The 112,837-nt window shown below is 66.7% G+C and carries 101 protein-coding genes and 2 pseudogenes (1 of these 103 cut by a window edge); 56 read left to right on the forward strand and 47 right to left on the reverse strand.

What is annotated here, in order from left to right; genetic code table 11:
- Positions 1 to 269: 269 nt before the first annotated feature.
- Positions 270 to 1,013 carry a FadR/GntR family transcriptional regulator gene (locus G370_RS0105880; RefSeq protein ID WP_019659756.1) on the reverse strand — a complete coding sequence of 248 codons (744 nt, stop codon included), beginning with the start codon at positions 1,011 to 1,013 and terminating at the stop codon, positions 270 to 272.
- 102 nt (positions 1,014 to 1,115) lie between these two features.
- The gene (locus G370_RS0105885; protein WP_050563254.1) at positions 1,116 to 4,007 is read right to left on the reverse strand and encodes a TonB-dependent receptor; all 2,892 of its coding nucleotides are present in this window, start codon (positions 4,005 to 4,007) and stop codon (positions 1,116 to 1,118) included.
- A 241-nt stretch (positions 4,008 to 4,248) separates the two neighbouring features.
- Here G370_RS0105885 and G370_RS0105890 point away from each other — a divergent pair, with 241 nt between their 5' ends.
- Genes G370_RS0105890 through G370_RS0105915 form a run of 6 tightly spaced genes read left to right on the forward strand, consistent with a single transcriptional unit; the run spans position 4,249 to position 12,259 of the window.
- Complete coding sequence (locus G370_RS0105890) at positions 4,249 to 5,688, forward strand: polysaccharide lyase 6 family protein (RefSeq protein ID WP_019659758.1); 1,440 nt, start codon at positions 4,249 to 4,251, stop codon at positions 5,686 to 5,688.
- A complete protein-coding gene (locus tag G370_RS0105895; protein ID WP_019336530.1) occupies positions 5,685 to 7,913 on the forward strand; it encodes an oligoalginate lyase in 2,229 nt (742 codons plus the stop codon). The genes G370_RS0105890 and G370_RS0105895 overlap by 4 nt, the downstream gene beginning before the upstream one ends.
- Positions 7,910 to 9,214 carry an MFS transporter gene (locus tag G370_RS0105900; protein WP_019659759.1) on the forward strand — a complete coding sequence of 435 codons (1,305 nt, stop codon included), beginning with the start codon at positions 7,910 to 7,912 and terminating at the stop codon, positions 9,212 to 9,214. Before G370_RS0105895 ends, G370_RS0105900 begins: the two co-directional genes overlap by 4 nt.
- A gap of 60 nt (positions 9,215 to 9,274) precedes the next feature.
- Entirely contained in the window at positions 9,275 to 10,027 is a 753-nt protein-coding gene (locus G370_RS0105905; RefSeq protein WP_010485596.1) for an SDR family NAD(P)-dependent oxidoreductase, read from the forward strand.
- A gap of 14 nt (positions 10,028 to 10,041) precedes the next feature.
- The gene (locus tag G370_RS0105910; RefSeq protein WP_026346994.1) at positions 10,042 to 11,229 is read left to right on the forward strand and encodes a GDSL-type esterase/lipase family protein; all 1,188 of its coding nucleotides are present in this window, start codon (positions 10,042 to 10,044) and stop codon (positions 11,227 to 11,229) included.
- Between the two features lie 10 nt (positions 11,230 to 11,239).
- The gene (locus G370_RS0105915) at positions 11,240 to 12,259 is read left to right on the forward strand and encodes a sugar kinase (protein WP_019659761.1); all 1,020 of its coding nucleotides are present in this window, start codon (positions 11,240 to 11,242) and stop codon (positions 12,257 to 12,259) included.
- Positions 12,260 to 12,269: 10 nt separating this feature from the next.
- On the opposite strand, the gene G370_RS0105920 is transcribed toward G370_RS0105915, so the two are convergent.
- The 5 genes from G370_RS0105920 to G370_RS0105940 all read right to left on the reverse strand — a co-directional run bounded on the left by G370_RS0105920 (position 12,270) and on the right by G370_RS0105940 (position 21,205).
- Positions 12,270 to 13,163, reverse strand: a complete 894-nt coding sequence (locus G370_RS0105920; RefSeq protein WP_032955237.1) for a retropepsin-like aspartic protease — start codon at positions 13,161 to 13,163, stop codon at positions 12,270 to 12,272.
- 126 nt (positions 13,164 to 13,289) lie between these two features.
- Positions 13,290 to 14,741, reverse strand: a complete 1,452-nt coding sequence (locus G370_RS0105925; RefSeq protein ID WP_019659763.1) for a S41 family peptidase — start codon at positions 14,739 to 14,741, stop codon at positions 13,290 to 13,292.
- 87 nt (positions 14,742 to 14,828) lie between these two features.
- Positions 14,829 to 16,403, reverse strand: a complete 1,575-nt coding sequence (locus G370_RS0105930; RefSeq protein ID WP_019336523.1) for a S15 peptidase family protein — start codon at positions 16,401 to 16,403, stop codon at positions 14,829 to 14,831.
- 154 nt (positions 16,404 to 16,557) lie between these two features.
- Complete coding sequence (locus G370_RS0105935) at positions 16,558 to 17,739, reverse strand: YadA family autotransporter adhesin (RefSeq protein WP_227199427.1); 1,182 nt, start codon at positions 17,737 to 17,739, stop codon at positions 16,558 to 16,560.
- Between the two features lie 109 nt (positions 17,740 to 17,848).
- Positions 17,849 to 21,205, reverse strand: a complete 3,357-nt coding sequence (locus G370_RS0105940; RefSeq protein ID WP_019659764.1) for a S8 family serine peptidase — start codon at positions 21,203 to 21,205, stop codon at positions 17,849 to 17,851.
- A 339-nt stretch (positions 21,206 to 21,544) separates the two neighbouring features.
- On the opposite strand from G370_RS0105940, the gene G370_RS0105945 reads away from it, so the two are divergent.
- From G370_RS0105945 to G370_RS0105955, 3 genes are all read left to right on the forward strand, one after another.
- Positions 21,545 to 22,849, forward strand: coding sequence for a hypothetical protein (locus tag G370_RS0105945; protein ID WP_019659765.1), 1,305 nt, complete (start codon positions 21,545 to 21,547; stop codon positions 22,847 to 22,849).
- Between the two features lie 288 nt (positions 22,850 to 23,137).
- Positions 23,138 to 23,878 carry a DNA/RNA non-specific endonuclease gene (locus G370_RS0105950; protein ID WP_019659766.1) on the forward strand — a complete coding sequence of 247 codons (741 nt, stop codon included), beginning with the start codon at positions 23,138 to 23,140 and terminating at the stop codon, positions 23,876 to 23,878.
- A 104-nt stretch (positions 23,879 to 23,982) separates the two neighbouring features.
- Positions 23,983 to 24,678, forward strand: a complete 696-nt coding sequence (locus G370_RS0105955) for an HAD family hydrolase (protein ID WP_019659767.1) — start codon at positions 23,983 to 23,985, stop codon at positions 24,676 to 24,678.
- A gap of 7 nt (positions 24,679 to 24,685) precedes the next feature.
- Here G370_RS0105955 and G370_RS0105960 read toward each other — a convergent pair whose 3' ends face one another.
- Both G370_RS0105960 and G370_RS0105965 read right to left on the reverse strand, forming a co-directional pair.
- Positions 24,686 to 24,916, reverse strand: coding sequence for a hypothetical protein (locus tag G370_RS0105960; RefSeq protein WP_019659768.1), 231 nt, complete (start codon positions 24,914 to 24,916; stop codon positions 24,686 to 24,688).
- Entirely contained in the window at positions 24,913 to 25,338 is a 426-nt protein-coding gene (locus tag G370_RS0105965; RefSeq protein WP_019659769.1) for a VOC family protein, read from the reverse strand. The genes G370_RS0105960 and G370_RS0105965 overlap by 4 nt, the downstream gene beginning before the upstream one ends.
- A 276-nt stretch (positions 25,339 to 25,614) precedes the next feature.
- Between G370_RS0105965 and G370_RS0105970 the strand changes: the two genes are divergently transcribed.
- Positions 25,615 to 28,098 (forward strand): aminotransferase class V-fold PLP-dependent enzyme, encoded by a 2,484-nt coding sequence (locus tag G370_RS0105970; protein WP_245541202.1) that lies wholly within the window; start codon positions 25,615 to 25,617, stop codon positions 28,096 to 28,098.
- Positions 28,099 to 28,118: 20 nt separating this feature from the next.
- On the opposite strand, the pseudogene G370_RS1000000122005 reads toward G370_RS0105970, so the two are convergent.
- Both G370_RS1000000122005 and G370_RS0105980 read right to left on the reverse strand, forming a co-directional pair.
- Positions 28,119 to 28,562: pseudogene (locus tag G370_RS1000000122005) on the reverse strand (helix-turn-helix domain-containing protein); the annotation flags it as partial.
- The gene (locus G370_RS0105980) at positions 28,559 to 29,485 is read right to left on the reverse strand and encodes a LysR substrate-binding domain-containing protein (RefSeq protein WP_019659772.1); all 927 of its coding nucleotides are present in this window, start codon (positions 29,483 to 29,485) and stop codon (positions 28,559 to 28,561) included. The gene G370_RS0105980 and the pseudogene G370_RS1000000122005, both read right to left, overlap by 4 nt.
- A 91-nt stretch (positions 29,486 to 29,576) precedes the next feature.
- On the opposite strand from G370_RS0105980, the gene G370_RS0105985 reads away from it, so the two are divergent.
- The 4 genes from G370_RS0105985 (at position 29,577) to G370_RS0106000 (ending at position 32,401) form a co-directional block, all read left to right on the forward strand.
- On the forward strand, positions 29,577 to 30,617 hold the full coding sequence (locus G370_RS0105985) for a hypothetical protein (RefSeq protein WP_019659773.1): 1,041 nt from the start codon (positions 29,577 to 29,579) through the stop codon (positions 30,615 to 30,617).
- Entirely contained in the window at positions 30,614 to 31,495 is an 882-nt protein-coding gene (locus tag G370_RS0105990; RefSeq protein WP_019659774.1) for a TolB family protein, read from the forward strand. The genes G370_RS0105985 and G370_RS0105990 overlap by 4 nt, the downstream gene beginning before the upstream one ends.
- A 62-nt stretch (positions 31,496 to 31,557) precedes the next feature.
- Complete coding sequence (locus tag G370_RS0105995; RefSeq protein WP_019659775.1) at positions 31,558 to 32,100, forward strand: GFA family protein; 543 nt, start codon at positions 31,558 to 31,560, stop codon at positions 32,098 to 32,100.
- Complete coding sequence (locus G370_RS0106000) at positions 32,093 to 32,401, forward strand: DUF6958 family protein (RefSeq protein ID WP_019659776.1); 309 nt, start codon at positions 32,093 to 32,095, stop codon at positions 32,399 to 32,401. The genes G370_RS0105995 and G370_RS0106000 overlap by 8 nt, the downstream gene beginning before the upstream one ends.
- Here the strand turns inward: G370_RS0106000 and G370_RS0106005 are convergent, their stop codons facing one another.
- Entirely contained in the window at positions 32,402 to 33,757 is a 1,356-nt protein-coding gene (locus tag G370_RS0106005; protein ID WP_019659777.1) for a sigma-54 dependent transcriptional regulator, read from the reverse strand.
- A 396-nt stretch (positions 33,758 to 34,153) separates the two neighbouring features.
- Between G370_RS0106005 and G370_RS0106010 the strand changes: the two genes are divergently transcribed.
- The 15 genes and pseudogenes from G370_RS0106010 (at position 34,154) to G370_RS0106080 (ending at position 47,932) form a co-directional block, all read left to right on the forward strand.
- A complete protein-coding gene (locus tag G370_RS0106010) occupies positions 34,154 to 34,684 on the forward strand; it encodes a hypothetical protein (RefSeq protein WP_019659778.1) in 531 nt (176 codons plus the stop codon).
- Positions 34,681 to 35,298 carry a hypothetical protein gene (locus tag G370_RS0106015; protein WP_019659779.1) on the forward strand — a complete coding sequence of 206 codons (618 nt, stop codon included), beginning with the start codon at positions 34,681 to 34,683 and terminating at the stop codon, positions 35,296 to 35,298. The genes G370_RS0106010 and G370_RS0106015 overlap by 4 nt, the downstream gene beginning before the upstream one ends.
- Before the next feature lie 43 nt (positions 35,299 to 35,341).
- Positions 35,342 to 36,658, forward strand: a complete 1,317-nt coding sequence (locus tag G370_RS0106020) for a hypothetical protein (RefSeq protein ID WP_019659780.1) — start codon at positions 35,342 to 35,344, stop codon at positions 36,656 to 36,658.
- A 100-nt stretch (positions 36,659 to 36,758) separates the two neighbouring features.
- Positions 36,759 to 37,463: a C39 family peptidase gene (locus tag G370_RS0106025; RefSeq protein WP_019659781.1), complete on the forward strand. Its 705-nt coding sequence runs from the start codon at positions 36,759 to 36,761 to the stop codon at positions 37,461 to 37,463.
- Between the two features lie 12 nt (positions 37,464 to 37,475).
- The gene (locus tag G370_RS0106030) at positions 37,476 to 38,225 is read left to right on the forward strand and encodes a hypothetical protein (protein WP_019659782.1); all 750 of its coding nucleotides are present in this window, start codon (positions 37,476 to 37,478) and stop codon (positions 38,223 to 38,225) included.
- A gap of 46 nt (positions 38,226 to 38,271) precedes the next feature.
- Positions 38,272 to 39,564: a transporter gene (locus tag G370_RS0106035; RefSeq protein ID WP_019659783.1), complete on the forward strand. Its 1,293-nt coding sequence runs from the start codon at positions 38,272 to 38,274 to the stop codon at positions 39,562 to 39,564.
- 45 nt (positions 39,565 to 39,609) lie between these two features.
- Positions 39,610 to 40,500: pseudogene (locus G370_RS1000000122010) on the forward strand (NAD(P)-dependent oxidoreductase); the annotation flags it as partial.
- Positions 40,501 to 40,601: 101 nt separating this feature from the next.
- Positions 40,602 to 41,741, forward strand: a complete 1,140-nt coding sequence (locus G370_RS0106045; protein WP_005409782.1) for an SPFH domain-containing protein — start codon at positions 40,602 to 40,604, stop codon at positions 41,739 to 41,741.
- Positions 41,742 to 41,761: 20 nt separating this feature from the next.
- Positions 41,762 to 43,114: a membrane protein gene (locus G370_RS0106050; protein ID WP_019659785.1), complete on the forward strand. Its 1,353-nt coding sequence runs from the start codon at positions 41,762 to 41,764 to the stop codon at positions 43,112 to 43,114.
- On the forward strand, positions 43,111 to 43,368 hold the full coding sequence (locus G370_RS0106055) for a hypothetical protein (protein ID WP_019659786.1): 258 nt from the start codon (positions 43,111 to 43,113) through the stop codon (positions 43,366 to 43,368). The genes G370_RS0106050 and G370_RS0106055 overlap by 4 nt, the downstream gene beginning before the upstream one ends.
- 209 nt (positions 43,369 to 43,577) lie before the next feature.
- Complete coding sequence (locus tag G370_RS0106060; RefSeq protein ID WP_019659787.1) at positions 43,578 to 44,162, forward strand: AprI/Inh family metalloprotease inhibitor; 585 nt, start codon at positions 43,578 to 43,580, stop codon at positions 44,160 to 44,162.
- A 69-nt stretch (positions 44,163 to 44,231) separates the two neighbouring features.
- Positions 44,232 to 45,191: a cation diffusion facilitator family transporter gene (locus tag G370_RS0106065; protein WP_019659788.1), complete on the forward strand. Its 960-nt coding sequence runs from the start codon at positions 44,232 to 44,234 to the stop codon at positions 45,189 to 45,191.
- Positions 45,192 to 45,263: 72 nt separating this feature from the next.
- Positions 45,264 to 45,899: a DNA-3-methyladenine glycosylase gene (locus G370_RS0106070; protein WP_026346997.1), complete on the forward strand. Its 636-nt coding sequence runs from the start codon at positions 45,264 to 45,266 to the stop codon at positions 45,897 to 45,899.
- Complete coding sequence (locus G370_RS0106075) at positions 45,899 to 46,093, forward strand: hypothetical protein (RefSeq protein ID WP_019659790.1); 195 nt, start codon at positions 45,899 to 45,901, stop codon at positions 46,091 to 46,093. Before G370_RS0106070 ends, G370_RS0106075 begins: the two co-directional genes overlap by 1 nt.
- A gap of 120 nt (positions 46,094 to 46,213) precedes the next feature.
- A complete protein-coding gene (locus G370_RS0106080) occupies positions 46,214 to 47,932 on the forward strand; it encodes a sensor domain-containing diguanylate cyclase (RefSeq protein WP_019659791.1) in 1,719 nt (572 codons plus the stop codon).
- On the opposite strand, the gene xth is transcribed toward G370_RS0106080, so the two are convergent.
- Complete coding sequence (xth, locus tag G370_RS0106085; RefSeq protein ID WP_019659792.1) at positions 47,933 to 48,724, reverse strand: exodeoxyribonuclease III; 792 nt, start codon at positions 48,722 to 48,724, stop codon at positions 47,933 to 47,935.
- 160 nt (positions 48,725 to 48,884) lie between these two features.
- On the opposite strand from xth, the gene G370_RS0106090 reads away from it, so the two are divergent.
- On the forward strand, positions 48,885 to 50,471 hold the full coding sequence (locus tag G370_RS0106090) for an alpha-amylase family glycosyl hydrolase (RefSeq protein WP_019659793.1): 1,587 nt from the start codon (positions 48,885 to 48,887) through the stop codon (positions 50,469 to 50,471).
- On the opposite strand, the gene G370_RS0106095 is transcribed toward G370_RS0106090, so the two are convergent.
- The gene (locus tag G370_RS0106095; RefSeq protein ID WP_019659794.1) at positions 50,441 to 51,427 is read right to left on the reverse strand and encodes a TIGR03885 family FMN-dependent LLM class oxidoreductase; all 987 of its coding nucleotides are present in this window, start codon (positions 51,425 to 51,427) and stop codon (positions 50,441 to 50,443) included. The genes G370_RS0106090 and G370_RS0106095 overlap by 31 nt on opposite strands.
- 59 nt (positions 51,428 to 51,486) lie before the next feature.
- Between G370_RS0106095 and G370_RS0106100 the strand changes: the two genes are divergently transcribed.
- From G370_RS0106100 to G370_RS0106110, 3 genes are all read left to right on the forward strand, one after another.
- Entirely contained in the window at positions 51,487 to 51,870 is a 384-nt protein-coding gene (locus G370_RS0106100; protein WP_026346998.1) for a sensory rhodopsin transducer, read from the forward strand.
- A gap of 100 nt (positions 51,871 to 51,970) precedes the next feature.
- A complete protein-coding gene (locus G370_RS0106105; protein WP_019659796.1) occupies positions 51,971 to 52,837 on the forward strand; it encodes a glucose 1-dehydrogenase in 867 nt (288 codons plus the stop codon).
- A 6-nt stretch (positions 52,838 to 52,843) separates the two neighbouring features.
- Positions 52,844 to 53,437, forward strand: a complete 594-nt coding sequence (locus tag G370_RS0106110) for a mechanosensitive ion channel domain-containing protein (protein WP_019659797.1) — start codon at positions 52,844 to 52,846, stop codon at positions 53,435 to 53,437.
- 4 nt (positions 53,438 to 53,441) lie between these two features.
- On the opposite strand, the gene G370_RS0106115 is transcribed toward G370_RS0106110, so the two are convergent.
- Complete coding sequence (locus G370_RS0106115) at positions 53,442 to 54,554, reverse strand: DNA glycosylase AlkZ-like family protein (RefSeq protein WP_019659798.1); 1,113 nt, start codon at positions 54,552 to 54,554, stop codon at positions 53,442 to 53,444.
- Between the two features lie 12 nt (positions 54,555 to 54,566).
- Entirely contained in the window at positions 54,567 to 55,169 is a 603-nt protein-coding gene (locus tag G370_RS0106120; protein WP_019659799.1) for a TetR/AcrR family transcriptional regulator, read from the reverse strand.
- A 241-nt stretch (positions 55,170 to 55,410) separates the two neighbouring features.
- Between G370_RS0106120 and G370_RS0106125 the strand changes: the two genes are divergently transcribed.
- The gene (locus G370_RS0106125) at positions 55,411 to 57,609 is read left to right on the forward strand and encodes a TonB-dependent receptor (RefSeq protein ID WP_019659800.1); all 2,199 of its coding nucleotides are present in this window, start codon (positions 55,411 to 55,413) and stop codon (positions 57,607 to 57,609) included.
- Positions 57,610 to 57,740: 131 nt separating this feature from the next.
- Here the strand turns inward: G370_RS0106125 and G370_RS0106130 are convergent, their stop codons facing one another.
- Positions 57,741 to 58,097, reverse strand: coding sequence for a hypothetical protein (locus tag G370_RS0106130; protein ID WP_019659801.1), 357 nt, complete (start codon positions 58,095 to 58,097; stop codon positions 57,741 to 57,743).
- Between the two features lie 458 nt (positions 58,098 to 58,555).
- Positions 58,556 to 59,221: a TraX family protein gene (locus tag G370_RS0106135; RefSeq protein ID WP_019659802.1), complete on the reverse strand. Its 666-nt coding sequence runs from the start codon at positions 59,219 to 59,221 to the stop codon at positions 58,556 to 58,558.
- Between the two features lie 114 nt (positions 59,222 to 59,335).
- Here G370_RS0106135 and pip point away from each other — a divergent pair, with 114 nt between their 5' ends.
- From pip to G370_RS0106170, 7 genes are all read left to right on the forward strand, one after another.
- Positions 59,336 to 60,283 carry a prolyl aminopeptidase gene (pip, locus tag G370_RS0106140; protein ID WP_019659803.1) on the forward strand — a complete coding sequence of 316 codons (948 nt, stop codon included), beginning with the start codon at positions 59,336 to 59,338 and terminating at the stop codon, positions 60,281 to 60,283.
- A 413-nt stretch (positions 60,284 to 60,696) separates the two neighbouring features.
- Positions 60,697 to 60,996, forward strand: coding sequence for a hypothetical protein (locus G370_RS0106145; protein WP_005413574.1), 300 nt, complete (start codon positions 60,697 to 60,699; stop codon positions 60,994 to 60,996).
- A gap of 63 nt (positions 60,997 to 61,059) precedes the next feature.
- Positions 61,060 to 63,819 (forward strand): magnesium-translocating P-type ATPase, encoded by a 2,760-nt coding sequence (gene mgtA / locus G370_RS0106150; protein ID WP_019659804.1) that lies wholly within the window; start codon positions 61,060 to 61,062, stop codon positions 63,817 to 63,819.
- 30 nt (positions 63,820 to 63,849) lie between these two features.
- Positions 63,850 to 64,587: an MgtC/SapB family protein gene (locus G370_RS0106155; protein ID WP_019659805.1), complete on the forward strand. Its 738-nt coding sequence runs from the start codon at positions 63,850 to 63,852 to the stop codon at positions 64,585 to 64,587.
- Between the two features lie 235 nt (positions 64,588 to 64,822).
- Entirely contained in the window at positions 64,823 to 65,878 is a 1,056-nt protein-coding gene (locus G370_RS0106160; RefSeq protein ID WP_019659806.1) for a sensor histidine kinase, read from the forward strand.
- Positions 65,871 to 66,512, forward strand: coding sequence for a response regulator transcription factor (locus tag G370_RS0106165; RefSeq protein WP_019659807.1), 642 nt, complete (start codon positions 65,871 to 65,873; stop codon positions 66,510 to 66,512). The genes G370_RS0106160 and G370_RS0106165 overlap by 8 nt, the downstream gene beginning before the upstream one ends.
- Positions 66,509 to 67,024: a DUF1697 domain-containing protein gene (locus G370_RS0106170; protein WP_019659808.1), complete on the forward strand. Its 516-nt coding sequence runs from the start codon at positions 66,509 to 66,511 to the stop codon at positions 67,022 to 67,024. The genes G370_RS0106165 and G370_RS0106170 overlap by 4 nt, the downstream gene beginning before the upstream one ends.
- A gap of 101 nt (positions 67,025 to 67,125) precedes the next feature.
- Here G370_RS0106170 and G370_RS0106175 read toward each other — a convergent pair whose 3' ends face one another.
- Together G370_RS0106175 and G370_RS0106180 are read right to left on the reverse strand one after the other, a co-directional pair.
- Positions 67,126 to 68,298, reverse strand: a complete 1,173-nt coding sequence (locus G370_RS0106175) for a low temperature requirement protein A (RefSeq protein ID WP_019659809.1) — start codon at positions 68,296 to 68,298, stop codon at positions 67,126 to 67,128.
- A gap of 9 nt (positions 68,299 to 68,307) precedes the next feature.
- Positions 68,308 to 68,574: a hypothetical protein gene (locus G370_RS0106180; RefSeq protein WP_019659810.1), complete on the reverse strand. Its 267-nt coding sequence runs from the start codon at positions 68,572 to 68,574 to the stop codon at positions 68,308 to 68,310.
- 203 nt (positions 68,575 to 68,777) lie between these two features.
- On the opposite strand from G370_RS0106180, the gene blaL1 reads away from it, so the two are divergent.
- Positions 68,778 to 69,647, forward strand: coding sequence for a L1 family subclass B3 metallo-beta-lactamase (blaL1, locus tag G370_RS0106185; protein ID WP_019659811.1), 870 nt, complete (start codon positions 68,778 to 68,780; stop codon positions 69,645 to 69,647).
- Between the two features lie 116 nt (positions 69,648 to 69,763).
- On the opposite strand, the gene G370_RS01000000120745 is transcribed toward blaL1, so the two are convergent.
- Positions 69,764 to 70,300 carry a DUF411 domain-containing protein gene (locus tag G370_RS01000000120745; protein WP_019659812.1) on the reverse strand — a complete coding sequence of 179 codons (537 nt, stop codon included), beginning with the start codon at positions 70,298 to 70,300 and terminating at the stop codon, positions 69,764 to 69,766.
- A gap of 632 nt (positions 70,301 to 70,932) precedes the next feature.
- Between G370_RS01000000120745 and G370_RS0106195 the strand changes: the two genes are divergently transcribed.
- Positions 70,933 to 71,949: a DUF4034 domain-containing protein gene (locus G370_RS0106195; RefSeq protein ID WP_233652783.1), complete on the forward strand. Its 1,017-nt coding sequence runs from the start codon at positions 70,933 to 70,935 to the stop codon at positions 71,947 to 71,949.
- 18 nt (positions 71,950 to 71,967) lie between these two features.
- Here G370_RS0106195 and G370_RS0106200 read toward each other — a convergent pair whose 3' ends face one another.
- A complete protein-coding gene (locus tag G370_RS0106200) occupies positions 71,968 to 74,250 on the reverse strand; it encodes an FdhF/YdeP family oxidoreductase (RefSeq protein ID WP_019659814.1) in 2,283 nt (760 codons plus the stop codon).
- A gap of 244 nt (positions 74,251 to 74,494) precedes the next feature.
- Between G370_RS0106200 and fdhD the strand changes: the two genes are divergently transcribed.
- A complete protein-coding gene (gene fdhD, locus G370_RS0106205) occupies positions 74,495 to 75,343 on the forward strand; it encodes a formate dehydrogenase accessory sulfurtransferase FdhD (protein ID WP_019659815.1) in 849 nt (282 codons plus the stop codon).
- A 39-nt stretch (positions 75,344 to 75,382) separates the two neighbouring features.
- On the opposite strand, the gene G370_RS0106210 is transcribed toward fdhD, so the two are convergent.
- The gene (locus tag G370_RS0106210; RefSeq protein ID WP_019659816.1) at positions 75,383 to 75,919 is read right to left on the reverse strand and encodes a carboxymuconolactone decarboxylase family protein; all 537 of its coding nucleotides are present in this window, start codon (positions 75,917 to 75,919) and stop codon (positions 75,383 to 75,385) included.
- A 106-nt stretch (positions 75,920 to 76,025) separates the two neighbouring features.
- Here G370_RS0106210 and G370_RS0106215 point away from each other — a divergent pair, with 106 nt between their 5' ends.
- A complete protein-coding gene (locus tag G370_RS0106215; RefSeq protein ID WP_019659817.1) occupies positions 76,026 to 76,922 on the forward strand; it encodes an AraC family transcriptional regulator in 897 nt (298 codons plus the stop codon).
- A gap of 79 nt (positions 76,923 to 77,001) precedes the next feature.
- Here the strand turns inward: G370_RS0106215 and G370_RS0106220 are convergent, their stop codons facing one another.
- The 8 genes from G370_RS0106220 to G370_RS0106255 form a co-directional block, all read right to left on the reverse strand.
- Positions 77,002 to 77,565 carry a TetR/AcrR family transcriptional regulator gene (locus tag G370_RS0106220; RefSeq protein ID WP_019659818.1) on the reverse strand — a complete coding sequence of 188 codons (564 nt, stop codon included), beginning with the start codon at positions 77,563 to 77,565 and terminating at the stop codon, positions 77,002 to 77,004.
- Between the two features lie 4 nt (positions 77,566 to 77,569).
- Entirely contained in the window at positions 77,570 to 79,102 is a 1,533-nt protein-coding gene (locus tag G370_RS0106225) for an MFS transporter (protein ID WP_019659819.1), read from the reverse strand.
- Positions 79,103 to 79,253: 151 nt separating this feature from the next.
- Positions 79,254 to 80,000 (reverse strand): hypothetical protein, encoded by a 747-nt coding sequence (locus G370_RS0106230; RefSeq protein WP_026347001.1) that lies wholly within the window; start codon positions 79,998 to 80,000, stop codon positions 79,254 to 79,256.
- Positions 80,000 to 80,620: a DUF3299 domain-containing protein gene (locus G370_RS0106235; RefSeq protein ID WP_019659821.1), complete on the reverse strand. Its 621-nt coding sequence runs from the start codon at positions 80,618 to 80,620 to the stop codon at positions 80,000 to 80,002. The genes G370_RS0106230 and G370_RS0106235 overlap by 1 nt, the downstream gene beginning before the upstream one ends.
- Positions 80,610 to 81,161 (reverse strand): DUF3299 domain-containing protein, encoded by a 552-nt coding sequence (locus G370_RS0106240; protein WP_019659822.1) that lies wholly within the window; start codon positions 81,159 to 81,161, stop codon positions 80,610 to 80,612. Before G370_RS0106240 ends, G370_RS0106235 begins: the two co-directional genes overlap by 11 nt.
- A gap of 2 nt (positions 81,162 to 81,163) precedes the next feature.
- Positions 81,164 to 82,417: an ABC transporter permease gene (locus G370_RS0106245; RefSeq protein WP_019659823.1), complete on the reverse strand. Its 1,254-nt coding sequence runs from the start codon at positions 82,415 to 82,417 to the stop codon at positions 81,164 to 81,166.
- The gene (locus tag G370_RS0106250; protein WP_019659824.1) at positions 82,410 to 83,105 is read right to left on the reverse strand and encodes an ATP-binding cassette domain-containing protein; all 696 of its coding nucleotides are present in this window, start codon (positions 83,103 to 83,105) and stop codon (positions 82,410 to 82,412) included. Before G370_RS0106250 ends, G370_RS0106245 begins: the two co-directional genes overlap by 8 nt.
- Positions 83,102 to 83,635, reverse strand: coding sequence for a ZrgA family zinc uptake protein (locus G370_RS0106255; protein WP_019659825.1), 534 nt, complete (start codon positions 83,633 to 83,635; stop codon positions 83,102 to 83,104). Before G370_RS0106255 ends, G370_RS0106250 begins: the two co-directional genes overlap by 4 nt.
- A 32-nt stretch (positions 83,636 to 83,667) precedes the next feature.
- Between G370_RS0106255 and G370_RS0106260 the strand changes: the two genes are divergently transcribed.
- A complete protein-coding gene (locus G370_RS0106260) occupies positions 83,668 to 84,141 on the forward strand; it encodes a MerC domain-containing protein (protein ID WP_019659826.1) in 474 nt (157 codons plus the stop codon).
- Between the two features lie 154 nt (positions 84,142 to 84,295).
- Here G370_RS0106260 and G370_RS0106265 read toward each other — a convergent pair whose 3' ends face one another.
- On the reverse strand, positions 84,296 to 85,198 hold the full coding sequence (locus tag G370_RS0106265) for a LysR substrate-binding domain-containing protein (RefSeq protein WP_019659827.1): 903 nt from the start codon (positions 85,196 to 85,198) through the stop codon (positions 84,296 to 84,298).
- 118 nt (positions 85,199 to 85,316) lie between these two features.
- Here G370_RS0106265 and dkgB point away from each other — a divergent pair, with 118 nt between their 5' ends.
- The 4 genes from dkgB to G370_RS0106290 are packed head-to-tail and all read left to right on the forward strand — an operon-like array spanning position 85,317 to position 88,384.
- Complete coding sequence (dkgB, locus tag G370_RS0106275) at positions 85,317 to 86,120, forward strand: 2,5-didehydrogluconate reductase DkgB (protein ID WP_019659828.1); 804 nt, start codon at positions 85,317 to 85,319, stop codon at positions 86,118 to 86,120.
- Between the two features lie 11 nt (positions 86,121 to 86,131).
- Positions 86,132 to 87,106 carry a TIGR03571 family LLM class oxidoreductase gene (locus tag G370_RS0106280; protein WP_019659829.1) on the forward strand — a complete coding sequence of 325 codons (975 nt, stop codon included), beginning with the start codon at positions 86,132 to 86,134 and terminating at the stop codon, positions 87,104 to 87,106.
- Between the two features lie 19 nt (positions 87,107 to 87,125).
- On the forward strand, positions 87,126 to 88,064 hold the full coding sequence (locus G370_RS0106285) for a cyclase family protein (RefSeq protein WP_019659830.1): 939 nt from the start codon (positions 87,126 to 87,128) through the stop codon (positions 88,062 to 88,064).
- Positions 88,061 to 88,384 (forward strand): MoaF-related domain-containing protein, encoded by a 324-nt coding sequence (locus G370_RS0106290; RefSeq protein WP_019659831.1) that lies wholly within the window; start codon positions 88,061 to 88,063, stop codon positions 88,382 to 88,384. The genes G370_RS0106285 and G370_RS0106290 overlap by 4 nt, the downstream gene beginning before the upstream one ends.
- Positions 88,385 to 88,403: 19 nt before the next feature.
- On the opposite strand, the gene G370_RS0106295 is transcribed toward G370_RS0106290, so the two are convergent.
- Positions 88,404 to 89,357, reverse strand: coding sequence for a LysR family transcriptional regulator (locus G370_RS0106295; protein WP_019659832.1), 954 nt, complete (start codon positions 89,355 to 89,357; stop codon positions 88,404 to 88,406).
- Positions 89,358 to 89,462: 105 nt separating this feature from the next.
- Here G370_RS0106295 and G370_RS0106300 point away from each other — a divergent pair, with 105 nt between their 5' ends.
- Positions 89,463 to 90,206: an SDR family oxidoreductase gene (locus tag G370_RS0106300; RefSeq protein WP_019659833.1), complete on the forward strand. Its 744-nt coding sequence runs from the start codon at positions 89,463 to 89,465 to the stop codon at positions 90,204 to 90,206.
- A gap of 117 nt (positions 90,207 to 90,323) precedes the next feature.
- On the opposite strand, the gene G370_RS0106305 is transcribed toward G370_RS0106300, so the two are convergent.
- From G370_RS0106305 to G370_RS0106315, 3 genes are read right to left on the reverse strand one after another with little or no spacing between them, the layout of a single operon-like run.
- Positions 90,324 to 93,401 (reverse strand): efflux RND transporter permease subunit, encoded by a 3,078-nt coding sequence (locus G370_RS0106305; protein WP_019659834.1) that lies wholly within the window; start codon positions 93,399 to 93,401, stop codon positions 90,324 to 90,326.
- A complete protein-coding gene (locus G370_RS0106310) occupies positions 93,398 to 94,570 on the reverse strand; it encodes an efflux RND transporter periplasmic adaptor subunit (RefSeq protein ID WP_019659835.1) in 1,173 nt (390 codons plus the stop codon). Before G370_RS0106310 ends, G370_RS0106305 begins: the two co-directional genes overlap by 4 nt.
- Positions 94,567 to 95,814 carry a TolC family protein gene (locus G370_RS0106315; protein ID WP_019659836.1) on the reverse strand — a complete coding sequence of 416 codons (1,248 nt, stop codon included), beginning with the start codon at positions 95,812 to 95,814 and terminating at the stop codon, positions 94,567 to 94,569. The genes G370_RS0106310 and G370_RS0106315 overlap by 4 nt, the downstream gene beginning before the upstream one ends.
- Positions 95,815 to 95,876: 62 nt before the next feature.
- On the opposite strand from G370_RS0106315, the gene G370_RS0106320 reads away from it, so the two are divergent.
- Both G370_RS0106320 and G370_RS0106325 read left to right on the forward strand, forming a co-directional pair.
- A complete protein-coding gene (locus tag G370_RS0106320) occupies positions 95,877 to 96,551 on the forward strand; it encodes a response regulator (RefSeq protein WP_019659837.1) in 675 nt (224 codons plus the stop codon).
- Entirely contained in the window at positions 96,544 to 97,917 is a 1,374-nt protein-coding gene (locus G370_RS0106325; RefSeq protein WP_019659838.1) for a sensor histidine kinase, read from the forward strand. Before G370_RS0106320 ends, G370_RS0106325 begins: the two co-directional genes overlap by 8 nt.
- Before the next feature lie 143 nt (positions 97,918 to 98,060).
- Here the strand turns inward: G370_RS0106325 and G370_RS0106330 are convergent, their stop codons facing one another.
- From G370_RS0106330 to G370_RS0106340, 3 genes are all read right to left on the reverse strand, one after another.
- On the reverse strand, positions 98,061 to 100,412 hold the full coding sequence (locus G370_RS0106330; protein ID WP_019659839.1) for a GH92 family glycosyl hydrolase: 2,352 nt from the start codon (positions 100,410 to 100,412) through the stop codon (positions 98,061 to 98,063).
- Between the two features lie 96 nt (positions 100,413 to 100,508).
- A complete protein-coding gene (locus G370_RS0106335; RefSeq protein ID WP_019659840.1) occupies positions 100,509 to 100,832 on the reverse strand; it encodes a thioredoxin family protein in 324 nt (107 codons plus the stop codon).
- Positions 100,833 to 100,837: 5 nt separating this feature from the next.
- On the reverse strand, positions 100,838 to 101,254 hold the full coding sequence (locus tag G370_RS0106340) for a baeRF12 domain-containing protein (RefSeq protein ID WP_019337746.1): 417 nt from the start codon (positions 101,252 to 101,254) through the stop codon (positions 100,838 to 100,840).
- A 162-nt stretch (positions 101,255 to 101,416) separates the two neighbouring features.
- Here G370_RS0106340 and G370_RS0106345 point away from each other — a divergent pair, with 162 nt between their 5' ends.
- The 3 genes from G370_RS0106345 (at position 101,417) to proP (ending at position 103,606) form a co-directional block, all read left to right on the forward strand.
- Positions 101,417 to 101,644, forward strand: a complete 228-nt coding sequence (locus G370_RS0106345; protein ID WP_019337747.1) for a hypothetical protein — start codon at positions 101,417 to 101,419, stop codon at positions 101,642 to 101,644.
- Between the two features lie 85 nt (positions 101,645 to 101,729).
- Positions 101,730 to 101,858, forward strand: coding sequence for a hypothetical protein (locus G370_RS1000000121990; protein WP_256202341.1), 129 nt, complete (start codon positions 101,730 to 101,732; stop codon positions 101,856 to 101,858).
- A 260-nt stretch (positions 101,859 to 102,118) separates the two neighbouring features.
- On the forward strand, positions 102,119 to 103,606 hold the full coding sequence (proP, locus tag G370_RS0106350) for a glycine betaine/L-proline transporter ProP (RefSeq protein ID WP_019659841.1): 1,488 nt from the start codon (positions 102,119 to 102,121) through the stop codon (positions 103,604 to 103,606).
- 96 nt (positions 103,607 to 103,702) lie between these two features.
- Here proP and G370_RS0106355 read toward each other — a convergent pair whose 3' ends face one another.
- The 8 genes from G370_RS0106355 to G370_RS0106390 all read right to left on the reverse strand — a co-directional run.
- Positions 103,703 to 104,332, reverse strand: coding sequence for an ATPase (locus G370_RS0106355; RefSeq protein ID WP_010485380.1), 630 nt, complete (start codon positions 104,330 to 104,332; stop codon positions 103,703 to 103,705).
- 3 nt (positions 104,333 to 104,335) lie between these two features.
- Positions 104,336 to 104,677 carry a type II toxin-antitoxin system prevent-host-death family antitoxin gene (locus tag G370_RS0106360; RefSeq protein ID WP_019659842.1) on the reverse strand — a complete coding sequence of 114 codons (342 nt, stop codon included), beginning with the start codon at positions 104,675 to 104,677 and terminating at the stop codon, positions 104,336 to 104,338.
- Between the two features lie 71 nt (positions 104,678 to 104,748).
- Positions 104,749 to 106,335 carry a sensor histidine kinase gene (locus tag G370_RS0106365; RefSeq protein ID WP_019659843.1) on the reverse strand — a complete coding sequence of 529 codons (1,587 nt, stop codon included), beginning with the start codon at positions 106,333 to 106,335 and terminating at the stop codon, positions 104,749 to 104,751.
- A 9-nt stretch (positions 106,336 to 106,344) separates the two neighbouring features.
- Complete coding sequence (locus tag G370_RS0106370) at positions 106,345 to 106,749, reverse strand: response regulator (protein ID WP_019659844.1); 405 nt, start codon at positions 106,747 to 106,749, stop codon at positions 106,345 to 106,347.
- Between the two features lie 136 nt (positions 106,750 to 106,885).
- Positions 106,886 to 108,340 (reverse strand): surface lipoprotein assembly modifier, encoded by a 1,455-nt coding sequence (locus tag G370_RS0106375; RefSeq protein WP_019659845.1) that lies wholly within the window; start codon positions 108,338 to 108,340, stop codon positions 106,886 to 106,888.
- A gap of 90 nt (positions 108,341 to 108,430) precedes the next feature.
- On the reverse strand, positions 108,431 to 109,195 hold the full coding sequence (locus G370_RS0106380) for a Slam-dependent surface lipoprotein (protein ID WP_019659846.1): 765 nt from the start codon (positions 109,193 to 109,195) through the stop codon (positions 108,431 to 108,433).
- A gap of 59 nt (positions 109,196 to 109,254) precedes the next feature.
- Positions 109,255 to 110,010, reverse strand: a complete 756-nt coding sequence (locus G370_RS0106385; protein WP_019659847.1) for a Slam-dependent surface lipoprotein — start codon at positions 110,008 to 110,010, stop codon at positions 109,255 to 109,257.
- A 27-nt stretch (positions 110,011 to 110,037) separates the two neighbouring features.
- Positions 110,038 to 112,837 carry the 3' portion of a TonB-dependent receptor gene (locus tag G370_RS0106390; RefSeq protein WP_019659848.1) on the reverse strand. The gene runs 320 nt beyond the window's last position, so 2,800 of the gene's 3,120 nt are visible here — the last part of the coding sequence; the start codon falls outside the window, past its right edge — the gene reads right to left on this strand; its stop codon occupies positions 110,038 to 110,040.

Genomic DNA, 112,837 nt, shown 5'->3' on the forward strand with positions numbered 1-112,837 from the left:
GAAGATCGGAGAAGGAATGCATGCAGGAAGGATACGGGCTGCCGTCGCAGGGGATGAGATTCGAAAGGGCACGTAGCCGCGGCCGTGAATCGTTCAATGGAAACGCAACGGTGCAGTATGATCGCTGCCCTCTCGGCACCGGCATGCATCATTGGCATGACACATCACCGGCGATCACCCGCCGGCATGCTCAACGATGCAACAGCCATTACCCCCGGCGCTGGCCAGGTCGCGGCACGCAGACGCTCGGCCGGTGTCCGCTCCGTCGTTCAGATCCGCGTCGTGGCCAGGAACCGTTCACGATCCTGCTGCGTGCGCCGGCGGATCTCCTCCAGCGCCTGGCTTTCGGTCGCCTGCAGCATGGCTTCGAACAGGCGCTGGAAGTGATGGCGCATCGCATTGCGTGCGGCCACCGGATCACGCGCACGCAGGGCTTCGAAGATGGCCATGTGCTCGTCGGCACGGCTGGCGCCATCATCGTGGCAGACCCGGGCATAGACCTCGGTCACCCGCGGCAGTTCGCTGCGCATGCGCCAGATCTGCTGCACGAAAAATTCCACCACCGGATTGCCGGAAAGCCGTGCGATGGCCAGGTGGAAACGGCGGTCGTACTCGCCGGCTTCGGCGTCGCTCAGGTCGCGACGGCACAGCGCTTCGGCCAACGACTGCAATTCGGCAATGCCGGCATCATCCAGATTGCTGGCAGCCAGCGCGGCAGCCTCGGCTTCGAATACCGCGCGGGCAGCGGTGAGGTCGAAGGCGCTGACATCCGGCAGCCCGCCGGACGCCTGCGTCGGGCGCGGCTTCACATGCACGCCCGAACCGATGCGGATGGCGATCCAGCCCTGTGCTTCCAGTGCGATCTCGGCTTCGCGGATGGTGACCCGGCTGACACCGAACCGTTCGGCCAGTTCACGCTCGCCCGGCAGCCGCGAGCCCGGCGGAAATTCGCCGTCCTCGATCAGCTTGCGGAGCTTGGCAGCGATGGTCTGGTAAAGGCGGTTGGCGGACATGCGGCTGACCCTTGGCGATTCCCTCCGGGTCCCTGCCCTGCCACCGCGGCCGGCAAGGGTCCGGTTGGAGCGACGGCGCGACCACTGGCCGCGCCGCCCTGTTCAGAACTTGTATCGTACACCGAAATACGCACGCCGCCCGTAGGTCACCACTTCGCGGAAGTTCCCATAAAGCGGCTGGTAGGCCACGCGCGGCTCGTTGGTCAGGTTCATCAGCTCCAGCGACAGCGACAACTGCTTGTTCACCCGGTAGCGCAGGCGCAGGTCCACGCTGGTGTTGTCATCATAGTAGCGGTTCTGCTGCGCGGTGTTGCCGGTGAAGTCCTGGTAGTAGTGCGAGCGGAACTTGCCGATGGCCTGGATGTTGAAGCGCCCGACGTCCCAGTAGATCGAGCCGGACAGGACGTGCCGCGAGAAGCCGCTGAGACCCGCCGGCGGCACGATCGCCGGAATGATCGTGCCATCACTGGCCAGCTGCTCGCCCAGTCGTGAGTCCTGGGTCCGGTAGTCGGCATCGGCGTAGTTGTAGCTGACCTTGAAGCCCAGCCCGTCGAACGGCTTGGGCAGGTACGACAGTCGATGGGTGGCGGTCAGCTCGAAGCCGGTCAGCGTGCTGTCCTCGTCGGTGGTTACCTGCTGCCGCACCGGCACAGTCACGCTCTGGCCGTCGATGGTGTAGGTCTCCGGCACCAGCGCGGTGGCGGTGCCGCCGTTGAACTGCTTCCAGTACACCGCGCCGGCCAGCATCGTGTCCGGGTTCGGGTACCACTCCAGTGACAGGTCGCCGTTCCAGGACATCAGCGGCTGTGCCGCCGGGTTGCCACTGGCGCTGATGTCATCCAGCGCATCGGCCAGGTTGCCGTAGGTGGCATCACTGCTCACGTTGATGGTGCGCCCCGCACCCAGCGCGGCGATGTCCGGCCGTGACATCGCGCGGTACGCACCGACCCGCAGCAACACGTCCGGGCGCAGTTCGAAGGCCGCGTTGAGGCTGGGCAGCAGCTTGTCGTTGCCCGCCTTGAACACCTGCGTGCTGTACTCGCCGGTGGGTTGCAGGCGGATCGTCCCGTCACCGTTGTCCTCGATACGCAGGCCGGTACGCACGCCTTCGGAGCGAACATCGGTCTTGACCCAGCGCAGGCCGAGGTTGCCGGTCACCGGCAAACCGAACAGGCTGCTGCTGAACTCACCCAGCAGATAGAGCGCGCGTGTCTTCTCGGTGATATCGACATTGTTCGGATCCTGGAAACCCGGATCCAGCCCGCTGTCGAGGCTGCCACGGAACGACTGGTACAGGCAGTTCGGATCGAAGTACGCCCACGAGGAGATCGTGTTGCCGCTGGCGGCATCCATGAAGTCATCCTGGGGGAATGGTGCACGGCAGGCCTGGTTGGCAGCGATGATCTTCGCCTTGTCGGCCGCCACGCGCTGGTCGTAGTCGGTTACCAGGGTGTTGTCGCGCAGGCGGTAGTCGGCCTGGCTGGCGCGCACGCCGCCCTTGATGCGGGTGAAGAAACCGGACTCGGGCATGAAACTGGCATCGAAGCGGCCGGCCTTGATCTTGTGGTCATTCTCCGTTGCGCTTGAGGTCACCCGCGCCGCCCCGGTGTAGGCGTCCCAGTTGGTGGGGTCGAAGTTCGGCGCCAGCGCGACACTGGGCACTTCGCCGTGCCAGTCCCAGTCATAGTCCACGTAGCCGGTGGCACCACTGCTGATGCCGGGCACGGCGGCATTGTTGACGTCGCGCTGGTTCGCGCGCAGGCGGGTCATGCGCTCGCTATCGAGGCGATTGGTATGCGAGTACGAAAGATCGGTGGACAGCTCCCAGGCCGGGGTCGGTCGCAGGATCAGGTTCAGGCCACCCCCGGTGTATTCCTCGCCACGCCAGTAGCGGTTGGAGGTGGAGTCGATCGAGGTGCTGCCATGCAGGTGGCGCACGATGCCCTCTGCGTCCACGTCGCGCTGGGTGATGCCGCGACGTGCGTTGGACAGGCTCAGATCGCTGCGGTTCTCGTACCAGTTGCGCTCGGTGTGTTCGAAGTCGAGATTCACTTCAACCACGTCATTGGGCCGCCACTGCAGTGCAGCGAACTCGCTCTGGCGGTCGTTGCGCTCCTGCTTGAGCCGGTAGATGCGGCTGCTGGGCACCAGGTAGTAAGGTGCGCCGTTGGCGATGGCCTGCGCGGACACTTCATTGCAGTTGGCATTGCCCACGTTCTGCGTGCCATCGCAGGCATACCAGGTGGAACCGCTGGTGATGCTCTCTTCCGGATCGGTGCCGTCCAGGCGCTGGAAACCCAGCGAAATGCCCAGCTTCTGCCCGTTGCCGAACTCGAACTGGTCGATGTAGCTGGCGGTGCCGCGGTAGCCGATGCCGTCGTCGTCGCGATACTTCTTGTCATACTCGGCCCAGCTGCCACGCAGATCGATCTGCGCCGCCCGCTTGCCGTACTCCAGTGGGCGCACTGTTTCCAGGCCGATGGTGCCGGCCACGCCGCCTTCGATGATGTCGGCGCGCTGGGTCTTGTAGATGGCGACCGTATTGATCAGCTCGGCGGGGAACATGTTGAAGTTCACCGAGCGGTCGCCACTGCCGTTGGTGATCTCGCGGCCATTGAAGTTGGTGCTGCTGAGGAAGGCGCCCAGGCCACGGATGGAGATTTCCGAGGCCCCGGTCTTGTCGCGGGTCGAGGCGGCGCCGGTCAGGGTCTCGATCGCGTCGGCCAGCGAGGGCGCCGGCAGGTCGCCGATGTCATCGGCCGAGAGCACATCGGCAATGACCGTGTCGTCGCGCTTCTTGTTGATCGAACTCTGCATCGATTCGCGGATGCCGGTGACCTGCACCTGGTCCAGCGTGGTGGGATCCTGCCCTGCTGCCTCCTTGCTGGATTGCGCCTGGGCCGTGGGCAGGCCCGCCAGCACGGCGAGCAGCGCCACGATCAGGGGTGTGGGGGACAACGAGATGCTGTGCACTGCTCCGGCGGGTCGCCGCATGGTTTCCTCCTCCCAAAGGATCGCCTGCATGCCAGGCGTGGGACGCAGCTTCGGCACGGCGACATGAAAATGTCAACCAATTGGTATGTGAATGTTCAAATGCCTTTGATCCATACCAGTTGATCGCAATTTAATGTGCTTCTGCAGCATGACTTTGCGCGAAAGCTGGCTTACAACAGACCCGAAAGTGGTATGCAGACCCACCCTGAAACGACGGCCGGGCCGTCCCTGGAAGGATTTCATGCGCATTCACTCGCTGGCACGTCACCCGTCCAACTATCCATCACTGTTTTGCCTGGCCACTGGTCTGGTCATGTGCCTGACCACTTCAGCGGCAAGTGCTACCAGCTGGCTCGTCCACGATGTCGCTGAGTTCACTACCGCCGCCTCGGCGCTGCAGCCCGGCGATGAGATCGTGTTGGCTGACGGCATCTGGACCGACGCCCGGTTGCTGCTGAAGGGCCAGGGCACGGCAGCCGCGCCGATCACGCTGCGCGCGCAGACCGCCGGCAAGGTCGTCTTCAGCGGGCGCTCGGACCTGCGCCTGGCAGGGAGCTACCTGCAGGTGTCCAACCTGGTGTTCCGCAACGGCTACGCACCGGGTGATGCGGTGGTGGCATTCCGCGAATCGAGCAAGGCCGTCGCCAGCAACAGCCGCGTCACCGGCCTGGTGATCGACGACTACACCAACCCCGATGCCAGCGACCAGGACTACTGGGTTTCCTTCTATGGCAGCCACAACCGCCTCGATCACAGCCAGCTGCGCGGCAAGACCAATGCCGGGCCGACCGTGGTGGTGGTGCGCGATGCCACCCAGGGCCTGGACAACCAGCACCGCATCGACCACAACTGGTTCGGCCCACGCCCAGCGCTGGGCGTCAACGGCGGTGAAACGATTCGCGTCGGCACCAGTGACATCTCACTGAGCAATTCCAACAGCACGGTGGAGAACAACTGGTTCGAAGGCTGCGACGGCGAGACCGAAATCGTCTCCAACAAGTCTGGCGGCAATACCTTCCGCGGCAACGTGTTCTATCGTTCGGCCGGAGCACTGACCCTGCGCCACGGCAATGGCAACCGGGTGATCGACAATGTCTTCCTCGGCGATGACAAGGCCGGCACCGGCGGCGTACGCATCATCAACGCCGACCAGACCGTCAGCAACAACTACTTTGAACGGCTGGCCGGGTCCAGCAACCGTTCGGCACTGGCGGTGATGGATGCGCAGGCCAATCCGCCGCTGTCCGGCTATGCGCCGGTGGTGAATGCCACGATCAGCGGCAACACCTTCGTGGACGTGGCGAAGATCAGTTTCGGCGTCGGCCATGATGAGGCGAAGGGCATCGTGGTGGCCGCCAGCAACAGCCGCTTCACCGGCAACCTGATCGTCAACCGCACCAGCAGGAACCCGCCCAATGCCGCCAGTTCGCTGGCCGGTATCGACTTCAGTGGCAACGTGCAGTCGCCGGCAGCCAGCACTGTGTTCCCGGGAGGCGTAGAGAGCCGTGGTGTCAGCCTGCAGCAGGCTGATAGCGGATTGTGGGTTGCCACGCCTGCCCTGCCCGCCGTGGGTGCCGATCCTGCGCTGGCGATGACCGCGCGCGAGGCGACCGGCGTTGCCTGGTATCCCAAGGTGGGCGAAGTTGCCCTGTCACGCACCCGCAATGGAGTTGATCGATGAGGTTGCAGCCGCTGTTCGTTTCCCTGGCTTTGGCCGCCCCCTTCGCCCTGCTGCCGAGCGCATCGCTGTTCGCAGCCCCCACTGCCGCCGTGCGACAGGCCGAGGCCGCGCCGGTGCTGGTCACCGCCGCACAGTGGCAGCAGATGGCCAGCGAAGGCCGCCGCTACCCGTGGTTTTCCAAGGAGCAGGCGCGCACCGAGGCGACGCTGAAGAAGATGATGAAAGCCGGTATCGACGTGCCGGTACCCAAGGACAAGGGCGGCGGGCGCACCCATGAACAGCACAAGCGCAACTACCAGGCGCTGCTGGCGGCGGGCACGCTGTACCGGCTGACCGGCGACAGGGCCTACGTGGACTATGCGCGCGACATGCTGCTGCAGTATGCCCAGCTCTACCCGACGCTGGGCCCGCACCCGGAAGGCCGTGGGCAGATCCCCGGGCGCGTGTTCTGGCAGGTGCTCAACGATTCGGTATGGCTGGTCAACGCCATCCAGGGCTACGACGCGATCCGCGACGCGCTGTCCGCCAGCGACCGCAACACCATCGAATCGAAGGTGTTCCGGCCAATGGCCGAGTTCCTCGTCAGCGAGCCGAAGAACTACGACCAGATCCACAACCACGCCACCTGGGCGGTGGCCGCCACCGGCATGACCGGCTACGTGCTGCGCGACCCTGAGCTGGTGGAGAAATCCCTGCGCGGCAGTCGGAAGGACGATCAATTCGGCTTTCTTCGGCAGATCGACCTGCTGTTCTCGCCCGATGGTTACTACGAGGAAGGCCCATACTACCAGCGCTATGCACTGGCGCCGTTCCTGCTGTTCGCCAATGCCATAGAACGCAACGAACCTCAGCGGAAGATCTTCGCGCGCCGTGACGGCGTGCTGTTGAAGGCCGTGGATGTGCTGGTGCAGTCCAGCTACAACGGCTTGTTCTTCCCGATCAACGACGCCATCCTGGACAAAGGCATCGACACCGAAGAGCTGGTGGCCGGCATCGGCATCGCCTATGCGCGTACCGGTGATGACCGCCTGCTGTCCGTGGCCCAGCAACAGAAGCGCCTGCTGCTTTCGCCCGAAGGGCTGGAGGTGGCGCAGGCGCTGGCGGCGAACAAGGCCAAGCCTTTCGACTACAGGCCGATGCTGCTGCGCGACGGCCCTGACGGCGACCGCGGCGGCTTGGCCATTCTGCGCATGAACGGCGAGCGCGGCCAGGCGCTGGTGCAGAAGGACACCATGCAGGGCATGGGCCACGGCCACTTCGACAAGCTCAACTGGTTGTTCTACGACAACGGCAACCCAGTGGTGACCGACTACGGCGCGGCCCGCTTCCTCAACGTGGAAGCCAAGCGCGGCGGCATCTACCTGGCCGAGAACCGCAGCTGGGCCAAGCAGACCGTGGCCCACAACACCCTGGTGGTGGACGAGCAGAGCCACTTCAAGGGCGACTGGAAGCGCGGCGAGGAGCATGCCCCGCAGGTGCGCTTCTTCCAGGCCGATGCCGATACCCAGGTCGCCTCGGCAACCATGCGCGATGCGTATCCAGGCGTGATCTTCACCCGCACCCAGGCGCTGCTGCGCCACCCCGACCTGGGTCTGCCAGTGGTGCTGGATCTGTTGCAGGTACACGGTAACAAGGCCGCGCGCTACGACCTGCCGCTGCACTTCAACGGTCACATCGTCACCACCGGCTTCGAGGCCGAACACTTCCCCGCCCAGCGCCCGGTGCTGGGCAAGGACAACGGCTACCAGCACCTGTGGCTGGATGCACGCAGCAAACCCGGCAGCGAACCGCGTTCGCTGGCCTGGCTGCTGGACGGCCGCTTCTACACCTACCGCTTCGGCAGCAGCGCACCCGCGCAGGCGCTGCTGGTGGAAAGCGGTGCCAACGACCCGGAATTCAACCTGCGCCGCGAACCGGCCCTGCTGCAGCGCGTGGAAGGCCAGAAGGACGTGACCTTCTTCAGCGTGCTGGAGCCGCACGGCGAGTACAACGGCACCGCCGAGTACGTGCACGGCGCAGACAGCCGCATCAAGGACATCGTGCGCACCCGTGGCAGCGATGCCGAGGTGATCGAACTGCGCCTTGCCAGTGGAGCCCGCATCGCGCTGGGCGTGGCCGATGACAGCAGCGCCAAGGGCGAGCACAGCGTGACCGTCGACGGCCATGCCTACGGCTGGAGCGGCAGCCACGCGCGCATGGACCGCAGCAAGGATGACGCGAAATGAACGGCCCTGCGGTGGTGGCCAACCTGCGCAAGGTGCCGGTGCGTTCAACAGTGCGCTGGCTGATCGTGGGCCTGATCGCCGTGGCTACGGTCATCAACTACATCGACCGCAACGCACTGGCGGTGATGTGGCCGGAAATCGCCAGGGAAGTGGGCGCAACCAAGGATGACTACGCGCTGCTGGTGACGGTGTTCATGCTGTTCTATGCCGCCGGCCAGTTCCTGTTCGGGCGCCTGTTCGACATGATCGGAACGCGCCTGGGTTTCGCTCTGTCGATCAGCGTGTGGTCGATCTCCATCGCCCTGCATTCGGTCACCCATTCGATGCTGTCCTTCAGCCTGGTGCGGGCGATGCTCGGCATCAGCGAGGCCGGTGCCTGGCCAGGCGCGGTCAAGGCCAATGCCGAGTGGTTCCCGGCACGCGAGCGCGCACTGGCGCAGGGCGTGTTCAACGCAGGTGCGTCGATCGGCGCGATTGTCTCCGCACCGGCCATCGCCGGCCTGTACCTGTGGCTGGGCTGGCGCGGCACCTTCGTGCTGGTCGGTGCGATCGGCTTCCTGTGGCTGCTGCCATGGCTGTTTGTCTACCGCGCCGGGCCGGACAAGCATCCGTGGGTGAGCGATGCCGAGCGCCGGTTGATCCAGGAAGACCAGGCCGGGCAGCAGGCAGAGGTGGCACCGAAGGCCAGCGTTCGTGAGCTGCTGGCCCACCGGCAGAGCTGGGGCATGCTCGCCTGCCGCTTCCTGCTGGACCCGATCTGGTGGTTGTTCGTGTCCTGGCTGCCGATCTACCTGGCCGAAACCTTCGGCTTCGACATCAAGCAGATCGGCCTGTTCGCCTGGGTGCCGTTCGTTGGCGCGATGCTGGGCAGCCTCAGCGGCGGTTGGCTGTCCGGGCGGATGATCCGCGCCGGGCACAGCGTGGACCGCGCCCGCAAGCTGGCCATCACGCTGGGCTGCGTGATCATGGCCCCTGCCCTGCTGGCTGCCGTGCTGGCCAACCAGCCGCTGCTGGCGGTGCTGGCGATCGCTGCCGTGCTGTTCGGCTTCCAGGTGGCCATCGGCAACATCCAGACCCTGCCGGGCGACCTGTTCGACGGCCGCTCGGTGGGCACGCTGGCGGGCCTCGGTGGCCTCGCGGCCGTGGCCGGCACCTTGATCACCACCTGGCTGGTGCCAGTGCTGACCCGCCATTCCTACGCTCCGATCTTCATCCTCGTTGCCGCGCTGGTGCCGCTGTCGCTGGCCGCGCTGTGGTGGTGGACCGGTCCTATCCAGAAGCTCGACCGCCGCGCCGGTTGAGCCTGGGTCTCCTTCTTTTCCAAGTACATCCATTCCCCCGCAAACCAAGGAGTTTTCCGCATGTCGTTCCAGGACAAGGTGGCCATTGTCACCGGCGGTGGCCGCGATATCGGTCGCGCCGTTTCGATCAAACTGGCTGCCGCCGGTGCACGCGTCTGCATCAACTACGCCAATGATGAAGCCAGTGCCCAGGAAACGCTGGCGCAGATCCAGGCGGCCGGTGGCCAGGCCATCGTGCATCGCGCCGACGTCACCGATGCCGCTGCCGTTGCCGGCCTGGTCGCTGCAGCACAGACCGCGTTCGGTGAGCGCATCGACCTGCTGGTGAACGTGGCCGGTGGCATGGTGCAGCGTCGCCCGCTGGCCGAGATCGACCCGGCGTTCTTCCACACGGTGATGGACCTCAACATCACCTCAACCTATCTCACCACGCACGCGGTGGTGCCGCACATGCGCGAAGGCGCGGCCATCGTCAATTTCGCCTCGCAGGCCGGTCGTGATGGCGGCGGCCCAGGCGCATCGATCTACGCCACCGCCAAGGCGGCGGTGATGACCTTCACCCGCGCCATGGCCAAGGAGCTGGGGCCGAAGGGTATCCGGGTGAACGCACTGTGCTGCGGCATGATCGCCACCCGCTTCCACGACGAGTTCACCAAGCCGGAAGTGCGCACGGCCGTTGCCGGCGCCACCCCGCTGCGCCGCCAGGGTGCGCCGGACGAAGCCGCTGACGCTGCTGTATTCCTGGCCTCGGATGCGGCGGCGTTCATCACCGGTGCGAATCTGGACGTCAACGGCGGCACCTACTTCTCCTGACTGGAATCCTGCCCATGCAGCGCTGGACACTTCTGTTTTCATTGACGCTCTGCTCCGCCATGACGGCGCCCGCTGCGTGGGCCGCACCCGTGTGGGTCACTGCCTGGACGGCCGCGCCCGCGCCCGACCGCAAGGACGGAACGTCCGATGCGCCGGTTCAGTTCGCCGCGCAGACCGTGCGCCAGGACATGCGTGTCGGCAGCCGTGGCGATGCGCTGCGGCTGCGCATCAGCAACGAGCTCGGCACGGCGCCGCTGCGGGTCGAGGACCTGCGCGTGGGAGTGAAGAACGGCAAGGCCGCACCGCTGCCGGTAACGGTGGATGGCCGCGCGGTCATCGAGGTGCCGGTCGGAGCCGCGCTGCTGAGCGACCCGGTGCGGATGCCGGTGGCAGCGCTGCAGGAGATCAGCGTGAGTGCCTATTTCCCGCAGCCCACCCGCCCCGCCGTGCGCCGCACCGAGCTGCGGGTCGCAGATGGCAGGCAGACAGCCGTCGCCGACAGCGTGCGGCTGAGCTACCAGCAGAACGTGTTCTCGGCAGTGATGGTGCAGCGTGATGATCGTCCCCAGGTAATCGTGGCGCTGGGCGATTCCATCACGGAAGGCGCCACCGCACGTCGCGGCACCTTCAACCAGTGGCCGGAGCGATTGGCGCAGCGCCTGCAGCAGGCCTGCCCGAACCGGTTCGTGGTACTCAACCAGGGCATCAGCGGCAACAAACTGCTTGACCATGGCCGCAGCCACAGTGCGCTGTCTCGATTGGATCGCGATGTGATCGCCGTGGCCGATGCCGATCAGGTGATCCTGTTCGAAGGCATCAATGACATCCGCCACGGCGGTGGCGCGCAGCCGCTGCCTGGACGCAGTGCGGCGGACATGCTGCTGGGCTATCAACAGGTCGCGGCGCGGCTGCATGCGCACGGCATCCGCGCTTGGCTGGGTACGTTGACCCCGTTCGGCGGTTCCGAGCGCTACGAGCCCGTGTCCGCCGCCACCCGCACCACGATCAACCAGTGGGCACGCGGCGGCAACAGCGGCTTCGATGGCATCATCGATTTCGATGCCGTGCTGCGTGACCCGAAGGCAGCCGAATCGCTGCCCAACGAGATCACCCGCGACCATCTGCACCCCAACGACGAAGGCTACCGGCGCATGGCCGATGCCATCGATCTGCGCATGCTGGGCTGCACTACCCCCGAGTGAGAGAGAACCGATGAGCCACGTCGTTTGTTTCGGTGAGTTGCTGCTGCGCCTGGGCGCGCCCGGTCGTGAACTGCTGCTGCAGACGCCGCAGCTGCAGGTTCATGTGGGAGGTGCCGAGGCCAATGTGGCGGTCTCGCTGGCCAGCCTGGGCCACGATGTGCAGATGGCCAGCACTGTGCCCGGCAACGCGCTAGGCCGGCATGCCGTGGCCGAGCTGCGGCGGCATGGCGTGGGCGTGGCCGCCGTGCGTGAAGTGGCGGGTGACCGCATGGGCCTGTACTTCCTGGCGACCGGTGCGGTGCAGCGCGCCAGTGAAGTGGTGTATGACCGGGCCGGTTCTGCATTCGCAAACAGCAATGCCAGTGACCATGCGTGGCCCGCCCTGCTGTCCGGCGCGCACCTGTTGCATGTCTCGGGCGTGAGTCCGGCGCTGGGCGCCAACGTGGCCGAGTCGGTGCTGGGTGCCATCCGTGCGGCTCGCGCGGCCGGCGTCCAGGTGTCCTTCGACGGCAATTATCGTCCCTCACTGTGGCGACGCTGGGATGGCGACGCAGCGGCGATCCTGCGCGAGGTCTTCGCCGAGGCCGACATTGTCTTTGCCGATCATCGGGACATCGAACTGGTGCTGGGGCTGCACTTCCCGCAGGACGATGCGGTCGCCCGAACCGAGGACGCTGCGGCCGCTGCCTTTTCCGCGTTCCCGCACCTGCGGTGGCTGGCCTGCACCCAGCGCGAGGTGATCAGCGCCGACCATCACGTGCTCGGCGCGCTGCTGCTGGGGCGCGATGGAACCCGCGCGCAGGCCGCTCCGAGGCCGCTGCCCGGCATCGTTGATCGCGTCGGCGGTGGCGATGCCTTTGCCGCCGGCATCCTGCACGGATTGCTGTCCGGGCTAGACGCAGAAAGCACCGTGCGCTTCGGACTGGCCGCGGGCGCGTTGAAGCACGCCATTCCCGGCGACTTCAGCCCGGTAGCGGAGGCGCAGGTGCTGGCTCTGCTGGGCAATGCAGGCGCGGATGTCCGGCGCTGAGCGCGCGTGATCACTCCGCCGGCGCGGTGACGAAGCGACGATTGGGGCGCAGATAGATGCTGCCGGAACGGGCATCCAGCAGGATATTGAACTGCTGCAGTACTTCGCTGCCAAGCGTGCCGTCGCCCGTGGAGCCTTCATCATCGACAGTGATCGAGGCTTTCTGCCCTTTCAGTTGCAGGGTCGAAATGCTGGCCTCGGGCACACGCACATCCACCGCGCGGATCTTCCGGCCCGCGCTGCCGCTGAACTGTGATGTTCCAAGTCGTTCCGGAAACGCTTCCTGCAGGCGGTGGGCGCTGCCGAAGGCGTAGGACAGGTCGATGTTGCCGTTGCTGCCGGTGTCCAGGGTAAGCCAGGGTGCGAAAGTGCTGCTGCCGTTGCCGAGCGTGACCTGGATGGCTGGGATATTGTCGATCCAGCGCACGTTGGCCCGGATATACCCCGCAAGGTCGGGAACATCGTCGTGCACGCGCAGCAGGCTGCGGTCGTAGTCGATCTCCAGCACCTTGCCCTGGAAGAAGGTCCAGCCCAGTACTGCATCGAAGGGGCGCCCCGTGTAGTCGATCACCACGGCCCCCATCGGTCGCTGCACGCCGCCGATTTGCACGGCGTTGTGCGTGCTGTAGTCGAGAAGCGTGACGCCATCGGAACCGGTGTTCTCACTCTGGTCGTCAATGACCAGCTTCGCGTCCTGCTGGATGTGCCTGGCAACGGCCATGGCCGACGCGCCTGTATCGACGAGAAAGCGCAGTGGTCGCGAGCCGTTGATCGTACCCTCCACGTAGATCCGGTGATCCTTGCCCAGCTCGAAGGGTACTTCGGTGACCGCAGCACCTGCTGCGAAAGGCACCAGCATGATCAACATCGCGCATTGAAGCGCAGTACGAGGCAGTTCGCACATCCGAGGGCTCCTTCGTTCAGTAGAGCTGCAGCAGCGGTTGCCGGGCTCATTGCGGGTTGGATGCAGCTGCCGGTGGAAAGGTTTAATGTGCCGGAACTGCTTCACCGGTACGCCACCAGGACGGGATCATCGTCCGGAGATCCACGCCTCAAGTGCTGCGGTGTCCCGCATGTCGCCGGTATAGCGATGCTCGGGCACGTGCGGTTCGTTCGAACCACGCACCCGCCCCCGGAACACCTTCATCGGCACTGAAATCCTGGCCAGCCCGCTTGGCAGCCGCTCTGGCCGCACGTCCATGTAGAGACTGTCGGCCGATGTCTCGACGCCCACCTGCACCGCGCCCAACCGCTTCCACAGGTCCAGCGCATCCAGGCAGGCCGAACCACAGGCGGCATCAGCCACGATCACCACCCTGCCCTTGCGCAGCGGTGCGGCCGGGCCTGAGGTTGGTGCTGTATCTGCGCTGGCCTCGGACGGCTCGCGCCACAACGCCTCACCCCGGCCGCGTGCCTGTGCCATGCCCGCCGTCACCGACTCCAGCATGCGACGCAGCTCTGGCGACGCGTCGGGCGCCTGCACCAGCTTCTGCAGGAAGCTGCGCAACTGGGCGATGTTGGCCTCGGAGGTCCGCCACTCCACCCAGCTGGGGTCGGGCAGCACGTCCACGGCGGCCCGGCCCCAGATCAATCGCGCCAGTTCGATGCTCCATTGCGAAGCTCCGCCGCTGTTGCCACGCACGTCCAGCACCACCGACGGTGCCTGCTGCAGTGCTTCGGCTTTCGGAGCAAGCTGCTCAAGCAGGGCGGTCAGTTCCTTGAAGTTCTGCTCCGTGGGGTCGGCATTGAAGCTGCTGGTGGTGATCCAGTAGCCGCCATCGGGCATGATGCGCCAGCCGTTCGCCGGGCGGAAGCTGCGCCGGGTGTCGGCCAGACGCTCCTTGCGCTGTGCCGCCTGCAGTGGCTGCCACTGCAGTGCGTAGGATTTTTCGTGTCCATCCACCTGGAAAACGCAGGTGCGCAGCGTGGGCACGAACGGATTGCCCTGATCCAGCAGCACTTCGCCACCGCCGTGGATGCGGCTGGCCTGCAGGTTCCAGCGCCCGCTGAAGTCCCCGATCCGGCGCGCAGCCAGCGTCTGTGCATCGATGCCATCACAGGACAGCAATCGCGCCCCAAGTGGCGGATGGCCATGGCCACCATCCACGGTCATGACCAACTGCGCATCGCCGTCGAAACCGGTCAGGAACCCGGGCCACTGCGTTGGAACATCGGGAGCGTCGGCAAGCGCGTTGAGGCTGACATGCCCATCGTTGAAGAACGCCGCATAGCCTTTCATCGCCCACCAGTAGCCCTGGTAGTTGGTGACCCGACCTGCACGCGAACGTGCAAGCGCCTGGGCCTCGTCGAGCTGCGCGCCGAACCCGGGATTCCGCAGATCCACTGCGCCCGGATGACTGCCACGCAGGGCGGCGTCGGCAGCGTCCAGATCCTTCAACAGCGTGTCCGGCCAATCGATCGGCGCACCTTTCGCGGTGGGTGCCGCGAGCACCGCACCGAGCAGCAGCCATGCAATGACCATGGATTCATCCGTTTGCCGGGACAAACACGAGTCTCGCAGTTTTCCGGCCCGGTGTACCGCGCCCGCCGCAACGGGCGCGGCCGCACATCAATGCAGCGGCACTTTCAGCACCGACGGCGCATTGGCTGGCGAGGTGAAGGTCACCGCCCCACCCAGCTGGCTGATGCCCGCATAGCGCAGGTCCACGGTATCGACCACCAAGGTCAGGCGGCTGCCGGCTGGAAGGTTCCAGCTGCTCGCTTCCAGCCGCAGGTCGAGCGTTTTCGCCTGGCCCGGCGTGGCACCGCGCAAGGTGTACGGCTTGTGGCTGATCAACTGACCATTGCCCAGCACATCCTCGGCGTACAGGTAGGCGTACAGCGTGGTGTTGGCACGGCTGGGCGTGACCGTCAGGCGCACTTCCGGCGCACCGTCCAGGCGTTTGGCGCTCCACTGGATCGGCCCCTGCCAGACACCGGCGGCACTGCGGCCAACAAACGGTACGTAGGCACCCGGCGGCAGGTTGATCATCTGCAGCGCGCCGGAGGCCATCGCCACGCCGGAATTGGCCGCAGTCAGCAAACCGCTGCCGATGCGGTAGTTCCAGCCGGTGCCGCCACCGTGCTCGGCCAGGCCGCCGGTCGGCAGCAGCAAACCAGAGGGTGCGGTCAGGCCGTAGCTGACCGCACCCTTGCTGGTCGCCTGCCAGTCCGGGTAACTGCTCCAGCTGCCCTTCTGTGACTTCAGCTGCACCGCCGGCTGGCGGTCGATGCCGTTGGCCACTGCCTTCAGATAGTGATCGAACCAGTCACCCACCTGGTCATAGACTTCGTTGGGAATGCCCAGTGCACCGAGCGCTTCGTTGAGCGCGTGGTCACCGTGGCGCAGCTGCAGCTGCTTCGGGCCTTTCAGCCGGTTGAAGAAATCAACCAGCTGGCCCGGCGGGAACAGGCTGTCGTTGAAGGCGTTGGCCAGGAACACCGCCGGCTGGTTGGCGTTGATCTCGTCGATGCTGGCCGCGGGACTGCGCTGCGCCGCCACCGGCAACAGCGAATCCACCGCGCCCTGGTAGTTGCCCGCCAGAACATTGCGGTTGATCGTGGCCAGCTCCGCGCCAGGGCGTCCGGTCACCAGGCCGGCCGCAACCAGCAGTGCGATGCCCTGCGCGCTCGGGGTGTCGTTGCTGTACAGCGACGCCTGCAGATCGGCCCAGCCACTGAGCGCGGCCACGGCCTTGATGCGCGGATCGCGTGCCGCCGCCAGCAGGCTCGTGCCCGCACCGTAGGAGATGCCCGAAACGCCGATCCGGTCCGGGTCAGCGCGGGTGTTGTCCAGCGCCCAGTCGATCAGCGCGCTGACATCCTCCACCGTGGAGGGCCCGGCGATGTCGATGCTGCCGCCGGATTCCCAGAAGCCACGCGAGCTGTAGCTGATCACCACATAGCCGCGCTGTGCCAGCGACTGCGCCACCCCCACGTACTCCACGCTGGGCACCGCCCAGCTGCTGGGCATCACCAGCAGCGGATAGCGCCCGCCGCCCGCATCCTGCGGTTCGATGACGAAGGCCCCGAGAGGCGTTCCATCCCAGCCGGCAATGGTGCGATGGGTGGTCTTGACCGTCGCGGCCCAGGCAGTGGGCGCCAGGCCGGTCAGCAGGATCAACAGCAGCAATACCTTGCGCATCGTCGTCTCTCCCCGTCGGTGGTGGTGCAACGGGTTGGACCGTACCAGTGCGAATGGTGAGTGGCACCTTGCGACGCAGCATGACGTTTGCTGCACGCTCGCAGCGCTTGTTGGCTGAACAGGGGGCGCTGCACGCCCCCTGCCCTGCATTGCCTTACAGGTCTACGCCGAAGCCCATGCCGGCAGACCTCTCGCCATTGCTGAAGGCACCACCCAGCGAGAAGGAAGCACGCTCGCCGATCCGTTTACCGTATCCGATCGACAGCGCCTGCTCGCCACCCTGGAAGCCGGCACCCACCGCAATGCGACCGCGCGGGCTCTGTGAGCCGGCGGCGTTGATGGCCATGTTCAACATCGCCGAGCTCATCGCGCCCATGCGGTCGATCCGCTGGTCCTGATGACGCAGGCGGCGTTCCATCTCCTGCTTCAGCCCGTTGTTGTCCAGCGCGAACTGCGCCAGGCGCTGGTCGGTGTAGGCATTGGCCGTCGTCACCGCCTGCGCGGACTTCGTATCGGTATAGGAGTTGGCCGAGGAGAGCGTGGTTGCGCTACTGGCATCGGTATAGGCCTTTGAGGTCGTCACTGCCGCGGCGCTGCTCGCGTCGGTGTAGGCGTTGACGGAGTTGATGGTCGCCGTGGCCCGCGCATCGGCATAGCTGTTGGCCGAAGTCAGCGTATTGGCGTTGGCGGTATTCATCTGATTGAGGTTCACCGCATCGGTGCCCTGCGTGGCGGCGGCCACGTTGGTCAACTGGCGTTCGTTGCCGGCGCTGCCTACCGATACCGAGTTGGCACGGTCGGCGACGGAGCCATTGCCCAGTGCAACGCTGTCGTTTGCAGAAGCGATGGCACCATTGCCCACGGCACTGCTGTTGTTGCCACTGGCTTCGGACAAGCTGCCGAGCGCGGTGCTGTTTTCGCCCGTGGCGTTGCTGCCAGCGCCTGACGCGGTGGAGAACGAGCCCGTTGCGGAGCTGCCCGAGCCACTGGCACTGCTGAAGTCACCACTGGCGGTGGCGCTGTCGCCGATCGCCGCACTGTTGGCGCCGGAGGCGGAAGCACCTACGCCCACGGCGGCGCTCTGGTCGCCGGAGGCGCTGCTGGCTGCGCCGATCGCCGTACTGCCGGTGCCGCTGGCACTGGCGCCGGTTCCGACGGCCGCCGATAGATCACCGCTGGCATCGGCACCACTGCCGCACGCCAGCGAGGCGGCACCACCGGCGCTGGCGCCACCGTTGGACACGCCGCCGAAGCCATCGTCCAGCTGGCAGGTATCACCGGCCCACGCCGGTGCGGTTGCCATGGCCAGTGCCACGGCAAGGATGTGCTTGTGCATCGTCTTCACGGTACCCCCGAGGTCCATCAGGAAGGGTTCCCGGCAAGCGCCGGAAACGGTGGGAAACCGGCCGCCCCTGCACAGGGGCGGCCGGGATGCTGCTGGCGCCTTACGGCGTTACGGTCAAGGCGACACGGACAGCAGTCTTCGGCGTGCTCGGGTCATTGCTGCCGACACAGACGAAGCCCGAATAGCTGCCCGGCGCGAGGCCGCTGGCATTGATCTGCACCTGCGTGCTCTGGCTGCCGCCTGCGGAGATGCGGCCCAGGGCACGGGTCGGTGTGCCGATCCAGCCGGCGCCGCACGCATTGCTTCCGCCCAGCCCATAGGCCAGCCCAGGCGCGCCGGCGGTGGCGGACCAGGCACCGCTGCCATCGGGATTGATGATCGCGCTGCGGTACACGCTGTCGCCGCTGGTGGCGTTGAACCAGAACCAGCTGGTAGCCAGCGGCGCGCGCACCGAGACCACCAGCCAGTAGCGGCCTGCCGGCAGGTTCACGTTCTGGCCTGCAGCGGCCAGGTCAAGGTTGATGGTGGCAAGCGTGGCCGACGTTCTTACGCCCGGACCGCTGACGGTGGAGGTGTAGCTCCACAGCGCCAGCTGGGGGCTCGATTCCGGATTGCCCTCCGGATTGCCGCCAACATCCCGGTAGATCGACCAGTTGATGTTGGTCGAAGTTGCCAGCGAGCCACCGTTGACGAAGCCGTCAGCGACGATGCGGGTAATGCCGGTGGCCTCGCCCAGAGTGAAGTCATCGGCACCAAGCTGTGCACGTGCACCCACTGTCGCCGCATCGGTGAAGCGCGTCGAGCGACGGCCATTGGCGTTGTTTGGCGCCTGCGCTACCAGCATGCGGGTGCCCACTCCGGAATTGTCGATCTGCCATTCCAGCGGTGAGCCGCCGGTATTGGCGATCTGCAGGTTCACCGTTCCACTGCCACCGGCCGGCAGGGTCAGCGAGTTCGTCGGCGGCGTGGCGGCGATCTGCGGCGGCGGCACCGACACGGCGATCGGCAGGCGCAGCAGCGGCTGGCTGGTATCACCGCCCTGCGGTGAGAGGGTGAGCCTGGCAAAGCGCCAGCTGCCATCGTTCGGTACCGAACCGGTGGTGACGATGACCCGCACCGACTTGCTTTCACCCGGCGCCAGGGTAAACACCGATGGCGAGACAACCGCGGTCAGGCCCTGCACCTTCGCCGTCCACGTCTGCCGGGTCGGCAGCACATTGCGGAACACGCGGGTGAAGCTGCAGCTGTCCGCGCAGCTGCGCTTGCCGAGGCTGGCGATGTTGAGCGACGACACTTCACCCCCATTGGCTGGATTGGCGGCCAGGAAGTTGGTCTTGGTCTCGTTGAGCACCAGCCCTGCGCGCAGTGCCTGGTCCACCTGGATGCGTCCAGCGCCCATCGCGAATGCGTCGGCCGGTGTGACGCCATCTTCCTTCAGCACCTCCTGCCGCGCGGTCATCATCAACGCCGAGCGTGTCTCCTGCACGGTCCAGTCAGGACGCGCCTGGCGCAGGAGCGCGGCGGCACCGGCGTGATGTGGTGATGCCATCGAGGTGCCGTCCATCAGGCCGACGGCGTTCTCCGAGCCGGTCACCTCATTGCCTGCGATCACGGCCAGCACACGTACACCCGGGGCGGTCACGTCCGGCTTGACCAGATCAAAGATCCCGGCCGGGCCGCGCGAACTGAAGTCGCCCAGCACATCCGGCGTATTGCTGATCTTGCTGGCCGGATAGGCAATGCCGGCGGTTGCGTTGTTGCCAACGCTCGACGCAAAGGTCCGCAGTGCATTGGCGTCCGACTGGTCGATGGCGAAGGCGGGAATGGTCGCCCCGGCCACGTTGGGCAGGATGGGGACCGGCTGGTTGTTGCCGATCAGCACGGCGATCGCACCCGCTGCAGCGGCGTTGTTGACCTTGTCGCTGAAGTTGCACGAGCCACGGCGGATCACCGCAACGGCGCCCTGGAAGGTATTGGCCGGGAACGGCGCGCACCCATCGTTGGCACTGTCGATGCCTGCACTGACACGCAGCGGCGTGGTTGCAGGAATCGGCGTTGCGAACGGCACGCCGCCCGAGCCTTCGGTCAGCAGGATGGCAGTGAGCGCCGGCGGCACGCTGCCGGGGCCGCTGACCGCAGCGAACAGCACGATGTCGCCGCGGCCATGCGTGGCCGCCGCAGTGCTGCCGGTCCAGGGTTCCAGATGGCCCATCGTGTTCGGACCTGGGCCGGAGTTGCCGGCCGAAGTGGCCACGTAGATGCCGGCATCGGATGCGTTGAGGAACGCCAGCGAGACCGCCTCTCCCCACGGCGCGGTGCCACCGGCAATGGAGTAATTGATGACGTCGACCACGCCATCGGCGAGGGCCTGGTTGACCGCTGCCAGCGTCGAGGTGTTCGGGCAGAAGCCGCGCCCGGTGGAGACCTCGGTGTAGCAGGCGTCGTAGGCGATGATGTTGGCGCGCGGCGCAACACCGGAAATGTGGATCTGGTTGCCACGGTAGGACGCAGTGTGCGGGTTGCCGGCGGCGGTGGAAGCGGTATGGCTGCCATGACCGTTGGTGTCACCAAATCCAGGCTCCTCGCGTACGTCCGCAACGCCACACTGGTTGCCCGGCGCACCGCAGACGAAGTCGTAGCCGCCGATCAGCTTGCTGTTGCAGCGACCTTCGTCGATGCCGCCCGGCGCGCAGGTGCCGAGGTAGTTGCCTGCGCCCAGCGGATTGACGTGCTCGTAACCATCTTCGGCGCGGGCGGTGAAGGCCGGGCTGCCGAAGTTGATGCCCGAGTCGATGACGCCGACCACCACACCTTCGCCACGGAACGGCGCAGGTGTGCCGTTCCACAGCGCAGGTGCGCCGATCAACCCCGGTCCGACGTCGGTGTCCTGCTCATACTCCCTGTACTCTTCAACCAGCTGCACATCGGGAAGTGCGCGCACGCGCTCCGCTTCCTGCGGATTCATCTGCAGCACCGATGCGTTGATCGCATGCTGCATGCGCCGTTCGACCTTTACGCTGCGACCCAATGCTGCATTGATGCGGGCCTCGTGCTGTACCTGGCGGTCAGCGAGGAAGCGCACATAGTCCTGCGAGCGTGCCCCCTTTACAGCGATGCGCGGTGTCGGCGCATTGCCGGTGGCTGCCGCTGCACGCGCCGCGCTGGCGGATGGGCGCATGCGTTCCGGTGCCGCGAGGCCCTGGATGTCGCCCTTGTAGGTGGCCAGCGGCTCCTCGCGGTAGACCACGATATAGCGGTTGGAGAGCTCGGCGAAGCCGCTACCCGGACCGCGTGCCGCAGGCCCGGACGGATTGCCGGCGCGCGCGTCCACCGAGGGATTGCCGGTCTTTGACTGGGCACCGGTACTGCGTATGCCCACGGCAGCGGCGGCCAGTGCGGCACCCGCCACCAGGGTCAGTGCAACCCATTTGCTTCGTTTGATCCATGCATTGCGCATCGAATACCCCCTTTTCATTGAAAGCCCGAGATGCAGGCCGGCGTCAACGCCGGCGCTGTGATGTCTGGTGCTTCAATTGCGGGTGCGGCGCGTAGTCCCCGACGCCTTGCACCCCGCTGCGCCCCGGCAGCAGAATCGACACTACCTCAAAATTTGACGCGGCGCACAGTTTTTCGTGACAGCGGCAAGACAGAGATCAGTACGCGAAAGTATGGATGCGCGCCTGCATGGCGTAGCCATGGCCCCGGCCGCCGAAGCGGCAACGCGTTCGTTGCCCGTCGTTGAAGGGCAACGGTGTCCAGTGCTATGACTGCCTGCGCCCATCAACGCACGGATGCCATGGATATTTTCCGCACTGCACTGATTGCCGGTGTTGCCTGTGCAGCAGGACCGGCATGGTCCGCTGAATCACCGATCGCAGACGCCGACGCGCGCGGAATCTTCATCGAAGCACGGCATCTGTGCCAGGTCGATGGCGGCCAGCTGTGGGGGCAATCCCTGTGCGGGCCGATGATGCTGGTCGATCCGAAGAGCCGCCAGGTCACCGCCTCGCATGCGGATGTACACGGCGCGTTGAAGGTGCGTGGCGAGGTGTTCGTGGGCCAGCTTCCGCCCGATGCGATCGTTGCCAACACCGCCGTGGAATGGTCCGGCATACGCTGGACGCAACTGCTCTGGCCATTGCCGCAGGACGTGTCCAGGCGCAGTACGCTGCTGGCTCACGAAATGTTCCATCGGTTGCAACCGGCGTTGCCCATCACCGCGCCGACCGAAGGCGGCAACGAGCACCTCGACACACTTGAAGGACGCTACTGGCTGCAGCTGGAATGGCGCGCGCTTGCGGATGCGCTCACGGCCACCGATGCAATGGCGCAGCACACTGCGGTGAACGACGCACTCGCATTCCGCGCCGAGCGCCACCGCCAGTTCCCTGCGGCAGCGCAGGAAGAAGCGGCGCTGGAATTGAACGAGGGCCTGGCCGAGTACACCGGCGTGTTCGTCGGCAACCCAACGCGCTCCACACGTATCCAGGCGGCGCTGCATGACCTTCGCGCGCACGTTGCCGATCGCAGTTTCGTCCGCTCTTTCGCCTATGCCACCGGTCCGGCCTATGGCCTGCTGTTGGACCAGGCGGCCCCCGGCTGGCGCAACCATCTCACCCACCCCGCCCGGGACCTCGGCACGCATCTGGCCGAAGTGACCCGGACCCCGATGCAGCGGGGTGCGACCGAGCTGCGGGCCGCTGCTGCGCGCTACGGCGGACGGGCACTGCGCGAAGCCGAAATGCTGCGCGAACGGCAGCGCATTGCGCAGCTGGAACACAACCGTGCGCGCTTCGTGACAGGCCCGGTCGTGCGGCTGGATCTGCGCAGCATGCGCATCCAGTTCAATCCCAACACGATGCAGTCGTTGCCGGGCCGTGGCACGGTATATCCAACGATGCGGCTGACCGACACCTGGGGCAGCCTGGACGTCACCGACGGAGCGTTGATGCAGAGCGACTGGAAGGCCGTGTTCGTGCAGGCACCCGCAACTGCCCACCCGCCGCTACAGGGTCCAGGATGGTCGCTGAGTCTGAAACCAGGATGGTTACTGGTGCCGGGAACACGCAACGGCGATTACGTGTTGAAGGCGACCCCCTGACAACACCCGCAGGCATCGCGATGCTCTAGCACGCGAGCGTTTCAGCCACGTCCTGCTCCATTTGACACATCTCCAGTGCTTGCGCGCTGTCACAGCTTCGTCTTTTCATCGTTGACCGAAAGACGACAGCTTGTGACGCTTACGACACCGCACGGCCTCCACGGCCCTGTCATCGCGGTCACGTCTCACCGCAATCCGTAGCACCCGTCTCCGCAACGTCCCCCATGACCTCGCCTCGGCCCGGTCGTGGCGGACGGCTGCGCCCTGAACTTCTGCTGGAGAACCGCAATGCGCCTTGCAAGCCTCTTCTTCGCGTTCGTCCTCAGTGCCTTCGCTGGCGCTGCCCAGGCCCAGGTCGTCACCCTCAACAAGGGCGGCTTCGTGCTCACCTACGACTGCAGCATCCACAGCGCCACCCGCTACGAGTACACGCTCACCGCCGACACCGGCTCGGCCGCGCGCCCGTCCAGCTTCTACAAGGATCCGGACCTGCCGGCAGGCTGCCTCGGCCAGACCAGCACCGCCTCCTACGCCAGCATCAAGTCCGGCTACGACCGTGGCCATCTCGTCACGTCCAATCACATGGACTACAACGCGACCTACATCCGCCGCGCCAACTACATGACCAACATCGTTCCGCAGGTGTCCAGCTTCAACCAGGGCATCTGGGTGAAGGCAGAGAACGTGGCCGAGTGCTACCGCGACATCGCGCCGGTGGATGTCTATGGTGGCGTGGTCTACGGCGACGCCTCCAACGACTACTTCCTTTCCAGCCACGGCATCCCGACGCCGGAGTTCTTCTGGAAGACCATCATCACCCGTGACCCGAACACCGGCACCGCCAAGGCGATCAGCTGGATCATTCCCAACGAAGCCAATCTGGGCAGCCTCGACAGCTATCTGGTGACCATCGCCGATCTGGAGGAGCTGCTGGGTGCGAGCTACGTCGCGATCAACGCACCGGCCTCGCTGAAGAACAAGCTGCCGGCCAGCACCTGGCCGCAGCCGGCGGGGTGTGACCTGGGCTGACCGGCCGGCCGGGAATGGGTGGCACCCGGTCCGGGTGCCACGCAAGGATGGCTGTGGGAAAATGGCGGGCAATTGCACCACCGCATTGCCCCCTGGAGCTGTAGATGTCCCGTTTCCCCTTCGATGCCGTGCTGTTCGACTGCGACGGCGTACTCGTCGATTCCGAGCCGCTGGTCGCCCGCGTTCTCTCGGAAATGCTGACCGCACGCGGCTGGCCGCTGACCCCGGCGCAGGCGGGTGAAGTCTTCCTCGGGCAGTCCGTGGCCCATCTGGCAGGGCTGATCGCAGAGCGCACCGGCAAGCCGTTCACCGAGGAATGGCTGGAGGAGTTCCGCCAGCAGCGCAACCAGGCACTGGAACGTGACCTGGAAGCGATCCAGGGGGCACCCGAGGCCGTGCGTGCGATCGCTGCGGCCACCGGTGGGCGGATCGCCTGCGCCTCCGGCGCCGATCTGCTAAAGGTGAAACTGCAGCTGGGCAAGGTCGGCATCCTCGATGCCTTCGGCGACCACGTCTACAGCGGCCAGGACATGCCGAACACCAAGCCGCACCCGGACGTCTACCTGGCGGCCGCTGCCGCGCTGGGTGTGGATCCGAAGCGCTGCGCGGTCATTGAAGACACCGTGACCGGTGCGACCGCCGGTGTGGCCGCAGGTGCCACCGTGTTCGGCTTCAGCGAGGGCGGCCCGCACCACAGCACGCCCGAGGCTCTGCGCGCGGCCGGTGCCCAGGTGATCTTCCAGCGCATGGAAGATCTTCCCGCACTGCTGGCGGCCTACACCGCCGACGCTGCCGCCTGACCCGGCGTCAACCCGCAGCGCCCTGCCCGGCGCTGCGGCACCTGCCGCTGTAGTGCAGCGCAAACAGGTACAACCCGGTGAACAGCTGCAGGAACAACGGCGGCAGCGGCGAATAGGTGATCCACGCCGCAGGCTCGCCCTGCCCCAGCCCGCGCACCACGAAGTTGGCGATCACCGCCAGGGTGAACACGATCGAGGTCCAACGATGCACGGGCCGTGCCCAGCCACCGCAGCTCATTGCCGGCGCCTCGCTTCGGAACGGGCTTCGATCATCTTCCAGCCATTGCCCGATGGATCGCGGAATCCGGCGTCGACGGCGCCAAAGCGCTCGATCGGCTCCTGGGTGAATTCCACGCCCTGTGCCAACCACTGCGTGTAACGCGCCTGGCAGTCATCCACAGCCAGCACCAGGGGCGGCATTGCGCCTTTGGCCACCAGCTGCTGCAGCGAAAGCGCGGTGGCCGCATCGTGGGTGGGCGGACCCGGCACGAACAGGCCCAGCTGGAAACCGTCCTGGCCTGGGCTGCGTACCGTCAGCCAGCGGTAGCTGCCATTGCGCACGTCGGTATGCACTTCGAAACCGAGCTTGCCGACGTAGAACGCCAGCGCCTCATCCTGGTCGCGCACATACAGGCCGACCGTGTTCACCATATCTGACATGCAGCACCTCCTCTCAAGTGCGCCTACGTTACGCCCCGACGAGGCGGTTCTGCTTCTCCAAAACTGCGCCAATGGCTGGGACGGCGAACGTGAAGGAATCAAAAGTACATGGCCCTCCCCAAAAGCGGATGAATACGCAGTTCCGCGACGGCGGATAATCCGCCCCGGCATTAAGTCAACTTAATGTGATGCCAATCACGCACGCGCCTGAGGGCGCATGCGATAACCGCGCGGACCGGGATTCATCGGCACCATCACGCCGACAGGGAGCGCATCATGCAGGACGTAACGCAACGCCAATGCAAAGTTGTGTCCGACAGCCGCTGGTCGCTCAGTACCTTCATGGAATTCTATGAGCGGATATTGAGCCCTCGCATTTTCCAGCCTTACGGGATGCTGCTGGCCGGGGAAATCGCCAGCGACATCGATGCAGGGTTCGCGGTCAAGGACGTGCTGGAAGTGGCATGCGGCACCGGGGTGATCACCGCCAGCCTGTATGAGGATCTTGCGCGGCCACGGGGCTTGCGGCTGGTGGCCAGCGATCTCTCGCAGATTGCGGTGGACATGGCCCGACGTGTCCTGAACCCCGAGATCCAGCAGAACGTTCCGTTGTTGGCCGACGTGGACATGGCAGAGCTTCCATTCGATGACAACAGCTTCGATGTGATTGTCTGCGGCTTCGGCCTGATGTTCCCGCCCGACAAGGCGCGCGTGGCCAGGGAGTTCCGGCGCGTGCTGCGGCCGGGGGGGCGTGTCTACGCGACGATGTTCCACTACAACCAGCTCTTCGAACTCACCCGCCAGCAATCGCAGCTGCATTTCGGCATGTCTTCCCGGTTGATGGACGCGGCGCTGAGCCTGACCGACCCGTCGCCGATCACCCGCGCCTTCGCGATCGAAGGGCTGTCCCGGGCCAACGACGTGCCTGCTGGGCTGCATCCCCTGTCGTTCTCGCTCGACGCAGCCGGTGCGCGCGAGTTCCTGTTCAATGCCTGCATCCTGCTCGAAGAGTTCAACCAGTGCGACACCCGCACCCGTGAGCACTACCTGGACCTGATGCTGGCGCAGTTCGGCAAGGACGTGCCTGACCAATGCTACCGGGTGGAGGCATGGTTGCTGCGCGGCCAGGCCGATCCCGCCAATGCGGGCACGACGGTGGACATCGCGTCGCCCGACTTCTCGCCGCTGGTGCGCTGCCAGCAGCTGACCCATCGCGCGTCCAGCGCGGGCGTCGAGTGCGCAATCTCCGTGCAGGAGGCACAGGGGCTCGCTGCATTCACCGCTGCCAAGGCGGAGTTCCTGGCTGAGTATCCCGGCTTCCCCGACGCATCGGTAGAGAAGATGCGCAACGAGGAGTACGCACGGCTGGACGAGCAGCACGTCACGTATCTGGATCATGTAGGCGGAACCCTGCCACCCGAAAGCCTGCTCGAACAGGACCTGCAGGCGTTGAAGCACGCAATCCTGGGAAATCCGCATAGCGGATCGAAGGCCTCGCAGGCGGCATACCAGGAGGCGCGGGATGCCATCTACGCCTTCTTTGACTGCTCTCCGGACGAGTACGAAGTGATATTCACTGCGAACGCCAGTAGCGCGATCCGGCTTGTGGCGGAATCGTTTCCGTTCCAACCGTGCACGCAGCTGCTGTTGACCAAGGACAATCACACGTCGGTGCATGGACTGCGCGAATACGCCAGGGCCAAGGGCGCCTCGGTGAAGTACATCCCTCTGGACGACGATCTGCTGCTGCACGACGACCTGATGCGGCGTGCGCTGCAGCGGCTGGGCGACGGCGCCCCACACCTGCTGGCCTTTCCCGCCCAGTCCAACGCGACCGGCGCGCGGCATGACCTCGCTTGGATCGCCCGCGCGCAGGCGCACGGTGCGATGGTGCTGTGCGATGCAGCCGCACTGGTCCCGCAGGCGCGGCTGGATTGCGGCACCCTTCAACCGGATTTTGTGGTGGCCTCGTTCTACAAGATCTTCGGCTACCCCACCGGCGCAGGCTGCCTGCTTGCCCGCCGCTCGTCGCTGCAACTGCTCAGGCCACCGTCCTTTGCCGGTGGCGGAGTCTGCTACTACTCAGGCCCCTGGTCGCCCACCGAGCGGCTGCTGTATCGCGATGCCGGGCAACGTTTTGAGGTGGGAACACCCAACTACGCCGCGTTCCCGGCGATCGCCCGGGGCTTTGCCTTCGTGGCACGGATGGGCGGCGCCGAAGCCCTCGCGCTGCACTCCACTGCACTGGCCCGGTGGATCGAGGTGCGTCTTGCCGCGCTTCGCCATACCGTGCGCGGCGACACACCACTTTGCCGCGTGTACGGCCCGCCGGCACAGCGAAAAGGAGCGACGGTGATGCTCAACTTTTTCGACTGCTATGGCTCGATCGTGCCGCATGCCCGCGTCAAGCACCTCGCCGACCGCTTCGGCATCACCCTGCGCAACGGATGCTTCTGCAACCTCGGAGCTGTCCAGCAGGCAACCTATGCAACTGCGGGTGCCGAGCACTGCGAACTGGACAAGACCGGGAAGATCCTCGACTGCACCGCCTTCGATGAGAAGATCCTGGACAAGGGAGATTGTGGCGCGGTCAGGATTTCATTTGGGCTCGGTTCGAATTTTGCCGACGCCTACCGCTTCCTGATGTTTGCGACCTGCCTCCTGGACACCGACGTTTCTGGTCTTGAAGGTGTGCTCGCCGCGAGTGACCCTGAAGCCGATGCCGGCAGTCCTCGTACCGCTCCTGCCGTGCCGGCCTGACGCTCCACGGCGAGTGCCACCGCCGGCGCGCGACGGCGACGTTGTTCCAGCACGGATGTGTCCAGGCGGGGGCGCTGCGCGGCGCGTGCGTGGCATTCCGGCACACTGGCCGACGCCGCCTGGGCTGCACGCTCAGGCTCGCGCACATTGCCCGGGCTGTCACCGGTGATGTCACGGAAGATGCGGCCAAAGGTGCCCAGGCTGCGCCACCCGGTCTGCGCGGCGATTTCGGTCACCGCCAGATCGGTATCACGCAGCAGCGCCACCGCTCGTTCGATGCGGCGGCTGAGCAGATAACGGTGCGGCGGCAGCCCGAAGGCCTGCTTGAACGAGCGGGCGAAGTGCGCCGGCGACACCGCACTGACCTCAGCCAGGCGCGCGACGGGCCATTCCTCATGGCTGGCCCGATCCATCCGGTCCTTGGCGCGCAGCAGGCGCCGGAGCAGTTCGGGGCTCTGGCTCATGGCATTACCGCCCGGGCCAGGTAATGGCGGGCTGCATGCCGCGCCTGGGCGGCCTGCTCGACCAGCCAGTCACGGAATGCAATGACCTTGGCACTGCCACCTCGCGCCGTGGGTGCCACGAACCAGAAGCTGCGACCGTCGCAGGCCACCCCCGGATGCGCCTGCACCAAACGCCCGCTGTCCAGCTCGGCCTGGAACAGGATCGGCGAACCAATGGCGATGCCCTGCCCTGCGATCGCGGCGCCGACATCCAGATGCTCGACGGCAAAGGGCGCGACGAAACTCTCCGGTGCCGGCGGTGGAAGGTCCCCGTGCGCGGCAAACCACAGGGCCCACCAGTCCGGCCGCCCGAGCAGGGGAATTTCCAGCGCGCTGCTGCCCAGCCCACGGGCCGCTGGCAGCAGCGCCGGCGCACACAACGGTGTGAACACGCTGGGAAACAAAGGAGTTGCCTGAAGACCTGGCCATTCGCCCTGGCCATTGCGGATGGCCGCATCGAAGTGACCGGCGGCCAGATCCTGCGGCGCTGCCGACAGGTCCAGCTCCAGCACGAACTGCCGGTGGCGGGCGCGGAACGTGCCCAGCCGCGGCGTCAGCCAACTGGTGCCCAGCGTGGGCAGTACAGACAGGCGCAGTCGCGCCGCATCCATGTCTGCGGCGCGCATGAAGCTGGCGCGCAGTGCATCGAATGCCCGGGTGGCCTCCTGCGCGACGCTGGCCCCCGTCGCCGTCAGTTCTACGTGCTGTGCATGGCGCAGGAACAGGCAGGTGCCGGTCTGGGCCTCCAGCCGCCGCACGTGGTAGCTCACCGATGCCGCACTGGTGTCGAGCTCCTCGGCGGCACGCGCGAAGCTGCCCAGCCGCGCCGCCGCCTCGAAGGCACGGATGGCGGCAAGCGATGGCAGCTGGCGTTGGGTGACCATAAGTGTGACTTAGCCTGAGCCCCGATATCTGCGTGGTCAATCCCCCTCCTGTCCGCAACGATGGAGGCACTTTCGACAGGGGATCACGCACATGGATCGACGGCAGTTCCTGGCCACCCTGGCCGCCTCGGCGGCGTCCACTGCCCTGCCCTCCGGGTGGGCCCTGCCCAGCCACAGCAAAGATTGGACATGGTTGCAGGGCAACTGGCAGGTCCGGCACCGACGCCTGAAGGAGCGCCTGGTCGGCGATACCCGTTGGGAGTCCTTCACCGGTTCCAGTGCGGTCTGGCTCACCCTGGGCGGACTCGGCACCATCGATGACAACGTCATGGCGCTGCCTTCGGGCCCTTACAGGGGCATGGGCGTGCGTGCATTCGATCCGGTGTCTTCCATGTGGTCGATCTGGTGGATCGATGGCCGCAACCCTGCCCGTATCGAAGCCCCCGTGCGTGGCGTTTTCGAGGGCGATGCAGGCAGCTTCCGCGGCACCGACCGGATCGACGGACGCCCCATCGACGTGTGGTTCCGCTGGCATGACATCCACGGCGAGGAGCCGTGGTGGGAGCAGGCGTTCTCCGACGATGCCGGTGCGCACTGGGAAGTGAACTGGCGCAACTGGTTCCGCCGCACTGCTGCGATCCCTTCTCCGCTTCCGAAGCTGCCGGATGCACCGGGCGATTTTGATTTCCTGGTGGGCCATTGGAACGTGCGCCATCGTCGCCTGCGCGCTCGGCTGGCAGGCAGCGATGCGTGGGACGCGTTCAACGGCACCCTGCACAACTGGCCGGTCCTGGGAGGATTCGGCAACGTGGGTGACAACGTGATGGACGTGCCTGCAGCACCGCTGCGCGGCATGGGCATCCGCGCCTGGAATGCGGCGGAGCAGCACTGGCTGAGCTGGTGGCTGGATGGCCGGGAGCCGACCCGGATCGGCGCGCCACTGCGCGGTGGTTTCCAGGCCGGTGTCGGCCGCTTCTTCGGCGAAGACCAGCACGACGGTCGATCCATCCAGACGCGGGTGATCTGGTCACGCATCACGCCGCGTTCGGCGCGCTGGGAACAGGCGGCCTCGGCCGATGGTGGGCGCAGCTGGGAAACCAACTGGGTCAGCGACTTCGAGCGACAGGCATGAAGGCGCAGCTGGCCGTGATGCTGCTGGTTGCTGCGTCGCCTGCCGCGTCTCCATCAAGGGTGCTGCAGATCGTCGGCCCGGCCGAACGCTTTGCCCCGGACGTTGCATCCACGCAGTACGACGAGATTCGACTGACCTTGAGCCCGGACGGAAAAACCGCACTGTGGTTCAGCCGCAACCGGCCCGGCGGTCCGGGTGCGTATGACATCTGGATCTCGCGCAACGATGGGCAGCGCTGGCGGCCGGCGATGCCGGTGCCGTTCAACACGCCGGGGCGCGACTTCGATCCCGCCTTTTCCGCCGATGGCCGCGTGGTGTATTTCTGTTCGGATCGCGCAGGCGGCCAGGGCGGCGACGATCTGTATCGGGTCAGCATGGGAAGCGACGGTCGATTCGGGGAGCCGGTCAATCTTGGCCCGGCAGTGAACAGCGCGGCCGATGAATTCGCGCCGATGCTCTCGCCGGACGGTCGTACGCTGTTGTTCTCCAGCGATCGTGCGGGCGGTGCCGGCGGCCATGACCTCTACAGCGCCACGATGATCGGCGGCGTGGCGCAGCTGGCACGGCCGCTGGCGGGAGACCTCAATACCGCAGCGCAGGAGTTCGATGCCACCTTCCTGGGCGACGGCCGAACGGTGGTGTTTGCCCGCGCCCAGGACTTCGGCAGTGCACCGGTGCGCCAGTTCATTGCCTACGCGCGTGGAGGCCGTTATGACGCGGGCCTTGCATTGCCCTCGCCCTTGAACGAGGCCTCCGGCGACAGCTACGGCGCGATGCTGGATGGCTCGCAACCCGGCACCTTGACCTATTCGGCGCGGCGCGCAGACGGTGCAGGGTTGGACCTGTACCGCATCCGCTACCAGATGTCGCGACCTTGAGGGCAGGTGGTGTCGATTTCCAGCGCGCTGGTTCGTCGAGAGGATGAATGCCCCAGGAGAAAATGCAGATGCCCTCCCATCAGTCGCTTGCATGCGCGTGCGGCCAGGTACGCCTGACCGCCACGGGCCAACCCATTGCCACCGTCGAATGCTGCTGCGACAGCTGCCGCAAGGCCGGCGCCATGCTGCAGTCGCTGCCCCGCGCACCGGACGTGCTGGGCCCGCACGGCCAGACGCTCTTCGTAATGCACCGCAAGGATCGCGTCAGCATCGATGCCGGGCATGCCATGCTGCGTGCCTTGCGATTGTCCAGCAGGGGCGGCAGCCGCCGCGTGCTGGCCGGCTGCTGCAATACGCCGCTGTTCCTGGAGTTCAGCGGTGGCCATTGGCTGAGCCTGCATGGCCTGTTGTGGCCGGCGTCGGCAAGACCCGCCGTGGAGATGCGGACGATGGTCAGTGATCTTCCTGACCCGTCTGTCCTTCCGGACGATGTGCCGAACCTGAAGACCCACTCGCTGCGGTTCTACGCCCGCCTGATGAAGGCGTGGATCGCCATGGGCTTCCGCAGCCCGCGCATCGAAGTCGCGGGAGATTCCCATGTCTGAGCCCGAGCGGATCGAGATCGAGAGCATCACCACGCCCGGGCACATCCAGCGCGTGGATCGCGCCAAGTACCTCGCCATGCGCCATGCTTTGCTGCGAGCCCTGCCTTCGCAACCGCCCGGCCTGACCGTTGCGCAGGCAAAACAGGCACTGCTGCCACATCTGCCCGCCGCCCTGTTCCCGGCAGGTGCCACCGCCGGCTGGTGGTTGAAGGCCGTGCAGCTGGACCTGGAAGCCAAGGGCGTGATCGAGCGCGTCGCGGGCAAGCCGTTGCGCCTGTTCAAGCACCTCGCGGCCGGCTGATCAGCGCTGCGCAGGCAGCTCCAGCCGGTGCTTGCGGCACAGCCGATACACCGTGACCCGCGATATCTGCATCTGCCGCGCGCACTCGGAGACGTTGTAGCCGGTCTGGCGCAGGGTCTGCAGTAGTACATCGCGCTCGGCCTGGCCGCGCGCGTCGTGCAGCATCGCCGCGGGCAGGACCGCTGCCAATGCGCCCAGCTCCAGGTCACGCTCACTGATCAGCTCGCCTTCGGCCATGATCGCTGCGCGCTGCACACGGTTCAGCAGTTCGCGTACGTTGCCGGGCCAGTCGAAGCGCCGCATGGCCTGTACTGCGGCCGGTGCAAAGCCGCGTGCACGCACGCTGTGGCGCAACCGGAAGCAGCGCAGGAAGTGCTCGGCCAGCAGCTGCACGTCGGCACCTCGCTCGCGCAGCGGCGGCATCAGCAGGCGCAGCACATTCAGGCGGTAGTAGAGATCGCTGCGGAACCGCCCCTGCGCCACCGCGTGTTCCAGTTCGACGTGGGTCGCGGCAAGTACTCGCACGTCCGCGCGCAGCGGCTGGCTGCTGCCCACGCGCTCGAAGGTCCCCTCCTGCAGCACGCGCAGCAGGCTGGTCTGCGCTTCTGCCGGCAGATCGCCTACCTCATCAAGAAACACCGTACCGCCATGGGCGGATTCGAACACACCGATCTGCCGCTTGTCGGCACCGGTGAACGAGCCACGTTCGTGGCCGAACAGCTCCGACTGCACCAGGCTGGCCGGAATCGCACCACAGTTCACCGCAATGAAAGGCCTGCCGGCGCGCCCCGACAGCGCATGCAGCGCATGTGCAGCCAGTTCCTTGCCTGTACCGGTTTCGCCGGTGACCAGCACCGGCAGTTCCACCGGCGCGAACTTGTGCAGCACCGTGCGCACCGCATGCAGCGCAGCGCTTTCGCCAATCAGTGCATGCGGTCCATACCCACTGCAGGTTGCATCGACAGGCGGATCATCCGCATCGAACTGCTGGCGCATTGCGCAGACCAGGTCCTGAAGGCCGAACGGCAGCGTGAAGCGCGCGCCACATCGCTGCAGCAACGGCAGCCAGGCCGGCGATGTGGGTCCGGCGCCCGGTGGCAGTACCGCCAGCCAGGGCAGATGCTGGTGCTGCTCGATCCACGGTTCCAGCAGCTGCAGCGACGCCGCATCGAGATGGCGCAGATCGAGTACGGCGAGCAATCGATCACGCCCACGCAGGCCTATCGCCATGGCGGGATCGGGATGGATGCTGCGCACATACCAGCCTGCTGCCGCCAGCGCACTGCGCTCGTTCGCCAACGGCTCGCCAAACCAGAGCACGCAACGTGACGTAGAAGCCTCCGGGACCGCTGCCATGCTTCCCCCAGCATCCGGACACCGTCGGCGGACTGTCAGGCAATCGCCGGCGTGCCGCCCCCCGCCGGGACCTCTACGGCCACCGGGGCGGCCTTTGTTGGGCGGATCCTAGCGCTTCCCTAAACGGCGGCGCAATGAGCAATGCGTCAAGAAATTCGTGGCTGAACCGGCACCGTTGCAGACGGCGGCGCCACCTGTAACACCCATGCAACAGTTGCCCGCCGCCCTTGCCCTGCGGTGCCTGGGGCTTCGAAATCCCAACGATTCCCCGACGTGCCTGTAACACCGTGGCAGCAGCCCGGTCAGGTGCTGCACGGTCCCGACATTGGCGGGTGGGCACTTCCAGGTTGGCACGGTTGATGCGTGGTTCCGCCGCACCCATCGCGGGAGATCGGCATGGACGGCACCACCCTGATTCACGGCCTGGCCGCAGCACTGGCAATCGCCCTGCTGTCGGTTGGCGCGGGCGCATCCGCGTCCGGCGCCCGCCAGGGCGTGAAGGCACAGCCGGGCGAAATCGTCCTGTTGCGGGACGTCTCCGCGCGGCCGGCCTATCGCATGGCACCACCGGGCATGGCCCTGATTGCCGACCCGAAGCCACAGCGCGAGATCGCCACCGCATTGGGCGCCGGTGGCACGACGAACGGCATGGACGAGTTGAGCGATGAGGACTATGCCGGCATGGGTGCCGGCCAGGCAGCGTCCGTCGCGACACCGGGCGGCACTACCGTTGAACGGGTCACCCAGCAGGCCCTGGGCGGCACGTTGGGCCGCAGTGGCGACGGCATGGTCGGCAGCAGCCTGGGGGGCGCCATGAGTGGGCCGCTCGGTGCGGTCGGCAGCAGCACCCGCGGTATCGCCGATACCGTGCGCGGCGCGCTGGCCCAGTTCCCGCTGCAGGGCACGGCCCCGGCAGGTGGAAAATGAAGGCCCTGCACGGCTTGCTTCTGCTGCTCGCTGCCGCGCCCTGGGCGACCCGGGCCGATGACTACGGCGGCATGCTCGCCTATCTCGACGTGGCCCGCATCGACGGCCACGCACTGGCCGGGGCGACGGGTGCCATCGCCGTGAACCAGGCCGCCGGCGACCTCAACGTGCAGGCCAACCTGCGGGGTATCGCCAAGGGCGATCGCGCCGACGTGGCGATCAATGCCCGGCAACTGCAGCAGGGCAACCGCGTGCTGTCCGGGCCGCTGCAGGCCGCCGCGATCGTTGGCGGTGACGCACTGGCCGGTGCCAGTGGCATCGCATCCATCAACCAGGCCAGCGGCATCGCCAACACGACGCTCAACGTCGTCAGCGCGACGCTGGCCCGACAGGGCATACGCGAAACCGACGATACGGCCTTGGCCGCCGAGGGTTCCGCGTTGGCAGGGGGGCGGGACGACACCGGTCGCGGCGTCGCGACGGGCACCCGCAGCGCCGGTGTAGCCAGCACCGCACTGCGGGGATTCGACGGGGTCCTGCAACTCAATCAGATCGCGGGCAACGGCAACGACACGGCCAACGTACTGGGCCTGGTCGTGCAGGACCGCCCGTGACAACCACCCAACCGATGCACCACCTGATGAGAGAGAGGGCACCATGAAAGCGACCGTCAAACAGACCATGCTCGCCATGGCGATTGCCACTGCCTCGACCGCCGCTGCGGCCAATGGCTGGGACAACCAGAACGCCAACGCGAACATCAACCACAACCACACCGTCAGCGAGACCCGCAACGAAACGCACAACCACACCGACAACGACGTGCGCAATCGCACCGTCAACGTCAATGTGCAGAAGCACAGCAACATCCAGGCCGACGAACGCAAGGAAAAGAACAACCACGGCGTCGACGTGAACCTGGAGAAGGACCTGCGCCTGAGCACCGACATCAATTTCTCCGGCGACCCGAACATCACCGGCGACATCGACCTCGACTCGGCGGCCATTGCCGTGATCGACAACCGGCAGTCGATCAGCAACAACGCCACCAGCAACAGCCTGGTCACCAACAGCGCGTCGATCGGTGACAGCGTCGGCGCCGGTGCCTCGGGCAATCTGGGCTTCAATGTCGTCTCCGGCGACAACAATGCGCAGGACAACGCGGCTTCACTATCTGCGGCCGATGCGTCCTTCAGCTTCGGCATGGCCGACGCCGAGGTGTTCGTCAACCAGGCCGGCTTCGGCAACGCCACCATGAACTCCGGTGTCACCAACGCCGCAGGTCTCAGCGGCAACGCCTTTGGCGGCGCGTCCGGCAACATTGGCGTGAACATCGCCTCGGGCAACAACAATGAGCAGAAGAACGCGCTCGCGGCGTCGGTAGCGACCACGGCGGTGGCCCAGTCGAGCATCAGCTCCAACCAGGTCTCCACCGGCAACACGGTCAGCAACGCCGGCTTCGTGCAGTCCTACACCGATACCGTGCAGGTCGGCATGCGTGGCGGCGTCAGCGGCCTGACACTGGCCTATGGCGCGGGCACCTACCGCGGCACCGGCAACGCCTACCAGATGGCCAACTACTACCTGGATACGTGGAGTGGCGAGCTGCCGCACCCGGGTGGCAACAGCACCGGCCATATCGATCTGGACAACCAGATCCAGAACGCCACGATGAACCCCAACCGGCCGGGGGTGGGCGGCCTGGGCTTCGATACGCGTGAGAGTGGCACCAGCCAGTTCGTCGAACTGGGCGTGGCTGACCTGTATGCCAGCCTCAGCGGCACGGTCAGCACCACGCGGTGGGTGAATGTCAATGCGACCAACACCTCGGCCTTGTCCGGCAGTGCCTTCTCGGGCGCCTCCGGCAACATCGGCGTGAACGTTGCTGCGGGCACCGGCAACCTGCAGGCCAACAGCCTGGCCCTGGCAGTGGCCCAGCCCAGCACCGGCGGCGGTGGTGGCAGCGGCGAGTAAGCGCAACACCCCGGCCGTCCGCCAATGGCCGGGTCCCCGGGAGCCCCTGTTCCTCCTCCCCCTTGGGGCAGGGGCTCCCCCCTGCTGCCGGAGAACGTAGATGATCCGTTGCCCTCCATCGATGCGCCTGCTGGCCTTCCTGTTGCTGATGGGCACCGCATCGGCATGGGCGGGCGAGGTCCACTTCGCCGGCGTGCTGCCCAATGGCGCGCTGCTGCAGCAGAAGGTGGAAAGCATGCAGGAGCGGCGCTACCGCAACGTGGTGCGCCAGCACACCGATTACAGCTGCGGGGCGGCCGCATTGGCGACCATCCTGCGCCATGCCTATCACCTGCAGACCGACGAAGCGACGGTGATCGAAGGAATGATGGGGGTTTCCGATCCAGCGCTGGTGGCCGAACGCGGCTTCTCCCTGCTCGACATCAAGCGCTACGTGGAATCGCTGGGCATGCGTGGCCGGGGCTACCGCATCGATGAAACACGACTGCGCACCCTTCGCGTGCCAGGACTGGTGCTGATGGACGTGCGCGGCTTCCGCCATTTCGTGGTGCTCAAGCAGGTGCGCAACGGCATCGTGGAAGTGGCTGACCCGATCCTCGGCAACCGCAGCCTGGCGCTGCCGGAGTTCCTGGCCGCCTGGCCATCGCGCGCGGTCTTCGTGGTGATCGGCAGCGACTTCGATCGCAACACCGTTCTTCTGCAACCCAGCGAACGGCCAAGTGCCCGCGCGCTCTATGCGCGGCAAGGGCCGATCACCGATGCCGAACTGGTCGACTTCGGCTTCAGCCACGCCGACCTGTTCTGAGGAGGTACGACCATGTTCCGTCAACACGTATGGATGGCTCTGCTGCTGATGGCCCCTGCCCTGCCCCTGCAGGCCGCCGACGGCAGGACCGGGCGTGGACTCACGGAAATCCCCGACCCGGAGCTGAGCCTGATGCGGGGGCGCTACACCGTGGGTGGCAACAACGTTGCCTGGTTCGGGGTCACCATGGTGTCGCAGTGGCAGGCCAGCAACGGCACGACCCTGCAGGGCAGCCTGACCCTGGGCATGGACTTCCGTGGTGGTGGCGCGCCGAAGCTCAGCTTCCAGCCCAGCGTGCATGTCACGGCAGCCGATGCGCCGCTGCCCGATACCCACGGACGCAGCATCGACAGCAGCGGCCTGGCCAATGCCAGCGGCCTGGTGCAGAGCGTGCAGGTGGCCGGCGATGGCAATGTCGCGCGCAACGTCACCACGCTGACCGTCCGCGAGGGTGGCGTGCCGGCTGTTCTCTCTGATGGCGCAAGCAACGTCACCGCGCAGCAGGCCGGCACCAGCGCGACGGCCGTGCTGGAAGGCAACCAGGCACGCCTGCTGCTGCAGGTGGATGGCCAGGGGCTGGTGCAGCAGTGGATCCGCAATGGCAGCGTCGGCCAGGGCATCGCCCTTACCGGTGATGGCCAGATCGCCAGCAACCAGCTGCGGCTGGAGCTGGTGCGCAACGCCGTGGGCGGCAACCTGCCGTTGAGCCAGAACGTGGCCCAGGCGATTGCGTTGAACCGCGGCATGGGGCCGGGCCAGTAGCAGGGCCTGGCATTGGGGGAAACGCTCCACAACGCAGGACACGAACATGCACACCCTGATGAGGATCACCCCGTTGGCGCTGGCGGCGCTGGCGGGCACCGCCCTTGCCGTGCCGCCGACGCCTGACGATGGCGCAGACGTGCAGGCCCTGGCCAACCAGCTGGAACAGCTGAAAGCCAACTACGCACAGGAAGTGCGGCGGCTGCGCGAACTGGACATGCAGGTGCAGGCCATGCAGGCACGCTTGGGCGGGCGGGTTGGCCCAGCCTCGACCCCACCGGCCGCACCATTGGCGCAGGCAGCGGCCGCCGCGGTTCCACCGAGCAGCGAGGGCTACGCCAGTACCGCTGCCGAGGCCCAACAGGCCAAGCAGGAGTCGCGGCGCAGCGTGGACGACGTGAAGCAGCAGCAATCGGCCCTGTTCTCCCGTCGCTTCACCATCGAGAACAGCCTCACCTACGCCCGCTATGACCGCAAGCAGCTCACCCTCAACGGCTTCCTCGCGTTGGACGCCATCTTCCTCGGCAATATCGCCATCGAGAACGTGGAGTCCGACTCGCTGACCTATAACGTGGCGGCCCGCTGGGGCGTCAGCCCGAACCTGACCCTCAACCTGGATGTGCCCTACCTGGCGCGGCGCACCGTATACCAGAAAGGCGGCGCCGGCGGTGCAGCGGCCGCCATCGCGCAGGAGCAGACCAACGGCAACGGCCTGGGCGACATTGGCCTGAGCGCGAACTACCGGCTGTTCGGCGAACGCGGCTGGCGCCCGGAGACCGTGCTCACGGCCGGTGTCACCGCCCCCACCGGGCGCGCGCCCTACGGCCTGGACTGGAAGGTGATCGAACGCGATGACGACGACTACATCCGCTTCGCCGTGCCGCGCGAGCAACCCACCGGCAACGGCGTATGGCAGGCCAACCTCGGCCTGTCGATGGTGAAGACCGCTGACCCGGCCATCCTGTTCGCCAACATCGGGTACGTGCACTCCATCCCTCGCGGCTTCAGCGACATCGACAGCAATCCGGATACGGTCAACCCAGGCGACGTGAAGCTGGGCGGCTCGGTGTACTTCGGTGCAGGTGTTGCCTTCGCATTCAACGAGCGGACCAGCCTGAGCCTGTCCTTCAGCGACCGCATCAGCGCCCGCGCCTCCACCCGCTTCCAGGGTGGCAAGTGGATGAAAGTGATCGGCAGTGACGCCAATGCGGCATCACTGAACCTGGGCGTGACCTATGCGTTGAACCAGCACACCACGCTGGTGACGTTGCTGGGCATCGGGCTGACCCCGGATGCGCCGGACTTCACGTTGGCGTTCAAGATTCCTTACATGCTCTAGCGGCCACTGCCCATGGCATGATGGGCGCTCTGCGGCCAGCGGACGTCCATCATGCGCATCGGATTCCTGGGACTTGGAGTGATGGGAACGCCCATGGCGGCCCATCTGGCTCGCGCAGGTTACGAGGTATGCGGCTGGTCGCGCTCCGACCGCAACCATGCGGCCGCGCGCACCGCCTGCATCAACGTCTGCGAGGCGGTGGACGAGGTATTCGCGGCCTGCGACACCCTCATCCTGATGCTGGCCAATGACGATGCCATCGACAACGTGCTCGATCGGCATGGCGCGGCGTTTGGCGAGCGGGTCGAGGGCCGCCTGCTGATCAACATGGGTACCAGCTCGGCAGCGTACTCACAGGCGCTGGCCGAACAGATCCGTGCCGCGGGCGGCCGCTACGTGGAAGCGCCGGTGTCTGGCTCACGCGTGCAGGCCGAAGCGGCGCAGCTGGTGATCCTGCTGGCCGGTGCCGATGTCGACCTCGCGGCAGCCGCCCCACTGGTTGCACCGATGGGCAGGCAAACGGTGTGCTGTGGTGCAGTGCCGTCCGCACTGCGCATGAAACTGGCGGTGAACCTGTACCTGATCACCTTGGTCACCGGCTTGGCCGAAGCGGTGTACTTCGCCGAAGCACACGGCATCGAGCTTGACCGCTTCGCGCAGGTGCTCAACGCGGGGCCGATGGCCAGCGAAGTATCGCGAATCAAGCTGGACAAAATGATCCGTGGTGACTTCAGCGTGCAGGCGTCGATCACCGACGTGCGCAAGAACAGTGGGCTGGTAGCCGCTGCCGCCCATGAGGTGGGCATGCATGCGCCCTTGATCGACGCCAGCGACGCGCTGTTCGCACAGGCACTGGCGTCCGGATCGGGGGCGCTGGACATGGCGGCCGTGCTGCAGGCGGTACGGGCCGGGCCAACCGGCACTGGCCGGCGCTGATCCGGATTCATGTTCCGGCACTACTGCCGTCCTCCACCGCTGCTATATTCAGTCCAGCTCGGCAGGCATGGTGCCTGCCCTCGAATCACAGGGAGTTGGACATGGGTCTGGTACAGGCGGTGAAGGGGGCGGTTGGCGGTGTGCTGGCCGACCAGTGGAAGGACTTCTACACCGTGCCGGCGGGCCTGCCGTCCACGGCCGCCCTGTTCGCGGCGGTGCCGCAGGGCACCAATGCCGGCCGCGGCTCCAACACCAGTGGCTCGTCCAACATCATCACCAACGGCTCGAAAATCATCGTGCCCGAAGGTTACGGCCTGCTGCTGTTCCAGGACGGTGCGATCACCGCATTCGTCGCCGAACCGGGTGGCTACGAATGGCGTTCGGACGATCTGAACTCGCAGTCGATCTTCGCCGGCGACGGCCTGGTCAGCACCTTCATCAAGCAGAGCTGGGAACGCTTCAAGTTCGGCGGCCAGCCGGGCGCGCAGCAGGCGGCCTACTTCGTCTCGCTGAAGGAATTGCCGGACAACCGCTTCGGCACCCAGTCGGAAATCTACTGGGACGACGGATTCCTCAATACCCAGGTCGGTGCGATCACCCGCGGCTCGTACACGCTGAAGATCGTCGACCCGATCCTGTTCGTGAAGAACTTCGTGCCGGCCAGCTACCTGCGGCCGGGCCAGGTGTTCGACTTCACCGATCTGGACAACGCCGCTGCCAGCCAACTGTTCAATGAAGTGGTCGGTTCGCTGGCGCCGGCCTTCAGCCTGTATACCAACGATCCGGGCAAGGGCAACCGCATCACCAAGCTGCAGCAGGACTCGCTGGGCTTCGCGCAGAGCCTGTCGGCCGCCGTCGAACAGGGTTACCAATGGAAGTCCGACCGCGGCCTGGCCATCGTCAAGACCGCCATCGTCTCGATCGAGTACGACGCCAACACCCGCGAACTGCTGAAGACCGTGCAGCGCGCCGATGCGCTGTCCGGTTCGCGCGGCAATTCCAACCTGCAGGCCAGCGTTGCCCAGGGCATCCAATCGGCCGGCGAAAACGGCGGCGCGGCAGGTCTGGTCGGTGTCGGTATGGCATCTGGCATGTTCGGTGTCGGCGGCATGCAGCAGCCGGCCACCCCGGCGGCCGACGATCCGGTCGCCAAGCTGAAGAAGGCCAAGGAAATGCTCGATCTGGGCTTGATCACCCAGAGCGATTACGACGCGCTCAAGGCCAAGGCACTGGGCCTGTAACGGCAGGACGTACACCCAACATGTCCGATCCCCGAAACGGCCCACCGCCGCTGCCCGGATCCGCGCCCGCGACGCCGCCACCCTTGCCGGCGGCGTCGTTGGATGGGCCCGGTTCGCCGCAGGACGTCCCTCCCCTGCCCGGCAGCTTCCCGCTGGACACCTCCAAACTGCCGCAGGCCATCCGCGATGAAGTGGAAGCGCCCGATCCTGTGGCCATCGATACCTCGGCCAGCGAGCTGAAGGACGGTCTCAACCGCTGCCCGAAGTGCGGCGCCACCGACATCCGTCCCAAAGCCGGGACCGATATCCTGGTCTGCCTGTACTGCCGTCACGAATGGCATGGCGCGCGGGTCGAGGAAGAATTCGGCCTTGGCGAAGCCATCGACCAGCTGCGCGGTACGGTCATCGCCTCCGGTGCGCGTGACATCGATGCCGACACCTCGGCACTGATGACGTTCAAATGCACCGGGTGCGGCGCAGAAGTCACGGTCAATACCGAGAGTACGATGACGGCGCGCTGCCACTGGTGCCGCCACGTCTTCGGCGTCAACGAGCAGATCGCCAACGGCGCGGTGCCCGATGCGGTGCTGCCCTTCCATATCAAGAAGGACGATGCGGTCGCGCGCATCCACCAGTTCGTCGACAAGCGCCGCATGTTCGCGCTGAAGGCATTCAAGGATCAGTTCACCCCGGAGAACGTGGTGGGCGTGTTCCTGCCCTACATGATCGTCGACAGCAATGTCAGCGCGGCTGTGGCCGGCAAGGGCGAGATCCAGACCCGGCAGTACACCGTGGGCAGCGAGAAAAACAAGCGCACCCTGTATGACGCCGACGTCTACCAGGTCGAACGCCAGGTCGATTTCACCGTGGATGACCTTCCGCTGGAATCCTCGGCCGAGCGCGGGAATCTTGATATCCGCGCCAACACCAACAACATCATCAACACTATCCTGCCATTCGACACCAAGAACGCGGTGAAATGGAACGCTTCGTACCTGGCCGGCTTCACCTCTGAAAAACGCAATCTCGACGTGGAAAAGCTGCGGCCGCGGCTGGAAGACCAGCTTCTGTCGATTGCCCGCGCACAGGTGGAAGGTTCGGTGAGGCGCTACAACCGTGGCGTGCGTTGGGAACAGGAACAGCTGGAGGTGCACGGAACGCGCTGGGTGTCGATGTACCTGCCGGTGTGGTTGTACTCGTATCACCAGCCCGGAAAGAACGGCGGCATGTTGCACTACATCGCGGTGAACGGCCGTACCGGCGAAACCATGGGCAGCGTGCCAGTGCAGCAATGGAAGATGCTGCTGGCGGCACTGGCCACCGGCACCATCATTGAAGCCCTCGCAATTGCCTTCCTGGTAGCATCGACATGAGCGACGACAGTGGACTCTGGCTGTTGGCGGCAGGTCCAGCCGGCGCGACCGCGCTGTACTGGGCGCTGTACCGCTATTACCGCAACACGGACAAATCGCATTCCTTCGAGCACGAGACCGAAATCGAGGCACAGCCCGTGACCGGTTCGGACCAGCAGGTGGGCCGGGTCATCGGCACCGAGGAAAAGCGCATCCGCGGTGACAACGTGTACGAGTACCGGAAACGGGTGGTAAGGGTGAAACCCGACCAGTAGAGCCAAGCCATGCCTGGCTGCGGGAGGTGCCGGCCGCGGGCCGGCATTCCTTCGGCTCTGGGCGTCAAAGGGGAGCCGGCCAGCGGCCGGCACTACCCTTCAGCGGACAGCCCCTGTTCTTGGCTGGCTTGCCTCAGGGCGCGCCCTCACACCGTCTCCCACCCCACCGGTTCGATACTCGCGCGATCCACCCTTCCGAGGATCCTGCGATGGCTGCTCTGCTTGCCCGTAGCTGCCTGTCGGCGCTGTACTTCCTGGCCCTGCCCGCCCTTGCCCAGGACACTTCGTTCGGCTTCGGCGAACAGACCACCCACAGCGACCAGACCACGCAATCCAGCAGCACCCAGACCCAGACCAGTGGTTCGATGACCACGCAGACCACCACCAGTGGCAGCTCCCAGTCCGAGTCGCGCACCGAAAGCAAGGAGATCGACGTGGGCTTCGGTTTCCACGACGACAACGACGACTGGAACCATGACCGCCACCGCGGCGACCGCGATGTGCGCGACAGCGATCTGTTCGGCAGCTGGACGCTGGGCCAGGAGAACGGCAGCACCTGCACCATCGAGCTGAAGAACAGTGAGTGGTTCGGTGGCTACAGCGCCTACGTGCCTGCCGGCTGCCCGGACGGCTTCTTCTCGGCCAACCGCTGGGTACTGTCGGGCAACCAGCTGCTGCTGACCGATACCAGCAATACGGTGTACGGGCGTTTCCGCGCGTCGGGCAGCGGGCGCTGGTCGGGGTTCCGCGAGTCGGATGGAGCCCGGCTTTATCTCAATCCCAGGGGGCGTTGACCGCGACGTGCACGCGATGGGCACGGGCAGACCGCGAAGATCAGCCGTCTACCGTGCCCCGCTGCTGACATGTCCGCTCCCACCGGTTCCCGCCTTGTCATCTATGCCGCGCTCGCGGGCAACCTCGCCATTGCGATCGCCAAGTTCATCGCCGCCGGCATCTCCGGCAGCTCGGCCATGCTCAGCGAAGGCGTGCATTCGCTGGTCGACACCCTCAACGAGGTGCTGCTGCTGTACGGGCTGCGCCGCGCCGGCAAGGCGCCGGACCCGGTACATCCGTTCGGCTATGGCCGCGAACTGTACTTCTGGAGCTTCATCGTCGCCCTGCTGGTGTTCGCTGCCGGCGCCGGCGTTTCGGCCTACGAAGGTATCCAGCACATCCGCCAGCCGGAGCCGGCCACCAACCACGCGTTGAGCTACAGCGTGCTGGGCATCTCCATCCTGTTCGAGGGTGCCTCCTGGTGGGTGGCGCTGCGCGAGTTCCGGCGTACCAAGGGCAAGCTTGGCTACTTCGAAGCCTTCCGCCGCAGCAAGGATCCTTCCACCTTTACCGTGCTGCTGGAGGATAGCGCGGCCCTGCTGGGCCTGGGTTTCGCACTGATCGGGCTCGTGGCCGCACAGATCCTGGACACGCCGGTGCTTGATGGTGTGGCGTCGCTGTGCATCGCGGGCGTGCTTGCCGCCACCGCCTTTCTTCTCGCACGCGAAACCAAGGGACTGCTGGTGGGTGAGCCGGCCCACCCGGCGGTGGCCGAGCGGATCATGGCCGTGGCGGAAACCGATCCAGACCTGCGCCGCGCCAATGGCGTGACCACCATGCAGATGGGCCCGGAACAGGTCGTGGCCATGCTCAGCGCCGAGTTCGAGGATGACCGGCGGACCCCGCAGATCGAAGCCTGCATCACCCGCATCGAAACGGCAGTGAAGCGCGAGTATCCGGAACTGGTGGCACTGTTCATCAAGCCACAGACGCCGGAGGTCTATGCCGCACGGAGAGCCGCACTGGCCGCCGGTCCTGCGCAGCAATGACACTGCGTCTGCGCCCGTTTCACCTGCCTGATGCCACAGTGCCATCACCGTTTGCCCGAGCCTGCCTCTACCGTGCCGGATTGGTTGCCTGCCTCTCTTCAGATCCTCCCGCGCAGCTTCTACCGGCGCCCCCCCGTCGAGGTTGCGCCCGAGCTGCTCAACAAGCTCCTGGTCCGTGACGATGGCCGGGCCGGTCGCATCGTTGAAGTCGAAGCCTACGCGGGCAGTGTCGATCCGGCCGCACACTCCTATCGCGGGCAGACGCCGCGCACGGCCAGCATGTTCGGTGAGGCCGGCCACCTGTATGTCTATTTCACCTACGGGATGCACTGGGGCAGCAACGTTGTCTGCGGCGAAGTGGGTGAAGGCGTGGCGGTGCTGCTGCGGGCCATCGAGCCGCTGGTGGGCCTGGAGCGCATGCGCGAACTGCGTCCCGCCGCGCGCCGCGACCACGATCTGGCCAGCGGGCCCGGCAAGCTCTCGCAGGCCTTCGGGCTGGACCGCAGCTTCGACGGCGCTGATCTGGTGACCGGCAACCACGGCATTGTCATCGTCAGCGACGGCGTGCCGCCGCCGGAGGATCCAGTGGTCGGGCCCCGCATCGGCATCACCCGCGCTGTTGATTTCCCCTGGCGTTGGCACGTCCGTGATCATCGTCACGTATCGATACAGCCACGCCGCGCTCTCTCCCCGGCGAGGAAACGATGATGACCCCGCTCGACAAACCGCTGCGACGCGAACTGGACATCGATGGCCAGCCCTACACCCTCATCGTGGACCCCGAAGGACTGAAGCTGGTTGAAAAGGGGCGCCGCAAGGGCATCACGCTGCGCTGGCAGGACCTGGTGTCCGGTGATGCCGCGCTGGCTACCGCCTTGCAGGCATCGCTCCGGCAACACTGAGCCGGCGCGCGCGCCTCACGCCGGCATCACCCTGCCATGGCGATACATAACGCCGCACGCACTACCGTGATCCAAGACAGCCGCCGCAACCGCCCTCGCCACCCAGCCCTGAAAAGCGCCATGGACGAAGCCGAACGACTGCTTGAAATCGAACGACTGCACCTGTTGGATACGCCCCCGGAGCCGGTGTTCGATGCCATCGTCGCCGCCGCCCGCGCCGCGACCGGCCTGACGATGGGCCTGATCACCGTGGTGGCCGAAGACCGCCAGTGGTTCAAGGCCAACATCGGCCTTGAGGGCGTCAGCGAGACGGCTCGCGAAATTTCCTTCTGCACCCATGCCATACGCCAGGACGAGCTGTTCGAGATACCCGATGCGCGCCAGGATCCACGTTTCTCCACCAATCCGCTGGTGACAGGTGGGCCGCGCATCCGCCACTACGCTGGCATCCCCCTGGGCTCGGCGCACGGCGCACGTATCGGCACGCTGTGCCTGCTCGACCCGATGCCCGGCGTGCTGTCCCCCTCCCAGCGCGAACTGATGGTGCATCTGGCGCGGGTCACCACCCAGGTGCTGGAACAGCGCAGTACCCTGATGGCGCAGGTTGGCCAGGCGAAAGCGCTGCATCGCGAGCTGAAACGCAGCGAAGACTTCCTGGAGCGCACCAACCGCGCGGCGCGGGTGGGCGGCTGGGAGATGGACCTGGTCACCAACGAAGTGCGCTGGACCCGCGAGACCAAGCAGTTGCACGGCGTGCGCAGCAACTTTGAACCGACGCTCGACACCGCGCTGTCGTTCTATCGCGAAGACAGCCGCAACATCATCCGCGCGGCAGTGCAGCGTTGCATCGACGAAGGCACGTCCTGGGAGGTGCAGCTGCCAATGACGACCGCCGACGGGCGCGCGATCTGGACCCGGGTGGTCGGCAGCCGGCAAGAGGTCGACGGCCATCCGCGCCTGGTCGGGGCCATCCAGGACATCACGGACGAGCGAGCCGCGCTCGACGCGCTGGAAGCCAGCGAAACCCGCTACCGGCGACTGTTCCACTATAGCCTGGGCCTGATCTGCACCCACACGCTGGACGGGACATTGACCTCGGTGAATCCGGCGGCGGTGCAGTCGCTGGGCTTCGAGGAAAGCCAGATGATCGGGCGCAGCCTGTGTGACCTGATGCCACCGGAAAAGCGCGAGGACTTCAAGGCCTACCTCGCCCGGATCCAGGCAAACCACACCGACGCTGGCGTGATCGAGCTGATTGCCGCCGATGGTACGCGCCACTACTGGGCGTACCACAACGTGCTCGACAACGAAGCCAGCCCGCCCTACGTGCTGGGGCATGCGCAGGACGTCACCGCGCTGAGGATGCAGGAGCAGCAGCTGCGCGACATGTCCTTCAAGGATCCGCTCACGCAGTGCTACAACCGGCGTTACCTGCACCGGCTGGATGAACTGATTGACGAGCGCTGGGCGTGCGTGATGTTCGATCTGGACCATTTCAAGCACATCAACGACACCCAGGGCCACCGCCGCGGCGATGCCGTGCTGGTCGAGTTCGCCACCTTCCTGCGCTCGCCGCTGGGCAAGGACGAGACCGTGGTACGGCTGGGTGGCGACGAGTTCATGGTGGTGCTGGTCGCGCCCGAAAATGGCCGGTTGAGCGAACTGGAACACTGGTACCAGGACCACGCCGCGCTTTCGCCCAGCGCGTTCTCGATGGGTGCGGCCATCAACACGCCCGGCGAACCCGTGGCCGACACCATCCAGAAGGCGGACAGCCGCCTGTACCGCACCCGCGCGCGGGTACGCCGCGAGCGGCGCGAAGACCCGGCCGCACGCTGATCACGCCCTGACCGTCACCCAGGCTGGCGCGTGGTCGCTGGCCTTTTCCTGCAGTCGTACCCAGCGGTCGACGCCGGCATCCTTCAGTCGCTCCGCCAGTACCGGATTCAACAGCAGATGATCGATGCGCAGCCCACGGTCGCGCTCGGCATGTTGGCGGAAATAGTCCCAGAAGGTGTAGATCGTGGCGTCGCCGTGCACCATTCGCAGCGCATCGGTCCAGCCCTGCGCGAGCAGCCGCTCGAAGGCATCGCGAACCTCGGGCTGGAACAGCGCATCGCGGCGCCAGGCCTTGGGGTCGTAGACGTCGGCTTCGGTGGGAATCACGTTGAAATCACCCAGCAGCAGCGCCGGGTGCGGCAGCCCGACCAGGCTGCGCGCATGCCGGATCAGGCGCGCCATCCAGCGCAGCTTGTAGTCGAACCTGGGCCCGGGCTGCGGGTTGCCGTTGGGCAGGTAGAGAGCGCCCACCACAATGCCATGCGCCGCCGCCTCCAGGTAGCGGCTCTGGGTGTCCTTGGGCTCGCCCGGCAATCGGCGGCGGCTTTCAACCGGCGTGGCCCCCCGTGCAAGAAGCGCCACCCCGTTCCAGCGCGCCTCACCCTGCCAGAGTGCACCGTAGCCGGCCCCTTCCAATGCCGCAGCGGGAAACGCGGCGTCGGTCGCCTTCAGTTCCTGCAGGGCAACCACATCCGGCGATTCCCTGTGCAGCCAGTCCAACAGCTGCGGCAGGCGTGTGCCGATGCCGTTGACGTTGAACGTCGCAATACGAAGCGTTTTGCGGCGGGACATGGCTAGAGGCTCCTCGGCGCATCGAGTGAGCGTTCACTGTGCGCGTCCGGGCATGCAGGGACCGTGGATGCCGCGTCATGATGCGGTGCCGTCCGGTTCACGGACCGCTGCCATGTCGCGCAGCAGGCTGGTCACCCTTGAACGGTGCTGGAGCGGCCCAATGGCGGCGCGTCCGCTGCGCGCGATCTACCAGGTCGACCCCTACCTGTTCCTCGACAGCAATGGGCGCGGCTGGGGCACCCTGGATGGCATCACCGAAAAGCTGGACTACCTGCAGTGGCTCGGTGTCAGCCACCTGTGGCTGCTGCCGTTCTACTGCAACGCCGGCCGTGACGGTGGCTACGATGTCACCGATCACTACCGCATCGATCCACGCCTGGGTGACGAGGCGGCGTTCCAGCGCCTGGTCGATGCTGCCGCCGCACGCGACATCGGCATCATCGTCGAGCTGGTGATGCAGCACACTGCCAGCGCTCACCCGTGGTTCGTCGCCGCGCAGCGCGGCGACCCGGCCTGGCGCCGCTGGTACCTGTGGAGCGACCACGTGCCCGACGATGGCCTGAAGCCGATGTTCCCGCCGATCGAGGCGTCTGCCTGGACCTGGAACGCCGAGGCCGGCGCGTTCAACCGGCATATGTTCTACCGGCACGAGCCAGACCTGGAGCTGGCCCATGCGCCAGTACGCGACGAACTGCTGCGGGTGATGACGTTCTGGATGCAGCGCGGCGTGGCCGGCTTCCGCGTGGACGCGGTGCCGTACATGGTCGAGCGCGCGCGACACGCCGCCCCCCGCGACGACGGGCTGTGGCTGCTGGAGGAAATGCGCGCCACGGCAGACGCACAGCAGCCAGGCCTGCCGCTGATCGGCGAAGCGGACGTCCCCGCGTCGCGCTACGGTGACTTCCTCTGCCAGGGCCGGCGGCTTTCGCACCTGCTGGATTTCCACCTCAACAATCATTTCTTCCTGGCCCTGGCGCGCGGCGACGCCAGCGAAGTGGCCCGGGTCATGGCCGAATACGGACCGCAGGCGCCGCCGCACACCCGCATCGCTTGGCTGTGCAACAACGATGAGCTTGACCTGGAGCAGCTGGAGCCGGACGAGCGCGAAGCGGTGATGGGACGCTTCGCCCCTGAGCGTGGCATGCGCATCTATGGCCGTGGCATCCGCCGCCGGCTGGCACCGATGCTGGAGGGCGACACCGCGTGGCAGGCCATGGCCTGGGCCACACTGCTGTCGCTGGGTCAGGTGCCGGTGATCCGCTATGGCGAAGAGATCGGCCTCGGTGACTGCCTGGAGCTGCCAGAGCGCAATGCCGTGCGCATGCCGATGCACTGGCACGGTGGACCAGCGGCGGGGTTTACCGATCAACCGCGGCATGCCTGGCGCGCACCACCGGCAGACGGCCCGTACGGTTACCGCACGGTGAACGTCGAGGCGCAACGCGCGACGCCAGGTTCACTGCTGCTGCGGGTGCGCGAGCTGCTGCAGCAGCGCAATGCACATCCCGTGCTGCAGCAGGGTCCTCACACGCTCGACCCGCCATCTCCCGCGCTGCTGATGCTCCGCTACGGTGAGGCACCCCATCAGGCACTGGCACTGATCAACTTCGGCGACGAGCCGGTCGAGGTGGACGTGCCCCTGCGCGGTCCGTTGAACACGCTGGTGGGCCACGGCGCCAAGCTGCAGGATCGCCGCTGTTACCTGCAGGGCCATGGCTATACGTGGCTGGCCGCCGAGGGTGCCTGAGTGCGCAGCGCAGGCAGTACGTGCTCGGCGAAATCATCGATGAAGCGTTCCTGCTCGCGGTTCACGTTGTGCAGGTAGATGCGATCGAAGCCCAGTCCCTGCAGCTCCTGCAGCCAGGCCCGATGCTGGCCCAGGTCTGCCGAGACATGCACGTGCTGGCGCAGCACCTCGGCGCTGACCGATCGGGCCTGTGCTTCGAACTGTTCGGGCTGGTCCAGCCCTTCGGCCAGTTCCGGCGGCAGCACGTTGGCGCTCCACTGCTCCATCGCACCTTCCAGCGCCGCCTGTTCGGCGCGCGCGTAGGACAGCTTGGCCTGCAGGTACATCGGCTTGCCCCTGCCACCGCCGTCCTCGAACGCCGCCACCACACGCCGCAACTGCGCCAGTGGCTGGCTGATGGTGATCAGGCCATCGGCCCAGCCCCCCATCCAGCGTGCGGTTTCCTCGGTGACGGCCGCCCCCAGCAGCGGCAGGGGAAGCGCCGGGCGACTGTAGAGCCGTGCCTGGCGCACCCGGAAGCCACCGTCGTGGTCGACCTGCTCGCCGCCCCACAGCCGCCGCATCACCTCGGCCGCATCGCGCAGTGCCTTCTGCCGCTCGCGCTTGGCTGGCCACGGCTGGCCAGTGATGCGCTCGTTCAGGGCCTCGCCGGTACCCAGCGCCAGCCAGATCCGGCCCGGCGCCAACTGCTCCAGCGTCGCCGCTGCCTGTGCCACCAATGCCGGGTGCTGGCGCAGCATCGGGCAGGTCACCATGCCCAGGGTCAATGCGCTCTGCACCGCCAGCGCGCCGGCCCATACCCAGCTGTGGCCGGACTGCCCTTGCGCGGTCGTCCACGGGTGGAAGTGGTCCGAGCACATCAAAGCCTCGAATCCCGCCTGTTCGGCGCGCAGTGCCAGGCCCAGCAAAGTGGCGGGCGGGAACTGCTCATGCGATGCGTGGTAGCCGATGGTCATCACGGATTCCGTGCGGGGACTGGACACGATGGCAACACCCGCCGGGCTAAAACGGCGTCATGGAAACGAACGCTTCCTGCATCGGGCATCGACGCTGGGCTATCGCCGAAGGCTACATTCCAGCCTGGAGCAACGGCCCGTCACCGGAGATGCAGAGTCACGAAACCTGCTGTGTCCTCAATGCCGGCAACGAGGACGCGCATGTCACCCTGACCCTCTACTTCGAAGACCGAGATCCCGTGGGCCCCTACCAGGTCACCGTGCCGGTACGACGCACTTGTCACCTGCGCTTCAATGACCTGCAGGATCCGGCGCCGGTACCGCGCGGCACCGGCTTCGCTACCCTCGTCGAATCCGACCAGCCGATCATCGTGCAGCACACGCGACTGGATTCGCGTCAACCGGCCAACAGCATCATGACCACCATCGCCCATCCGCTGTGAAGTCCTGCGCGCACACATCCACGCCGCAACGACACCGCGCCCTCCGGCCGTTTACCGCCATGGAGGGAGACTGGCCCCGGTTTCCTTCCGGAGAGTGACGATGGCCCTGCCCGACTACCCACGCCCGCCCTTCCCCGCCCAACAGCAATCCTTCCCCGGCAAGACCGCGCAGATGCAGCCCCGGCCGGACCACGGCGAGGACAGCTACCGCGGGCATGGACTGCTGCAGGGCAAGAAGGCACTGATCACTGGCGGTGACAGCGGCATCGGCGCGGCGGTGGCGATCGCGTTCGCGCGCGAAGGCGCCGACGTTGCCATCGCATTCCTCGATGGAGAGCAGGACGACGCCCGCCATGTGCAGCAGCAGATCGAACAGGCCGGGCGCAAGGCCGTGCTGGTGCCCTGTGACATCAGCGACCCGGCGCAGGCGCGCTCGCTGGTCGACCGCGTGGCCAGCGAGCTTGACGGCCTCGACATCCTGGTCAACAACGCGGCCTACCAACGCTACTACGAGCATTTCGACGACATCACCCTGGATGACTGGAAGCGGACGTTCGATACCAACGTGCATGCCGTGTTCAATCTGACCCGGCTGTGCGTGCCACATCTTCGCGGTGGCGGCGCGATCATCAACACGGCGTCGGTCAACTCCAAGCGGCCGACGCCGAACATCCTTCCCTATTCTGCAACCAAGGGTGCCGTCGCCAACCTGACGCTGGGGCTGGCCGGCCTGCTGGCCGAACATCAGATCCGCGTCAATGCCGTGCTACCCGGCCCGATCTGGACGCCGTTCATTCCCGCTGGCATGGCCGCCGAAGAGGTCGAACAGTTCGGCGCGCAGACGCCGTTCGGCCGCCCCGGACAGCCGGCCGAGCTGGCCTCGGCCTATGTGATGCTGGCTTCGGACAGCGCCAGCTATACCTCCGGCGCACTGCTGACCATCTCCGGCGGCGCGGCAACACTGTGACCCCTCATGGCCGGATTGCCCGCCTGGATCCAGGATTGGCTGACCGTGGTTGTGCCGGTGACCGAGGTGCTGGCCATCCTCGGCGTCGCGTGGGTGATGGTGCGCGCCCTGGCGTGGCTGCTGGTGCAGGCCCGGCAGCGCGGCAGGCTGGCTCCAGAGCTTCATGTGGGCCTGCGCCGCGGCGGTGCATTGCTGCTGTATCTGGCGGCCGCGCTGCTGATACTGGAGCGGCTGGGCGTTTCGCGCTCGGTGCTGTGGACCGCGCTGACCGGGTTCATGGCGGTCGGTGCGGTGGCGTTCTTTGCAGCGTGGAGCGTGTTGTCCAACCTGTTCTGTTCATTCCTGATCGTGGCTACGCGCCCGTTCCGCATCAACGACACGATCGAAGTGCTGGAAAGCGTGGACAAGCCGGGCCTGTGCGGCCAGGTGGTGGACATCAACCTGATCTACACCACGCTGAGTGATCGTGGCGAAGGCGCGCGCGGTTGCCTGCTGCGCGTGCCCAACTCGTTGTTCTTCCAGCGCATCACCCGGCACTGGGGTGACGGCGGGTATCCGCAACTGCCCGGCAGCCTGCCAGCGAAGGGCAAAGTCCGCTGAGGCGCTACAGGAATGCGGCCATGCGCTGCAGCTCATCGTCCAATGCGCTGCGAAATACCTTGTCGCGGGCCAGCGACTTGCCGGCATAACCCACGTTCGACACCAGCTCACCCTCGCAGACGCTCAGATTGGCCCAGCCCACCACCTGGTCGTGCCACAACACCGGCAGAGCGTAGTACCCATACTGTCGCTTCGGTGCAGGTGTATACGCCTCGAACTTGTACACCCAACCCCACAGCAGCTCGAAGCGGCGGCGGTCCCACACCACCGGGTCGAACGGCGCCAGCAGGCGCACCTGTTCGTCCGGTGCATGGCGGCGCGAGCGCGGATTCTCGTCCACCGGCCAGTACCAGGTGGTGCCCTCCAGCGTGCAGCTGGCCAGTTGTTGCTTGGCCAACGCCAACGCCTGCCGGGTCTGCTCGGCCAGATGTGGGGCGCCATAGCCCAGCAGGCGCACCAGATAGGTCAGGCTCGCCGAGGGCAGCGGCGCGTACTTGCGCACCACCAGGTCGATCAGGGCGGCGGCCCGTTCAACCTGCGCCTGCTCGCTGGCGTCCGGCTCGGCGTGCTCGGCCACTGCATAGATGCGGGTGCCACTGTCGCGCCGCTGCACCCGCAGCAGGCCACGGTAGTGCATGCCGTCGAGCAGATGCGTGCTTGCGTTGCTGGTGCCGCCCCAGTAATTGGTCACCCGCCCATGCGCGAACGCCTGGTCCACCTCACGCGGGTGCACGCTGCCGCGCTCGCGCACGAAGGCCAGCACGTCGGCGGCGCGGCGTTGGGTCTCGGCGTCCCATTCGCGCTTGGACACGCGCGGGTGCATCAGTGCCAGATGCTCGCGCGGCAGGAAGCCGTAGTTCACCAGGCAATCCTCTTCCACCGGCAGGCGGGTATACCGGCGCTCAAGATCGCCTGCGCGATAGTCCTTCACCCGGTGGCGCAGGGTCAGGTCCTGCGCGCGCGCCGGTGCCCTGATCGGGTCGGCCTGCACGAAGCCCAACCGTCGTATCGCGGTCAGCAGCGTGGTCGGCTTGAACAGGGTGCGCGCCACCGCGTAGCGGCGAAGGTCATCGAGAGTGGGCGTGGCAGGCATGGCCGCATTGTAGAGCCACGCCATGCGTGGATGGGGTCACGGCAATCCGTCCCCGTCGTCCGCATCCAACAACTGCAACGACCCGATCACCAGCGCCCGCATGCCCTGCTTGAACTCGGTGATCACCTGCCCCTCCTCGTCATCCGCAATCGCGTAGATGGTGTCGGCGCCGGCGATGCAGTAGAACGCGATCGTGGCCAGCAGCCAGCGCGCCTTGTCCACCGGCAGGCCGAACACCTCGGCCACGTGCGCCTGGTGCGAGGCGATCTTTTCCAGCATCGGCGCGGTCGCCACCGTGCGCCGCAGCAGGTACGGGGGCAGCCCGGGATGCGCCTTCACCACCTCGCACAGTGACTCCACGAACACCGTCAGGTAGCCCTGCAGGCCACCCGCCGCATCGGCCGAGGCGCGGGGGATCTGCCAGCGCTGGAACACGGCTTCGGCCACCAGCCGCTTCAACGCCTCCAGGTTGGCCACGCGCTTGTACAGCGCCGCCTGGGTCACCGCCAGTTCGGTGGCCACGTTGGCCATGGTCAGGTTGGGCAGGCCCAGACGGATGCCGATGTCGGCCAGGCGCTCCGGGGTGATGGTGGGCGGGCGGCCACGGGTCGGCGCCGTTGGATCGGGGTGCGTGCTCATACCCTGCTGAGGGTGCCAGCAAAAGGACCCTCTTGTCCGCTTCGCTCAATTTAGTTTATTTTACTCAACTAATTCGGAATGCGTCTGGTTCATCACCGGCGCGCCGTTGGCAACCGAGCCCAATGCTCACCTTCCCGCCAGGTTTCCACCCAGCCAACAACCCTGCACCGCGCCCCAATCCCGTGCGAGCCGATGGCCGCGCGCCAGGCGCCGTCGCACCTGCGATCCACAGGAACCTGGCATGCCCGTGTTCAACCTCACTTCCCCGCCGCGTCGTCCCGCACCCCCTGCAGACCCTGTCCTGGGGCATCCGCCGGGCGTGGCCCGGCGCTACCGGGTTTCGGCCCTGGCATTAGCCCTGCTGGCATCGCCAGCAGCGCTGGCCGAAACCGCGCCATCCACCCTGCCCTCGGTTCAGGTGCAGGAGCAGCGCCGCGTCACGGGTGACTATGCCGGCGGCCAGGTCGCGGCTGGCAGCCGCGTCGGCCTGCTCGGCGACAAGGACTTCATGGACACGCCGTTCAGCACGATCAGCTACACCGAATCTTTCATCCGCGACCGCCAGGCCAAGGACCTGACCGACGTCATCGCCGCCACCGACCCTACGGTGTTCAGCAACGGCGTCACCGGTGCGTGGAGCCAGAACTACGCGATCCGAGGCTTTGCCTCCAACACCAGCGACACCACCTTCAATGGCCTCAGCGGCATGGCGCCCTACTACCGCACCTCGCCGGAAATGTTCGAGCGCATCGAAGTGCTGAAGGGCCCCTCCGCGCTGCTCAACGGCATGCCGCCGGGTGGTTCGGTCTGTGGCAGCGTCAACTTGGTCCCCAAGCGCGCAAGCGAGCAACCGCTGCTGCGGGTCAGTGCCAATTTCGCCTCCGATGCGCAGTTCGGTACCCATGTGGATATGGGTCGCCGCCTCGGTGCCGACAAGCAGTTCGGCATCCGCTTCAACGGTGCCTACCGTGATGGTGACGGCGCCGTCAGCAAGCAGCGCAAGAAGGTACAGCTCGGTTCGCTGGCACTGGACTGGCGCGGCGAACGTGCGCGGCTGTCGGCCGATCTGTACAGCGCCGATGACCGTGTTGACGGCCCGGCACGTGGCGTCGGCCTGGCACCGGGCGTCGCCATTCCGCGGCCGCCGCGTGGCGATACGCTGATCAACCCGGACTGGGCCTACGTGGACAGCCAGGACAAGGGCGCGATGCTGCGCGGCGAGCTGGACATCAACGATAGCCTGATGGCCTATCTGGCCTACGGCACCAGCAAGACCGACTACCGCTACAACGGTTCGATCAGCGCGCAGATCCTCAATCCGGCTGGCGACTTCACCACGGTGATCGGCCAGCTCGCCTTCAATATCAAGAAGCAATCCGCAGATGCTGGTCTGCGTGGCAGTTCCCGCACCGGCGCTGTCGGCCACCAGTGGGCCGCCAACGTGACCCACTACCAGCACACCCAGAACGACTACGGCCGGCGAAGCGTACCCGGCTGGGACTGGACCACCAATCTGTACAACCCGGCATGGGGCCCGGCCGCGCCGTTCGTGGCACCGCACATCTCGCATACCGAACTGCGGCTGGACAGCCTCGGCGTCGCCGACACGCTGGCCTTCGCCGATGATCGCGTGCAGTTGACGCTGGGTATACGCCGTCAGCAGGTGGTCAGCGAAACCTTCAACGTGGCCAGCGGCGCACGCACCTCACGCTACGACGAGAGCGCCACCACCCCGGCTGCGGCGCTGCTGCTGAAGGCCACCGACACGATCTCCCTCTACACCAACTACATCGAAGGCCTCAGCCAGGGCGCCACCGCGCCGATGACCGCTGCCAATGCCGGTGATGTGTTCGCACCGTTCCGCACCAAGCAGAAGGAGCTGGGCCTGAAGCTGGACCTGGGCCGCTTCGCGCACACCTTCAGCGTGTACGAGATCAAGCGACCGAGCAGCTACACCGACCCGGTCACGAATATCTTCTCGTTTGGCGGCGAGCAACGTAATCGCGGCGTGGAATGGGGCTTCTTCGGTGCACCGATGGACGGCGTGCGCCTGCTCGGTGGCGTGGCCTATGTGCAGCCGAAGCTGACCCGCACGGCCGGTGGCGTGAATGAAGGACGCATCGCCACCGCGGTGGCGCAGCGGCAGGCCAAGCTCGGTGTGGAATGGGATGTGCCGACCTTGCAGGGCCTGACCTTGACCGGCAATGCCACGGCGATGTCCAAGCAGTACATCAGTGCCGACAACCGCCTGTCGGTGCCGGGGCGCACCCTGTTCGACGTGGGCGCGCGCTACAGCACCGCACTGGCCGGGCGACCCCTTGCGCTGCGGGCCACGGTGAACAACGTGACCAACAAGGCGTATTGGGGCATGCCGTTGTTGTCGAGCCTGGCGCTGGGTGCGCCGAGGACGGTGCTGCTGTCGGCAACCATGGATTTCTAAGCTGGCGTGGAACCCCTGTAGAGCCGAGCCATGCTCGGCTCCGTTTCGTCCGCTGAGCCGAGCATAGCCTCGGCTCTACAAGTCGTCAGGCAATCCGCGAACGGCATCCACGCATGGCGTGGATCTACGTGTCATTCCGGATGCAGGCGATAGATGGCGTGGCTGGTCAACGCCAATGCCGCCAGCTTCAGCCCTTCCATTACGCGATCACCCACGTACTGTTCCGGGCCGCCATTCTGGCGGGCGCGTTCGGCCGCCAGCAGGATCTCCTGCACCACACGCAGCCCGGCCAGCGCACCGTCGGCGTCGGCCAACGCCAGGCACCGGCCCGGCAGCTGGTGGCGCTCGGGCCAAGGCTGGCCGTCAGAAGCCGCGCCCAGCCCGATGCTGTGCAGGAGGGCCGTCAGGTTGTTGCGATCGGGCGGGATGTCGTGCCCCTCATCGGCATTGGCCGGGGCGCGCTGATGGGGGAACTCCGATGCGTTCATGGCAGGTCTCTGTGCAAGGCATGCGGGACCACCGCCCTTAACAAAGGCGGCGGACGGTACGTGTGTGGAAACCGGTAGCTAAGCGTCATTACCCGGTGGGTTCGCTTGCGCGCACCCCACGTACCGCCCGCCATAGAACGCGACCGGAATGCCAGCCGGCGCCGCGCAAGGCGACGCCGGCTGGCAAGCGTAAACAACGCATAGCTAAACGGGTTTCCACACCCGGCCACCCTTTTTCGGTGGCAATCCATCATGTGCACAGCGGGGTGGCAGGCGCCAACAACCCAAGTGCAAAGACAGCAACGTTCACGCAGTGGCAGCATTGTCGCATATCGACAATCGCGCCGAAAATTCAATAACTTGCACCATGCCGATGGCGGCATGCTTCACCCGCATCGGCACCGCGCATTCCTTGACCGCATCCGGCATTCAGGACATGCCACATGCCAGTTCCGACATTACGCAAGCAGATGGGCAACCAATGCCAGCACCGCCAGATGCCCAACGTAGTACCCATAGAACGCCCAACGCCAGCGCGGCAGTTGCCTCGGCACCCGCGTCGCCAGCACGACCATAGGAACAGCCAGCATTGCCCAGCCGTTGTGGTTGGCCCAGCACACCGCTGCAAGCCCAACCAGCAACAGCCACCACGCTCGATGCCGGAACGCGATCCAGGCCAGCAACACGCTGCCGACACCGGCCCACTGGTAATCCACGAACATCGGCAGCACGCCGGCGGCCAGCAACAGCTGCACCGGCCGATTGTTCGCAAGCGCATGCACGGCCACCGCCGCCAAGGTGAAGGTGAGCAGGATGTTGAGCGGCAGCCAGGAACCGAACGCGAAGGCGTGCAACGGCTGCGCGATCAGTCCCCATAGCGCGAGCCGGCGGATCGATTTGCGCAGGTCGGCGCCCGGCTGGGCCAGGTTGCAGGCCATCACCAGCGCGAACAGCGGGAAGGCGATACGCCCCAGTTCGCTGACCACCGGCACGTAGCCCCCGAGCACCACCTTGGCCACGTGGTCGCCGGTCATGGCCAGCAGCGCGATCCACTTCAACAGCTCGCGCGCGCCGCTGCCGAGGCTGAGGTTGAACGTGGACGTCCCGGTCGTGGTCGCTTGCATCGCGGAAGCTTATGCGCATCGGCCAGCGCATTTCCAGCGCCGCGCAGGAGCCCGCCACTGCAAGCCGTAGATGGCGGCGCTATGCTGGCCGCCCCTGCTTGTGAGACACCTGCCATGCGCACCCTGTATCCGGCCATCGAGCCCTACCGCGAATTCACCCTGCCGGTGAGCGATCTGCACACGCTGCATATCGAAGAGTGCGGCACGCCGGAGGGCATTCCGGTGGTGTACCTGCACGGTGGCCCGGGCGCCGGTATCTCGCCGACCCATCGCCGCTTCTTCGACCCGGCGCGCTACCGCATCGTGCTGATCGACCAGCGTGGCAGCGGCCGCTCCACGCCGTTTGGCGAACTGCGCGACAACACCACGCAGGACCTGGTGGCCGACATCGAGAAGGTGCGCGAGCACCTCGGCATCGAGCGTTGGTTGGTCTACGGCGGCTCCTGGGGTTCGACGCTGTCGCTGGCCTATGCACAGGCACATCCCGAGCGCGCCACGGGCCTGATCGTGCGTGGTGTGTTCCTCGGTCGTGAGATCGAGAACCGCTGGTTCGCCGAGGCCGATGGCGGTGCGCGCTGGATCTTCCCGGAGCGCTGGGACCGCTATGAGGCTTATATCCCGGAAGCCGAGCGTGGCGACATGATCGCGGCCTACTGGACGCGCATGGATGGCCCGGATCAGTCAACCCGCATCGAAGCCGCGCAGGCCTGGTTGGGCTGGGAAGACAACGCCGCCACCCTGCAGCACGACGTGGATGCGCAATCCACCGATGATCCGCTGGATACGCTGGCCAAGGCTCGTATTGAAGCGCACTACTTCCGCAACGGCATCTTCCTGGAGCCCGACCAGCTGCTGCGCAACATCAATCGCATCCGCCATCTGCCCTGCGTGATCGTACAGGGGCGCTACGACATCATCTGCCCGCCGCGCAGCGCCTGGGATCTGGCCAAGGCGTGGCCGGAAGCCCGGCTGGAGATGGTGACCTCCGGCCACAGCGCGAACGAGCCGGCCACGGTGGATGCGTTGGTTCGGGCGACGGATGCGTTTGCCGACCGCGTCTGAGCAGATGGGTAGTGTCAGCCGCTGGCCGGCTTCCTGCCGTTCGAGGGTAGCGTCGACTGTGAGTCGACTGCTGTTGGCGACACTGCTTCGAAGCCCGCGCTGCGCGCGATAGTCGACTAACTCTACGGGGCCGGGTATCAGGTACCAGTCACGCCACCGGCTATACCAAGGTATAGCCGGGCTAACCCACGGGCCTCTAGGCCTGCCCCATTCAGGGGCGGACAATAGCGCCACTGGCCAGGGCAACCCTGGCTGGCACCCTCCCCTCATGGAGACGCAGATGGACCCCGACCCTGCTGGGCGCACCGCGCCCCGGATGACCGCTTGTTGCCTGTTCCTGGCGCCTGCCCGCCGGTCCCTGCCTGCCTGAGTGACGGGGGACCGCCAGGCGCCGCCTGCCTGGAGATCGCCCCATGTCCTACAAGATCCTCTACATCACCCTGCGCCGCCTGATTGGCGAACGCGATGTTGCCGCCCTGCGCAGCCAGCTGCTGCAGCACGGCCCGGTCATGTTCGCCCGTTCGCTGTCACTCGGTTCGCCACGCGTGGTGGCCGACGCGCTGTCGCTGCTGCCGATCAGCGAGCGCATCACCGTGCTGCGCCACCTGCCCTATCCCCTGCGCGATGCAATGAAGCCGCTGTGCATCGGCGGCAGCCAGCGCCTGCACATGCAGCCGTGGTCGCCGGCAGTGCTGGCGATGCGCCACGCCTGATCTGCCGCACCCATTCCGTTCGTGTTCCGGCTGCGGCCGGCTCTGACATTCGAGGAGCGTCCCATGAGCCTGCTCAACGCCTGGTTCAACGCCTTCCTGCGCAGCCGTCGCGCAGGCAACCTGTTCCGCCGTCGTGCGATGCCCGAGGCCGGGTTTGGCCCGGGCAGCGCCGAAGCGGCGCCGTTCGCGCTCACCACCGGCCTGGTCACGCTCGCCCAGCAGGACGAAGCCGAGCTGCTGGCCACGCTGGGCTCGCATGCCGATGGCCTCAGTCCGCATGAGGCCGAGGAGCGACTGGCCACGCTCGGCCCCAATGAGGTGGATCACGAGAAGCCGCTGCCGTGGTGGCGCCACCTGTGGCAGTGCTACCGCAATCCGTTCAACCTGCTGCTGACCGTGCTGGCGGCGGTGTCCTGGCTGACCGAGGACATCAAGGCGACGATCGTCATCGGTGCGATGGTGCTGCTGTCCACGCTGATCCGCTTCGTGCAGGAGGGTCGTTCGAACCGCGCCGCCGAGCGGCTGAAGGCACTGGTCGGCAACACTGCGCGCGTGCTGCGCCGCAATCCCGGTACCGAGGCTGCGGATGTGGCAGACCAGTACTTCGGCGCGCGCCTGCACAGCCGTCGCCCTGCACGCCTGCTGGACCTGCCGATCCGTGAACTGGTGCCCGGCGACCACGTCGTGCTGTCGGCAGGCGACATGATTCCGGCCGATTGCCGCGTGCTGAACGCCAAGGACCTGTTCGTGGCGCAGGCGGCGATGACCGGCGAGTCGCTGCCGGTGGAGAAATTCGCGCACCCGGGCGATGGCCTGGCCGGCCTGCTGGAACAGCACAACCTGCTGTTCATGGGTACCAACGTGGTGTCCGGTACGGCCACCGCCATTGTGCTGGCCACCGGTAACCGCACCTACTTCGGCACCCTGGCCCAGCGCAGCACCGCCACCGACCGTGCGCCCACCGCGTTCCAAGCCGGCGTCAACAGTGTCAGCTGGCTGCTGATCCGCTTCGCGCTGGTGATGGTGCCGTTCGTGCTGCTGATCAACGGCTGGACCAAGGGCGACTGGACCGAGGCGTTCCTGTTCGCGCTGTCGGTGGCGGTGGGCTTGACGCCGGAAATGCTGCCGATGATCGTCACCTCCACCCTGGCCAAGGGTGCGGTGCTACTGTCGCGGCGCAAGGTGATCGTCAAGCGCCTGGATGCCATCCAGAACTTCGGCGCGATGGACGTGCTTTGCACCGACAAGACCGGCACTCTCACCCAGGACAGGATCGCGCTGGAGCGCCACACTGATGTGTTCGGCCACGATTCGGAAGACGTACTGAAGTTCGCTTACCTCAACAGCCACTTCCAGACCGGGCTGATCAACCTGCTGGACCGCGCGGTGCTGGAGCACGTGGAGCTGCAGAGTTCGCTGCGGCTGTCGCAGGACTACCACAAGGTGGATGAGATCCCGTTCGACTTCGAGCGCCGCCGCATGTCGGTGGTGGTCTCCGAGCGCGAGGACCACCACGAGCTGATCTGCAAGGGGGCGGTAGAAGAGATGCTGGCAGTCTGCATCACCGTGCGTGAAAACGGCCAGGACATGCCGCTGGACGAGCGTCGCCTGGCGCGGGTGCGGCAGACCACCGAGGAACTGAACGAACAGGGCCTGCGCGTGGTGGCGGTGGCGATGAAGGAGACCGCCGCAAGCCAGACCACCTATTCGCAGGCCGACGAATGTGGCCTGACCCTGTTCGGCTACGTCGGCTTCCTGGACCCGCCGAAGGAATCGGCAGCGCAGGCGCTGCAGGCGCTGGCCGCGCATGGCGTGGAGGTCAAGGTGTTCACCGGCGACAACGAACTGGTGACCGCCCGTGTCTGCGCACAGGTGGGGCTGGACGCGGACACCATACTGACCGGCCCGCAGATCGAGCGCATGGATGATGGCGCGCTGTCGCGGGCGCTGCACCACCATCGCGTGTTTGCCCGGCTGACGCCGCTGCACAAGGAGCGGCTGGTACGCGAGCTGCGTGCGCAGGGCAAGGTGGTCGGCTTCCTCGGCGACGGCATCAACGATGCACCGGCGCTGCGCGCGGCCGACATCGGCATCAGCGTGGACAGCGCGGTGGACATCGCCAAGGAGGCGGCCGACATCATCCTGCTGGAAAAGAACCTGATGGTTCTGGAGGAAGGTGTCATCCAGGGCCGGCGCACGTTCAACAACATGCTGAAGTACATCCGCATGACCGCCAGCTCCAACTTCGGCAACGTGTTCTCGGTGCTGGTAGCCTCGGCCTTCCTGCCGTTCCTGCCGATGCTGCCGCTGCAGCTGCTGGTGCAGAACCTGCTGTACGACATCTCGCAGATCGCCATTCCGTTCGACAACGTGGACGAGGAACTGGTGCGCAAGCCGCTGAAGTGGAACCCGGCGGACATCGGCCGCTTCATGGTGTTCTTCGGGCCGATCAGCTCGATCTTCGACCTGACCTGCTTCGCGCTGATGTGGTACGTGTTCGATGCGCGCACCGCCGGCGACCAGAGCCTGTTCCAGTCCGGCTGGTTCGTGGTCGGCCTGCTGACCCAGACCCTGATCGTGCACATGATCCGTACGCCGAAGGTGCCGTTCCTGCAGAGCATCGCCGCGCCGCCACTGCTGCTGATGACCGGCCTGATCATGGCCATTGGCGTGGCCCTGCCGATGAGCCCGCTGGCCGGCTACTTCAAGCTGCAGGCGCTGCCGGCCGGCTACTGGCCGTTCCTGGTGGCGATCCTGTTCGGCTATGCGGTGCTGACCACCGCGCTGAAGAAGTTCTACATCCGCCGGTACGGCTGGCAGTAAACGCCCGCCGCTTGTCCAGGGAGAAACACAATGGACATCAATCCGAACCTGCCGGCGTTCAACGCCGGCGCAACCCTGAGTTCGCTGATCAGCCTGTCGGTGGCGTTCGTGCTGGGCACGGCCATCGGCCTGGAACGGCAACTGCGCCAACGCACCGCCGGCCTGCGTACCAACACGCTGGTGGCGGTGGGAGCGGCGGTGTTCGTCGATCTGGCCGTGCGCTTCCATGACCTGTACGGTGGTTCACCCTCGCCGCTGCATGTGGTGGCCTATGTGATCTCCGGCGTCGGCTTCCTCGGCGCCGGCGCGATCATGAAGGACGGCGCCCAGGTGTCCGGCCTGAACACCGCCGCCACCCTGTGGGGCTCGGCGGCGGTGGGTGCGTGTGCCGGTATCAAGCTGCTGCCCGAAGCGGTGCTGGCGGCAGTGTTCGTGCTGGCCGCCAACACCCTGCTGCGGCCGGTGGTGAACCGCATCCAGCGGCAGCCGCTGCCGGAAGCGTTCAGCGAGGCGACCTATGCGATCAACGTGGTCTGCCAGCGCGAGCAGCAGGCCGAGGTACTGGACCGGTTGTTGCTGCTGCTTGAGCAGGCGCAGTACCCGGTGCGCGCGGTGGACCAGCGGCCATTCGGCGAGCGTGACGTGGAGATCGAAGCGGTGCTGTATGCCACCACGGTGGATGCCGGTGAGCTCGATGCCGTGCTGGCCACGCTGGCGACCACGCCCGGCGTACTGCAGGGCTTCTGGAACGCCAGCCTTGAGGAGTAGTGCCGGCCGCCGGCCGGCAACCCCATGATCCCCGGACGCACCGTGCATCGCTTTGGTGGGTGCCGACCGTTGGTCGGCACAAACCCTCATCGCCCCCGCCATTCAATTGCTGTGCCGACCAACGGTCGGCACCTACCAGGAGTCGGCACCCACCGCACGAGAGCACGCCGACCAAGGTCGGCATCCAACGGTGATGGCTTTGCTATCCTTTTCCCCCACACCAGGGAGCTCCCCGATGCCATCGCTGTCGCCCCGCCGCCCGCTGGTGCTGCTGGCCCTGATCGTCGTGATGGCGGCGATCTTCCTGATCGACACCGTCACCGATTATGCGGTTGCCGCGGCCTGCTTCTATGCAGCGGTCATCCTTGCGGCGTCGCGCGTGCTGGGCGCGCGCGGGCTGATCACCCTGGCCATCGCCTGCATCGCGCTGACGGGGTTGAGCTTCTTCCTGACCCGCTTCGGCACCTACCGCATCGGCCTGGTCAACTCGGTGATCGGCATGCTGGTGATCGGCATCACCACCTATCTCGCTCTGAACATGGAAGCGGCCAAGGCCGCAGTGCAGGAAGCGCAGGGCCGCCTGCTGCGGGTGGCACGCGCGTCCACCGTAGGCGAGCTCACCACCTCCATCGCCCATGAAGTCAACCAGCCACTGGCCGCAATCGCCAGCAGCGCCGAAGCCTGCCAACGCTGGCTGGCGCAGGACCCGCCGAACGTGGACAAGGCCCGGCAGACCGTGGCCCGCATCCTCGCCGACGCGCACCGCGCCGGTGACGTGATCGCCCGCATCCGCGGCCTGACCCAGGGCGCGGCACCGGAACGACGCGCCTTCGACCTGAACCAGGCGGTGGAGGAAATGCTGGCGCTGTCGCGCAGCGAACTGAACCGGCATGGCGTGGCCGTAGCCCTGCTGCTGGACCCCGACCTGCCACAGGTACACGCCGACCGCGTGCAGGTGCAGCAGGTGATCGGCAACCTGATCCTCAATGCAGTGGATGCAATGGAAGCCATACCCGCAGGCGACCGGCGTCTGTCGCTGCTGACCCGGCGCGACGGCCAGCGTGTCAGCCTCAGCGTACGCGACCGTGGCGTCGGCCTGCCCGCCGACCATCCCGAACGCGTCTTCGATGCGTTCTGGACCACCAAGTCACACGGGCTGGGCCTGGGCCTCAGCCTGAGCCGTTCGATGATCGAAGCCAACGACGGCCAGATCCGCGCCGAACGGCCGGCAGGCGGCGGTGCCTGCTTCGTGTTCGACCTGCCCATCGTCACGGATGCCCAACATGCGTAGGCCCGCTACCCCTGCCGTCGATCCGGCACCCATCGTGTATGTGGTCGACGACGATCCGTCGGTGCGCGCGGCGCTGGAAGACCTGCTGGCATCGATGGGCTTGCGGGTGCACGCCTTTGCATCCACCCAGGCGTTCCTTGAACACGACCTGGTAGACGCACCGGCCTGCCTGGTGCTGGACGTGCGCATGCCCGGCCAGAGCGGCCTGGAATTCCATCGCACGATGAGCAGCCAGGGCCTGCAGCTGCCGGTGGTGTTCATCACCGGCCACGGCGACATCGCGATGGGCGTCAACGCGATCAAGGACGGCGCCATCGAATTCCTGACCAAGCCCTTCCGTGACCAGGAACTGCTCGATGCCATCCACAGGGGCATCGAGATCGACCGCCAGCGCCGCCGCGACGGCGACGTGCTGGGCGCCCTGCAGCAGCGCTGGGATTCATTGAGCGCGGGCGAGCGCGAGGTGGTCGATGGCGTGGTGCGCGGCCGCCTCAACAAGCAGATCGCCGCTGACCTCGGGGTCAGCGAGATCACGGTCAAGGTGCGTCGTGCGCAGGTGATGCGCAAGATGGGCGCGCGCACCCTGGTTGACCTGGTACGCATGTACGACCGCCTGCAGGCGGGGACGCCATGAACGCCTACGTCGCCTTGCTGCGCGCGGTCAACGTCGGCGGCACCGGCAAGCTGCCGATGCGCGAACTGGTGGCGATGTGCGAGGACGCAGGCTTCGCCGATGTCCGCACCTACATCGCCAGCGGCAACGTGGTGTTCCGCAGCTCGCTCGACGAGGCGGGCGTGCGCCAGGCCCTCGGCGAGCGGCTCAAGGTCTATGCTGGCAAGCCGGTGGGCGTGCTGGTGCGCTCGGCCAGCGAGATCGCCGGCGTGGTGGCGCGCAATCCATTTCCGCAGGCGGCCGGCAACCGTGTGGTCGCCCTGTTCCTCGACGGCAGCCTGCCCGCCGATCCGCTCGACGGCGTGACCGGCCTGCGCGACGAACAGCTCGCACTCGGCACGCGCGAGATCTTCATCCATTACGGAGACGGCATGGCCGGCTCGCGCCTGCGGATGCCCTATGCCCAGCAAGGCACTGCCCGCAACATGAACACGGTGGGCAAGCTTGCCGCGATGGCCGCCGCGCTGGCCTAGCCTGCCAGCACTTCTTGTGCAGCGGTGCTGAAGTCGAGTGTCAATCGACTGCTCAGCGCTTGCGCTCGATGGCGGCTGGAGCGCTTTGCTGACGCAACGGATCACGCCCGCTGCAGGCGACGCTTCAACCGCGTATCCATCAACCCCACGGCCAGCAGCACCGCACTGGTCAGCCAACCGGCGGCCAGCAGATGGCTGTGCGGCAAGACCGCGCCCAACACGACCAGCGCCATGGCACCGAACAGATGCGAATACGGGGCGCGCCCGTACACAACGCGCTTGTAGAGGGCGCTGCCAAGCAGGTAGATCAACGGCCCGGCGGCCAGCACCGCTGCATATACCGGCGTCACCGCCGCTTCCGGGTGATCCATCACCAGGTCGTTGCCCACCGCGGTGGCGATGATGCCGGCGATCAGCAATGCATGCACATAATGGAAGTTGGCCCCCATCCGTCCAGGGTCTTCCGCGTGGGTGATGGCCTCTGTGGCATCGTGGCTGGAGATGCCAAAGTACAGCCACCACATCGCAATCGTGCCGGCGAAGGTGGCCAGCACCGCCGATACCACTTCAAGGCCCCAGTGCTCGACGTCGCTGAGCACACCCCCGGTGGCCAGCAACGTCTCACCCAGTGCGACGATGACGAACAGCTGGCAGCGTTCGGCCAGGTGACCCCCCTCAATGGTCCAGTCGCGAGTGTGCGAACGACCCATGCCCGGGAACGCGAAGCCAAACATCGGCGAGATGTATTCGCAGGCCACCGCCATCGCCCACAGTGCCAGCCGCAGGTGGCCCTCGGCCGCCGCGCCGGCCAGCCAGAAGCAGGCCGACACGCTGACCCAGGCCAGCATGCGGCGGAAGTTCGGCGCCAACGGATGGTTACGGCCGACCTCCAGCAACACGAACGCGGTGCGTCCGACCTGCATCGTGGCGTACGCCCCGGCGAAGATCCACGCACGATCGGCGAATGCCTCGGGAATGGACGAGGACATCAACAACGCCAGCAGCATGGTGGCGAACATCAGGCCCCGGATGCGCGGCGCCTCCGGGTCGAACCAGTTGCTGACCCAGCACGCGTATTGCCAGCCGAGCCAGACCGCGAACCACAGCACCAGGGTCTGCAGCACGCCGGCCAGGTCCAGGTGATGCAGCAGATGGTGGCTGAGCTGGGTGACCGCGAACACGTAGACCAGGTCGAAGAACAGTTCTTCGTAGGTCACGCGGGCATGATGGCCATCGCGGTGGCGCAGCGCGGGCAGGCGCAGTCGGGTACTCATGCAACTCCTTCAGCGCGCCAGGCGCCAGTACAGGAAACCGGCCAGCAGCGCCGGCACGGCGAACACCAGCAGCAGGATCGGCAGCTCTTCGCGTACTGCGTAACCGGCCCTGCTGACCCCCACCCACATGTTGGCCACGGCCACCAGCAGCCAGGTGGCGATGAAGGCGATCAGCGCCGTGGGCAGCTGCGAGGTGCCCACGCTCCAGAGGCGGCCAAACAGCAGGAACACCCCTAGCAGGAGCACGCCACCCAGCATCACCATGAGCACATGCATGGTCCACCTCCTTGAGCCTGAAAGCAGGCTAGCCCCGGCCGATTCTGCGCTCCAGCCTGTGGAGATGGATTCACAATCCACAGCAAGCGAACAATCCCTGCATCGACTGCGGCGGAGCTTATGGCAGCCATGAATTATTCGCGAAACGGCCGGCGCGGCCCGCGTGCTAGCTTCATCGGCCCCAGTCCAGACACCTTTCTGCCATGCGCCTCTGCCTGACTACCCTCGCCCTGGCTGCCACGCTTGCCTTTGATGTCACTGCCGCCGACGAACCGCTGCCCCAGCTCCGGGCCTACACGGTGGACAGTTCATGGCTGCAGCCGATGGCACCGCTGCAGATTGCCGACCACACCTGGCAGATCGGCACCGAGGATCTGACCGCGCTACTGGTGCAGACCGCCGACGGTGCGGTGCTGCTTGACGGCGGCATGCCGCAGATGGCCGGTCACCTGCTGGACAACATGAAGCTGCGCGACGTGGCCCCGCAGGACCTGCGATTGATCCTGCTCAGCCATGCGCACGCCGACCACGCCGGCCCGGTCGCCGAGCTCAAGCGTCGCACCGGCGCGCATGTGGCGGCCAATGCAGAAACGGCGGTGCTGCTGGCGCGCGGTGGCAGCAACGACCTGCACTTTGGCGACAGCATCACCTTTCCGCCGGTCAGCCCCGACCGCATCATCATGGATGGCGAGGTGGTCAACGTGGGCGGCATCGCGTTCACCGCGCACTTCATGCCGGGACACACCCCGGGCAGCACTGCCTGGACCTGGACCGATACCCGCGATGGCAAGCCGGTGCGCATCGCCTATGCCGACAGTCTGAGCGCGCCGGGCTACCAGCTCCAGGGCAACGCCCGCTATCCCCGCCTGGTCCAGGACTACCGACGCAGCTTCGCCATGGTGCGCGGCCTGCCCTGCGACCTGTTGCTGACTCCGCATCCGGGCGCCAGCAACTGGAACTATGCTGCTGGCAGCAACGCCAGCGAGAACGTACTGAGCTGCAAAGCCTACGCGGATGCGGCCGAGAAGAAGTTCGACGCGCAGTTGGCCAAGGAAACGGCCACGGCACGCTGATCCTGTAGAGCCGAGCCCATGCTCAGCTTGCCGGCCAAACACAGCCGAGCATAGGCTCGGCTCTACACAAGACGCGTCGGAGAGTGCCGGTCAGGACGACCGGCACCCTCCGTCCATCAGCCGCCCTGGCCGTGCTGGGCAAACGGCTCGGTGCTGCCGTCGGTGCGCACCAGCTCGACGGTGTACGGCTGCACGTAGCCGTCCGGCATTTCCATGCCCGGCGAACCGGCTGGCATGCCGGGCAGCACCAGCCCGCGCGCGGCCGGGCGTTCGGCCAGCAGGCGCTTGATGTCCTCGGCCGGGATGTGACCCTCGACCACGTAACCGCCGATCTCGGCGGTATGGCAAGAGGCCTTGCCGACCGGCACGCCCAGGCGGACCTTGATTGGATTCATGTCATCGGTGTCGCGCACATCGACCTGGAAGCCGGCGGCCTTCAGGTGGTCGACCCAGATGCCGCAGCAACCGCAGCTGGCGGTCTTGTGCACGATGGCGACCGGCAAGGCTGGATCGATCTTGGCCGGGCTGGCCTGGGCCGGTGCCGGTGCTTCGCTGGCGACCGGTGCCGCGGAGGATTCTTCGGCGGCACGAGCGCAGGCGGTCGTGGCCAGCACGGTGCCCAGCAGCAGGCCGAGGGAAAGAGTACGGTTCATTGAGTGATTCCTTTGCAGAGGCGGGCAAAGCGGCCCGCCACCCACGCATTGAAGGCGCAGGTAGCGCCGAGAGAAAGTCGAACAGTCATGGCAGGCGCTTGAGGCCTGCAGGAATTCACGCGATGGGGGGACGCAACGGATCCGGCATCAACGGGGGCGCGCGTTGCTGGCTACTGGCTGGAGCGGGCGCCTCGCGCCAAAGGGAGGCTGGTGTCCCGTTCAGCGTTGCCAACATGCCCAAGCACGCCGGCGGGCATTCGCACTGGCCACTCTGGCAAGCCGCCGGACCTGCATCATCGCAACACCCCGCCGAAGCTATCCCGGCCGAGTGCGGTGCCACGCAATGGTCCTGGCTGGCCGGACCGCTGTAGGAAGACGCGGCGAGCGCCAGCGCCGGTGCATTCAGTACCAGGGCAACAAGCAGCATCCATCGCAGCAGCAGGCCAGGCAGGTTCACCCGCCGATGATAGCCGATGCACAACTGCACAGCATGGGGTGGCAGCGCCCACGCCCGCCTGGCAGCCACGCTGCCGACTTGCGCGACGGCCCCTGCTATGGCGAGATGGCGATCGTGGCCCACTGCCTTGCCATGCCCCTTTCCCTGACACGGAGTTTCTCCCATGAATGGATTCATGCGAACACTGCTTGTGATGCTGTTGTTGTCGTGCGCGACCATCGCCCACGCCGATGCATCCGGTGAAGATGAAGCAAGCGAACGCGCCGAAGTCTCCCGGCAGGCAAAGCAACTGCTGGAGAAGCAGGATTTCGCCAGACTGGAGCAACTCGCCAGTCGTTACCGGGATACGGATCGCTACTTCAGCAGCGGTGTCTGGAAGCTCTCGGCGTACTACGTTGGCATCGGCTATGCCTTCAGCATGAGCAACCGTGACCCGGCCTACTGGCAAGGTCGCGAGAAACTCGTGCAGGCATGGATCTCGCGCTACCCCAGGTCGCCGTCGGCGCGCCTGGCCATGGCTGAGATGCTCAGCCGCCAAGGCTGGAGCATCCGCGGCCCCGGCTATGCAAATACGGTGAAGGAAGAGGACTGGGCACCGTTCAAGGCGCTGCAGCAGCAGGCCGTTGACTACCTGCTGAAGTATAAGGACATCGCCAGCACGGACCCGTACTGGTACGAGTCGATGGAACACCGGGCGATCGAACAGAGTTGGGATGCAGACCGCTTCTTCGCATTGCATGACGAAGGCATCGCGCGCTATCCGGGCTACTTCCCGCTCTACTTTGCTGCCGTGCGCTATTTCGCTCCGAAGTGGGGCGGCGATCCGGCTGGCCTGGAAGCCTATGCACGCAGGGTCATGGCTGCGGCCCCACCGCAGGACCAATACATGCTGTACGCCCGTATCTACTGGGTCGCCTCGCAGCGGGAGTACGAGGACCGTTTGTTCACCGAGTCGAAAGTGAACTGGCCGACCATGAAACGCGGCTTCGAAGACGTGCTGTCACGTTATCCCTCGCCATGGAACCTGCAATCATTCGCGTACTTCGCCTGCCAGGCCAACGATCCCGTCAAGGCCCGTGAACTGCTGGCGCAGATCCAAGAACCGATCGTTGGCGCCTGGCGGGATACCGCCAACTATTTCCGTTGCTCCTTTGCGCTGGATGAACCCAATCCACATGCCGGAAGCCCATAGGACTGGATTGATCCACTGCTAGGTGACCGCCGGCATCGCCCGCATCCGCACCGGGATCGACTTGGCTGCGGGGGTGCCGCTGATCCGGTCGTGGTAATCCAGCGGCAGCAACGGGTTCAGTTCGGGGTAGTAGCCGGCCAGCGCGCCGCGCGGCATCGGGTAATCGAGCACGGTCAAGCCTTCGATGCGTCGCTGCACGCCATCACTGCTGATCGTCTCCAGGCTGACCAGCGCCTCCTTCCGCAGCCCGCGCGCCAGCCGGTCCTCGATGTTCATGAACAGCACCATGCGATCGTTGTACACGCCGCGATAGCGATCGTTGTAGCTGTAGATGGTGGTGTTGTACTGATCGTGCGAGCGCACGGTGGCCAGCCGCAGCATGTCGGGGTCGTGAACCGGATCATCCACGTCCAGGCCAGGCATCACCAGGATGTTGGCCTTGCCATTGGGCGTGGGCCAGACGCGGCGACGCGGCGGGATATCCAGATGGAAGCCGTGCGGCTGCTGGATGCGCTGGTTGAAGCCGGTGTAGATCTCCGGGTACACGGCCGCGATCAACTCACGGATGTGTGCGTAGTCGTGCATGCAGCCTGCCCAGTCGACCCTGCTCCGTGGCAGCGTGGCCATCGCCATGCGACAGACGATCTCGACCTCGGGCAACACATCGGGGCTGACCGGCTCGAGTACGCCCCGCGAGGCGGTCACATTGGACATCGCGTCTTCAATGGTGATGAACTGCTCGCCGGCCGGCGTGACGATGCGCTCCGAGCGCGCCACCACCGGCAGGATCAGCGCATCGCGGCCATGAACAAGATGCCCACGGTTGAGCTTGGTAGCGATGCCCACGGTGAGCTCCAGGCCACGCATTGCCTCATACGCACGCGGGGTATCGGGCACGGCATGGATGAAGTTGCCACCCAGGCCGATGAACACCTTGGCGCTGCCGTCCAGCATCGCCTCGATGGATTCGACCACATGGTGGCCATGCTCGCGCGGCGGGTCGAAGCCGAACACCTGCTGCACGCGGTCCAGATAGGCCGGCTTGGGCTTTTCATCGATGCCGACGGTGCGGTCGCCCTGCACATTGGAATGCCCACGGATCGGTCCGATGCCGGCGCCGGGCTTGCCGAAGTTGCCACGCAGCAACAGCAGGTTGGCGACCTGCTGCAGCAGGCGCGAGCCGTACTGGTGCTGGGTCAGCCCCATGCCGTAGCAGATCACGGTGGCCTTGGAACGGATGTAGATCTCCGCACAGCGACGGATCTGCGCCTGCGAAATGCCGGACACCTGCACGATCTGATCCCAGTCCTGCGCCATCACGTCGTCGCGCAGCGCCTCCAGGCCCACCGTGTGTTCGGCGAGGAATGCATGGTCGAGCACACGCTCACCCTGCGCCTCGCGCTCGAACATCACCTTCATCATGCCCTTGATCAGGGCCAGGTCGCCGCCGATGCGGATGTGCACGAACTCGCTGCTGATCTCTGTCGAACCGAACGTGGCCATCTGCACCACGTCCTGCGGCTCTGCGAAGCGGATCAGCGCGCGCTCGGGCATCGGGTTGACCGCCACGATCGGGATGCCGCGTTTGCGTGCCTCCACCAGGTTGCTCATCATCCGCGGCGAATTGGTGCCGGTGTTCTGGCCAATCACGAAGATGGCCTCGGCGTGATCGAAATCCTGCAGCACGATGGTGCCCTTGCCCACCCCGATGGCCGGCGGCAGCCCGCGGCTGGTCGGCTCGTGGCACATGTTCGAGCAGTCCGGGAAATTATTGGTGCCGAACTCGCGCACGAAGATCGAATACAGGAACGCCGCTTCGTTGGGCGTGCGCCCGGAGGTGTAGAACTCGGCCTGGTGAGGACTGTCCAGTGCCCGCAGGTGACGGCCGATCAGTGCGAAGGCATCGTCCCAGCTGCACGGCACATAGTGATCGGTCGCAGCGTCGTAGCGCATCGGCTCTGTCAGCCGCCCCTGCATCTCCAGCCAGTAGTCGGTCTGCGCCATCAGCTCGGTCACGGTGTGCCGGGCGAACAGCTCACGACCGGCACGGAACTGCGTGGCTTCCCAGGCCAGTGCCTTCGCGCCGTTCTCGCAGAACTCCAGCTTCCTGCGTTCGTCGGCATCGGGGAACGCACAGCTGGGGCACTTGAAGCCACCGGGCTGGTTCATCGCCAGCAGCGCCTTCGACCCCTTGCCGATCACACTCTGCTGCAGCAGCACTTTGGCGGTGGCACCAGCGGCACCCCAGCCTCCGGCCGGCTGGTTGTAGGGCTTGTAGCGCGGCGGTTTCTGCTCGGACATGTTCGGGAACCTGGCGGAAGGAACGCAACAACGAACGGCACAACGCGGTCCGGCGGTGCATTCAGTGGCACGACCAGCCGCAAAGTCAAGCACGGCCCGCGGCGCTTCGCCAGAGGGCACAGGCTGTTTTCAGCACAACCTGCCATGGCAACGGTTACAGCCGCGTCTGCGCGCGACCACTGCGCTATCCTCGAAACCGCAGGCGGTGGCCCGCCCGCGTTTCTCCCTTGTCCGGACGCGCTGCATGCCTGATTCGATCCCGCCGCACACCCCGCCTGCCGGCACCGCCGAACGCCCGTTGCAGCGCTGGCGCGGCGGCACGCAACAGCAGCAGGTCGACGTGGTGGCCGAGGAAGTGCCGGTGGCGCTGCGCTACAACGATGCCGCCTTTGCCGTGATGATGGCCACACCCTGTGATCTGGAGGACTTCGCACTCGGATTTTCGCTCAGCGAAGGCCTGATCAGCGCGCCCTCGCAGCTGCTGTCGATCGATATCCACCCACAGCTGGAAGGCATCGAGCTGCAGATGACCGTGGACGAGGCTGCGCCCGGCGCAAACCTCGACCCCGACAATGGGCGCCTGCTGCCCGGCCGTGGTGGCTGTGGCCTGTGCGGCACGCGCCAGCTGGAAGAAGTGCTGCGCCCACTGCCGCAGATCCGCGAGCGCCGCAGCTATTCCGCCACCGCCCTGCAGCGGGCGTTGGCCAGCCTGGCGCAGCACCAGCCGATGAATGCGGCAAGCGGCTCGATCCACGCCGCGGCCTGGGCCGACGCCAGTGGGCGCATCGGCTGGGTACGCGAGGACGTGGGCCGCCACAATGCACTGGACAAGCTGATCGGTGCCCTGCACCACAACGAACACGCCATCGAAGGCGGCCTGCTGGTGATTTCCAGCCGGGCCAGCTACGAGATGGTCAGCAAGGCAGTGCGCGCCGGCGCCAGCGTGCTGGCGGCGGTGTCCGCGCCGACCGCGCTGGCGATCGATCTGGCCCGCAGCGCCGGCCTGTGCCTGGTCGGGTTCGCGCGGGAAAGCGGGTTCAATGTGTATACCCATCCGGAGCGGCTGCAGGTGCACGACGGCCACGCCCGCTGAGGATGGCCGGGAGCACTGCGTCCCCCGGCCCGGTACACCTCAGCGCAGCGCGACCTTCGGGAAGTCCACCGGCACGTCGAACGCCACGTTGACGTAGTTGGTGAACAGGTTGAGCGCCACATGCGCGAGGATCTCGACGACCTGCTCATCATCGAAGCCAGCCGCGCGCAGCGCCTGCACGTCGCCGTCGGCGATCTGCGCACGCTGCTCGACCACCTTCAACGCGAAGTCGAGCGCCGCCGCAGTGGCCGGGTCGCTGGACTGGCCGATCTGCGCGGCAGCCATCTGCTCGCTGCTGGCGCCGGCCTTGCGGCCCAATGCCGTGTGCGCGGCCAGGCAGTACTCGCAGGCGTTGCGGTTGGCGATGGCCACGGCGATCTGCTCGCCCAGCAGCGGCGACAGGCGACCGCCGCCCAGCGCGCCGAACGAACCCCACATGCTCTGCAGGGCAGCCGGCGAGTTGGCCACGGCGCGGAACATGGCCGGGGTGGCGCCGAAGGCAGCGTGGACCTGGCCCAGCAGGGCCTGGCGGTCGGCGGTGGTGTTGGCGGCATCGATCAGGGGGACACGGGACATGGTGGATCTCCTTGGGAAAGCGCCCGGGATTGGACGACCCGCTCATCCTAGGTAGACTCCCTGGACGCAACATCCTCAATGCGCCACATATGTTGTCCATACGTCCATGAGCATGCGCGCCGCCACCCCTGCGCCAGATCGACTCTCCTCCCTGCTGGAACGCTTCCGGGTGCAGGCGGCCCTGTTCCACAGTGGCCCGCTGTGCGGGCAGCATGTCTTCGAGCCGCAGCCCGGTCGTGCGTTCCTGCACATCCTGCGCCAGGGTGAGATGGAAGTCCGTCATCCTGGGGGCGATAGCGCGCTGCCCCGGCTGAAGATCGACACACCCAGCCTGCTGCTGTACCCGCAGCCGCTGCACCATGTGTTCTTCAACGCGCCGCTGGTTGGCCCGGATTTCACCTGCGCCACGCTGGATTTCGATGGCGGTGCGCGCAATCCGATCGTGCAGTCGCTGCCACCGGTGATGGTGGTGCCGCTGGCCGCGATCACCGAACTGGATGACACCCTGCAGCTGCTGTTTGCCGAGGCCGATCGCCAGCGCTGCGGTTCACGGCTGCTGACCAATCGCCTGTTCGAGGTGGCGCTGATCCAGATCCTGCGCTGGGTGGTCGACCACCCGGATGCAGCCGGCGTCAGCCACGGGTTGATGCGGGGGCTGTCCGATGCGCGGCTGGCACGCGCGCTGGTGGCGATGCACCAGGCACCGCAGGACGAATGGACGCTGCCGCGCATGGCCGCGACCGCCGGCATGTCGCGCAGCGCGTTCGCGGCCGTGTTCAAGGACGTGATGCAGGCAACGCCAGCCAGCTACCTGCTGGACTGGCGGCTGAGCCTGGCCTGCGCGCAGCTGCGGGCAGGCGTGGCGGTCAAGCAGGTGGCGATCGAGGTGGGGTTTGCCGATACCGCCTCGCTGTCGAAGGCGTTCCGCAAGCGATTGGGGGTATCGCCCAGGGCGTGGCTGGCCGCGAGCGCCGCGCAGGCTGGGCAGACGCGCGCGCGGTAGAGTCGACTGTCAGTCGACTAGCGCGCGAAGCGCGGGGTTTTCGTTGTCTGAGCGAAGAGCAGTCGACTGACAGTCGACTCTACAAGTGCGGTGATCCGTCAGACTTCGCCAACAGCCCGGCGATGCGCTCGGCAACACGGGCGCGCACGCCTGCATCCAGCTGGCCCTGGTACATCGCCTCGTAGATCCACAGGCCATCGGCAGCCAGCCGCGCCACGAAATTGTCGAGCGCTGCGCTGTCTTCCGCTGTACCCGCCTCCGGCGGCAGCGGTGCCCAGCGACGCACCGCCGGTCCCCACGGGCGCTCTTCGGCGTCCGGGTCGGCCGATTCGAGCATGAACATCAGCTCGGCACGGGTGGCGCTCTGGGCAGACACGCGCACGAAGGTCTGGTAACGCTCCAACGCAGTGGCCTGCTCGGCGGTCTTGCCCAGCAATGCTTCCATCGACGTCTCCCAGGCCTGTACCAGGTGTTCGTCGATCCCCCGCAGCAGTGCCTCGCGGGACGGGAAGTGATACAGCAGGCCACCACGTGTCAGCTGGGCCTCGGCCGCCACCGACTCGAAGGTCACCGCGCGCACGCCGTCACGATTGATCACGTTGACGGCGGCGTCGAGAATGCGATCGCGCTTGCTGGTTCTCATCGCTTCATTTTACGCGATCGGCCGCGCCCTCGCGGCTGCCGACGCGGCCGCGCAGCAGGCGCGCGATGATCGCCGCACCCAGCGCCAGCACCGCCGTGATCACCAGCAGCACGATCTGGTAGCCACGGTCATACGCGGCCGCAGCCAGTGCGAACCACTCGCCCTGCCCGCTCTCGCGCGCGGCATGCAGCGCCTGGGTGAAACCCTCGCGGGCAAGCGCGGGCATATCGGCCGAGACCGGCAGGAACGCGCTGTACATTGCGGCACTCAAGCTGCCCAGCATCGCCACCGCCAGCAGGCCACCGAACTCATAGGACACTTCTTCCACCGACGAGGCCATGCCCGCACGGTGCGCCGGCACGTTGTTGAGGATGGCGGTGGACGCCACCGAGATGGCCGAACCCATACCGAAGCCGGTGATGGCCATGCCAGCCACCACCCAACCAAGGCCGTGCAGGAAGCCGAACGCCACCACGCCGACGCCCAGCGCACCTGCGGCCAGGCCACCACAGATCAGCGGGCGCAGGCCAACCCGGTGCAGGATGCTGCCGCCGAGCAGCGCACTGGGCAGGCTGCCCAGTGCCGCCACCGACACCAGCAGGCCCGCCTGCAGCGGCGTGAAACCTGCCACCAGCTGGAAGCGCTGCGTGGTGACCAACTGCAGGCCGGCCATCGCGAACAGGGTGAACACCGCCGACAGCGTGCCGGCCAGGAACGCCGGATTACGGAAGATCGCAAAGTCCAGCAGCGGGTACGGCAGCTGCTGCTGGCGGCGTGCGAACACCGCACCGCTGATGACGGCCAACACCAGCGCGGCTGCGCCCAGCGCATATGAGGGCGGCGTGGCGATCAGCGACTTGATCGCCAGCACCAAGCCGGACAGTGCAGCCAATGCCAGCACTGACGACACCAGGTCCCATGGCCGCGAGGTGTCGCGCTGTCCTTCCGGCGCCAGCAGCAGCGTGGCCACGAACGCGACCACCACCACCGGCACGTTGATCAGGAACACCGAGCCCCACCAGAAGTGCTGCAGCAGCCAGCCGCCAATGATCGGGCCGAGCGCCGCACCGACGATGGCGACCGAACCCCAGATCGCGATGGCGATGTTGCGTTCGCGTTCTTCGTGGAAGCTCAGTCCGATCAACGCCAACGTGGCCGGCATCATCGCTGCGGCACCGATCGCCAGGAATGCACGCGCGGCAATCAGCTGCGTTGCGGTGTCAGCGAACGCCGCTGCCAGCGAGGCGACGCCGAACACCACCAGGCCGATCAGGAACATGCGCCGGTGACCGATGCGGTCGCCCAGCGTGCCCGCACCCAGCAGCAGGCCGGCCATCACCAGCGGATAGGCGTTGATGATCCACAGCGCCTGGCCGGCACTGGCCGAGAGTTCTTCGGTAAGGGTGGGCAGCGCAGTGTAGAGCACGGAGTTGTCGAGCGTGACCAGCAGCAGGCCGGCGGCGACGGTGAACAACAGCGCCCAGCGACGGGCACGCGACAGGGCCGGCGCACCGGCCAAGGGCTGGGACAAAGCCATGGGAGAACCTGATCGGGGGTGGAATACGGCCATAACTATACAGGATGTCCTGTATAGTTATGAAAACAGCGCCACCAATTCAGATTGGGGCCCGGGCAATGTTCATGTTGTCGTGCCCCTCATGCCGGGTCGTGCCCGGTGTCAGGGATCATCACCGGCAATCTTCCGGCAGTGCGGCAATCGCCGATACCACCACCGCCTGCATGCCCTTCCCCACGGCCATGTCCAGTTCCCCGCCAGTTCCCCCATGCTGGCGCCGCAGCTCGTCCTCGCACAGGCCGCGCACCCGCGCACGGGCATTCGCGCGCAGGCTGCTGCACCGCCAGTCGGCGCCACCCAGCGGCAGCACCGAATACACCACGCTGTTGCAGGCGTTGCCGGCACGCTGCTGCAGCGACAGTCCACCAAAATCCCGCGGTTCGCTGCTGCGTTGCGGGTCGAAGTAGCTGTCCGGAAACGTGCGCGCATACTGTTCGATGTCCACGGCCATGCTGCGCCCAACGGCCAACGGCATCTGCAGCGGCTGCCCGCACGGCGTCGCATCGGCGCGGTGCTGGATGTACTGGTAGATCGGCCGGTCCAGCGATGGGTCCTGCTGGGTCACCGCGCTGACTGCCGCCAGCACCGGCAGCGATGCACGATTGGCCATGCGCGCCAGCAGCCCCGCCTGCGCCGGCTGGCAGCGGTCGCGCAATGTTGCTGCGAGCAGGAAGAGCACGTCGTTGCGAAACGCGGGGTCATCACCCAGACGCTGTTCGATACGCTGGCTGGCATCGGACGCCGGTGCCGGAAACGCGACCGCAGGCGGCGCGGTGGGTGCGCGCTGCCGCTGCCACCACACCAGCAGCACCACCGCGCCCAGCAGCACCCCGGTAGCCATGGGCCATCGCCTGCGCATCAGTTGCGGATCGCCGTCAGCGTGGCTGCCGCGGCATCGTAGGACGCGCTGGCGATGTCCGCGTCGAAACGCTTCACCTGCAGGCGGCCGGCAAGCCGGTACGGATCCCACAGATCGCCCAGCGCGATCGGTGTCGCCAGGGTCGCGTGGATGATCTGGTTGGGTGGCGGCGGCGGCACATGGATACACGCGCCGTAGAACGGCACGAACAGCAGTTCATCGACCAGGCCGGCATCGTTGGTGCCGAGCGGCACCACGTAGCCATCCAGATCCACCGCGCGACCGTCGACAGCGTCGACCACGCGCGAGGAGCCGAACTGCTTGGCCCGGTCCGGGCTGGAATGGTCGATCTCCAGCCCCGGTGGCGTGCCCGAGCCGGTGTCGTCGATCAGGCCACCCTCGCCCTCCATGCCATTGCGTGACAGGCCGATCTGCGGGGGTGGGCGCTGGTAGCTCACTTCGTCGGGTCGCAACGCGTCCCAACGGTCGATGGGGGCTTCGGCCGTGGCGGAGGGCGCCGGCTTGTCCTGCGGCCCGACCACCAAGGCATCGCCGCCCGGCGCCGTACAGCCTGCCAACCACAGGCATCCCACCGCCAGCAACAGGTGACTACGGTTCATAGGGCCTCAGCTGTGCGTCACGCATGGTGTAGGCCGAACCGGCCAGATCGTCATCCAAGCGTTCGGCGCGCAGGGTGCCGGCCAGGAAGAACGGTGAGTACATGTCCGGCATCTCGATCGGGCGCGGCAGCACTACGTGCACGATCTGGTTCGGTGGTGGTGGTGGCACGTGGATGCAGGCGCCGTAGTACGGCACGAACAGGAATTCGGTCAGCCGCCCGTCCTGCGCGTTGGCCAGTGGCACCACGTAACCCGGCAGGCGCACCGGCCGCTGCAGGACCGTGTCCACCGTGCGGAAGGTACCGAACTGCGGCATGCGCCGGTTGCCGCTGTGCTCGACCTCCGGGCCCTCGCCCCGCTCCAGCGCGGCCAGCTCGTCCTTGGGCATCATCTGCAACCAGTCCAGCTCCTGCTCCACAGCGCCTGCAGGGTCATCGCGGTCGACGACCGGCGAGGGTGGCAAGGCCTGTACGCCGGTATCCACCGGCCGCTCACAGGCGGCCAGCGCCAGCACCATTGCCACTACCCGCATCCATCGCATGCTCAGCCTCCCGGTGAAAGGCCATCGGCCAAGGTGCGCCGGTAAGCGAGCAACGCCGGGACCAGCCCGGCTACGGCGCTGATCAGCAGCACGCCCGCAGCCCATGCCAGTTCACGGCCATCCGGCCAGACATGGGTGATCGACAGACCGAAGGTGGCCAGTACCCAGCCGCGCCCGGCAATGCTGGCGACCACCAGCAGCGACAGGGCCAGCACGCTGGCCACCGCACTGGTCGCCACCGCTTCCACCACGAGCAGGCCAGCGATGTAGCCCGGTCGCGCACCGGTGGCACGCAGGATGGCCATCTCGCGCCGCCGCTCCTGCAGGGTGGAGACCAGCAGCGCCACCAGCGAGACCATGCCCAGCAGCACCACCATTGCACTGATCAGCTGCAGGGCTCGCTCGGCGGTGCCCAGCGACTGCCACAGCTGCTGTAGGGTCACGCCGGGCAGGATCGCCAGCATCGCCTCGTCCGGATACTCGTTGATCCTGCGCTCTACCGAGAACGTGGAGATGCGCGAGTTCAGGCCGAGCATGAAGGCGGTGATGCTGGTCGGGGTCAGGTCCAGGTGGCGCGCCTGCTCGGCGCTGACGCTCTGGCTGCGCAGCTGCACGCCCGATCGCCAGTCAACATGGATCGCCTCGATGGCCGGCAGCGAGACCAGCAGCGACGAATCCACCGGCGTGCCTGTGCGCTGCAGGATGCCGGCAACGCGGAACGGCTTGTCGGCATGCGTGGCCAGCGTGACCGCGCCGGTGCCGTGCGCCAGCACGATCTCGTCGCCGAGGCCGACCTTCTGCGCGCGAGCCACCTCCGCGCCGATCACCGCGTCATACAGATCATCGAAGGGCCGCCCCTGTGCAAAGGCCAGCGCGTGGCCGGAACCATAACGATAGTGTTCAAAGTAGCCGCCAGTGGTACCCACTACCCGGTAGCCGCGCCAGGAATCGCCCAGCGACAACGGCACCGACCACTTCACCTGCGGCAATGCGGACAGCTCCTGGTAGGACTGCCAGGACACGTTGTTGGTCGGGTCGCCGATATGGAACACCGAATACAGCAGCAGGTTCACCGGTCCCGAACGCGCACCGACGATCAGATCGGTGCCCGATACGGTGCTGGCAAACCCCTCGTGCGCCTGCGTGCGTACACGCTCGACGCCCAGCAGCAGCACCACGCTGAGGGTGATGACCAGCACGGTCAGGCCCACGCTCAACGCGCGGCTGCGCAGGCTGGCCCAGGCAAGCTCAAGCATGGCCGGCACCTGCCTGGTTGATCTCGGTCAGTGAAATGGTGCGATCGAACAACGGCTGCAGGCTGTCGTCATGGCTGACCACCAGCACCGTGGTGCCGGCCGCCTGGCACTGCGCGGACATCAGCTGCAGGAAGGCGCTCGCCGCTTCGCGGTCGAGCGCCGAGGTGGGCTCATCGGCCAGCAGCAACGTCGGACGGCCGATCAGGGCGCGCGCTGCCGCCACGCGTTGTTGCTGGCCAACACTGAGCGTACCCGCCCGCCGCTGCATCAGCTCAGGATTGAGCTGCAGGGCCTGCAGCAGGCGGGCGATCTCGGCATCCAGCGGCCCGCTGATGCGTGCGCTGCGCAGGCGCGAGAAGCGCAGGCCCAGCGCGATGTTGTCGCGCACGGTGAGGAACGGCAGCAGATTGAACTGCTGGAAGATCACGCCCAACTGGTCGGCACGGAAACGATCCCGCGCCGCACCCCCCATGTCCTGCAGTGCGTGGCCGGCCACCTCGACACGGCCCTTGCCGGGCAGCAGCACGCCCGCCAGCAGGCCCAGCAGGGTGCTTTTGCCGCCACCGCTGATTCCGCGCAGCAACACGCTGCTGCCCTGCTCGACCCACAACCGCGGGATGTCCAGCACCAGCCGCGTGCCGTAGCCGAACTGCACGTCTTCCAGCGAGATCACCGGTGCCGCGCTCACGGTGCCAGCACCACGCGCAGGTTGTCGGGCGTCAGCACACTGCGGTTTTGACCATTGGCGGTTGCGCTGTTGACGATGACTTCGTGCAGGCCCGGGAAAAGTACGGGCAGGCGCACGACGATGGCGCGCAGCGCGGCAGGTTTGGCACAGTGGTACTGCAGCGTTGCGCTGAAACCTGCGTGCCGGTGCTGTCCCGGCGGCGGCGCGGTGGCCGTCGCGCCGAAGCCCTCCGCATCGGCTTTACTGGTGGCCAGACGGCAGCCCGCAGCGGTGGGCAAGGTGACCCAGTTGCCGCCCTTCAGCAATGACGTCGCCCGTGCCAGCGCGGCCTGCTCGGCTGCATTGGCCGGCGGCCGCTCGTAATCGAGGATGCCGATGCCGGGGGCCTGAAGGGCGAATTCCAGGGTTTGCTGGTCAAGCGCAACATCCACTGTCGCCTGGCCATGCACATGCGGTGCGTGCTGGCGGATGTCGTGGGCCTGCGCGGCGCTGGCAGCCAGCAGCAGGAAAAGAGCAGCGGGAAGCTTCATGGGAAAGACTCCAATTGTTACTATGTAACATTATGGACCACATTCCCACGACCCCCGCAAGGGCCCTGGCCCAGCCGCCAACTTCGGCACGCTGGCACCCCCGCTTCGATCTTGCCGGTGCCTGGCTGTCCCTGGCCTGCGCCGCCCACTGCATCGCCCTGCCCCTGCTGCTGGCCTTCGTGCCGGCAGCGATGATGGCGCTGCGCTCGTTCCAGCATCCCGGCCATGGCGCGATGACATTGCTGCTGATGATGTCGCGCTGGGAGTGGCTGTTCGCGCTGCTGGCCTCCTCGCTGGCCTTGGCGAGCACCTCGGCCGGGGTGCACCGGCACGGGCGCTGGCAGCCCCTGCGGCTGGCCTGCGCCGGCGCCATCCTGCTGCTGTCGGCCTCTCTGTATCTGCCGCTGAAGGAATCGCTGCTCTGGCATGGCGTAGTGACAGCCAGTGGTGGCGCGCTGCTGGCGTTCGCTCACATCGGCAATCGGCGCGCGCTGCGCAACCGCTAACACCGACCGCAGGTCGGTTGGAACACGCCATCCACGCATGGCGTGGATCTACCGATGCGCTCGACGCAGCCAACGGTAGTGCCGGGCCGCTGGCCGGCAGCTGCGGTGATCCGGCAGGTGGGGAAAGCCGGCCAGCGGCCGGCTCTACCCTTCTCTATTCGTCGAACGGTCGCTGTCCCAGCGTCTGCGTCACGTGGTCGACGAAGCACGTGATGCGCGCGGCCAGCGCGGTGTTGCGGTAGTACACCGCATTGATCGGCTGCCGCACCTCCTGCGTCTGCTTGGCGAACAGCTGCACCAGGCGGCCCTCACGCCGATCCTGGCGGGTCAGGAAATCAGACAGGCAGGCGATGCCCAGCCCGGCCACCGCCATCTGCCGCAGCGTCTCGCCACTGGACGAAGCGATCGCCGGCGCGATCACGAAAGGCCCGCCATCGGCATCGTGCAGCGGCCACTCGTTCAATGAACTGGGCTGGGTAAATCCCAGCAGATCGTGCTTGCGCAGCTGCTCCACGCGTGTCGGCGTGCCATGCCGTCGCAGGTACTCGGGACTGGCGACGACGCGGATGCGGCTGTGGCCGATCGGCCGCGCATGCAGGGTGGAATCGCGCAGCACGCCGATGCGGAACGCCACGTCGGTGCGCTTCTCGATCAGGTCGGTGATGCCCTCGTTGGAATTCAGCTCCAGCTCGACCTGCGGGTAGCGCTCGCGGAAGCCCTCCAGCAACGGCACGATCACATGCAGCATGAACGGCGTGGCGGCGTCCACGCGCAGGCGCCCGACCGGCTGCAGCCGCCGCGCGGCCATCTGTTCCTCGGCCTCGTCCACCGTGGCCAGGATCGTGCGCGCGTACTCCAGGAACGCCGCGCCTTCCTCGGTCAGCTCCAGCCGCCGCGTGGTCCGCCGCAGCAGCGTGGTCTGCAGCTTGTCTTCCAGCCGCGCCAGGGTGCGGCTGGTGGCGGAGATGGTCAGCTCCAGCGCCTCGGCCGCCGCCGTGATCGAACCACTGTCGACCACGGCCACGAAGGCCTTCAGCTCATCCAGGTTGGTTTTCATTTTTTACCTCGGCGCAAAAGCGTTTCCCGTATACACAGCTTAATCAACAAATGTAAAGCGCCCACACTTCGCCCTGTCCCGAGCCCACCGGCTCTCAACGAAGTCCCTGGAGTCCATCATGAGCCTTCCTTCCTTTGGCGTCGGCACCTTCCGCCTGACCGACCAGACCGTCATCGACTCGGTGCGCAACGCCCTTGAGGTCGGCTACCGTGCGATCGATACCGCGCAGATCTATGGCAACGAAGCCGAAGTCGGCCAGGCCATCGCCGAATCCGGCGTCCCACGCGACCAGCTGTTCCTGACCACCAAGATCTGGGTGGACAACTACGCCGCCGACAAGCTGATCCCGAGCCTGCGCGACAGCCTGGCCAAGCTGCGCACCGACTATGTCGACCTGCTGCTGATCCACTGGCCGGCGCCGGGCAATGGCGTTGAACTGCGCGAGTACATGACCGCGCTGGCCGACGCCAAGACGCTGGGCCTGACCCGCCAGATCGGTGTGTCCAACTTCAACATCGAGCTGACCCGGCAGGCCATCGAGGTGGTCGGTGCCGGCGAGATCGCCACCAACCAGATCGAACTGAGCCCCTACCTGCAGAACCCGGCACTGACCACCTTCCTGCAGGACCAGGGCATCACCGTGACCTCCTACATGACCCTGGCCTACGGCAAGGTGCTGAAGGATCCGGTGCTGGCCACCATCGCCGGCAAGCACCAGGCCACCGTGGCCCAGGTTGCGCTGGCGTGGGCGCTGCAGCGCGGTTACTCGGTCATCCCGTCCTCGACCAAGCGCGAGAACCTGGCCAGCAACCTGCTCGCCCAGGACCTGCGCCTGGATGCCGATGACATGGCCGCGATCGCCGCGCTTGACCGCAACGGCCGCGACGTCGATCCGCCGGGCCTGGCCCCGGCCTGGGACTGAGGCGCCAGGCCATGGGCAGTGCGATGACCCGGTTGCAGGCCGGTGGTTTCAGCATCGGCATCGAAGCACCGCTGGACAATGACTGGACGCCGCTGGGCGAACAGGCACGACGCGCCGCGCGACGCCTGCCCGGCGAACCGGACCTGCAGTGCCATGCAGAACTGGCACGCTTGGCCGACCGCCTCGGCTTCCGTGCGCTGTGGGTGCGCGACGTGCCGGTGTACGACCCGGCCTTCGGTGATGCGGCACAGGTGTTCGAGGTATTCAGTTACCTCGGCTACCTGGCTGGCATCACCAAAGACATCCTGCTGGGTACTGGTGCGGTGGTGCTGCCGATCCGCGAGCCGTTGCTGACCCTGAAGTCGGCGCGCAGCGTGCAGCGGCTCAGCGGTGACCGCCTGCTGCTGGGCGTGGCCAGTGGCGACCGCCCGGTGGAGTACCCGCTGTTCGGCCGCGATTTCGACACGCGGGGCAGCCGCTTCCGCGAGCAGATCGCATTGCTGCGCGAAGGCGCCGCCGCGCACCTGCCGCAGGGCTTGGACGTGCTGCCTGCGGTTGGCCCGGCCCTGCCGTTGTTCGTGGCCGGCCTGGCCCAGCAGCAACCGGCGTGGATCGGCCAGCACATGGATGGCTGCCTGGCCTACCCGGGCACGCCACAGGACCATGCGCAACGCGTGGCGGCCTGGCGCGCCGTGGCCGGCAACAAGCCGTATGCCAGCTTCATCCACCTGGACCTGGTGGCCGATGCCGATGCCCCGCTGCAGCGCTGGCGCTTTGGGCTGCGCGGCGGCCGCAACGCCGTGCTGGCCGAGCTGCACGCCATGCAGGCGGCCGGTGTCGACCACATCGGCCTGCAGTTCCGCCGCAACGAACGGCCGTTGGCCGAGACCTTCCACGAGATCGCCGAGTACGTGCTGCCGCACTTCCCGGCCCATGCCGACGCCACTGCGCCGCATGCCCCGCTTGCCGCCCCCGCGACGGCCTGACAGTTATCGGAGCTTTGCCATGAAGATCAAGACCCTGGCCGCGCTTGCGCTGGCCACCCTGCCGCTGTCCTTCCAGGCCACCGCCGAGGAGTGGCATCCCTCTGCCTACGGCGCCAACGACGAGATCGGCGCGGCCAACCTGCTGACCGCGGACGTGGTCAAGCACGCGGTATCGCTGGTCAGGACCGGCAAGACCTATCCGCTGGCGGTGCCGGTGGACAAGAACCTGCCCGCTTTCCGCCACCGCAGCTTCCGCCTGTACAACGTGCAGGTCGGCCAGCAGGCAGGCAAGTCGCTGGGCCCCAACAGGTTCACCTTCAACGATGAACTGGTGAACGCCTGGACCGGCGTTGGCACCCAGCTCAACGGCATCGGCCATATCGGCATCGACAACGTCTACTACAACGGCAACAAGGCTGCCGACTTCGTCACCGTGGACGGCGTGCGCAAGCTCGGCGTCGAGAAGGTGCCGCCGATGGTCACCCGCGGCGTCGTGCTGGACATGAGCGCGTACTACGGCAAGGCGATCGTGCCCGGCGGCACCGAGTTCACCGTGGCCGACATCCAGGCCGTGCTGAAGAAGCAGGGCCTGAGCCTGCGCAAGGGCGACGTGGTGCTGTTCAACACCGGCTGGCTGGAACTGGTCGGCAAGGACGACAAACAGTTCCTGGAAGTGGAACCGGGCATTGGCATGCAGGCGGCGAAGTGGCTGGCCGACCAGGGCATCGTCGCCTTCGGTGGCGACACCTGGGCCTCGGAGGTCTACCCGAACCCGAACGGTGCCGAGGAGTTCCCGATCAACCAGTACATGCTGGCCAAGCGCGGCATCTACAACCTGGAGCTGATCGACAGCCGTGCGCTGGTGCGCGACAAGGCCTGGGAATTCCTGTTCGTGCTCGGCCAGCCGCTGTACGTCGGCTCGACCCAGGTCAACATAAACCCGGTGGCGATCCGATGAACGCGGCGTCCCCCCTGCCACTGTTCGCCGGCCGCCGCTTCCGCGTCAGCTATGACGGCCTGACGGCAGACAACGCATACAGTGCCGATGGCCGCCATGTGCAGTATGCCATCGTCTCTGGCGCCTATGCCGGTGCACAGGGTGAAGCCGCCTGCGAGTGGCAGCAGATCAGCGACGGGGTCTATGCCATTTCGTGGCAGGAAGCCGATGGCGCTACGGTCGTGCATGTCGATGACTTCGCGTGCGGGCATTCGCTGGCCTGGTTCACCGCCACCGATGGCAGTTTCCATCGCATGCAGGGGCCGCTGCACGCGCTGTGATGCCGGCCAGCGGCCGGCACTACCCCCTGCGGTCGGACAGCTTCGCGTGCCGCTCCGGTAGTGCCGGCCGCTGGCCGGCAACCCCGGTCTGCTCGAACACCCCGGCCACCCAGTCGATGAACACCCGCAAGCGCGGCGACGGCGTGCGGTTGCGCGGGTAGACCAGGCTCAACGGGCTTGGGGTCGGCGGCGCGTCCGGCAACAGCTCCACCAGCTGCCCGCGCGCGATATACGGGTCCATCCGGTAGCGCGGAGCCTGGATGATGCCCAAGCCCGCCAGCGCGGCGCCGAGGAACGCATCCGCACCGGACACACGCACCCGCGCCGGCAGCGGCACGTAGCGTACCTGCCCGCCCTGCTGGAACTCCAGCGGAATCAGCTGGCCGGTGGCGCTGGAGCGATAGCCGACCATCTGGTGGCCGTCCTGCAGGGCATCGATGCTGCCCGGCGCGCCCCTGACCTGCAAATAGCTTGGCGAGGCCACCGTCACCTCGCGCAGCATCGTCAACCGGCGCGCCGCCAGATCGCTATCGGCCAGCGTCCCCACCCGCAACGCTGCATCCACGCCTTCGCGCAGCAGGTCGACATAGCGGTCGCCTTCGCTGACGTCCAGTTCGATCTCCGGGTAGCGCTGCAGGAAGTCCGGCAGCTGCGGAAACAGCAGGTGCCGGCCCAGCGTGCCGTGCACTTCAATGCGCAAGGGGCCGCGCGGCGGCGCGTCACGGAAGGCGGCCTCGGCATCGTCCATGTCGGCGATCAGGCGCAGGCAACGGCCATAGAAGGCCTCGCCTTCCAACGTCGGCACCACCAGCCGCGTGGTCCTGTGCAGCAGGCGCACGCCCAGCCGCTGTTCCAGCGCCTTGATCGCGTCGGTCACCGTGGCCCGCGGCAGGCCGAGGTCCTCGGAGGCCCGGGTGAAGCTACGGCGCTCGACGATACGGACGAAGGCGCGCATGGCCGTAAAGCGGTCCATTGTTCGGCTATCCGGATAATGTAGGCGGATTATGCAGGATTATCCGAACGTGCGATGGCGCGAACATAGCCCTGCGCCGCTCCGGCGCGCCCCGTGGAAGCCACCATGACCCTCTCCCCCGCCCGCTCTGTCGCTCTGGTCACCGGCGGCTCCCGTGGCATCGGCGCGGCCATCTCCCGCCGCCTGGCCGCCGATGGCCACGCGGTCGCGATCAACTATGCGGGCCGCTGCGACGACGCCGAAGCCTTGGCGGCCGAACTCAACGCAGCCGGCGCGCAGGCCATCGCGCTGCAGGCCGACGTGGCCGATCCGCAGGCGGTCTACCAGCTGTTCAACGCCATCGAGGCCCGTTTCGGCGGCATCGACGTGGTGGTCAACAGCGCCGGCGTGCTGCAGCTGGCGCCGCTCGCCGACACCGACGACGCCCTGTTCGATCGGGTGATTGGCATCAACCTCAAGGGCGCCTTCAACGTGCTGCGCGAAAGCGCGCGACGGGTGCGCGACGGCGGGCGCATCGTCACGCTGTCCACCAGCGTGGTCGGGACCCGGCTGGAGAACTACAGCGTGTATGCGGCCAGCAAGTCGGCGGTGGAGACCATGGGCGCGATCCTCAGCAAGGAGCTGCGCGGGCGCAACATCACCGTGAACGCCGTGGCGCCGGGCCCGACCGCCACCGATCTGTTCCTGGATGGGAAATCGCCGGAGCTGATCGAGCGGTTGGCGAAGATGAACCCCCTGGAGCGGCTGGGTACGCCGGAGGACATCGCCGGTGCGGTGGGGTTCCTGGCCGGTGCCGATGGCGGGTGGGTCAACGGCCAGGTCCTGCGCGCCAACGGCGGGATGGTGTAGTCCGCACAGGTGGCATCCACGCATGGCGCGACGCCCTTGTAGAGCCGAGCCCATGCTCGGCTGCTCTTCGCGCAAAGGCCAGAAGCAGCCGAGCATGGGCTCGGCTCTACAGGTAGGTCAGGCGATGCGCGCCTCGCGGCGGCGGTGCACCCAGTAGTACAACGTGGGCAGTACCAGCAGGGTCAGCAGCATCGCCGACAGCAGGCCGCCGATCACCACCACCGCCAGCGGCTTCTGGGTCTCGGCACCGATCGCATGCGAGGTGGCCATCGGCAGCAGGCCGAACATCGCCAGCAGTGCGGTCATCAGCACCGTGCGCAGGCGCTGCAGCGAGCCCTGTACCACCGACTGCAGCAGGTCCATGCCCTGCTCGCGCAGCTGCGCGAAGCGGCTGAGCATCACCACCCCGTTCAGCACCGCCTGCCCGAACAATGCAATGAAGCCGATCGCCGCCGACACCGACAGTGGAATCCCAGTCAACCACAGGGCGAGGATGCCGCCGATCATCGCCAGTGGCACGTTGGCCAGGATCAGTGCGGCGCTGCTGACGTCCTTGAAGGCATCGAACAGCAGTACGAAGATGATCAGCACCGACAGCGGGATCACCCATCCCAGACGCTTCATCGCACGTTGCTGGTTCTCGAACTCGCCGGACCACTCCAGCCGGTAGCCTTCCGGCAGCTGCACGCTGGCCTCCACGCGCTTGCGCATGTCGGCCACCACACTGCCCATGTCACGCCCGGCGATGAAGATGCTCACCGCCTTTACCCGCTGTGCGTTCTCGCGCGAGATGTTGATCGCGCCGCTGGCCATGCGGAAGTCGGCCACGTCGGCCAGCGTCACGGTGTGGCCATCGCCGATGCCCACCGGCACCGTGCGCAGCCGCTGCAGGTCGCGGTCGGCGTCGTCCAGGCGCAGCGTGATCGGGAACCTGCGGTCGCCCTCCCACAGTTCACCGACCTGGCGCCCGCCCAGTGCGGTCTCGATCACTTCGTCGACGTCGCGTACGTTCAGGCCATAGCGCGCGGCGCGGTCGCGGTCGATCTCGATCTGCAGCTGCGGCAATGACCCGTCGCGGTCGATGAAGGCGCTCTCCACGCCCTCCACGCCGCGTACCTGGCCGAGGATCGCCTGCGCCTGCTGGTTCAACACGTCCAGATCCGAGCCGCTGACCTTGATCACCACCTGGCCCTTGATCTGCGAGATGCTCTCCAGGATGTTGTCGCGCACCGGCTGCGAAATCGAGAACTCGGGGCCCGGAATGCGCTGCTCCAGCGTGCGCTGCAGGTCGCTCACCAGCTGTCGCTTGTCCACGCCTTTCGGCCATTCCTTCTCCGGCTTCAACGCCACCAGCGCCTCGATCTGGTTGGCGCCCTTGGCATCGGAGCCGTCTTCCGGGCGTCCCAGCTTGGCCACCACCGTCGATACCTGCGGGAACGTGCCGACCAGTTCGCGGATGCGCCGCGACTGCTGCTGCGCTTCGGCCAGGCTGGTGCTGGGGTCTAGCGTGGCGGTCAGCCAGATCGAGCCTTCGTCCAGCTCGGGCAGGAACTCCGATCCCAGGCGGGTGCCCAGCGCCAGCGTGCCCACCAGCAGCGCGACTGCGGTCAGTACCACCGCACGCGGGCGGGCCAGTGCGCGCTCCAGGACCGGCCGGTACCAGCCGGTCAGGCGGTCCATCAGCGGATTGCCGTCGCGCATGCGGTCGCGCCGCAGCCACCAGTAGCAGAACAACGGCACCACGGCCAGCGCCAGGATCAGCGCGCCGATCAATGCCGAGGTCACCGAGTACGCCATCGGCGCGAACATGCGGCCTTCCTGGCGCTGCAGGGTGAAGATCGGGATATGCGCCGCGATGATGATCAGCATCGAGAAGAACGTCGGCCGGCCCACTTCCGATGCAGCTGAAAGAACGGTCGAGAACCGTGTCTTACGATCGGCCGCAGGGGGCAGCTTCGACAATCGCGAGACGATGTGCTCGGTCACGATCACCGCGCCATCGATGATGATGCCGAAGTCCATCGCACCCAGCGACAGCAGGTTGGCCGGCACACCCCACAGATGCAGGCCGAGGAAGGTCGACAGCAGGGCCAGCGGCATCATCGCAGCAACGATCAGCGCGGCCCGGGCGTTGTACAGGAACAGCCACAGCACCAGGAACACCAGCACCGCGCCTTCCAGCAGGTTGCGGAAGACCGTCTTCAGCGTGGTCGTGACCAGCCACGAGCGGTCGTAGAACGGCTCGATGCTGACGCCGGCCGGCAACTGGTTGGCCTCGATCTCCGCGATGCGCGCATGCAGGGCGTCGAGCACGTCGGACGGGTTCTCGCCCTTGCGCATCAGCACCATGCCGAACACTGCATCGTCGTTGTCGTCCTGGCCGACCAGGCCCTGGCGCGGCAGGCCGGTGTCGGCGATGCCGGCCAGGTCGCGCACCAGGATAGGCGTGCCCCCGCGCTGCGCCACCACCACATTGCCAATGTCCGCCGGCGAACGCATCAGGCCCACGCCACGGATCAGGAACTGCTGCTGCCCACGCTCCACGTAGCCGCCGCCCGCATTCGAGCTGCCCTTCTCCAGCGCCTCGGCGAACTCACCGAGGCTGATGCCACGGTCACGCAGCTTGTCCAGGTCCGGCTTGACCTGGAAGGTGCGCGCGAAGCCACCGAAGCTGATCACATCGGCCACGCCCGGCACGGTGCGCAGGCTGCGTTCCATTGTCCATTCCTGCACGGTGCGCAGCTGGGTCGGCGTCATGTGCGGGCCTTTCAGCACATAGCGGTAGATCTCACCTACCGCCGAGCTCATCGCCTCCAGTTCCGGCGTTACCCCTTCCGGCAGTTCCACGCCCTGCAGGCGTTCCAGCACCTGCTGGCGCGCGAAGTAGTCATCGGCCTTGTCGTCGAAGGTCAGGATGATCATCGACAGGCCGAACTGCGTATGCGAGAACGCCCGCACCGAATGCGGGATGCCGGACAGCGCCACTTCCAGTGGCATCGTCACCTCGCGCTCGACCTCTTCGGCGGCACGGCCCGGGTGCAGCGACACCACGGTCACCTGGGTGTCGGATACATCCGGGAAGGCTTCCACCGGCAGTACGCGGAACGCGGCAATGCCAGCACCCATGAACAGCAGCAGTGCCAGCATCACCATCAATGGCTGGCGCAGGCAGTAGGCAATCAGGCGATCGATCATGGGGCGGCGTGCCCCGTGCCGGTGCTGGCGGCGGCCGGTGCGCTGTCCGCCAGCTGCTGCAGCAGCAGGCCGCCTTCTACCACCACCCTGGCGCCTGCGGCCAGGCCCTCACGCACCCACAGCCGGCCATCGCCCAGCTCCTCGGCATGCACGGCGCGGCGCACGAAGCGGCCCTTGCCCTCCTCCACGAACACCACCTGCTTGCCGTCGATCAACAACACGGCCGCATCGGGCAGCGAGACACCGCCCTCGGCCGGCAACGCCACCTGGGCGCGCACGTACTGCCCCGCCTTGAAACCGCGTGCGCGGTTGTCCAGCTCGGCGCGCGCCTGCACCACGCGGCGTTCGCTGTCGACGAAGTCATCAACGTGCTGCAGGGTCGCCTGCAGCGGCTGTCCATCGGCCCCGGGCACGCTCACCTGCATGCCCGCCTTCAAACGTCCGGCCAGGCCCTCCGGTACATCCAGCTGCAACCACAGGCGGTCCGGATCGCCAATCACCGCCAATGGCCGTTCGCTGTCGGGGCTGACCGCCATGCCAGGGCTCATCCGCCGCTCCACCAGCACGCCATCGATCGGCGCGCGCAACGGCAGGCGCTGATCGACGTGCTGGCCATTGCCATAGGCCTTGGCGAAGGCGGTCGCACGCGCGTGATCGGCCTGGCTGCCGGCGAAATTGGCCTCGGCCTCGTCCAGTTCGCGGCCCGACGCCACACCTGCCGCATGCAACTCGCGGGTGCGCTCCAGCTCCTTGCGCGCCTGCTGCAGCTGGGCACGGCCGCGCACGCCCTCCGCCTGGGCCTGGCCGAATTCGGGCGAAGTGATCCAGGCGATCACCTGGCCCGCCTTCACTTTCTGCCCCGGCTGTGCCTCGATACGCGCCACCTGCCCCGCCAACGGCGTACGCAGCGCGCTGGAGCGCGTCTCGTCCCAGACCACCCGGCCCGGCAGCTGCAGGCTGGCGCTGGCGCCGGCGGTGACCGCCTCGCTGCGTAGCACGTCCAGCTGGCGGCTACCGGCAGGAAACTGGATCTGGCCAGCACTGACCTTCGGCGCGTCCTCGGTATACGACGCCGGTTCGCGGCCGCAGCCGCCCAGCAGGGCCAGCGCCAGCAAGGCCGGCAGCACGGCCTGTCGCGCCTGCGGTCGATAAGCGACGGTGGACTTCATCGGGACTCTCCTTCAGCCACGGATGTGGCCGCTTCCCAGCGCGCCAGGGCAATGGCATGGTCGGCACGCGCTTCAATCAACGCGGCCTCGAACTCGCGCCAGCTGCGGCGCGCATCCAGCAGATCGGTCAGGCTGGCGGCGCCGCGGCGGTAGGCCAGCTCGATGCCCTGCACCGCCCTGCGTGCGGCGTCGGACTGCAGTCCTTCGTAGTCGCTGCGGCGCTGCGCGGCGGACTGCGCGCTGGCCTGCAACTGGTCCAGTTCGGCACGCGCTTCGCGCTGCAGCACCTGCAGCTCCAGCGCGGCATTGTCACGGTCGGCTTCGGCACGCTGGATCGCGCCGCGTGCACGTGACGGGCCGCCGAGCGGTATGGTCAATGACACACCCCAGGTGACGCCGCTGATGTCAGCCGGCTCGCGCTCGGCCTCCACACCCAGCTGGATGTCGCGATGGCGCTCACTGCGCGCCAGTGCCACACCGGCGTCGGCCGCGGCCAGGCGCGAACGTGCCGCGCGCAGATCGGCACGCTGCTGTGGGTCGAACGCACGCGTATCGACCCTGCCCGCGGGGTCTGGCCACGGATCATCGGAGCTGAGGTCATGGCTGTCGTCGCGGCCGAGCAGCAGCCCCAGCGCATGCCGTGCATCGCGCAGATCCAGGGCCGCCTCGCGCGCCGCATCGGCCACCGCCAGGTCGTCCACTGCCAGCCGCGCGCGATCCACCGGCGCCATCGCCCCGGTGGCCACCTGCTTGTCCGCCGCCGCCATCTGTTCGGCCGAACTCTGGCGGTTGGCCTCGGCAATCTGCGCCCGCTCCTGGGCGCCCTTCAGGCCGAAATAGGTTTCATGCAGCGCCACCTGCTGGCGGCGCCGCGCATCGAGCATCTCCAGCCCCGCAACTTCCAGCAGTGCATCGGCCTGGCGGATACGCAACGCACGCTTGCCACCGCGCTCCCAGGTCCAGCCCAGGCCCAGCGTGCTGTCCACCCGCTTGTCCTGCCAGCGTCCGGAGCCGATGCCATGCTTGGGGCTGATCTTGCTGGTGCCGATCGACAACTCGGTGGCCGGGCGCAACGCCGCCGTCTGCACATCGCCCTGCACGCCGCGCAGCGCCAGTGCCGCCGCACGCAGGTCCGGGTTGTGTGCTTCCATGGCGCGCTGCGCTTCCTGCAGGGACAGCGCCGAAGCGGTGGGCGCGCACAGAAGAGTGGCCAGCACGGCCGCAAAACGAGGGGAGAAATTCATGCACGTCACGGTAAGGTGATGCACTTGCGCCAAACTTGCCCCAACCTTGCACGAAGCTTGCAATGCGAATCCTGCTGATCGAAGACGACGCCGCGCTGGCCGATGGACTGATCCGCGCCCTGCAGGGCGCCGGCCATCTGTGCGACCACCTCTCGCGTGGGCTGCACGCGCCGGCGGCACTGGCCAGCGCACCGTATGACGTGATGGTGCTGGACCTTTCATTGCCTGACGTCGATGGCCTGGACCTGCTCTCACGCCTGCGCAACGACGGCGTCACCCTGCCGGTGCTGATCCTGACCGCACGCGATGGTGTGGAGGACCGCATCCTCGGCCTCGACCGCGGTGGCGACGACTACCTGGCCAAGCCCTTCGCCCTGGGAGAACTGGAGGCGCGCCTGCGTGCGCTGTCGCGCCGCCGCAGCGATGCACCGGCGCAGAAGCGGCTGGGCCGGTTGTGCTTCGACAGCGTCCGCAATGAAGTGCAGGTGGACGGTCAGCGCATCGAGCTGACCGCGCGCGAGCTGTCGCTGGTCGAGGCACTGATGCAGCATCCCGGCCGCACGGTTACCAAGCAGCGCCTGTTCGACGCGCTGTACAGCTGGGACCACGAGGCCAACCTGTCGGTGATCGAAGTGCATGTCAGCCGCCTGCGCCGCAAACTGGAACAGACCCACGCCGGCGTCGGCATCCGCATGCTGCGTGGGCTTGGATACCGGTTGGAGGCCGTGGGTGACTGAGCGCGTGCACAGCCTGCGTGGCCTGCTGCTGAGACGCCTGTGGCTGCCACTGCTGGTACTGCTGTTGTGCAGCGCAGTGGGTTCATTCGCCTTGGCGCGCTTCTACGCCGGCCAGGTCTACGACCGCTGGCTGCTGGATTCGGCGATGTCGTTGTCCGAGCTGGTGACGGTGCAGGACGGCCGCGCGTCCATCGAGATCACCCCGGCGGTGTCGCGCATGTTCACCTGGGACACCGCCGACGAAGTGCATGGCGAGGTGGTCGACGCCGCGGGTGGGCGCCTGTATGGCGACCTGCCCGAGGCATTGCCACGCCCGTCGATGTCCGCCGGCAGCGACGACCCGGTCTACTATGATGCGCGGCTGCGTGGGCAGGCCGTGCGCATGGTCGAAGTGGTGGTCAGCGCCGGACCGGGTCATGACATCCGGCTGCGCGTGGCCGAGACACTGCGCAAGCGGCACCGGCTGGAGCGCAAGCTGCTGCTGACCAGCGTTCCGTTCCAGGCTGCGATCCTGGCACTGGCGGCATGGCTGGCCTGGTCCGGTACAGGCGCTGCCGCACGCCATGCCAACCTGGTTGCGCGGAAGCTGGCCAGCCCGCGGCCGGATCCATTGGCGCCGCTGGATCCGGCGCAGGAAGCTCCGCGCGAACTGTGGCCGGCAGTGGAGGCCTACAACGCGCTGCTGCAGCGCCTGGACGCGATGCAGGATGCACAGCGGCGCTTCGTCAGCAATGCCGCGCACCAGCTGCGCACGCCGCTGGCAGCGATGCAGGTGGAGCTTGAGAGTTCATTGCGCCAGCACGATCCGCACGCCCAGCAACTGGCGCTGTCCGGCACGCTGGCCGGGCTGGCGCGGCTGCAGCACCTGGTCAACCAGCTGCTGATGCTCAGCCGATCGGAAGATCCACAGGGCAGCGCACTGCCGCTGCAGCCGCTGGATCTGGCCGCGTTGGCACGGGGCGTGGTCGAGCGCTACGCCGACCGTGCATTGGCGGCGGGCGTGGACCTGGGTTACGACGGACCCGACGATGGCGTGCAGGTACAAGGCGATCCGCAGCTGTTGCGCGAGGCACTGGGCAACCTGCTGGACAACGCGCTGCGCTACGGCGCCGTGCCCGGCGTGATCACCCTGGGACTACAGCGGGATGCCGAGGGCGTGCAGGTGTGGGTGGACGATGACGGTACAGGCATCGCCGAAGCCGAACGCGCGCGCGTCACGGAACGCTTCTACCGGGCGAGCAGCGAGGGCGACGGCTGCGGGCTGGGGCTGGCGATCGTGGCCGAGATCGCGCAGCGGCATGGCGCGACCTTGATGATTGATACCGCCCCGATCGGCGGTGCGCGGGTGGGGTTGCGGTTCCGATGAGCGCTGTTGAACCGCCCTTGTAGAGCCGAGCCCATGCTCGGCTGCTCCTGGCACGATGCCTGGGCCGAGCATGGGCTCGGCTCTACAGGTTCCTGGTCACCCGTGAAGCGTGCCGACCAAGGTCGGCACCTACCGAGTGCGCGTCATCGGCTCATCGAATAGGGCGCCTGCGCGCCCTGCCCCGGCCAATCCTTGTTCGGCTCGGCCTGCATGGTGAAACGCAGCTCGCCACCTGCCAGGATCTCGTCATGGCGCAGGAAGGTGCGCTGCAGCGGCTTGCCGTTGAGGCTCACGTTGCCGACGTAGGTGTGCCTGTCATCCAGCCCATCGGCCACGATGGTGAACGCCTTGCCGTTCGGCAGGCGCATCGCGGTCTTCGGCAGGAACGGGCGGCCGAGGATGTACTCGCCCGAGCCCGGGGCCACCGGATAGAAGCCCAAGGCGGTGAACACGTACCACGCCGACATCTGGCCGACATCATCGTTGCCGGCCAGCCCATCGGGGCGGTCGGCATACTGGGTGTCCATGATCTGCTTCAACCGCGCCTGGGTGCGCCACGGCTGGCCAGCGTACGAATACAGGTAGGCCACGTGGTGGCTGGGCTCGTTGCCGTGCGCATACCAGCCGATCAGGCCGGTGATGTCTTCCATGTGCTCGAAGATCGATGGATCCACCTTGGCGTTGAACACCTCGTCCAGGCGCGCGAGCAGCTTGTCGCTGCCCCCGTGCGCCGCCGCCAGGCCGGCGACGTCCTGCGGCACGTACCACGAGTACTGCCAGGCGTTGCCCTCGGTGTAGTCGGTGCCATAGCCGCTGGCGCTGGGGTCGAACGGCGTACGGAAGCTCCCATCGCGCTTGCGCGCGCGCATGAAGCCGGTGTCCTTGTCGAACGCATTGCGCCAGTTGGCCGCGCGCTTGTCGAAGGTCGCCGCGACATCGGCCTTGCCCATCGCCTGCGCCATGCGTGCGATGGTCCAGTCATCAAAGGCGTACTCCAGCGTCTTGCTGGCCGCTTCGCCTTCCTCGTCGATCGGCACATATCCCAGCTCACGGTACTGCGCGATGCCATCGTACGGGCCGTAGTTGGCAGTCTCGACCATCGCCTTCAATGCCTTGTCGGCGTCGAAGCCACGAATGCCCTTCACGTAGGCGTCGGCGATCACCGGCACGGCGTGGTACCCGATCATGCACCAGTCTTCCAGGCCATGGAACGACCACACCGGCAGCATGCCGTAGGGGCTGTGCTCGTGGTGGGCCAGCATCGAATTGACGAAGTCGCTGTTGCGTTTCTCCGGCTGCACCAGCGTCAGCAACGGATGCAGCGCGCGGTAGGTGTCCCACAGCGAGAACGTCGAGTAGTTCGTGAAGCCATCCGCCTTGTGCACCGCATTGTCCGGCCCGCGGTACTGGCCATCGGCATCCATGAACAGCGTCGGCCCCAGCAGGGTGTGGTACAGCGCGGTATAGGCACTGCGGCGGGCGTGCTCGGGCGCATCGATATCGAGCACCGACAGCGCCTGCGTCCATTCCTGTTTCGCCTGCGCACGCACGCGATCGAAATCAAAGTCGGCCACTTCCGCGTCGAGGTTGGCAATGGCGCCGGCTTCGCTGACCGGCGAGATCGCGACCTTGACCACCAGCGGTGCATCCAGCTTGCCGAATGCGAAGGTACCGACCAGCTGGCGGCCCTCGACCTGTGCGCGCTGCGCTGGATCCTTCTCGCCCGGCGGCGGGAAGCCCTTGTAGACGATGTCCTGCTCGGTGTTGTGCAGCTCATGCCCGGAAAGCGGCCGCGAGAAACGCATCGCGAAGTACAGCTGGCGACCCGGCGCCCAGCCGCGCGTCTCCCGGAAGCCGGTCACGGTACCATCGGCGCGAACCCGCACCCGCGACCACAGCACCTTGCCCGGGTAGTCGTACATGCTGGTGCGCATGTCCAGCAGCACCTTGGCGTCGGCGCCCCTGGGGAAGGCGTAGCGATGCACGCCCACGCGCGCACTGGTGGTCAGCTCGGCGCGCACCTTGTAGTCGTCCAGGGTGACGGCGTAGTAGCCCGGCTCGGCCTTCTCATCGTCATGGCGGAAGCGAGAGGCATAGCCGCTGCCCGGCTTCTCAGGATCGCCACGCTCCAGGCCGGGACTGCCGGTGAACGGCATCAGCAGGATGTCGCCCAGATCGGAATGGCCAGTGCCGGAAAAATGCGTGTGCGAGAAGCCGACGATGCTGCTGTCGTCGTAGCGGTAGCCGGCTGCCCAGCCATAGGCCTTTTCGCGTGGCTGGATGCGTGTGTCCGGGCTGAGCTGGACCATGCCGAACGGCACCGTGGCACCCGGGTACGTGTGGCCTTCACCACCCGTACCAATGAACGGGTCGACCGAGGCATAGGCCTTGTCGGCGGCGGTTCTGGCAGGCGCGGCCGACGCCAGGCCGGAAGCGAGCATCGCCGTGGCGGCGACAGCGATCAGGAGACGACGGTCCAGCGTGGGCATCGGCATTTGGATCGATTCAGGCGATAGCCGGATCCTAGCACCCGGCCTGTCACGCCGCATGCTGCAGTGCGACTGCCCGGTGGCCCGCACCGGGTTCACTCTTCAACCGGGAAGTGCGCTCTGCAACGACATGAGATCCGCGCTGTCCAACGGCCTTACCACCCGCGCGATCTCCTCTCCATCGCGCAGCAGCACCACCGTCGGCCACAGCTTCACCTTGAACGCTCGCCCCAATGGCCTTCCCTTGCCATCCTCGATCTTCCAATGCGGCAGATCGTTCGCTTCGACAAAGGCCTGCAACGCGGGCTGCGCGGCCTGGCAATGACCACACCAGGGCGCACCGAACTCCAGCACCTGCCAGCCAGGCTGCGCCGCCACCTCCGCAGAGGTGGGCTCGTTCGCAAGGTGATCACGCATGAACGGCATGAGCGCTACGCCGCCAGTGCCTTCTGGATGTCTTCCAGCGGCGCGTTGGTCAGATCCTTGGCAATATCCCCGAGCAATCGCGCCTGGACCTCTTTATGCAGCAGCGGACGAATGCGACCCAGCGTGGTCGGGTCGGCGATCAACACCAGGTGCGCATAGCGGTTCTTCAAGGCATCTTCGTTGAGCTGTTCGGCCACCTGCTTGGCGAACGTGGCCTCATTGAGCTGCGAGACCGACATGTCCTTCGGCACGGCACCCGCAGGCCCCTGCCCGGATACACCCTGCTCGCTGATGTCCTGCAGGCGCAGTTCGCCTTCCTGCTTCAGGGTCAACTGGTGGTTGCTGCCCACGTTGGTGAACACCCGCGCCGAACCACCGTCGGCTACCACGATCAGGGTTCCCTCGGGAATCGTCCGCGCCATTGCATCCTCCATCAATCCGAAAAGTGGGTGTGCGCTCCACCTTATGCACGCCGATGTCACCAGAGCGGGTACAGGATGTGATCCCGTCATCGCAATCTGCAATCAGCGCTAAATTTGTCCGCCTGCCTGCCGCTATGGCCTCCATCATCGCGAGGAACCTCTGTGTACGCTGGCTCACTGTTCCACGTCTGCTTTGCCACCAGCCTGGCCATTGCCGGCTGTGCCGGTTGCATCCACCAGTTCCTGCAGGGCCAACCGTTCTTCGCCCTGGCCATCATGCTCTCGGTGCTCACCATGATCGGCGCCGCACTGGTCACGCGGAAACTGGCACTGCCGGGCGCCTTGGCGATGGCCTGCACGGTGTTCGGTTTGGTGGCGAAGTCGGCCTGAGCCTTCTGAACAGGCGAGGTGGAACACAGCGTGCAGATCAGCCTGCTTCGCTGCATGCTCACGCCAATGCCGTTATGATGAACGGATGATCGACACGACCCACTACGTGACGGGCGCACCTGTTACGTGGGAAGCACTGCCGACCGGCGCTTCGCTTGCCACGAATGCTCCCGCCCTGCATTTCCATCGCCTCGCGCTGGATCCCGGCGGATGACGCCCGCAGGCGCTCTGCCTGCACCCCTACGCTGATGTGATACCTGGCCGCTGACTGCTCGGCCGCTGTGATCCCGTTTTCGCGTCTCCGCCCCTGCGGCGGTGCTTTGCCGTGCGCGTGGCGTTGCGCCTGCACACATTCCCCGGCCCCCACGCCGCCTTCCGATGCCCCTGCGCCACTTGCGCCTGCATCGCCGTTTCCGATTTCCGGGACACACCACAGCACCCATTCCCCTATTCCATACCTACAAGGGAGCCCCTATGCAGGACACGCCCGATTCCCATGCCCACTTCGGCTGGTTCAAACGCCGCCGCCACCTGAAGGTCGATGAGATCACCGTCGTCGACAAGCCCATGCTCAAGCGCGCCGTGGGCGCCGCCGCACTTGGCAATGCCATGGAGTGGTTCGACTTCGGTGTCTACGGCTATCTGGCCGTCACCATCGGCCAGGTGTTCTTCCCGTCCAGCAACCCCACGGCACAGGTGATCGCCGCCTTCGCCACCTTCACCGTGGCATTCCTGGTGCGTCCACTCGGCGGCCTGGTGTTCGGCCCGCTCGGCGACCGTTATGGGCGCCAGAAAGTGCTGGCGTTCACCATGATCCTGATGGCGCTGGGCACGTTCTCGATCGGCTTGATTCCCTCCTACGAGCGCATCGGCATCTGGGCACCGGTGCTGTTGCTGCTGGCACGTGTGGTGCAGGGGTTCTCCACCGGCGGCGAGTACGGCGGTGCGGCCACCTTCATCGCCGAGTATTCCACCGACCGCAACCGCGGCCTGATGGGCAGCTGGCTGGAGTTCGGCACGCTGGGCGGCTACATCGCCGGCGCCGGAACCGTGACCGCGCTGCACATGCTGTTGAGCAGCGAACAGATGCTGGACTGGGGCTGGCGCATTCCATTCCTGGTGGCCGGGCCGCTGGGCCTGCTCGGCCTGTACATGCGCATGAAACTGGAGGAAACGCCGGCCTTCCGCGCCTTCGCCGAGGAAGCCGAGAAGCGCGAGCACGACCGGCCCGGGCTCGCCGCGCTGTTCCAGATACATGGCCGCCAGTTGCTGGTCTGCATGGGCCTGGTGCTGGTGTTCAACGTGACCGACTACATGCTGCTGACCTACATGCCCAGCTACCTCAGCGTCACCATGGGCTATGCCGAGAGCAAGGGCCTGCTGCTGATCATCATCGTGATGCTGGTGATGATGCCGCTGAACATTGTCGGCGGATTGTTCAGTGACAAGCTTGGCCGTCGCCCGATGATCATCGGTGCCTGCATCGCGCTGCTCGTGCTGGCCCTACCCTGCCTGCTGCTGATCGGCAGCGGCAACGACGGACTGATCTTCCTCGGCCTGATGCTGCTGGGGCTGGCGCTGGTGTGCTTCACCAGCTCGATGCCGTCCACGCTGCCGGCACTGTTCTACACCCCGGTGCGCTACAGCGCGCTGTCGATCGCGTTCAACGTGTCGGTGTCGCTGTTCGGTGGCACCACGCCACTGGTGACCGCGTGGCTGGTGGGGCGCACCGGTGATGCGCTGGTGCCGGCCTACTACCTGATGGGCGCGGCAGTGATCGGCCTGGTCACCATGCTGTTCGTGAAAGAGACCGCTGGCCTGCCGCTGCGCGGTTCACCGCCGGCGGTCGGCAGCGACAAGGAAGCCGCCGCACTGCTGAAGAGCGATGTGCCGGTGACGGTGGACCCGAGCCTGCCGCCACTACCGGAGACTGCGGAGCCTGAGCAGGTAAAGCCGGCCTGAGGCTCGCCGAAGCCGGCGTTGTACGGCCAAGCCCGCGCGCGGCTGCCTTTCGGGGGATCAGCCGAGCGTGGGCTCGGCTCTACAACGTACGCGCCCTCAATCGCGCGCAGCGTTTAACTCCATCGCACGCATCACGATGGGTTTGGCCCAGTCCGGCGTGTGCAGCAGCTCGGCCACCGAGACCGGGTACTGCAGCTGGCCGTGCGCCATCGCCAGCACCGGCAGCGGCTCGACGCAGCCGTCGGCGTCGGCGGGAGCGCTGTTGTCGTAGACATGCAGCTCGGCCAGGTGTGGCAGCAGTTCCAGCAGGTTCTCGCGCGCCGAATCGAAGCGGGCGTGGATCTTCTCCACCGGAATGTCGTGGCCGCCGGCGGCCACCCGCGCTGCAACACGGGCAATGTGCAGGTCCACCGTGGCCAGGCCACAGAACCAGATCGCGACGTGATGGTGCTCGCAGGCCTCGCGCAGCAGGCGCGGAATGGTGTTGCCGCCCAGCGTGGTCTCGAAGGCGAAGTCCGTGCCATCGGCCATGGCCTGGCGCAGGCGGCGGGTGCCTTCCTGCCAGGCCTCGGCATTGGCGTCGGGCAGCGGCCAGCCCGCCTCTACCAGGCGGCGGGTGAACGAATCAGGGTTGAACCAGCCCAGCCCTTCGGCTTCCAGCCAGGTTCCCAGCAGCGAACTCTTGCCGGCGCCGTTGACGCCGGCCAGCACCAGGATCCGCCCCATCGGTCAGAGCGGACGGCCGAGGGTGACCTTGCGGCCGCGGCGGATCGGCTGGCCCAGCAGCTTGCCCAGCCCCTCACCGCGCTGCAGGCCAGCCAGAGTCTGGTCGAATTCGCCGCGCAGGCGCAGCAGTTCTTCACTGCGCTCACCGGCATCGCTGCCGGCAGCCTTGGCCAACAGCTCCTGGTAGGTGCGGATATCCACGATCACCGCTTCGGGGTGGTTGTGGTTGGTGATGACCAGCGCCTGCTTCTCACGCACGGTACGCATCAGGCTCGGCCAGCCCCTGGTCTTCACAGACGAGGCCGGGGCCTTCTCAAGTCCAGGCAGATCCAGTGGCAGGGTCATGGCACGGCTCCAGGCAGAAGTGGATAATGGCCACTATACCCAATTTGGCCAAATTGGATATAAATGCCGTTTCACGCGCCGGAGCCGGTCTGTGGCGCATCGGTCTGCAGCAGGCTGTCACGCTCGCGCAGTGGGAAGCGGATCCAGGCATCCAGCCCCTGCGGATCGAAGTGCAGTTCACCACTGCCGGCCAGCTCATAGGGCACGCGCTGCTCGATCAGCGCACGACCCAGGCCGCGCTGGCGCGGCAGCTCCCAGTCTTCCACGGCGGCATGGCGTTCACACCAGTGCAGGCCCAGCCATGGCTGTCCGTCCTGCACCTGCAGGTGCCAGGACACGTCGATCCGGCCATCTTCATGGGTCAGCGCACCATGCCGCAGGGCGTTGGTCGCCAATTCGTGGATCGCCAGGGACAGCACTTCGGCCGCCTTCGGTGGCAGCAGCACATCCTCGCCCTGCAGGCGATAGGCGGCGGTGACCGGCGTCTGCGCTGCGATCTCCTCATCGAGCATGCCACGCAGGCAGACCCCGGCATTGGCGCCACGGGTAAGCAGGCTCTGCGTGCGCGCCAGCGACATCAATCGTCCGCACAACCGTTCAGCGTAATCATCCACACTGCTGACCGACTCACGGGTCCGCCAGGCAATGGCATGGATGGTCGACATGATGTTGCGCACCCGGTGCTGCAGTTCGGCCAGCAGTACCGATTGGCGCTCGGTGGCACGCTTGAGATCGTCGATGTCCACAGCGATGGCGAATACGCCCGTCACCTCGCCGTCTGCATCGCGCAGCGGCGCGGCGGCCACACGGGTCCAGCGCGCGCGCCCGTCGTCATGCTTGAACTGGAACTCCAGCCCGGGCACTACCGTCTCACCGCGCAAGGCCCTGGCTATGGCGAAATCCCTGGGTTCGATGCGCGAGCCGTCGGGGTGCCATCCCTGCCAGCGGTGGTGGTTGGGCAGATCCGTGGACGGCACCTTGCCGGTGGGAAGGTAGGTGCGCATCTGGTCGTTGGAGAGCTGCAGGCACCCCTCGGCATCGACGATGCAGACGCCCACCGGCAGTACCTTGAAGGCCAATGCCAGGCGGCGGTCCGCCTCCCGCCGCTTCTGCTCTTCGCGTTCGCGGGCCGACTGGGCCACATGCGCCGCCGTCGTCTCGAACATGGTGACCAGCACGCCGCTGACGCGCCCCTCTTCGCCACGGATGGGGCTGTAGGTAATGGTGAACCACACATCCTCCAACCGCCCGCGGCGCGCGAGGGGATAGAGTTTGTCCTCGTAAGTGATGGTTTCGCCCTGCCAGACGCGCTGGTAGATCGGCCCGTTGATATGCCACACCTCGGGCCAGCATTCACGGGTCGGCTGGCCGAGTCCGCCGGGATGCTTGTCGGCCAGGATCTCGGCATAGCCATCGTTGTAGAGCTGCACCAGCTGCTCGCCCCACAGCACGATCATCGGGAAACCATGCGCCAGCATCAGGTCGACGGTGGCGCGCAGGTGTGGCGGCCACCGCTCATACGCTCCCAGCGGCGTGGATGACCAGTCATGGCGGGCGATCCGCGCAGCCATGCCATCGTGGCGCCCGTGCGGGTGCGCTGCAGGTGGCATGCCGCCACACAGCTCGGTGGCGCGGATGCCTTCAGGACGGCGCGACATGCCGCGCGATCAGGCGATGCCCGCAGAGACCTGCGGCGTCGCCACCAGCCCGGCCAGCTGCTGCACCAGGGCTTCAATGTGATACGGCTTGGTACAGCGCGGCGCGCTGGCGAAGCGGCTTGGCAGGTTGTCGTCGTAGCCGGAGGTCAGCAGGAACGGGGTGCCGGCCTCGGCCAGCCGGTCGGCCAACGGATAGACCTGTTCGCCGCCCAGATTGATGTCCAGCAGCGCCACATCGATGGGATGGGTATCGACCAGCTGCCCCAACGCCTGCAGGTCACCGGCAGGCCCCACCACCTGTGCGCCTTTCAGCTCCAGATAGTCGACCAGGAACATCGCGATGGCGAATTCATCCTCCGCCACCAGTACACGCAGCCCTTTCAGGCCCTCTGGTTTGTTGCCCGCTTCCAGCACGACCGGCGCTCCTCGACACACGCGGCCCACCTCTGCCGCAACGCCCGCAGGATGCGCGAACCGGGCTACAAGAGCGCGTGATGATGGATGAAGGTCGCGGCCACGGCGCGTTCACCGCGGCATTGCAACGCCGCGTTCAGAAGGCCCGTTCCCACTTCAGGCTGAGCAGGCTGCGGTCGTGGCTGTACAGCCAGCCGACGTTGCTGTCGATGCGCGCGTAGCGCAGGCTCAGGCTGGGTACCAGCCCGGCCACGGCCAAGCGCTCGCTGCGCACGATGGCGATCAGGTTCTGTTCGTCGTCCTGCCTGCGCGCCTCCAGCAACGGACTCCAGGTGTCGTAGTCGCGCTGGCGCAGCGACACGAATACGGTGGCCGTGGTGCCACTCCACTGCCGCGCCGCGCCCAGCCGCAGGCCGCGCTGGCGGTAGCCGTTGGCCGGGTCGGCTGCGCTGCTGTCGGTGACATCCAGCCCGGCGAAGACCGTCCAGCGTGGATTGAGCGCGCGGAACCAGGTGGCGTACAGCGATGCCAGCTCGCCGTCGTAGTTGCTGGCAAGGCCCTGCTGGCGATAGCGCTGGCGCTTCCAGTCAGCCTCCAGCTTGAGCAGGCTGCGTGCATCCAGGGCGTACTGCCATTCCGCGTGCACGCCGCTGCCGCCCTGCAGCGCATGGTTGCCCAGGCCCTGGTAGTCATAGCTGGGGGCGAGCATCACGGTCTGCCGTGCACTACGCCAGCTGTAACCCGCCTGCACGTTGGCATTGAGTTCGTTGTACGCACTGTGCCCGCGCCATGCCTGGCCGAAGGCGAGACCGCGCACGTACAGCCCATGATGCCCGCCGAGCACCCAGCGCCGTTCCAGGCTGGCGTCGTAGTCGAGGCCCGCCGCGCGCTGGGCGTCCGGCAGTTTCCGTTCGATGATGCAGGCGTCGCCCACGCCGAACAGGCAGGTGCGACTGGCCGAACTGCGGTTGATGTTGTCACTCCATGCCGGGCCGGCGGACAACGCGCCTTTCCAACGCTGGCGCGCCTGCAGGGCACTCAGGTAACCGTCCACGCGCGCGCGGACGCCGGCCGTGGCCGGATCATCGGCATTGATGCCTGCAGCGATGGCTGTGAACAGCGCGGCCGCATCGCGATCGCGCTGGTCTTCCGCATAGACACGTGCCAGCTCGAGGCGGGCCGGCAGGAAATCCGGCTGCGCCGCCAGCAGCGCTTCGTACTCCATCGCCGCGCGACGATGGTTGCCGGCCACCCGTGCCAGCGCTCCCTGCGCATGGTGGCGCAGCAGGGGGTCATGCCCAGGCAGTTCGATGTACTCGTCGAGAAACGCAGCGGCGGCCTGCCATTGCTGATGCTGCAGAGACAGGTAGAGAGCCTGGCCCAGATCATCGACGGTGCGCTCCACGCGCAGCGTCTGGCCGTCGATGGTGATGGTTGGCCGCTCCGACTCGGCCTGCTGCAGGCGCTGCTGGTCCTGCTGCTGGTGGCGCAGCTCAGTGCCCTGTTCAAGCACACGACGAAGATCGTCCTGCTGGGCGCGCACCTCGGTGGCAGCCAACAGCAGTACGACAAGGAAGATGGAATGGCGCATGGTCGATCCGTGGTGGTGCATGCAGCGGGCCGAAGCAGGGACTGGCGGATCGCGGCTTGTCCCTGCCCTGCCCCGTCAGGGGCGTGGCGATCAGTTCTTGCTGCCGCCGAAGGCGGTGTCGTACTGGCTGTTGCCGCTGAAGGTGGCGATACCGGCCAGGGTGGCCGCGTTGGCGCCGAAGAACTGGCCCTGGGTGGTGCCGGCAACGCTGCCGTTGGCGGTGGCGGTGCCGGCGAACGAGGCGTTGGCGCTGTTGATGTTGGCGTTGACGTTGATCGACAGGCCGCCACCGCTCAGGCCACCGAGCAGGGTGCCATTGCCGAAGTTGGCGCGGAACGTACCCGACAGCAGGTTGCTGCCATTGAACTTGTTCAGGCCTGCCACGCTGTAGGTGGCCACGCCGGCCGGCAGCGTGGTGCCGGCACGGTCACCGACGAAATAGACCTGGCGGTTGTTGAAGCCACCAGCGGCGCCATCCTTGGACCACTCGCCGAACCACACATCGCCGCTGCCGACCTTGACGAAGTTGAAGTGGCCCATGCCGGAATGGCTGCCCGGGGTACCGGTGATCGGCATGGCCAGTGTGCGTACGGTGACACCATTGACGGTGGTCGGGGCCGAGTAGGCCGCCAGGCCCTGGAAATCGACCGGCTTGGCATTGGACACGGTGCCAACGCCGATACCGGCCTTGCCGGCCGAGTGCGGGCCGCCGTTGACTTCCGACGCACCCACCTTGACGTACAACTGCGCATCGGTCGCCGGGCTGGCAGCGCCGACGATGTCGGCCGCCTGCGCAGTGCCGGCCAGGGCCAGTGCAGCGGCGACGGCCAACAGGGAACGGTTGATCATTTTCATGGTATTGCTCCTTGGGTTGAGGGAACTACGGGTACAACACAAAAAGGAACGGCGGCGGATCAGTTGCGCTGACCGCCGAAGGACGTATCGAACTGGCTGTTGCCGGCAAAGGTTGCGATGCCGGTCACCGCACTGGCACCGGCGCCGAAGAACTGGCCGCTGCTGGTACCGATGATCGAACCATTGGCGATGGCCGAACCGCTGAACGCACCGGTGGCGCGATCCAGCGTGCCGCTCGCGGCGAGCCTGTATCCGGTCCCGACCAGGCCGGCGGTGACGGTGCCGGTATCGAAATTCGCCCGCAGTGCGCCTTCCAGCACGCCGCTGCCATCAAAGCGGTTGATGCCAGCCAAGGTGTAGGTCACGATGCCTGCTGGCAGCGAAGTACCGGCACGGTCACCGACGAAGAACACCTGGCGGTGATTGAAGCCCGCCTGCGCGCCGCTGGATGACCATTCACCGAACCAGACATCTGCATTACCCACCTGCACGAAGCTGAAGTGGCCCACGCCAGCGGTGGCGAACGGCAGGCCTGCGTCCGGGTCCAGCGTGCGGACCGTGGTTGCGCCACGCACCACCGTGGTGGCGTAGGGCACAAGGCCGGCGACGTCCACTCGCGCCGCGTTGGCATACGGCCCCAACGAAATGCCTGCGCGACCGGAACGGTGCGGACCGGCATTGAGTGTCGATTCGCCTGCGTTGATGTAATGGACGCCGTCCTGGGCCGGGCTCTGCCCGCCAGCGATGTCGGCAGCCATGACCGGCATGGAAGCCAGCAGGCCGATCGAAAGTACAAGGGTGCGGGGCTGTTTCACGGTTAATTCTCCCTGTCGAATGCGGACTCAGAAGCGTGCGGTGATGCCAAGCTTGATCGTGCGGCCCGGTGCTGGAAGCGTTGAGCGTGTTGCCGGGTCGACGTAATAGCGGTTGCCGAGATTGCTGCCGACCAGCTCGACGCTGGCGTGCTGGTTGAAACGCCAGCGGGCGTAGGCATCCACCGTGGTGATGTTTCCCCAGGTGAAGGGCACGTTCTGCCAGAGCAGGCTGCTGCCCCCGGCGATCAGGCGGTCGCGGTAGGCCTGCAGGTCCGGATTGTCGTGCCGCTGGTAGTGCACGATGCGGCTGCCCAGCTCCAGGCGCTCATCGAACAGACGGGTGCCGAGTGACCAGTTCACCGACAGCTTCGGCGTGGCCTGGGTCAGCAGATAGCCGCTGACGAAGCCATCCTGGACGCAGTTGGGCACCCGCCCCTGGTCCGCATCCAGCCATACCGCCGAGCTTTCGTCGCAGACTTCGTTTTCAAGGATGCGGCTGATGCCCAGATCGGTGAAGAAGCGCCGGTTGTCGAAGCGCGCCTGCAGCTCGATGCCGCGGATGGTCTGCTTGTCGATGTTGTCGAACATGAAGTACGCATCACGCTCGATGACATTGCGGGTCTTGTGCACGTAATAGGCCAGCTTGACGTCGGCATCGGCGGTGTTGCCGAACAGCCCGGAAAGGTTGTGCACGTACCCCAGCTCGTAGTTGTAGGCATGCTCCGGCTTGAGTGGATACAGCGGATTGAGGCTGCTGGAGAACGCAATGGTGCTTTCGAACATGCTGGGGAAGCGCACCGCCTCGCTGTAGCGCAGATAGGCACGAGCGGCCGGCGAGAAACGCACCGTCGCCGAGAACGTCGGCAACCAGGCGTGATCGCGGTGCCGTTCGTTGCGCCCGGCCACCGACTGCATCGCCCCGCCCCCGATCCTGCAGCGGATGTCGGTGCCGAGGACCATCGGCAGCAGCCCGGGGATGGCGGCGACCTGGCCGTTGATGCAGGGATTGGTGGCTCGGCTGTAGTTGCCGTTTGCATCGGGCAACCAGGGAATGCCGTGCTGGACCTCCCTGGGTGTCTCGTACTTGCGCAGCAGGTCGGCCAGCGACTGATCGACGATCCAGCCCATGCCGATGCTGTCCCAGAATTCCCGCTCACTCTCGAGTGCGTCGATCTCGCCCTGCAGGCTGTCCGGCCGCGGCGGCAGTTCATTCACCCGGTACTGCGCTTCGCGCGGCACGATCGAGGTCGTCTGCAGTTCCGGGTGGGCCTGCAGGAAGTCGTCGAACGCCCAGTAACGGCTGTAACGCACGCCGGCATTGAGGGTCAGGAAGTCGACCGGACGCCATTCCAGCGTGAGGTAGCCCTCGCCCTCCTGGCGACGGCCGGCACGCGGGTACATGCGCCAGCCGTCGGACGGGCCGAAATACGGGTCGCGCGAGCCGAGCTTTTCGTATTGCCAGTTGCCACCCACGGTCAGGTCCAGGGTCGAATGCAGCGCGAAGCGGTTGCTCAGGGTCAGGCCGGTGCGGTCGTTGCGCGCATTGGCCAACGCGGTGTTGCGCAGGATCGGGCTGGCGTCCGGGTTCCATGCCGGGTTGCCTGGCGCGAAGTTCGGGAAGCCGCCTGCAGTGTAGGTATCGCTGTCTGTCTCCGTGCGCCACAGGTTGACGTAGAGGTCCAGCCAGCGGCTGCCGGCCGGCTGGAAGCGGTACTCCAGGTTCCAGGCATCGGACGCAACCCGGCTGAGCGGCCACTGGATGCGCCCATAGTCCGGCGCGGACAGGATGCGCGATGGCATGATCTCGCCGTAGTGCGACAGCGTGCGCCGCCAGGTCGCCTTCAACTGCTGGTCATCGTTGATCTGCCAGCTGCCCTTGACCAGCCAGGACTCCTGTTCGCTGGAAGTATTGGGCACTTCATCGCCGGGCTTGAAGTAGCGCGCCAGCGTGGTGATGTAGTCGATGCCCTGGTACTCGAACTGCTCGCGCCGGTCCTGGTCGTAGTAGGCGCTGCCCTGGGTCCCGGAGAAGTAGTTGCCGCGCTTGCGCCAGGCGTAGGCGGCCATCAGGTCGACGTTGTCGCCACGCACGCCCAGCGCCAGGCGCCAGGCCTGGTCCTCGCCATCGAGGGGGTTGTTGCCACTGCGCGACTTCACCGGCACCACCAGGGTGCGGTCATCGTAGGGCGAGTTCGGCGAGCCCTGCGGAAACCCCGGCACGGTGCGGTAATCCTCGCCGGTGTGCAGCCGCGGCAGGCGTGGCGCCACCGCATTGCTGCTGCCTTCGATCTTCAGCTCCCCGCCGAAGCGCTCACCCGCTTCCACGATGTCATCGACGTCGATGGTCTTGATCACCAGCGCGCCACCGATCCCGCTGTGCACATTGCGCACCAGCCCTGGCCCCTTGATGACCTGGATGCCACCCATCAGGTTGGGATCGATGTAATTGCGGTTGCTGACGCCGTTGTAGCCGCGCCAGACCGTGAGCGCCTGCTCACTACCGTCGATGCTGACCGGCACCCGCCCCGGCCCCTGGATGCCACGGATGTTGATGTCCAGCGCGCCGCTGTTGCGCGCATCGCCACTGAACACACCGACCAGATCCTTGACCACGTCGGCCGGGTTGGAGCCGCGGTAGCGCTCCACCCGGTCGCGCCCCGAATACGCCGTGGTCAGGTCCAGCGCGAACACATCATCGTAGCCGCGCCGATCACGCGCCTCGCCCCGTTCCGACTGCAGGCGACCGGCCACGTCCAGAGTCTCGGTTACCCGCACCCCTTCCCCTTCACCCGCCTCCACTGCGGCCCGCAGGCTCCAAGTGCCGTCC

It is taken from the genome of Stenotrophomonas hibiscicola ATCC 19867 (assembly GCF_000382065.1).
Taxonomy (GTDB): domain Bacteria; phylum Pseudomonadota; class Gammaproteobacteria; order Xanthomonadales; family Xanthomonadaceae; genus Stenotrophomonas; species Stenotrophomonas hibiscicola.

Bases quoted from the DNA above. Each gene is read 5' to 3' on its own strand.
- G370_RS0105880 (WP_019659756.1), bottom strand. From the start codon at position 1,013: ATGTCCGCCAACCGCCTTTACCAGACCATCGCTGCCAAGCTCCGCAAG.
- G370_RS0105885 (WP_050563254.1), bottom strand. From the start codon at position 4,007: ATGCGGCGACCCGCCGGAGCAGTGCACAGCATCTCGTTGTCCCCCACA.
- G370_RS0105890 (WP_019659758.1), top strand. From the start codon at position 4,249: ATGCGCATTCACTCGCTGGCACGTCACCCGTCCAACTATCCATCACTG.
- G370_RS0105895 (WP_019336530.1), top strand. From the start codon at position 5,685: ATGAGGTTGCAGCCGCTGTTCGTTTCCCTGGCTTTGGCCGCCCCCTTC.
- G370_RS0105900 (WP_019659759.1), top strand. From the start codon at position 7,910: ATGAACGGCCCTGCGGTGGTGGCCAACCTGCGCAAGGTGCCGGTGCGT.
- G370_RS0105905 (WP_010485596.1), top strand. From the start codon at position 9,275: ATGTCGTTCCAGGACAAGGTGGCCATTGTCACCGGCGGTGGCCGCGAT.
- G370_RS0105910 (WP_026346994.1), top strand. From the start codon at position 10,042: ATGCAGCGCTGGACACTTCTGTTTTCATTGACGCTCTGCTCCGCCATG.
- G370_RS0105915 (WP_019659761.1), top strand. From the start codon at position 11,240: ATGAGCCACGTCGTTTGTTTCGGTGAGTTGCTGCTGCGCCTGGGCGCG.
- G370_RS0105920 (WP_032955237.1), bottom strand. From the start codon at position 13,163: ATGTGCGAACTGCCTCGTACTGCGCTTCAATGCGCGATGTTGATCATG.
- G370_RS0105925 (WP_019659763.1), bottom strand. From the start codon at position 14,741: ATGGTCATTGCATGGCTGCTGCTCGGTGCGGTGCTCGCGGCACCCACC.
- G370_RS0105930 (WP_019336523.1), bottom strand. From the start codon at position 16,403: ATGCGCAAGGTATTGCTGCTGTTGATCCTGCTGACCGGCCTGGCGCCC.
- G370_RS0105935 (WP_227199427.1), bottom strand. From the start codon at position 17,739: ATGCACAAGCACATCCTTGCCGTGGCACTGGCCATGGCAACCGCACCG.
- G370_RS0105940 (WP_019659764.1), bottom strand. From the start codon at position 21,205: ATGCGCAATGCATGGATCAAACGAAGCAAATGGGTTGCACTGACCCTG.
- G370_RS0105945 (WP_019659765.1), top strand. From the start codon at position 21,545: ATGGATATTTTCCGCACTGCACTGATTGCCGGTGTTGCCTGTGCAGCA.
- G370_RS0105950 (WP_019659766.1), top strand. From the start codon at position 23,138: ATGCGCCTTGCAAGCCTCTTCTTCGCGTTCGTCCTCAGTGCCTTCGCT.
- G370_RS0105955 (WP_019659767.1), top strand. From the start codon at position 23,983: ATGTCCCGTTTCCCCTTCGATGCCGTGCTGTTCGACTGCGACGGCGTA.
- G370_RS0105960 (WP_019659768.1), bottom strand. From the start codon at position 24,916: ATGAGCTGCGGTGGCTGGGCACGGCCCGTGCATCGTTGGACCTCGATC.
- G370_RS0105965 (WP_019659769.1), bottom strand. From the start codon at position 25,338: ATGTCAGATATGGTGAACACGGTCGGCCTGTATGTGCGCGACCAGGAT.
- G370_RS0105970 (WP_245541202.1), top strand. From the start codon at position 25,615: ATGCAGGACGTAACGCAACGCCAATGCAAAGTTGTGTCCGACAGCCGC.
- G370_RS0105980 (WP_019659772.1), bottom strand. From the start codon at position 29,485: ATGGTCACCCAACGCCAGCTGCCATCGCTTGCCGCCATCCGTGCCTTC.
- G370_RS0105985 (WP_019659773.1), top strand. From the start codon at position 29,577: ATGGATCGACGGCAGTTCCTGGCCACCCTGGCCGCCTCGGCGGCGTCC.
- G370_RS0105990 (WP_019659774.1), top strand. From the start codon at position 30,614: ATGAAGGCGCAGCTGGCCGTGATGCTGCTGGTTGCTGCGTCGCCTGCC.
- G370_RS0105995 (WP_019659775.1), top strand. From the start codon at position 31,558: ATGCAGATGCCCTCCCATCAGTCGCTTGCATGCGCGTGCGGCCAGGTA.
- G370_RS0106000 (WP_019659776.1), top strand. From the start codon at position 32,093: ATGTCTGAGCCCGAGCGGATCGAGATCGAGAGCATCACCACGCCCGGG.
- G370_RS0106005 (WP_019659777.1), bottom strand. From the start codon at position 33,757: ATGGCAGCGGTCCCGGAGGCTTCTACGTCACGTTGCGTGCTCTGGTTT.
- G370_RS0106010 (WP_019659778.1), top strand. From the start codon at position 34,154: ATGGACGGCACCACCCTGATTCACGGCCTGGCCGCAGCACTGGCAATC.
- G370_RS0106015 (WP_019659779.1), top strand. From the start codon at position 34,681: ATGAAGGCCCTGCACGGCTTGCTTCTGCTGCTCGCTGCCGCGCCCTGG.
- G370_RS0106020 (WP_019659780.1), top strand. From the start codon at position 35,342: ATGAAAGCGACCGTCAAACAGACCATGCTCGCCATGGCGATTGCCACT.
- G370_RS0106025 (WP_019659781.1), top strand. From the start codon at position 36,759: ATGATCCGTTGCCCTCCATCGATGCGCCTGCTGGCCTTCCTGTTGCTG.
- G370_RS0106030 (WP_019659782.1), top strand. From the start codon at position 37,476: ATGTTCCGTCAACACGTATGGATGGCTCTGCTGCTGATGGCCCCTGCC.
- G370_RS0106035 (WP_019659783.1), top strand. From the start codon at position 38,272: ATGCACACCCTGATGAGGATCACCCCGTTGGCGCTGGCGGCGCTGGCG.
- G370_RS0106045 (WP_005409782.1), top strand. From the start codon at position 40,602: ATGGGTCTGGTACAGGCGGTGAAGGGGGCGGTTGGCGGTGTGCTGGCC.
- G370_RS0106050 (WP_019659785.1), top strand. From the start codon at position 41,762: ATGTCCGATCCCCGAAACGGCCCACCGCCGCTGCCCGGATCCGCGCCC.
- G370_RS0106055 (WP_019659786.1), top strand. From the start codon at position 43,111: ATGAGCGACGACAGTGGACTCTGGCTGTTGGCGGCAGGTCCAGCCGGC.
- G370_RS0106060 (WP_019659787.1), top strand. From the start codon at position 43,578: ATGGCTGCTCTGCTTGCCCGTAGCTGCCTGTCGGCGCTGTACTTCCTG.
- G370_RS0106065 (WP_019659788.1), top strand. From the start codon at position 44,232: ATGTCCGCTCCCACCGGTTCCCGCCTTGTCATCTATGCCGCGCTCGCG.
- G370_RS0106075 (WP_019659790.1), top strand. From the start codon at position 45,899: ATGACCCCGCTCGACAAACCGCTGCGACGCGAACTGGACATCGATGGC.
- G370_RS0106080 (WP_019659791.1), top strand. From the start codon at position 46,214: ATGGACGAAGCCGAACGACTGCTTGAAATCGAACGACTGCACCTGTTG.
- xth (WP_019659792.1), bottom strand. From the start codon at position 48,724: ATGTCCCGCCGCAAAACGCTTCGTATTGCGACGTTCAACGTCAACGGC.
- G370_RS0106090 (WP_019659793.1), top strand. From the start codon at position 48,885: ATGGCGGCGCGTCCGCTGCGCGCGATCTACCAGGTCGACCCCTACCTG.
- G370_RS0106095 (WP_019659794.1), bottom strand. From the start codon at position 51,427: ATGACCATCGGCTACCACGCATCGCATGAGCAGTTCCCGCCCGCCACT.
- G370_RS0106100 (WP_026346998.1), top strand. From the start codon at position 51,487: ATGGAAACGAACGCTTCCTGCATCGGGCATCGACGCTGGGCTATCGCC.
- G370_RS0106105 (WP_019659796.1), top strand. From the start codon at position 51,971: ATGGCCCTGCCCGACTACCCACGCCCGCCCTTCCCCGCCCAACAGCAA.
- G370_RS0106110 (WP_019659797.1), top strand. From the start codon at position 52,844: ATGGCCGGATTGCCCGCCTGGATCCAGGATTGGCTGACCGTGGTTGTG.
- G370_RS0106115 (WP_019659798.1), bottom strand. From the start codon at position 54,554: ATGGCGTGGCTCTACAATGCGGCCATGCCTGCCACGCCCACTCTCGAT.
- G370_RS0106120 (WP_019659799.1), bottom strand. From the start codon at position 55,169: ATGAGCACGCACCCCGATCCAACGGCGCCGACCCGTGGCCGCCCGCCC.
- G370_RS0106125 (WP_019659800.1), top strand. From the start codon at position 55,411: ATGCCCGTGTTCAACCTCACTTCCCCGCCGCGTCGTCCCGCACCCCCT.
- G370_RS0106130 (WP_019659801.1), bottom strand. From the start codon at position 58,097: ATGAACGCATCGGAGTTCCCCCATCAGCGCGCCCCGGCCAATGCCGAT.
- G370_RS0106135 (WP_019659802.1), bottom strand. From the start codon at position 59,221: ATGCAAGCGACCACGACCGGGACGTCCACGTTCAACCTCAGCCTCGGC.
- pip (WP_019659803.1), top strand. From the start codon at position 59,336: ATGCGCACCCTGTATCCGGCCATCGAGCCCTACCGCGAATTCACCCTG.
- G370_RS0106145 (WP_005413574.1), top strand. From the start codon at position 60,697: ATGTCCTACAAGATCCTCTACATCACCCTGCGCCGCCTGATTGGCGAA.
- mgtA (WP_019659804.1), top strand. From the start codon at position 61,060: ATGAGCCTGCTCAACGCCTGGTTCAACGCCTTCCTGCGCAGCCGTCGC.
- G370_RS0106155 (WP_019659805.1), top strand. From the start codon at position 63,850: ATGGACATCAATCCGAACCTGCCGGCGTTCAACGCCGGCGCAACCCTG.
- G370_RS0106160 (WP_019659806.1), top strand. From the start codon at position 64,823: ATGCCATCGCTGTCGCCCCGCCGCCCGCTGGTGCTGCTGGCCCTGATC.
- G370_RS0106165 (WP_019659807.1), top strand. From the start codon at position 65,871: ATGCGTAGGCCCGCTACCCCTGCCGTCGATCCGGCACCCATCGTGTAT.
- G370_RS0106170 (WP_019659808.1), top strand. From the start codon at position 66,509: ATGAACGCCTACGTCGCCTTGCTGCGCGCGGTCAACGTCGGCGGCACC.
- G370_RS0106175 (WP_019659809.1), bottom strand. From the start codon at position 68,298: ATGAGTACCCGACTGCGCCTGCCCGCGCTGCGCCACCGCGATGGCCAT.
- G370_RS0106180 (WP_019659810.1), bottom strand. From the start codon at position 68,574: ATGCATGTGCTCATGGTGATGCTGGGTGGCGTGCTCCTGCTAGGGGTG.
- blaL1 (WP_019659811.1), top strand. From the start codon at position 68,778: ATGCGCCTCTGCCTGACTACCCTCGCCCTGGCTGCCACGCTTGCCTTT.
- G370_RS01000000120745 (WP_019659812.1), bottom strand. From the start codon at position 70,300: ATGAACCGTACTCTTTCCCTCGGCCTGCTGCTGGGCACCGTGCTGGCC.
- G370_RS0106195 (WP_233652783.1), top strand. From the start codon at position 70,933: ATGCGAACACTGCTTGTGATGCTGTTGTTGTCGTGCGCGACCATCGCC.
- G370_RS0106200 (WP_019659814.1), bottom strand. From the start codon at position 74,250: ATGTCCGAGCAGAAACCGCCGCGCTACAAGCCCTACAACCAGCCGGCC.
- fdhD (WP_019659815.1), top strand. From the start codon at position 74,495: ATGCCTGATTCGATCCCGCCGCACACCCCGCCTGCCGGCACCGCCGAA.
- G370_RS0106210 (WP_019659816.1), bottom strand. From the start codon at position 75,919: ATGTCCCGTGTCCCCCTGATCGATGCCGCCAACACCACCGCCGACCGC.
- G370_RS0106215 (WP_019659817.1), top strand. From the start codon at position 76,026: ATGAGCATGCGCGCCGCCACCCCTGCGCCAGATCGACTCTCCTCCCTG.
- G370_RS0106220 (WP_019659818.1), bottom strand. From the start codon at position 77,565: ATGAGAACCAGCAAGCGCGATCGCATTCTCGACGCCGCCGTCAACGTG.
- G370_RS0106225 (WP_019659819.1), bottom strand. From the start codon at position 79,102: ATGGCTTTGTCCCAGCCCTTGGCCGGTGCGCCGGCCCTGTCGCGTGCC.
- G370_RS0106230 (WP_026347001.1), bottom strand. From the start codon at position 80,000: ATGCGCAGGCGATGGCCCATGGCTACCGGGGTGCTGCTGGGCGCGGTG.
- G370_RS0106235 (WP_019659821.1), bottom strand. From the start codon at position 80,620: ATGAACCGTAGTCACCTGTTGCTGGCGGTGGGATGCCTGTGGTTGGCA.
- G370_RS0106240 (WP_019659822.1), bottom strand. From the start codon at position 81,161: ATGCGATGGATGCGGGTAGTGGCAATGGTGCTGGCGCTGGCCGCCTGT.
- G370_RS0106245 (WP_019659823.1), bottom strand. From the start codon at position 82,417: ATGCTTGAGCTTGCCTGGGCCAGCCTGCGCAGCCGCGCGTTGAGCGTG.
- G370_RS0106255 (WP_019659825.1), bottom strand. From the start codon at position 83,635: ATGAAGCTTCCCGCTGCTCTTTTCCTGCTGCTGGCTGCCAGCGCCGCG.
- G370_RS0106260 (WP_019659826.1), top strand. From the start codon at position 83,668: ATGGACCACATTCCCACGACCCCCGCAAGGGCCCTGGCCCAGCCGCCA.
- G370_RS0106265 (WP_019659827.1), bottom strand. From the start codon at position 85,198: ATGAAAACCAACCTGGATGAGCTGAAGGCCTTCGTGGCCGTGGTCGAC.
- dkgB (WP_019659828.1), top strand. From the start codon at position 85,317: ATGAGCCTTCCTTCCTTTGGCGTCGGCACCTTCCGCCTGACCGACCAG.
- G370_RS0106280 (WP_019659829.1), top strand. From the start codon at position 86,132: ATGGGCAGTGCGATGACCCGGTTGCAGGCCGGTGGTTTCAGCATCGGC.
- G370_RS0106285 (WP_019659830.1), top strand. From the start codon at position 87,126: ATGAAGATCAAGACCCTGGCCGCGCTTGCGCTGGCCACCCTGCCGCTG.
- G370_RS0106290 (WP_019659831.1), top strand. From the start codon at position 88,061: ATGAACGCGGCGTCCCCCCTGCCACTGTTCGCCGGCCGCCGCTTCCGC.
- G370_RS0106295 (WP_019659832.1), bottom strand. From the start codon at position 89,357: ATGGACCGCTTTACGGCCATGCGCGCCTTCGTCCGTATCGTCGAGCGC.
- G370_RS0106300 (WP_019659833.1), top strand. From the start codon at position 89,463: ATGACCCTCTCCCCCGCCCGCTCTGTCGCTCTGGTCACCGGCGGCTCC.
- G370_RS0106305 (WP_019659834.1), bottom strand. From the start codon at position 93,401: ATGATCGATCGCCTGATTGCCTACTGCCTGCGCCAGCCATTGATGGTG.
- G370_RS0106310 (WP_019659835.1), bottom strand. From the start codon at position 94,570: ATGAAGTCCACCGTCGCTTATCGACCGCAGGCGCGACAGGCCGTGCTG.
- G370_RS0106315 (WP_019659836.1), bottom strand. From the start codon at position 95,814: ATGAATTTCTCCCCTCGTTTTGCGGCCGTGCTGGCCACTCTTCTGTGC.
- G370_RS0106320 (WP_019659837.1), top strand. From the start codon at position 95,877: ATGCGAATCCTGCTGATCGAAGACGACGCCGCGCTGGCCGATGGACTG.
- G370_RS0106330 (WP_019659839.1), bottom strand. From the start codon at position 100,412: ATGCCGATGCCCACGCTGGACCGTCGTCTCCTGATCGCTGTCGCCGCC.
- G370_RS0106335 (WP_019659840.1), bottom strand. From the start codon at position 100,832: ATGCCGTTCATGCGTGATCACCTTGCGAACGAGCCCACCTCTGCGGAG.
- G370_RS0106340 (WP_019337746.1), bottom strand. From the start codon at position 101,254: ATGGCGCGGACGATTCCCGAGGGAACCCTGATCGTGGTAGCCGACGGT.
- G370_RS1000000121990 (WP_256202341.1), top strand. From the start codon at position 101,730: ATGATCGACACGACCCACTACGTGACGGGCGCACCTGTTACGTGGGAA.
- proP (WP_019659841.1), top strand. From the start codon at position 102,119: ATGCAGGACACGCCCGATTCCCATGCCCACTTCGGCTGGTTCAAACGC.
- G370_RS0106355 (WP_010485380.1), bottom strand. From the start codon at position 104,332: ATGGGGCGGATCCTGGTGCTGGCCGGCGTCAACGGCGCCGGCAAGAGT.
- G370_RS0106360 (WP_019659842.1), bottom strand. From the start codon at position 104,677: ATGACCCTGCCACTGGATCTGCCTGGACTTGAGAAGGCCCCGGCCTCG.
- G370_RS0106365 (WP_019659843.1), bottom strand. From the start codon at position 106,335: ATGTCGCGCCGTCCTGAAGGCATCCGCGCCACCGAGCTGTGTGGCGGC.
- G370_RS0106375 (WP_019659845.1), bottom strand. From the start codon at position 108,340: ATGCGCCATTCCATCTTCCTTGTCGTACTGCTGTTGGCTGCCACCGAG.
- G370_RS0106380 (WP_019659846.1), bottom strand. From the start codon at position 109,195: ATGAAAATGATCAACCGTTCCCTGTTGGCCGTCGCCGCTGCACTGGCC.